Annotated in this window: 94 protein-coding genes, 1 tRNA gene and 2 pseudogenes (2 of these 97 running past the window's edge); 39 read left to right on the top strand and 58 right to left on the bottom strand. The window is 65.9% G+C overall.

Annotated elements, in window-relative coordinates; translation table 11 throughout:
• Positions 1-1,230: the 5' portion of a ligase-associated DNA damage response DEXH box helicase gene (locus G5A46_RS01465; protein WP_163846614.1), read on the bottom strand. 1,173 nt of this gene lie to the left of the window's left edge; 1,230 of the gene's 2,403 nt are visible here — the first part of the coding sequence; it begins with the start codon at positions 1,228-1,230; its stop codon lies off the left edge, out of view.
• Between the two features lie 51 nt (positions 1,231-1,281).
• Positions 1,282-1,863, bottom strand: a complete 582-nt coding sequence (locus tag G5A46_RS01460) for a MarR family winged helix-turn-helix transcriptional regulator (protein WP_163846612.1) — start codon at positions 1,861-1,863, stop codon at positions 1,282-1,284.
• A gap of 184 nt (positions 1,864-2,047) precedes the next feature.
• Here G5A46_RS01460 and G5A46_RS01455 point away from each other — a divergent pair, with 184 nt between their 5' ends.
• Positions 2,048-3,571 carry an MDR family MFS transporter gene (locus G5A46_RS01455; protein WP_163846610.1) on the top strand — a complete coding sequence of 508 codons (1,524 nt, stop codon included), beginning with the start codon at positions 2,048-2,050 and terminating at the stop codon, positions 3,569-3,571.
• A 46-nt stretch (positions 3,572-3,617) separates the two neighbouring features.
• Here the strand turns inward: G5A46_RS01455 and G5A46_RS01450 are convergent, their stop codons facing one another.
• A complete protein-coding gene (locus G5A46_RS01450) occupies positions 3,618-4,931 on the bottom strand; it encodes an ATPase (protein ID WP_163846608.1) in 1,314 nt (437 codons plus the stop codon).
• A gap of 108 nt (positions 4,932-5,039) precedes the next feature.
• On the opposite strand from G5A46_RS01450, the gene G5A46_RS01445 reads away from it, so the two are divergent.
• Positions 5,040-6,635, top strand: coding sequence for a hypothetical protein (locus G5A46_RS01445; RefSeq protein ID WP_163846606.1), 1,596 nt, complete (start codon positions 5,040-5,042; stop codon positions 6,633-6,635).
• Here the strand turns inward: G5A46_RS01445 and G5A46_RS01440 are convergent.
• The 12 genes from G5A46_RS01440 to G5A46_RS01390 form a co-directional block, all read right to left on the bottom strand.
• Entirely contained in the window at positions 6,608-7,099 is a 492-nt protein-coding gene (locus tag G5A46_RS01440) for a prepilin peptidase (protein WP_163846604.1), read from the bottom strand. The genes G5A46_RS01445 and G5A46_RS01440 overlap by 28 nt on opposite strands.
• Before the next feature lie 12 nt (positions 7,100-7,111).
• On the bottom strand, positions 7,112-7,960 hold the full coding sequence (locus G5A46_RS01435; protein ID WP_163846602.1) for a tetratricopeptide repeat protein: 849 nt from the start codon (positions 7,958-7,960) through the stop codon (positions 7,112-7,114).
• Between the two features lie 28 nt (positions 7,961-7,988).
• Entirely contained in the window at positions 7,989-8,549 is a 561-nt protein-coding gene (locus G5A46_RS01430; RefSeq protein ID WP_163846600.1) for a tetratricopeptide repeat protein, read from the bottom strand.
• An 11-nt stretch (positions 8,550-8,560) separates the two neighbouring features.
• Positions 8,561-9,526 carry a type II secretion system F family protein gene (locus tag G5A46_RS01425; protein ID WP_163846598.1) on the bottom strand — a complete coding sequence of 322 codons (966 nt, stop codon included), beginning with the start codon at positions 9,524-9,526 and terminating at the stop codon, positions 8,561-8,563.
• An 11-nt stretch (positions 9,527-9,537) separates the two neighbouring features.
• On the bottom strand, positions 9,538-10,506 hold the full coding sequence (locus G5A46_RS01420) for a type II secretion system F family protein (protein ID WP_204318674.1): 969 nt from the start codon (positions 10,504-10,506) through the stop codon (positions 9,538-9,540).
• 5 nt (positions 10,507-10,511) lie between these two features.
• Positions 10,512-11,999 carry an ATPase, T2SS/T4P/T4SS family gene (locus tag G5A46_RS01415; protein WP_163846596.1) on the bottom strand — a complete coding sequence of 496 codons (1,488 nt, stop codon included), beginning with the start codon at positions 11,997-11,999 and terminating at the stop codon, positions 10,512-10,514.
• A gap of 12 nt (positions 12,000-12,011) precedes the next feature.
• Positions 12,012-13,286 (bottom strand): CpaE/TadZ family protein, encoded by a 1,275-nt coding sequence (locus G5A46_RS01410; protein WP_163846594.1) that lies wholly within the window; start codon positions 13,284-13,286, stop codon positions 12,012-12,014.
• Positions 13,287-13,563: 277 nt separating this feature from the next.
• A complete protein-coding gene (locus G5A46_RS01405; RefSeq protein ID WP_163846592.1) occupies positions 13,564-14,199 on the bottom strand; it encodes an OmpA family protein in 636 nt (211 codons plus the stop codon).
• Between the two features lie 4 nt (positions 14,200-14,203).
• Positions 14,204-15,631, bottom strand: a complete 1,428-nt coding sequence (locus tag G5A46_RS01400) for a type II and III secretion system protein family protein (RefSeq protein ID WP_163846590.1) — start codon at positions 15,629-15,631, stop codon at positions 14,204-14,206.
• Positions 15,632-15,805: 174 nt separating this feature from the next.
• Positions 15,806-16,663 carry a Flp pilus assembly protein CpaB gene (cpaB, locus tag G5A46_RS01395; protein ID WP_163846588.1) on the bottom strand — a complete coding sequence of 286 codons (858 nt, stop codon included), beginning with the start codon at positions 16,661-16,663 and terminating at the stop codon, positions 15,806-15,808.
• Positions 16,664-16,764: 101 nt separating this feature from the next.
• Positions 16,765-16,941, bottom strand: a complete 177-nt coding sequence (locus tag G5A46_RS19615; RefSeq protein WP_204318673.1) for a hypothetical protein — start codon at positions 16,939-16,941, stop codon at positions 16,765-16,767.
• Between the two features lie 143 nt (positions 16,942-17,084).
• On the bottom strand, positions 17,085-17,276 hold the full coding sequence (locus G5A46_RS01390; protein WP_163846586.1) for a Flp family type IVb pilin: 192 nt from the start codon (positions 17,274-17,276) through the stop codon (positions 17,085-17,087).
• A gap of 684 nt (positions 17,277-17,960) precedes the next feature.
• Here G5A46_RS01390 and G5A46_RS19905 point away from each other — a divergent pair.
• Complete coding sequence (locus G5A46_RS19905) at positions 17,961-18,470, top strand: lytic transglycosylase domain-containing protein (protein WP_338050014.1); 510 nt, start codon at positions 17,961-17,963, stop codon at positions 18,468-18,470.
• A 154-nt stretch (positions 18,471-18,624) separates the two neighbouring features.
• On the opposite strand, the gene G5A46_RS01380 is transcribed toward G5A46_RS19905, so the two are convergent.
• The 6 genes from G5A46_RS01380 to tldD all read right to left on the bottom strand — a co-directional run bounded on the left by G5A46_RS01380 (position 18,625) and on the right by tldD (position 26,629).
• Complete coding sequence (locus G5A46_RS01380) at positions 18,625-19,269, bottom strand: 3-oxoacid CoA-transferase subunit B (RefSeq protein WP_204318672.1); 645 nt, start codon at positions 19,267-19,269, stop codon at positions 18,625-18,627.
• Complete coding sequence (locus G5A46_RS01375) at positions 19,269-19,973, bottom strand: CoA transferase subunit A (protein ID WP_163846582.1); 705 nt, start codon at positions 19,971-19,973, stop codon at positions 19,269-19,271. The genes G5A46_RS01380 and G5A46_RS01375 overlap by 1 nt, the downstream gene beginning before the upstream one ends.
• Before the next feature lie 185 nt (positions 19,974-20,158).
• On the bottom strand, positions 20,159-22,834 hold the full coding sequence (gene topA / locus G5A46_RS01370) for a type I DNA topoisomerase (protein ID WP_163846579.1): 2,676 nt from the start codon (positions 22,832-22,834) through the stop codon (positions 20,159-20,161).
• A gap of 336 nt (positions 22,835-23,170) precedes the next feature.
• Positions 23,171-24,592, bottom strand: coding sequence for a DNA-processing protein DprA (gene dprA / locus G5A46_RS19930; RefSeq protein WP_420821341.1), 1,422 nt, complete (start codon positions 24,590-24,592; stop codon positions 23,171-23,173).
• Between the two features lie 149 nt (positions 24,593-24,741).
• A complete protein-coding gene (locus G5A46_RS01360) occupies positions 24,742-25,170 on the bottom strand; it encodes a hypothetical protein (RefSeq protein ID WP_163846577.1) in 429 nt (142 codons plus the stop codon).
• 37 nt (positions 25,171-25,207) lie between these two features.
• The gene (gene tldD, locus G5A46_RS01355) at positions 25,208-26,629 is read right to left on the bottom strand and encodes a metalloprotease TldD (protein ID WP_163846575.1); all 1,422 of its coding nucleotides are present in this window, start codon (positions 26,627-26,629) and stop codon (positions 25,208-25,210) included.
• 215 nt (positions 26,630-26,844) lie between these two features.
• On the opposite strand from tldD, the gene coxB reads away from it, so the two are divergent.
• The 9 genes from coxB to G5A46_RS01310 all read left to right on the top strand — a co-directional run bounded on the left by coxB (position 26,845) and on the right by G5A46_RS01310 (position 34,497).
• A complete protein-coding gene (gene coxB / locus G5A46_RS01350; protein ID WP_163846573.1) occupies positions 26,845-27,684 on the top strand; it encodes a cytochrome c oxidase subunit II in 840 nt (279 codons plus the stop codon).
• 177 nt (positions 27,685-27,861) lie between these two features.
• Positions 27,862-28,800 carry a heme o synthase gene (gene cyoE, locus G5A46_RS01345; protein WP_163846571.1) on the top strand — a complete coding sequence of 313 codons (939 nt, stop codon included), beginning with the start codon at positions 27,862-27,864 and terminating at the stop codon, positions 28,798-28,800.
• A 1-nt stretch (position 28,801) separates the two neighbouring features.
• Positions 28,802-28,984, top strand: coding sequence for a hypothetical protein (locus G5A46_RS01340; RefSeq protein WP_163846569.1), 183 nt, complete (start codon positions 28,802-28,804; stop codon positions 28,982-28,984).
• 2 nt (positions 28,985-28,986) lie between these two features.
• Positions 28,987-29,565: a cytochrome c oxidase assembly protein gene (locus G5A46_RS01335; RefSeq protein ID WP_163846567.1), complete on the top strand. Its 579-nt coding sequence runs from the start codon at positions 28,987-28,989 to the stop codon at positions 29,563-29,565.
• A 24-nt stretch (positions 29,566-29,589) separates the two neighbouring features.
• Positions 29,590-30,390 carry a cytochrome c oxidase subunit 3 gene (locus G5A46_RS01330; RefSeq protein ID WP_163846565.1) on the top strand — a complete coding sequence of 267 codons (801 nt, stop codon included), beginning with the start codon at positions 29,590-29,592 and terminating at the stop codon, positions 30,388-30,390.
• A gap of 186 nt (positions 30,391-30,576) precedes the next feature.
• Positions 30,577-31,269: an SURF1 family protein gene (locus G5A46_RS01325; protein ID WP_163846563.1), complete on the top strand. Its 693-nt coding sequence runs from the start codon at positions 30,577-30,579 to the stop codon at positions 31,267-31,269.
• On the top strand, positions 31,266-32,654 hold the full coding sequence (gene thrC, locus G5A46_RS01320; protein ID WP_163846561.1) for a threonine synthase: 1,389 nt from the start codon (positions 31,266-31,268) through the stop codon (positions 32,652-32,654). The genes G5A46_RS01325 and thrC overlap by 4 nt, the downstream gene beginning before the upstream one ends.
• The gene (locus G5A46_RS01315; RefSeq protein WP_163846559.1) at positions 32,651-33,913 is read left to right on the top strand and encodes a M16 family metallopeptidase; all 1,263 of its coding nucleotides are present in this window, start codon (positions 32,651-32,653) and stop codon (positions 33,911-33,913) included. The genes thrC and G5A46_RS01315 overlap by 4 nt, the downstream gene beginning before the upstream one ends.
• Positions 33,913-34,497, top strand: a complete 585-nt coding sequence (locus G5A46_RS01310) for a GNAT family N-acetyltransferase (protein ID WP_163846556.1) — start codon at positions 33,913-33,915, stop codon at positions 34,495-34,497. Before G5A46_RS01315 ends, G5A46_RS01310 begins: the two co-directional genes overlap by 1 nt.
• Positions 34,498-34,615: 118 nt before the next feature.
• On the opposite strand, the gene G5A46_RS01305 is transcribed toward G5A46_RS01310, so the two are convergent.
• Positions 34,616-36,244, bottom strand: coding sequence for a SulP family inorganic anion transporter (locus G5A46_RS01305; protein ID WP_163846554.1), 1,629 nt, complete (start codon positions 36,242-36,244; stop codon positions 34,616-34,618).
• 273 nt (positions 36,245-36,517) lie between these two features.
• On the opposite strand from G5A46_RS01305, the gene G5A46_RS01300 reads away from it, so the two are divergent.
• From G5A46_RS01300 to G5A46_RS01285, 4 genes are all read left to right on the top strand, one after another.
• Positions 36,518-37,804: a lipoprotein-releasing ABC transporter permease subunit gene (locus tag G5A46_RS01300; RefSeq protein WP_163849828.1), complete on the top strand. Its 1,287-nt coding sequence runs from the start codon at positions 36,518-36,520 to the stop codon at positions 37,802-37,804.
• Positions 37,797-38,480 (top strand): ABC transporter ATP-binding protein, encoded by a 684-nt coding sequence (locus G5A46_RS01295; RefSeq protein ID WP_163846552.1) that lies wholly within the window; start codon positions 37,797-37,799, stop codon positions 38,478-38,480. Before G5A46_RS01300 ends, G5A46_RS01295 begins: the two co-directional genes overlap by 8 nt.
• Before the next feature lie 302 nt (positions 38,481-38,782).
• Positions 38,783-40,465, top strand: a complete 1,683-nt coding sequence (rpsA, locus tag G5A46_RS01290) for a 30S ribosomal protein S1 (protein ID WP_163846550.1) — start codon at positions 38,783-38,785, stop codon at positions 40,463-40,465.
• A 117-nt stretch (positions 40,466-40,582) separates the two neighbouring features.
• A complete protein-coding gene (locus tag G5A46_RS01285) occupies positions 40,583-40,885 on the top strand; it encodes a hypothetical protein (protein WP_163846548.1) in 303 nt (100 codons plus the stop codon).
• 212 nt (positions 40,886-41,097) lie between these two features.
• On the opposite strand, the gene G5A46_RS01280 is transcribed toward G5A46_RS01285, so the two are convergent.
• From G5A46_RS01280 to xdhA, 9 genes are all read right to left on the bottom strand, one after another.
• Entirely contained in the window at positions 41,098-41,751 is a 654-nt protein-coding gene (locus G5A46_RS01280; RefSeq protein WP_163846545.1) for a DUF938 domain-containing protein, read from the bottom strand.
• Entirely contained in the window at positions 41,748-42,836 is a 1,089-nt protein-coding gene (locus G5A46_RS01275) for an NAD(P)/FAD-dependent oxidoreductase (RefSeq protein ID WP_163846542.1), read from the bottom strand. Before G5A46_RS01275 ends, G5A46_RS01280 begins: the two co-directional genes overlap by 4 nt.
• 222 nt (positions 42,837-43,058) lie before the next feature.
• The gene (locus G5A46_RS01270; RefSeq protein ID WP_163846540.1) at positions 43,059-44,141 is read right to left on the bottom strand and encodes a BMP family ABC transporter substrate-binding protein; all 1,083 of its coding nucleotides are present in this window, start codon (positions 44,139-44,141) and stop codon (positions 43,059-43,061) included.
• A 33-nt stretch (positions 44,142-44,174) separates the two neighbouring features.
• The gene (locus G5A46_RS01265; protein WP_163846538.1) at positions 44,175-45,095 is read right to left on the bottom strand and encodes an ABC transporter permease; all 921 of its coding nucleotides are present in this window, start codon (positions 45,093-45,095) and stop codon (positions 44,175-44,177) included.
• Positions 45,095-46,177 carry an ABC transporter permease gene (locus G5A46_RS01260; RefSeq protein WP_163846536.1) on the bottom strand — a complete coding sequence of 361 codons (1,083 nt, stop codon included), beginning with the start codon at positions 46,175-46,177 and terminating at the stop codon, positions 45,095-45,097. The genes G5A46_RS01265 and G5A46_RS01260 overlap by 1 nt, the downstream gene beginning before the upstream one ends.
• Positions 46,178-46,276: 99 nt before the next feature.
• Entirely contained in the window at positions 46,277-47,794 is a 1,518-nt protein-coding gene (locus G5A46_RS01255) for an ABC transporter ATP-binding protein (RefSeq protein ID WP_163846534.1), read from the bottom strand.
• Positions 47,791-48,813, bottom strand: coding sequence for a xanthine dehydrogenase accessory protein XdhC (gene xdhC / locus G5A46_RS01250; RefSeq protein WP_163846532.1), 1,023 nt, complete (start codon positions 48,811-48,813; stop codon positions 47,791-47,793). Before xdhC ends, G5A46_RS01255 begins: the two co-directional genes overlap by 4 nt.
• Positions 48,806-51,289, bottom strand: a complete 2,484-nt coding sequence (xdhB, locus tag G5A46_RS01245; protein WP_239520558.1) for a xanthine dehydrogenase molybdopterin binding subunit — start codon at positions 51,287-51,289, stop codon at positions 48,806-48,808. Before xdhB ends, xdhC begins: the two co-directional genes overlap by 8 nt.
• Complete coding sequence (gene xdhA, locus G5A46_RS01240; protein ID WP_163846530.1) at positions 51,286-52,659, bottom strand: xanthine dehydrogenase small subunit; 1,374 nt, start codon at positions 52,657-52,659, stop codon at positions 51,286-51,288. The genes xdhB and xdhA overlap by 4 nt, the downstream gene beginning before the upstream one ends.
• Before the next feature lie 229 nt (positions 52,660-52,888).
• Here xdhA and dnaE point away from each other — a divergent pair, with 229 nt between their 5' ends.
• Positions 52,889-56,398: a DNA polymerase III subunit alpha gene (dnaE, locus tag G5A46_RS01235; protein WP_163846528.1), complete on the top strand. Its 3,510-nt coding sequence runs from the start codon at positions 52,889-52,891 to the stop codon at positions 56,396-56,398.
• Between the two features lie 165 nt (positions 56,399-56,563).
• Here dnaE and hisG read toward each other — a convergent pair whose 3' ends face one another.
• From hisG to hisS, 3 genes are read right to left on the bottom strand one after another with little or no spacing between them, the layout of a single operon-like run.
• A complete protein-coding gene (gene hisG / locus G5A46_RS01230) occupies positions 56,564-57,259 on the bottom strand; it encodes an ATP phosphoribosyltransferase (RefSeq protein WP_163846526.1) in 696 nt (231 codons plus the stop codon).
• Complete coding sequence (locus tag G5A46_RS01225; protein WP_163846524.1) at positions 57,256-58,416, bottom strand: ATP phosphoribosyltransferase regulatory subunit; 1,161 nt, start codon at positions 58,414-58,416, stop codon at positions 57,256-57,258. The genes hisG and G5A46_RS01225 overlap by 4 nt, the downstream gene beginning before the upstream one ends.
• The gene (gene hisS / locus G5A46_RS01220) at positions 58,416-59,900 is read right to left on the bottom strand and encodes a histidine--tRNA ligase (protein ID WP_163846522.1); all 1,485 of its coding nucleotides are present in this window, start codon (positions 59,898-59,900) and stop codon (positions 58,416-58,418) included. Before hisS ends, G5A46_RS01225 begins: the two co-directional genes overlap by 1 nt.
• Positions 59,901-60,024: 124 nt before the next feature.
• On the opposite strand from hisS, the gene G5A46_RS01215 reads away from it, so the two are divergent.
• Positions 60,025-60,219 carry a SlyX family protein gene (locus tag G5A46_RS01215; RefSeq protein WP_163846521.1) on the top strand — a complete coding sequence of 65 codons (195 nt, stop codon included), beginning with the start codon at positions 60,025-60,027 and terminating at the stop codon, positions 60,217-60,219.
• Between the two features lie 305 nt (positions 60,220-60,524).
• Here the strand turns inward: G5A46_RS01215 and G5A46_RS01210 are convergent, their stop codons facing one another.
• Entirely contained in the window at positions 60,525-60,944 is a 420-nt protein-coding gene (locus tag G5A46_RS01210; protein ID WP_239520557.1) for a DUF1489 family protein, read from the bottom strand.
• A 183-nt stretch (positions 60,945-61,127) separates the two neighbouring features.
• Positions 61,128-61,217, bottom strand: a tRNA-Ser gene (locus G5A46_RS01205).
• A 941-nt stretch (positions 61,218-62,158) separates the two neighbouring features.
• Between G5A46_RS01205 and G5A46_RS01195 the strand changes: the two genes are divergently transcribed.
• The 4 genes and pseudogenes from G5A46_RS01195 to G5A46_RS01180 all read left to right on the top strand — a co-directional run bounded on the left by G5A46_RS01195 (position 62,159) and on the right by G5A46_RS01180 (position 66,279).
• On the top strand, positions 62,159-62,620 hold the full coding sequence (locus G5A46_RS01195) for a hypothetical protein (RefSeq protein WP_163846515.1): 462 nt from the start codon (positions 62,159-62,161) through the stop codon (positions 62,618-62,620).
• A 30-nt stretch (positions 62,621-62,650) separates the two neighbouring features.
• On the top strand, positions 62,651-64,324 hold the full coding sequence (locus tag G5A46_RS19705; protein ID WP_239520556.1) for a DsbA family oxidoreductase: 1,674 nt from the start codon (positions 62,651-62,653) through the stop codon (positions 64,322-64,324).
• Positions 64,325-64,398: 74 nt separating this feature from the next.
• Positions 64,399-64,554: a hypothetical protein gene (locus tag G5A46_RS01185; RefSeq protein ID WP_163846513.1), complete on the top strand. Its 156-nt coding sequence runs from the start codon at positions 64,399-64,401 to the stop codon at positions 64,552-64,554.
• A gap of 605 nt (positions 64,555-65,159) precedes the next feature.
• A pseudogene (locus tag G5A46_RS01180) lies at positions 65,160-66,279 on the top strand (IS3 family transposase).
• A 204-nt stretch (positions 66,280-66,483) separates the two neighbouring features.
• Here G5A46_RS01180 and G5A46_RS01175 read toward each other — a convergent pair.
• Positions 66,484-66,783 (bottom strand): annotated as a pseudogene (locus G5A46_RS01175) (transposase); the annotation flags it as partial.
• Between the two features lie 526 nt (positions 66,784-67,309).
• Here G5A46_RS01175 and G5A46_RS01170 point away from each other — a divergent pair.
• The 4 genes from G5A46_RS01170 (at position 67,310) to prfB (ending at position 73,765) form a co-directional block, all read left to right on the top strand.
• A complete protein-coding gene (locus G5A46_RS01170) occupies positions 67,310-68,359 on the top strand; it encodes a cyclase family protein (protein ID WP_163846511.1) in 1,050 nt (349 codons plus the stop codon).
• A 215-nt stretch (positions 68,360-68,574) separates the two neighbouring features.
• Positions 68,575-69,798: an N-acetylmuramoyl-L-alanine amidase gene (locus G5A46_RS01165; protein WP_163846510.1), complete on the top strand. Its 1,224-nt coding sequence runs from the start codon at positions 68,575-68,577 to the stop codon at positions 69,796-69,798.
• A 161-nt stretch (positions 69,799-69,959) separates the two neighbouring features.
• A complete protein-coding gene (locus G5A46_RS01160; RefSeq protein WP_163846508.1) occupies positions 69,960-72,527 on the top strand; it encodes a penicillin-binding protein 1A in 2,568 nt (855 codons plus the stop codon).
• A 113-nt stretch (positions 72,528-72,640) separates the two neighbouring features.
• The gene (gene prfB / locus G5A46_RS01155; RefSeq protein ID WP_163846506.1) at positions 72,641-73,765 is read left to right on the top strand and encodes a peptide chain release factor 2; all 1,125 of its coding nucleotides are present in this window, start codon (positions 72,641-72,643) and stop codon (positions 73,763-73,765) included.
• Positions 73,766-73,913: 148 nt separating this feature from the next.
• Here prfB and G5A46_RS01150 read toward each other — a convergent pair whose 3' ends face one another.
• Complete coding sequence (locus G5A46_RS01150; protein WP_163846504.1) at positions 73,914-74,726, bottom strand: lytic murein transglycosylase; 813 nt, start codon at positions 74,724-74,726, stop codon at positions 73,914-73,916.
• Here G5A46_RS01150 and G5A46_RS01145 point away from each other — a divergent pair.
• Positions 74,632-76,242: an amidase gene (locus G5A46_RS01145; protein ID WP_338050013.1), complete on the top strand. Its 1,611-nt coding sequence runs from the start codon at positions 74,632-74,634 to the stop codon at positions 76,240-76,242. The two genes, G5A46_RS01150 and G5A46_RS01145, sit on opposite strands and share 95 nt — an antisense overlap.
• 162 nt (positions 76,243-76,404) lie before the next feature.
• On the opposite strand, the gene G5A46_RS01140 is transcribed toward G5A46_RS01145, so the two are convergent.
• The 5 genes from G5A46_RS01140 to G5A46_RS01120 all read right to left on the bottom strand — a co-directional run bounded on the left by G5A46_RS01140 (position 76,405) and on the right by G5A46_RS01120 (position 89,346).
• Entirely contained in the window at positions 76,405-80,532 is a 4,128-nt protein-coding gene (locus G5A46_RS01140) for a translocation/assembly module TamB domain-containing protein (RefSeq protein ID WP_163846501.1), read from the bottom strand.
• On the bottom strand, positions 80,532-82,334 hold the full coding sequence (locus G5A46_RS01135) for an autotransporter assembly complex protein TamA (RefSeq protein ID WP_163846499.1): 1,803 nt from the start codon (positions 82,332-82,334) through the stop codon (positions 80,532-80,534). The genes G5A46_RS01140 and G5A46_RS01135 overlap by 1 nt, the downstream gene beginning before the upstream one ends.
• 227 nt (positions 82,335-82,561) lie before the next feature.
• Complete coding sequence (locus G5A46_RS01130; RefSeq protein ID WP_163846497.1) at positions 82,562-83,443, bottom strand: transglutaminase family protein; 882 nt, start codon at positions 83,441-83,443, stop codon at positions 82,562-82,564.
• 3 nt (positions 83,444-83,446) lie between these two features.
• Positions 83,447-85,852, bottom strand: coding sequence for a circularly permuted type 2 ATP-grasp protein (locus G5A46_RS01125; RefSeq protein WP_163846495.1), 2,406 nt, complete (start codon positions 85,850-85,852; stop codon positions 83,447-83,449).
• A gap of 26 nt (positions 85,853-85,878) precedes the next feature.
• Entirely contained in the window at positions 85,879-89,346 is a 3,468-nt protein-coding gene (locus tag G5A46_RS01120) for a transglutaminase family protein (RefSeq protein WP_163846493.1), read from the bottom strand.
• A gap of 340 nt (positions 89,347-89,686) precedes the next feature.
• On the opposite strand from G5A46_RS01120, the gene G5A46_RS01115 reads away from it, so the two are divergent.
• The 10 genes from G5A46_RS01115 (at position 89,687) to urtE (ending at position 100,390) form a co-directional block, all read left to right on the top strand.
• Positions 89,687-91,114 (top strand): circularly permuted type 2 ATP-grasp protein, encoded by a 1,428-nt coding sequence (locus G5A46_RS01115; RefSeq protein ID WP_163846491.1) that lies wholly within the window; start codon positions 89,687-89,689, stop codon positions 91,112-91,114.
• Positions 91,115-91,121: 7 nt separating this feature from the next.
• Entirely contained in the window at positions 91,122-92,063 is a 942-nt protein-coding gene (locus G5A46_RS01110) for an alpha-E domain-containing protein (protein WP_163849825.1), read from the top strand.
• Between the two features lie 6 nt (positions 92,064-92,069).
• A complete protein-coding gene (locus G5A46_RS01105) occupies positions 92,070-92,873 on the top strand; it encodes a transglutaminase family protein (protein ID WP_163846490.1) in 804 nt (267 codons plus the stop codon).
• Positions 92,874-92,904: 31 nt separating this feature from the next.
• Complete coding sequence (locus G5A46_RS01100) at positions 92,905-93,639, top strand: proteasome-type protease (protein ID WP_163846488.1); 735 nt, start codon at positions 92,905-92,907, stop codon at positions 93,637-93,639.
• A 531-nt stretch (positions 93,640-94,170) separates the two neighbouring features.
• Positions 94,171-95,451, top strand: coding sequence for an urea ABC transporter substrate-binding protein (gene urtA / locus G5A46_RS01095; protein WP_163846486.1), 1,281 nt, complete (start codon positions 94,171-94,173; stop codon positions 95,449-95,451).
• A gap of 102 nt (positions 95,452-95,553) precedes the next feature.
• On the top strand, positions 95,554-97,503 hold the full coding sequence (urtB, locus tag G5A46_RS01090; protein ID WP_163846484.1) for an urea ABC transporter permease subunit UrtB: 1,950 nt from the start codon (positions 95,554-95,556) through the stop codon (positions 97,501-97,503).
• Positions 97,504-97,507: 4 nt separating this feature from the next.
• Positions 97,508-97,726 (top strand): hypothetical protein, encoded by a 219-nt coding sequence (locus G5A46_RS01085; protein ID WP_163846482.1) that lies wholly within the window; start codon positions 97,508-97,510, stop codon positions 97,724-97,726.
• Positions 97,723-98,952: an urea ABC transporter permease subunit UrtC gene (gene urtC / locus G5A46_RS01080; protein ID WP_163846480.1), complete on the top strand. Its 1,230-nt coding sequence runs from the start codon at positions 97,723-97,725 to the stop codon at positions 98,950-98,952. The genes G5A46_RS01085 and urtC overlap by 4 nt, the downstream gene beginning before the upstream one ends.
• Entirely contained in the window at positions 98,949-99,689 is a 741-nt protein-coding gene (gene urtD, locus G5A46_RS01075) for an urea ABC transporter ATP-binding protein UrtD (RefSeq protein WP_163846477.1), read from the top strand. The genes urtC and urtD overlap by 4 nt, the downstream gene beginning before the upstream one ends.
• Before the next feature lie 5 nt (positions 99,690-99,694).
• Complete coding sequence (gene urtE / locus G5A46_RS01070) at positions 99,695-100,390, top strand: urea ABC transporter ATP-binding subunit UrtE (protein WP_163846475.1); 696 nt, start codon at positions 99,695-99,697, stop codon at positions 100,388-100,390.
• Positions 100,391-100,564: 174 nt separating this feature from the next.
• Here the strand turns inward: urtE and dtd are convergent, their stop codons facing one another.
• The 3 genes from dtd to G5A46_RS01055 are packed head-to-tail and all read right to left on the bottom strand — an operon-like array spanning position 100,565 to position 102,758.
• Positions 100,565-101,002, bottom strand: coding sequence for a D-aminoacyl-tRNA deacylase (gene dtd / locus G5A46_RS01065; RefSeq protein WP_163849824.1), 438 nt, complete (start codon positions 101,000-101,002; stop codon positions 100,565-100,567).
• Positions 101,002-101,676, bottom strand: a complete 675-nt coding sequence (locus tag G5A46_RS01060) for a nitroreductase (RefSeq protein WP_163846473.1) — start codon at positions 101,674-101,676, stop codon at positions 101,002-101,004. Before G5A46_RS01060 ends, dtd begins: the two co-directional genes overlap by 1 nt.
• Positions 101,676-102,758, bottom strand: a complete 1,083-nt coding sequence (locus G5A46_RS01055) for a TFIIB-type zinc ribbon-containing protein (RefSeq protein WP_163846472.1) — start codon at positions 102,756-102,758, stop codon at positions 101,676-101,678. The genes G5A46_RS01060 and G5A46_RS01055 overlap by 1 nt, the downstream gene beginning before the upstream one ends.
• Before the next feature lie 115 nt (positions 102,759-102,873).
• Here G5A46_RS01055 and G5A46_RS01050 point away from each other — a divergent pair, with 115 nt between their 5' ends.
• The gene (locus G5A46_RS01050; RefSeq protein ID WP_239520555.1) at positions 102,874-103,461 is read left to right on the top strand and encodes a hypothetical protein; all 588 of its coding nucleotides are present in this window, start codon (positions 102,874-102,876) and stop codon (positions 103,459-103,461) included.
• 11 nt (positions 103,462-103,472) lie between these two features.
• Here the strand turns inward: G5A46_RS01050 and G5A46_RS01045 are convergent, their stop codons facing one another.
• Positions 103,473-104,633: an SPFH domain-containing protein gene (locus tag G5A46_RS01045; RefSeq protein ID WP_163846470.1), complete on the bottom strand. Its 1,161-nt coding sequence runs from the start codon at positions 104,631-104,633 to the stop codon at positions 103,473-103,475.
• A gap of 97 nt (positions 104,634-104,730) precedes the next feature.
• On the opposite strand from G5A46_RS01045, the gene G5A46_RS01040 reads away from it, so the two are divergent.
• Positions 104,731-106,167 carry a hypothetical protein gene (locus G5A46_RS01040; protein WP_163846468.1) on the top strand — a complete coding sequence of 479 codons (1,437 nt, stop codon included), beginning with the start codon at positions 104,731-104,733 and terminating at the stop codon, positions 106,165-106,167.
• A gap of 7 nt (positions 106,168-106,174) precedes the next feature.
• Here the strand turns inward: G5A46_RS01040 and G5A46_RS01035 are convergent, their stop codons facing one another.
• From G5A46_RS01035 to G5A46_RS00985, 11 genes are all read right to left on the bottom strand, one after another.
• The gene (locus tag G5A46_RS01035) at positions 106,175-107,164 is read right to left on the bottom strand and encodes a DUF2927 domain-containing protein (protein WP_204318671.1); all 990 of its coding nucleotides are present in this window, start codon (positions 107,162-107,164) and stop codon (positions 106,175-106,177) included.
• Positions 107,165-107,173: 9 nt separating this feature from the next.
• Positions 107,174-108,376 carry a toxic anion resistance protein gene (locus G5A46_RS01030; protein WP_163846466.1) on the bottom strand — a complete coding sequence of 401 codons (1,203 nt, stop codon included), beginning with the start codon at positions 108,374-108,376 and terminating at the stop codon, positions 107,174-107,176.
• Positions 108,377-108,382: 6 nt separating this feature from the next.
• Positions 108,383-109,306 (bottom strand): 5-bromo-4-chloroindolyl phosphate hydrolysis family protein, encoded by a 924-nt coding sequence (locus G5A46_RS01025; RefSeq protein ID WP_163846464.1) that lies wholly within the window; start codon positions 109,304-109,306, stop codon positions 108,383-108,385.
• Entirely contained in the window at positions 109,306-109,512 is a 207-nt protein-coding gene (locus G5A46_RS01020) for a hypothetical protein (protein ID WP_163846462.1), read from the bottom strand. The genes G5A46_RS01025 and G5A46_RS01020 overlap by 1 nt, the downstream gene beginning before the upstream one ends.
• 54 nt (positions 109,513-109,566) lie before the next feature.
• Positions 109,567-110,385 (bottom strand): TerC family protein, encoded by an 819-nt coding sequence (locus G5A46_RS01015; protein WP_163846460.1) that lies wholly within the window; start codon positions 110,383-110,385, stop codon positions 109,567-109,569.
• Between the two features lie 127 nt (positions 110,386-110,512).
• Positions 110,513-111,445, bottom strand: a complete 933-nt coding sequence (locus G5A46_RS01010) for an AEC family transporter (RefSeq protein ID WP_163846459.1) — start codon at positions 111,443-111,445, stop codon at positions 110,513-110,515.
• Complete coding sequence (locus G5A46_RS01005) at positions 111,445-112,242, bottom strand: MBL fold metallo-hydrolase (RefSeq protein ID WP_163849821.1); 798 nt, start codon at positions 112,240-112,242, stop codon at positions 111,445-111,447. Before G5A46_RS01005 ends, G5A46_RS01010 begins: the two co-directional genes overlap by 1 nt.
• Positions 112,242-113,081: a TatD family hydrolase gene (locus tag G5A46_RS01000; protein WP_239520554.1), complete on the bottom strand. Its 840-nt coding sequence runs from the start codon at positions 113,079-113,081 to the stop codon at positions 112,242-112,244. Before G5A46_RS01000 ends, G5A46_RS01005 begins: the two co-directional genes overlap by 1 nt.
• 42 nt (positions 113,082-113,123) lie before the next feature.
• Positions 113,124-114,257 carry a DNA polymerase III subunit delta' gene (locus G5A46_RS00995; RefSeq protein WP_163846458.1) on the bottom strand — a complete coding sequence of 378 codons (1,134 nt, stop codon included), beginning with the start codon at positions 114,255-114,257 and terminating at the stop codon, positions 113,124-113,126.
• 250 nt (positions 114,258-114,507) lie between these two features.
• Positions 114,508-115,152: a dTMP kinase gene (gene tmk, locus G5A46_RS00990; protein ID WP_163846457.1), complete on the bottom strand. Its 645-nt coding sequence runs from the start codon at positions 115,150-115,152 to the stop codon at positions 114,508-114,510.
• Positions 115,149-115,343, bottom strand: the 3' portion of a protein-coding gene (locus tag G5A46_RS00985) for a D-alanyl-D-alanine carboxypeptidase family protein (RefSeq protein WP_163846456.1). The gene runs 975 nt beyond the window's last position; only the last 195 of its 1,170 coding nucleotides appear in the window; its start codon lies off the right edge, out of view — the gene reads right to left on this strand; its stop codon occupies positions 115,149-115,151. Before G5A46_RS00985 ends, tmk begins: the two co-directional genes overlap by 4 nt.

The following is a 115,343-nucleotide window of genomic DNA, read 5'->3' as shown; positions in this document are numbered from 1 at the left end:
CATCTGGGCGTACAGGGCATCGGCATCAAAAGGCCCGGCGCAGGCCCGGATCAGGATGTGCTGGCACAGCACGTCCAGCGGTCCGGGGCCGCGCGGGTCGCCATCCAGATCGCGGGCGGCCACGGCGTCCAGCGCGGCGCGGCATTCGATCACCTCGAACCGGTTGGCTGGCACCAGCAACGCCTTGGACGGCGCGTTGTAGCGGTGATTGGCGCGCCCGATTCTCTGCACCAGGCGTTTGACGTTCTTGGGGGCGCCGATCTGGATCACCAGGTCCACGTCGCCCCAGTCGATGCCCAGGTCCAGCGAACCGGTGCAGACCACGGCGCGCAGCCGTCCCTGAACCATGGCGCGTTCGACACGCTCACGCTGTTCGCGATCCAGCGATCCGTGGTGGATGCCAATCGGCAACGCGTCCTCGTTCGCCAGCCAGAGGTTGTGAAAGAAGATCTCTGCCTGAGCGCGGGTGTTGTGGAAGATCAGGGTGATGCGGTGCTGGCGGATCTGTTCCAGCACGGCGGGAATGGCATGGGCGCCGCCACCACCGGCCCAGGGTGGCGCGCTGTCGGTCTCCAGCATGGCGATGTCGGGTGCGGGGCCGGGATCGGCGTGCAGGATGGCGCAGGGATCGCTCTCATGGGCCAGGAACCGGGCGATGGCTGCGGGGTCTTCGACTGTGGCGGACAGGCCGACGCGGCGCAGGCCGGGGCACAACGTCTGAAGCTGCGCCAGCGCCAGCATCAACTGGTCACCGCGTTTGCTTTCGGCCAGGGCATGGACCTCGTCCACGATGACCCGTTGCAGCCCGGCGAAGGTCCGGGCCGCATCCTCATAGGAGGTCAGCAGGGCCAGGCTTTCGGGTGTGGTCAGCAGGATATGCGGCGGGTCGGCGCGCTGCCGCCGCTTGCGCGAGGATGGCGTGTCTCCGGTGCGGTCCTCGACCCGGATCGGCAGGCTCATGTCCTCCACCGGGGTGGAGAGATTGCGGCGAATGTCCGCCGCCAGCGCCTTCAGCGGAGAGATATAGAGGGTGTGCAGCCCCTGGTGACGACCCTGCGCCAGTTCGGCCAGGGTGGGCAGGAACCCGGCCAGCGTCTTGCCGCCGCCAGTCGGCGCGATCAGCAGCAAGGCGGGTTCCGCCGCGCGGTCCAGCATCTGCTGCTGGTGGGGGTGGATGGTCCAGCCTCGGCCGGCGAACCAGTCGCCAAAAGGGTCGGGAAGCGCGGTCATGGATTCCCGAATACAGGAACGCAACGCGAACATCCAGCCCTTGGCATCGGCTCAACCCAGGTCGGGGCCCAGCCGTTTGCGCAATTCCGCGATCTGCGGCGCCAGCCGGGTTTCGCCCTTCTCCGTCGCTTCTTCTGCCCAGACGGAGAACCGTTCCAGCAGGGGGTGAAAGGTCTCTATTTCCTCGGGCGACCAATTGGACAGGAAATCGCCCAATACCAGGAACTTGATCGTGCGCACCCCCCTGATCACCGCCCGGCCCTTTCGGGTCAGCTCGACGATGGTGCGGCGGGCGTCCTGCTGGCTGACCGCGCGGCTGACATAGCCCTGCGCGATCAATTCGCTGACCAGTCGCGAGGCGCGGGACGGGTCGATCCCCAGTCGCGACGCGATGGTGGAGACCATGGTTTCCCCCGGATCCTTTCCGAATTCGTTGGACGGACCCCAGATCGCCATCAGCACATCCAGCTTCGGGAGGTCCAGATCGCTGTCCAGCCCGAGATCGCGCAGGGCCATCTGGCCCAGCTCCCGCTTCTGGATGCGCCGCCGCCATGCCTGAAGGATGGCATCCAGCGCCAGCGCTTCCCGTGCGGTGTCCGGCGAGATTCCGGATTCCGCCAGAAAGGCTATCATCTCTTCGTCCCGGCTGCCGATGGTCTGTCCTCCTGTTGCGTGCGGGCGAGATACATGCTCTTGACATGTAATTGCAAGCGGCACATATTTCATCCCGAAATCGACCCAACCGAACACGTCTCTGCGGATCGAAAGGCATTCGAATCTGGAATGCCTTGGACCGCGAGTCAATGATGGTGACCGCGTGACACGTCCCGACGACCAACCAATCGACACCCCCGATCCGAAAACGCTTCGGATCGTTCTTGTTACTGTTGCCTTTACACTGTTCCTGGCGTCAACCGGTCATACGATCGTGACCACCGCCTTGCCCGAGATCGTCAGCGATCTGGGCGGGCTGTCCTACATCTCCTGGGTGGTGACGGCTTATCTGCTGGCCTCCACCATCGGAGCGCCGATCGCGGGCAAGCTGGGGGATATGTACGGTCGCAAGATCGTGCTGCAAGGCGCAATCGGCGTCTTTCTTCTGGGCGGGATCGTCTGCGGATTGGCCCGCAACATGGAGATGCTGATCCTGGGTCGGGTGTTCCAGGGCCTGGGCGGCGGCAGCCTGATCGTGGTTTCCATGGCGACCGTGGCCGATATCCTGCCACCCCGCGAGCGTGGCCGGGCGCAGGGCGCGCTGTCCAGCGTGTTCGGCCTGTCCACGGTACTGGGGCCGCTGATCGGCGGGTTCATCGTGCAGAACCTGGGCTGGCATTGGGTGTTCTTCGCCAATTTCCCCGTGGGGCTGCTGGCCTTTTCGGTTCTGACCAAGACGTTGCAGCGCAGCACCGACCGCACGCCGCACAAGATGGATTTCATGGGCGCGGCGCTTCTGGCGGTGCTGTTGTCCTCGACCGTGTTGCTGGCGAACCTTGGCGGCACCGTCTATTCGTGGAGCAGCCTGCCGGTGCTGGTGCTGCTGGCCGCCGCGCCGTTGGCGCTTGTCGGGTTCATCTCGGCCGAGCGTCGGGCGGCTGAACCGGTGATGCCGCTGGACCTGTTCCGCATCCGCAATTTCCAGGCCGCCAACAGCGTCAACCTGCTGGTCGGCATGGCGATGTTCGGGACTGTCGCCTTCATGCCGATGTTCCTGCAAGTGGTGAAGGGCGTGCCACCGGTGGACAGCGGCCTGTACTTGGTGGCGATGATGCTGGGGCTGATCGGCACCTCGTTTTTCTCCGGGCGCTACATCACGCGCTACGGGCGCTATCGGATGCTGCCGATCCTGTCGACCATGCTGCTGACGGTGGCGATGTTCCTGATGTCCACCATCGGGCCGGACACGCCGATGCCGGTGATCGTGCTGTACCTCTTCCTGACCGGGATCGGTATCGGCCCGACGATGAGCGTCGGTGTCGTCTCCATCCAGCTGTCGATTCCGCGCGCGCATCTGGGCGTCGGCACTGCCAGCGCCAACATGTTCCGCCTGACCGGCGGGTCGATCGGCACGTCGATCTTTGGCGCAATCTTCGCGGTCGGGTTGGTGGACCACGTCGCGCCGCTGTTGCCCGGTGGGCTGGACGGGCGCGATGCCGTCACGACCGAGATGATCGCCGGGCTGATGCCGGGCCAGAAAGAAGCGGTGATCCAGGCGTTTTCCGACGCGATGACGCCGATCTACCTGGTTGCATCTGTTCTGGCCGCGCTGGCCTGCCTGGCGGCGCTGCGGCTGATGGAGCACCCGATCGACAGCGCGCAGGCGGGCACCGCCCCGGCGGAATAGGCCCCGCCGGACCAGGGCCGGCGCTCGTGGCACGGCAGTGCGGCGATCATTTCACGATCCGCTCGTCCCGAACGAACATGTTGGCCCAGGCGCGGTCGATCAGCTCTGGCGTCATCTGGTAGGGAATCCCCTCGAATTCGCAGATGGAAATCATCTGGTCGATCAGGAACACCGGCTGGTAGTTGGCGTAAACACTGCCGATGGTGGGATATTTCACCCGCAGCAGGTGAATCAGCGCGGGCTCGGACAGGGGCATTTTCTTCTTGCGGGCAACCAGGGCAAAGATCTTCAGGAAATTCTCCTGATCCGGGCCGTCGATCTTGATCTTGAAAAAGATCCGCCGCAGCGCCGCCTGATCGAAGATCTCGTTCGGGTGAAAGTTGGTGGAGAAGATCACCAGCGTGTCGAAGGGAACTTCGAATTTCTCCCCCGATTGCAGGGCCAGGATGTCCTTGCCTTCCTCCAGCGGGACGATCCAGCGGTTGATCAGGCTTTGCGGTGGTTCCGACTGGCGGCCCAGGTCGTCGACAATGAACACCCCGCCCGTGGCCTTCATCTGAAGCGGCGCCTGGTAGGTGCGTGCCACGGGGTTGTAGCGCAGGTCCAGCATGTCCAGCGTCAGTTCGCCACCGGTGATCACCGTGGGCCGCTCACAGCGGATATAGCGCGCATCATAGCGGTTGGCCGAGCGGCGCAGCTGGGTGGGGTCGTCGGTCTGTTCCTCCGCCGCGCTGTGCACGATGGGGTCGTAGACGGTGATCACCTGGCCGGAATAGCTGATGGCGCGGGGTACGTAGATCTTGTCCCCCAAGGCGTCGCGTATGCCGTTGGAAATGGAAGACTTGCCGTTCCCAGGCGGGCCATACATCAGGATCGACCGGCCCGAGCTGACCGCCGGGCCCAGCGTGCCGATCAGGTCGGGCGGCAACACCAGGTGCCCCATGGAGGCGACAAGCTGATCGCGGGTGATGCGGATATCCCGGATCGACTGGCGGCGGATCTGCTGTTGGTACACCTCCAGCGGGACGGGCATGGCACCGTAGTATTCCGATTGCGCCAACGCATCCAGTGCCCGCGCGCGACCGTTCTCCGTCAGTTGCCAACGGATTTCCGGGCCGCCGCCGCCAGACATGTTGCCGGCGCTTTCCAGCAGCATCTGTTCCCGACAGATATCCACCAGCTCCTGTGCAACGGCGGCGGGCAGGCAGATCGCCTCTGCGATGTCGGTGACGCATTCGATGCTTTTGCGAAAGATCGTCTTGATCACGAGGTCGCGCATCATCACCACCGGCAGGCGCATGTCCTCCAGCGTGCGGGGCAGGGGCGGGGGTTGGACCCCGCGGGGAAATTCCATGTTCATGTCTCTGCCTCTGGTTTGTGCAGGCCGCAATGTTGACCCTATACGCAAAAACACTGGCGAAATCGTTTACTGTCCGCCTATTGTGCCTAAAAAACCCAAGAGGACAGTATGATTAAGGCACCGGCGGGACAAGTTTGGGGCATCCTGATCCTGTCGCTTGCAATCCAGGCGGGAATTGTCGCGCTGCGCGGCGGGCTCTATTTCGGGGTCCATGAGGGTGACATGCTGCACCTCATCGAGATCTCGGAACGCATGTCGCGCGGCGCTGTGGCGCATGTGGATTTCGAGACCCCGATCGGTGAATGGGCGGTGCGGCCCATTGGGTTGCTGATCCAGGCGGGGCTGCCCCTGGGCCAGGCGATGCTATGGTCGCAGATCGCGGTGGCCGCGCTTTTGGCCCCGGCGGTGGGTTGGGTCGCGATCAGCCGGTTGTCGCGCGGTGCGGGGCTGATGTGGTGCGTCGGGATGGTGTCATTGATCACGGCTGTAATCTACGGCGGGACTGAGATCTACCTTTCGTTTTCAATGCATTACAATCGCTGGGCCTGGGCGTTGGCGTTGCTGGTGGCGGCCTTGGTGCTGATCCCCGGACCGACGGGGCGGCGCGCGCTGATCCTGGATGGCGTGGTGATCGGCCTGGCCATGGCGGCGTTGGCGGTGGTCAAGATCACCTTTGCCGCCGCGTTGTTCCTGCCGGTGGTGCTGGGGTTGATCCTGCAACGGCGGGGCGGCAGCATCCTGTGGGCGGTGATTGCGGGGCTGGGTCTGTTGGCGCTGGTCACGGCGGAGCATGGGCCGGGCTATTGGCTGGCCTATCTGGACGACCTGCTGGTGGTTCTCAACTCCGACGGGAGGCCCTATCCCGGAGAGCCTTATGCCAGAACGCTGTTGTCGCCGTCGTTCACCATTGGAACCCTGCTGGTGATCACGGCTGGATTGATGCTGCGCGCGCGCAAGGGGCAGCAGGCCACGGGCCTGATTGTGCTGATGTTCCTGCCGGCCTTCGCCTATGCCAGTTTCCAGAATTTCGGCAATGACCAATTGTGGTTGACGGTCTTCGCGTTGTGTCTGTTCACGCTCTCGGCGCGTCCGGGGCTGGAGAGGCAGGCTCGGGCATTGCGGGCCATGGCGTTGGTGGCGCTGGTGGCCATCGGGCCAGTTGCGCTGAACATCGTTTACAGCCCGTTGCGCCATCTGCTGGAACCGGCGGGCAATTATACCCGGCTGTTCCCGGACCGACCCGAGGCCACCGCGCTTTACACGATTGAAAACCGCACCCTGCGCAGCCGGGCCTCCGTGCCGCTGATCCCGGCGGGAGAGGACGCGTTCACCTGGGCCGGGCAGGACTTCGCGGATTGCGAGCTGGATTCCGGGTTCACGCCGTTGTTCCGGGCGATGAACGCGCAGTTGGCAGCGGGCGGACATGTGCAGGATAAACAGCCCTTTGTCGCGGATATCTTTGCGCCGCATTGGCTTTACACCGGGTGGGCGCCGCTGGATCACGGCGCGCCGTGGTACTACGATGGTCTACCGGGGATTGCAGATGCGGAATATCTGCTGGTGCCGACCTGCCCGTCCAGCCGCGTCATCCGGCGCGATATTCTCGATCTGATCCCCGAGGACCAGGCCGTGCTGGTGGAGGCGACGGACCTTTACGCGCTCTTTCGGCTGCAAGGTCAGGTGAACGCGCCCAGCAACAGGTAGCCCGCCAGCGTCGCGCCCAGTGGGAAGCCCATGGGGAAATCGCCCTGCCGCTGCCAGCTTTCCCAATCGGGGGCCAGGTTGCGGAGTGGGGTACGCTGGGCAATGCGGTGGCTGGCAAAGGCGGCCAGCAGGATGGCGGCGGACATGGCGATCAGCAGCCGCAGATCCGCCGGGTCGATATAGGGCGCGGCGGCGGCGATGAATTTCGCATCTCCCGCGCCCAGCAGCCGCATGGCATTGGCAACGATCCCGACCACCAGAACCACTGCCAGCGTCAACAGCCGCCAGCCATAGGTTTCAAGCGGATAGAGAAATGGCCCCAGCAGGATGAACACCGCCGCCAGTGCCAGCACCGCATAGTTGGAAATCCGCATCGCCCGCAGATCCGTCCAAGCCGCATGGGCGCAGATCGGCAGGACGAAGGGCAGAAAGACCAGTGCCACCATCTGGGGCAGGGCAAGCATGATCTGCCCGGCCTAACTGCTTTCCAGCGCGCGCAGGCTGCGCACGGCGGCCTCGAAATGCTGGGGGTGCGTGTCGATGGCTTCGCGAAGCAGGGATTTCCCCGTCTCCACATCGCCTTGCTTGACCGCCGAAAGGGCGAGGGTGTGCAACAATTGCGCCCGCTCGTCCTGTTGCATGGGAATTACGGGCAGGGTGTAGTTGCGCTGCGCGCCTCGGGCCAGGACGATGTTGTTCTTGGCGGTGAACAGGGACGGGTCCTGCCGCAGCGCATCTGCGAACAGGCGTTCGGCGGCGGTGTAATCGCCACGCGTCAGCTTGGAATAGCCCCAGTTGTTCATCACGCCGGCGGGTTTCGTCGTCAGCCCGGTGGCGATTTCGTAGAAACTATCGGCCTTGTCCCATTCCTTGTTGCTGTCGGCGATCATCGCCTCCAGCCGGTAGCGTTTGTAAGTCTCGTAGGTTGGCGGGATCTCGTCCAGCGCCTTGTCCGCACGCATCCAGTCACCGGCGCGGATCAGCGCGTCGGCGTAGTCGACCTTGTCTTCGTGGGTGGTGGCGGGCATCTGCGTGATCGCGGCCCAGACCGGCACCGCCTCTGTCGCGCGGTTGGCGCGGATCAGCGATTGGCCCAACCCGCGTTGCAGGTCGATCCGGTCGGGGTTTTCCGTCGTGCTCCGCTTGAAATAGGCGACGGCCTCGTTCGGGTCACCGACCGTCAGCATGATATCGGACAGATTGCTTTCGTCGACGACATTCACCTCCTGAAAGGCGCGTTCGACCTCGTTTCCGCGGGGCTTGTCACAGGCGGCCAGGGCCCCGAGGGCCAGCAATGCCGTGACAAGAACAGGGGATTGGCGCATCAGATGCGTCCTTTACTGCTGCCTCATGTCAGGGTGACTTGCGGATCTCGTATGCACCTTGTCCGCTTGGCACCACCTGAAATTCTTGTTCGTTGCCGCCATCATATCCGGCTTCGTCCATCAACGCGAGGGCATTGCGCAGATTGTCGCGGATTGCGGTACTTTCGCCATTGTCCAGCGCGTAGGCGCGTTTGAACATCTGCGCCGCCTCGGCGTGATCGCCGCGTTCCATCAGCAGCTGGCCCAGGTTGTTCCAGGTTTCGGGATGGGCGTCGGTATATGTGACGGCGCGGCGCAGCTGGCGTTCGGCCTGGCCCAGCCGGCCAAGCCCCAGGTTGGCAGAGCCGAGACCGGCGTAGATTTCGCCGGTCATGCCGTCCTGCAACGCGGCGCGGGTATAGGCCTCCAGCGCGAGTTCGAATTCCCCGGCGGCCAGCAGACGATTGCCCACCAGCACGCCGTCCACGGCATCGGCGCGGTGATCCACACCGGGCGCAAAGGGCGTGTCGCCAGCCCGTGGCCCCGCAGCGCAGCCCGCCAACAGCGCCAGAAGACAAAGAAACGCGCAGCGGGTCAGGGCAGGAGGCATCGGGATCCGGGTTACTGGGCCATGTTCTGAATGTTCACGATGGACGGTCCCATGAGAATGATCAAGAGCGGCGGCACCGTCAGGCCCATGGTCGCCAGCGTCATCTTGGTCGGCAGCTTGTTGGCCTTTTCCTCGGCACGCATGACGCGTTTGTCCCGCATTTCGGCACCGTAGACCCGCAGCGCGTCGGCGATCGACGTTCCGAAGGTCTGCGACTGGATCAGCACTGTCACGAAGGATGAGATATCGGCCACGCCGCAGCGTTCGCCCATGTCCGCGAGCACGGCGGCCTTGTCCTTGCCGGCCTTGATCTCGTGGCTGACCATCTCGAATTCATCAGCCAGGTGTTCGTAGGAGGCGCGGATTTCCTTGCTTACCCGAATGATGGCCTGGTCCATGGATTGCCCGGCCTCGACGCAGACCAGCAGCATGTCCAGCGCGTCGGGAAACCCGTCCTGGATCTGCTGCTTGCGCTCTTCGACGCGTTTGCTGATCCAATATTTCGGGAAGATGTAGCCGATGGCGCCCGGGCCGATGATGTACATGATGGTCTTTTGCGTATCGGGATTGGAATGCGACACGAACAGCAGAAAGTAGACCACGCCCGCCACCAGCCCCAGAATGCCCAGGGCGAATTGCGCGAAATGATAGAACCGCACCGCATCGCGGGAGCGGTAGCCGGCCTGCAACAGCTTCAGCTTGATCGCGGAATATTCTTCCTCGTTCTGGGGTTCGAGGAGGGAGGAATATTTTTCCAGCTTCTCGTTGCTCTTGCGGGCGCGCAGGCGCTGTTCCTTGGACGGGTTCCCGGCCTTGACGGCGGAATTCCCCGCCTTCAGCTTTTCCAGGGGATCGTCTTCTTTTTTCAACAGGAAGGGCAGGGTGACGAGAATCAGGAACAAGCCCAGCCCGCCCACCGCGTAAAGCGGCCCCATCGGTCCCATCACTCCGGTCAGAACATTCATCGCGGCGTTCATTTCCTGTCTCCTCAGACCTTGATGTTGACCATGCGGCGCATGATGATGAGGTTCGCCACCAGAAACAGCGCGACCGCGATGCAGCTGGGGACGAAATACGGATGGTCCAGAACTTCGTCGTAGTAGTTCGGATCGGTCACGGTGATCACGATCAGCGCCAGCAGCGGGAAGGCCGACAGAAAGTTGCCGGACCATTGGGCTTCGGCGGTGATCGCCTTCACCCGGCGGAACAGCTTGAACCGGGCGCGGATGACAGAGGCCAGGCCGGCCAGCACCTCGGCCAGGTTGCCGCCCGATTGCTGTTGGATGGTCACCGCCACGGCGAGGAAACGCAAATCCTGAAGGCCGATGCGGTCGGCCATGTCCTTCATCGCCTCGCCCATGTCGCGGCCATAGGCGGCCTCGTCCGAGATCATTCCGAATTCGGAGGCCAACGGATCAGAGACCTCCTTGGCCACGATTCCGATGGCGGAGGAGAACGGATGCCCCACCCGCAACGAGCGCACGATCAGTTCCACCGCGTCGGGCAATTGTTCCTCGATCATCGACAGGCGCTTCTTCGCTTTGCGTGAAATCCAGAAGTAGACCGCCCCGATGCCGATCGCGACGGAGGCGAACAGGCGCACCGGCACCGCAGTTTCCGTGCCGATGGTCAGGCCAAGAAAGGCCACAACGCTCAGCCCGCCCATGATCATCATCAATTGTCTGGGGGTAAATGCGATGGCGGCGTGCTGGGCCTTTTCGGCCAGCAGGGAATACAGCGGGATCTGCCGCGCCGCCATGTGCTGTTCCATCTCCTTGCGGAGCTTTTCCAGCACCTCTTCGCGGCCGGTGCCCTTTTCCAGCATTTCCAGGCGGCGGTTGACGCGGCTGTTGAGGTTGATCGACTTGCCGAAGACAGTCAGATACAGACCTTCGACGAGGACCAGCACGCCGATGAAGATCAGCGCATAGATGACGGGTTCGGCGCTCAGGGCCATTTTGCTCAGCTCCCGTTGGAGGGTTCGAAGATGGCGGCGGGCAAGTCATAGCCCCACATCTTGAACCGTTCGGAAAAGTTGCTGCGCACGCCGGTGGCGGTGAAATGCCCGAGGATCTTGTTCTCCGGCGTCAGGCCGACGCGCTGGAAACGGAACACCTCCTGCATGGAGATGACTTCGCCTTCCATCCCCGTCACTTCGGTGATGGAGGTCATGCGGCGCGACCCATCCTGCAAGCGGCTGGCCTGCACGATCAGATGCACGGCCGAGGAAATCTGCGCCCGCATCGCTTTCAGCGGCATGTCGATGCCGGCCATGGCGATCATGTTTTCCAATCGGGACACCCCGTCGCGGGCGGAGTTGGCGTGAATGGTGGTCATCGAACCGTCGTGGCCGGTGTTCATGGCCTGCAGCATGTCGATGACTTCCTCGCCACGCGTTTCCCCGACGATGATCCGGTCAGGGCGCATACGCAGGGCGTTTTTCAGACAATCGCGCGGGGTGACGGCGCCACGGCCCTCGACATTGGGCGGACGGCTTTCCATCCGGCCGACATGGGTCTGTTGCAGTTGCAGTTCTGCCGTGTCCTCGATCGTCAGGATACGCTCGCTGTTATCGATGAAGGACGACAGCGCGTTCAGCGTGGTGGTTTTGCCGGACCCCGTCCCGCCGGAAACGATGATGTTCAGCCGGGTGGCCACAGCGGCCTGAAGATAGGCGGCCATTTCTTCGGAGAAGGCGCCGAAATTCACCAGGTCGTCGATGCCCAGCTTGTCCTTCTTGAACTTCCGGATGGAGACAAGCGACCCGTCCACCGCGACCGGCGGCACCATGGCGTTGAAACGCGATCCGTCTTTCAGCCGCGCATCGACATATGGGTTGGATTCGTCCACCCGGCGACCAACGGCCGAGACGATCTTGTCGATGATCCGCAGCAGGTGCTTTTCATCCTTGAAGGTGACGTCGCTCAGTTGCAGCTTGCCGTCCCGCTCGATGAAGATCTGGTGCGGGCCGTTGACCAGGATATCCGACACCGTGTCGTCCTTGAGCAGGCTTTCCAGCGGGCCCAGACCCTTGACCTCGTCGTAGAGCTCCTGGTTCAGCTGGGTGCGTTCTTCGCGGTTCAGAACGATGCCCTTGTCCTGCAAGACCTCCGTGGCGATGGAATTGATCTCCATCCGAAGATCCTGTTCGCTGGCAGTGTCCAGTGCGGCCAGATTCAGGTTGTCCAGCAAGGCGCGGTGCAGGTCCAGCTTGATCTCCGACAGCCGTTCCTTGCGCTTGCGCGACTTGTCGGCGGCGGCAGCCTCGGCCGGGGCGCGACCGCCGGGCATCGGCTTGCGCATGATGCGGGCCGGCTCGGCCGTGGCGATGGGTTTGGCCTGGCGCGGCACGGGCGCGGCGGTGGGTTCGGGGCGCGGCCGGGCCGTCGGTGCGGTGGCGGGGGGGAGCGCCTTGGGCGCTGCGCCGTCCTTCTTGTAGCGTGAGAACATCGTGACCTGCCTTTACGCTTCTACCGCCTCGGCGGAATGCTCGATTTCCAGGATCGTCTGCGCCAGCTTCACGATTTCCTTGCGGAGCGGGTTTTTCGTCGCGGCCTGGGCCAGCGGAATGCCGTGATCGGCCCCGTGCGTGACCTGTCGGCCGCCGTCGGGCAATTGCAGTTCGATCGAGATATCAAGGCTTTCCGCCAGGCGAGACACCCGGTTCCGGCCCGTGATATCGGTGAATTTCGGGGCGCGGTTCAGAACGTACCGCAGTTTCTCGATCGGCAGTTCCTCGGCCAGGAAGGCGCGCTTCAGGCGCTGCGCGTTCTGCGCCGACCTCATGTCCATCTCCATCACCGCGAAGTAAAGCTGCGATTCGTTCAGCACCGTCTCGGTCCATTGGACGACGGTCTTGGGCATGTCGACGATGACGATATCGAAATGCGAGCGCGCCATGGCGATGATCCGGGCGATATCTTCACTGGTCAGCAGATCCAGAGGCAGCATTTCCGTCGGGGCCGTCAGAACCTGCACATTGTCGCTGAAGGTCATGAGGGCCTGACTGAACACGTCGTCGTCCAGCGCCTCCGTGTCCGACAGCATCTCGTAGACGGCTTCGCGCCGATCCAGGTCGAGATAGGTGCCGACCGACCCGAATTGCAGGTCGAGGTCCAGGATGCAGACGCGCGGCATCTCGCGCGGCTCGGACTTTTTGCGCCGTTTCTTGGGTTCGCCCAATCCGGTGGATAATTCATAGGCCAGGTTTACCGCCAGAGTTGTGGCCCCGGTGCCGCCCGCCAGGCCGTGGATGGCAAGCACGACACCGTTGCGATCGCCACTGCGACGCCCGGTTTTCGTCGGGGCCGGCGCCTCGGGGATCGGATCGGGAGTGCGGATGCGGTCGATGGCCGATTGCAGCTCTGCCTCGGGCAGGGGGTAGGGGACGAATTCGTCCGCGCCCCGGCGCAGCAGTTGGTGCAAGGCGGCGGGGCTGACGTCCTCGGCGATCAGGATGACCTTGATACCGTGCTGTTTCGCCTGGGCGATCACCTCACCCAGCAGGGCCAGGTTGTTCTCGTCCTCGGCGTCGATGGCCATGGCGACGAATTCCAGCGCATCGGCTTCGGGCTGGTTGAAGAACATCAGCGCCTCGGCGAACCCCAGGTCGCCCCAGCGTTCGCCCATGGCGGTTTCCATATCCTCGATCAGCAGGTCGAACCCGTCGGGCTCCCGGCGGATCGTGCACGCCTCGATCGGGCTGGGTTCCATCTGCACTGCCGCTGTCGCGCTCATCGCCTCTATCCCTTCACATGCTGCGCTCCGCCCATGGTTGTGGTCATGTGACCAGTCTTCCGGGGGGCATCCGACTCGTGTCGGTCGCTGTGTTCACCTTGAAATTTCGCTGAACATCTGGGCGAGAATGGGGCCAAAAAGCCGAATTAATGGGGTCTAAGATAGTCGCCCCAGAGGCTGTTTCGGTCTGTGTGATCGCCAGGTGTGCGTGACCGGAATCCGCTGTTGGACGGGGCGGAACTCGCTGGAAATGACCGTCTACGCAGTCAATTCGGTTCTATTCGCCGGTTGCGCCCACTTCCGCGCCGGACAATTGCGTCGCGCTCTGCGCGCTTTGGACATAATCGCGATAGATGATTTGGGCATATTTGCCGTCGAGCACGTTCTTGTGACCATCGACGAAGGCCAGAACCTCGGTCACCGTCCGGCGATTCTGACGCTCGGGGCCGGGGACGGGAATCACCGGCTGCGTCTCGCCATAGGAAACGACTGCCTCCAACCGCGACCGGCTGATGCCGCGCGTCGCAAAGAAGGAAACCACCGCCTGGGCCCGGCGCAGCCCCAGCCTCTTGTTGTAGGCATTGGTGCCGACCGCGTCGGTATGGCCATAAACGCGGAAGCGGACTTCGGGGAACTGGCGGATCCACTGCGCCTGCTGGGCCAGCACGGTCTGTGCCTGCGCATCCAGAACAGCGGAGTTGAAAGCGAAGGTGACGGTGGTGTCGACCTCTTGCGCGAAACGGGTGCCCAGTTGGTGCAGATATTGTCCGGTCATCACCTGATGATTGTGCATCTGGGAATTTCCGAAATACCCGCTGTCCAGTTCGGCGCCGGCTTCGCGGTGGCTGGAGGGGCCGCACCCGGCCAGGGCCAGGGCAGCGACGAACAGCGCAATCTGGGACGTCCGGTGCATCGTCTTACTCCATCACATAGCCGTAGGAGCCGTTGAAATCCTGCCTTGCAACCTCTCCCGCCGCGCCTTTCAGCTTGCGGCCCTCGCCGCCGGCTGTGCGGCCGAACAGGAACAGATCCTTTTCCGACGGCGGCTTGATCCGGTCCGTCGGCAGGGCCAGCACGTCGCCCCGTGTCGGTGTGACCAGGTGGGCGGTGATGATGATCACAAGCTCCGATTGTGAACGCTGATACTCGGCGCTGCGGAACAGCGCCCCCAGCACCGGCACATCCCCCAGCCAGGGGATCTGGCTGTTGTTGTCGCTGAAATCGTCCTGAAGCAGCCCGGCGATGGCGAAACTTTCGCCATCGCGCAATTCCACCGTGGTGGAGGCTTCGCGCCGGGAAAAGGCATCGATGCGGAAAGCGTCCAGCTCAAAGCCGTTGGAACTGTCAATGGCAGAGACGGCGGCCTTCAGCTCAAGGTTGATCAGATCCTGATCGACCACGCGCGGAATAAAGTTCAGTTCAACGCCGAAGGGTTTGAATTCCACCGACACGGCGCCGTCGGTCTGCGAGACCGGCACAGGATATTCGCCCCCGGCGAGGAACTTGGCCTCCTGTCCTGACAGAGCGGTGAGGTTCGGTTCCGCCAGGGTGCGCACGACGCCCTTGGATTCCAGCGCTTCAAGCAGCAGCCCGACCTCGACCGCGCCGGCGTTGAACCCGAACATCAGCGCGCCGCTGTTGTCGTTGGAGCTGGGCAGCGTCCCGCCCAGGATGTTGGCCTGGTTGTCGCTGGTCACGCCCCGGCCCGTGCCGCCGGACAGGCCCAGCCCGCCGCCGAGGGCATTGCCGCTCAGCCCCAGGGAACTGGACAGGGATTTCGACACGCTGCGCTGCATCTCGGCAAATCGGACCTTCAGCATCACCTGCTGAATACCGCCCACCGCCATCAGGTTCGACACCCGGTCCGGCGCATAGCGTTCCGCCAGATCCAGCGCGCGCTGCAATTTCTGCGCAGAGGTAACAGTGCCCGACAGGACGATCCCATCATTGGCCGTGCGTACCTCGATCTTCTCGCCTGGCAGGATCTGACGCAGCCGTTCCTTGAATTCCGACACGTCGGCAGAAACAACGACATCGACATTGGTGATCAACCGCCCCGTGGCATCCAGCAGGGTCAGCGTCGTGGTGCCCGGCGATTTGCCCAGCACGTAGATCGTTTGGTCGGAGAGAGAGGAGATATCGGCGATCGCAGGGTTGGCGATGCTGAGTTCGGCAAAGGGCACGTCGCTTTCGACGACCACGGCGCGGTTCATCGACACCGCCAGCCGGGAGGCCGCACCCTGTTGCACGATCTGCAACCGCTCTGCCCGGGCGGGCAACGCGGTGGCCGCACCAAGCGCGACAAGGCCCAGGAGGGCCGCGTTCAAGAGTGTTCTGACTGCCATTTGACCCGCCTCTCGAAGTCGGTCACGCCGGATCTTTTGCCCGATCTGAATGACATACTGCGCGAAATCGCCATTTCGCGCAATAAACAATAGCTTTGACGGCGTGCCGTATGTGGATAACCCGCAACAGGGGCCGGGGTCGGGGCGCAGCAATGCCGCGCCTGTTCCCGGCAATCAATTCGTGCAGGGGATGACGATGTTGGCGACCTCTGCCCCGCGCCGGGTGCGGATGGTACACACTCGTTCCTCGGGCATGGGCTGGTCCTGGCGCACCTGTTGCGGCGCTTCTTCGGGCAGGCCGAGCAGCATACGTTGGTCGATTTCGATTGCCTCGGCGATGGTTTCGTCGTCGAATCCGACAAGCGACAGGGTCAGCTGACCAGTGGATTGCGCCTGCGCCAGGGCGGCGACCTGTTGCGGGTTCACGGCCACGGTGACAGTTCGTGCGATCCGGGTTTCGGTCTCGTCCTTGCTGGCGGACTGGTCGACGGCGATCAGCTTGATCCGGGTCTGGATCAGCTTCGTCACCTCGCCTCGGGAATCGTCCACGTCGCCGGTCCAGTAGACATCGACGTGATCTCCCGGCCGCAGGAAGCCGGACACGCCCGACGCAACATCGACCGAGATGGCAAAGGCCCGCATCCCGCGTTCCAGCCGCGAGATCACGCCGACCTCTTCACCCGGTTCGGTGATCTTGATCGCCATCAGCGGCTCGTCCTTTTCCATCGCGCGGCGTACGTAGCGCGGATCGCGTTGGTCTTCGGGGAACAGCACATTGGCATCGACAAAAGCACCTTCGGGCACAGCGTTCATGGGCCAATCGACCGCGCGAACGTCCTCTGCTGTGAGCCGCTCTCCGTAGGCGAGGGTCCGCGTCGCGACAAAGACGGGCACGGTGGCCACCTCGTTGCGGCCGGCACGTTCCTCTGCCAGCGCGGATTGGTAGACCGCCATGCGCCCCTGGACCATGTAGACGGCGAAACCGGCCAGGGCCAGGCCGGCGATCAGAACAAGTCCAAAAACACTACGCATATCGGTCACCTTTTAAGCATTACGGTTTCCACCCCGGCCCGGAACAGCCCGGAGCAGGGAATATCTGTCGCTGGTCAGGCGCAGCTCTCGCTGGTGGGCGATCAGAACTGGTAGCCATCCAGGAAAGCGGTGATCCGGTCGGTCAGGGTCGTCGTCGCGTCGGTCATCGAGGCTACGACAATGGTCGCCAAGGTGATCATCAGGGCGCACAAGACCACCCAATCGACAGTGACAGCGCCGTTTTCACGCCGGAAAAATAGTTTGAGTCGTTCCTTCATGAAACCTCTCGCTACTGGCGGTTGCGAGCGCACGGACCCCGATGGACAGAGCGCAGAGGCCGCGCCCGTGGGACGGACGCGGCCTCGAACCACTTGGGGTCACCCAGGTCGACTTATGCAAGTTGCCGGGGACCCTCCAACACTCAGTTGTTGGAGCCGCCGATGGATGCGGTGCTCATGTGGTCTTTGATATTGCCGGTCATCTCCGTAGCGCCGCCTTCGATGGCGGTGTAGGCTGCGCCGCCCAGGGCGATGACGGCTGCGGTCAGCACGACCCAGTCAACCGTAACTGCGCCGTCTTCGTCGTTGCGGAAGTTTTTGATGAAGTTAAGCATGGTGGTCCCTCCAAAGGATCAGATGATTGATTTTTCATTCGCGCCGGTCTGGTCTCTGGTCGCCCTGCTCTCTCTAACTTTGGGCCACCACCTTCGCGGTACATGGACATATAGCCGTTGGATTGGGGCATGAATTTGGCGCGATTCGTACGAAATTTGTGAGTCCCCGCTTTCGGCCCGAAAGAGAGGGCAAGCATCTGAAAAAATGCGGGAAAAAAGTGGAAAAAGCGCTGAAATCGCCTGTAGCGGACTGTTTTGGCGGGGATTCATGGCCAAAAGCGGATCAAAGCATTCGGATTCTGCCGCGCTTGCGGGGAATTGTGGTAAGAATGAAGCCAATGAGAACGGTCAAACCGGCAAGGTATCGAGCAGATGAAGCTGATTTTCGCGTCTGTGGGCCTTTGGGCCGCGATTCTGGTGGGCAATGCCGCCGCACAATCCCCCGAACCCTTCCCGGATTTCACGTTCAAGCGAGTCGCTCCCCCCAAGGCAGGCGTGAAAAAGCGGATAAACGTGCAGATTTCCCCCCAGGACGCTCCCGCACCGCCGCCAAAGGGAGAATCGACCAGCGATTCTCCCGCCCTCTCGTCGGCAGGAAGCAGCGGCGGACGCTATTCCTGGTTTTGGGACGCGGTATCCCCCGCAAGCGCGGATAGCGGTCCCGGACGGCTGGAGCCTGCCCTGATGCGATTGGCGGCGGCCCCGGCGGGGCAGGCGGTGCAATCGCCCCGGTTGGACGAGCTGCTGGCCATCGCCCGCGCCCATGCGCCCGCCATCCTGGAGAACACTGTGGGCACGTCGGTCAGCCCGGCGCTGGTCCTGGCGGTGATTGCGGTGGAATCGGGCGGCCGGGCTGATGCGGTCAGCCGGGTGGGCGCGCAGGGGCTGATGCAGTTGATGCCGCAGACGGCGGCGGATCACGCGGTCACCGATGCGCTGGACCCGGTACAGAACATTCGCGGCGGGATCTCGTTTCTGGACGTGTTGATGAAACGCTATGGCGGCGATCCGATCCTGGTGCTGGCCGCCTATAACGCCGGGGAGACGCGGGTGGCCGAACACCAGGGTGTGCCGGATATCGCCGAAACCCGTGATTATGTCCCCAAGGTGCTCGCCGCGTTCGACACGGCGCGCAAGCTGTGCATGACGCCGCCGATCCTGATCTCGGACGGCTGCGTTTTTCACCTGCCCTGATCGTCGCATCGGACAGGCTCCGGGCACCGGCTTCCGGGACGCCGGGCCAGGATCGACCTGGCCCCACCTCTCGCGCAGAAAAAAGGCCCGCACCGGCAAACGGGCGGACCTTTCAGGCCGTGCGGCGGTCTTGCGACCTGATCAACCCGTAGGGTCAGCCGACAATTGTCGCCTTGGTCGCGGCGCGCAGATCGTCCTCGGTCACGCCAGCGGCGGTTTCGACGATCTTCAGACCGCCCTCAACCACGTCCAGAACGCCCAGATTGGTGATGATCCGGTTCACCACGCCCGTGCCGGTCAGGGGCAGGGTGCATTCTGTCAGGATCTTGGACTCGCCGGCCTTGTTGGTGTGGTCCATCACCACCACGACGCGGCGCACCCCGGCGACCAGGTCCATGGCGCCGCCCATGCCTTTCACCAGCTTGCCCGGGATCATCCAGTTCGCCAGGTCACCGTTTTCGGCCACTTCCATCGCACCCAGGATAGCCATCGCGATCTTGCCGCCCCGGATCATGCCAAAGGAGGTCGCGCTGTCGAAATAGGCGGTATGAGGCAGTTCGGTGATCGTCTGCTTGCCCGCGTTGATCAGGTCGGGGTCTTCATCCCCTTCCAGCGGGAAAGGGCCCATGCCCAGCATCCCGTTCTCGGATTGCAGCGTCACTTCGACGCCTTCGGGGATATAATTCGACACCAGCGTCGGGATGCCGATGCCAAGGTTCACGTAAGTCCCGTCTTCAAGTTCCTGCGCCGCTCGTGCGGCCATCTGGTTGCGATCCCAACCTTTCATTGCGCTCGACATCAGGCTTCCTCCCGCTTGCGCACGGTGCGCTGTTCGATCCGTTTCTCGTGATCCCCCTGGATCAGGCGGTGCACATAGACGCCCGGCAGATGGATGTGGTCAGGGTCCAAGCTGCCGGTCGGCACGATTTCCTCGACCTCCACCACGCAGAGTTTGCCGCAGGTGGCGGCGGGCGGGTTGAAGTTGCGCGCCGCCTTGCGGAAGACCAGGTTGCCGGTTTCATCGGCTTTCCACGCCTTCACAATGGCCAGGTCCGCGAAAAGGCCCCGTTCCATGATGTAGGTTTCGCCGTCGAACTCCTTGTGCTCCTTGCCCTCGGCGATCTGGGTGCCCACGCCGGTCTTGGTATAGAAGCCGGGGATGCCTGCGCCGCCGGCCCGCATCCGTTCGGCCAGCGTGCCTTGCGGATTGAATTCCAGCTCCAGCTCTCCCGAGAGGTATTGCCGCATGAATTCGGCATTCTCCCCCACGTAGGAGCTGATCATCTTTTTCACCTGGCGGGTCTGCAACAGAACGCCCAGGCCGAAATCGTCGACGCCGGCATTGTTGGACGCGACGGTCAGATCCTTGACCCCGCTGTCCCGGATCGCGGCGATCAACAGCTCGGGTATGCCGCACAGGCCGAAGCCGCCCGCAGCGATCAGCATGCCGTCGGACAGGACGCCGTCCAGCGCCTCCGCAGCAGAGCCATATATCTTTTTCATGATTTCCTCCTGGCCAGACTGGTCACGTTCTGGCCAAGGGAGGAGGGAGAGTCAACGAAATGCCGCGCTGCGGAATATTCCTGGTGACGGGTGCCCCCGCCCCAAGCGGGGGAGGGGACCTGTCGTGGCGGTGAGCCTCGGCGCCCCGTCAGTGCGCTGGTCGGTGCGCTCGTCGGGGCGGAGGATCACTCCGTGTCCGCGGCCGGGGCTTTCCTGGTCGCGGTCGTCTTCGCCGGTGCCTTCTTGGTGGCGGTCTCGGGGGTCGTGGTCTTCTTCGCGGCGGTCTTCTTGGCCGGTGCCTTCTTGGCGGCGGCTTTTTTCGGTGCAGCCTTCTTCTTCACCGTCTTGCCGGCCTTGGCCGCACGTTCCGCGATCAGTTCCACCGCCTGGCCGATGGTCAGGGCGTCGACCTCGATCGTGTCGGGGATCGTGGCGTTGATCTTCTCCCACTTCACGTAAGGTCCGTATTTGCCGTCAAAGACATTGACCGGTCCGCCGGCCTCGGGATGTTCGCCCAGCTCCCGGATCGGCGTGGCGGCGCGACCGCGCGCGCCCCGGCTGGCGACCTTCTCGGCCAGCAGCTGCACCGCGCGGTTCATGCCGACCATCCAGACCTCTTCCAGCCCTTCGAGGTTGGCATTGGTCCCACCCCGATCAGAGGTGCTTTCGGCATGTTTCAGATAGGGCCCGTAGCGGCCGATATTGGCCCAGACATTCACTCCGTCCTCCGGATGCTGCCCGATCAGGCGCGGCAGGGTCAGCAGACGCACGGCCTGTTCCAGAGTCAGTTCCTCGGCTTCCCAATCCTTGGGGACGGATTGGCGCGGCGGCTTCTTGTTCTCTTCGGTCACCGGCCCGCGCTGCACATAGGGGCCGAACCGGCCCTTGAACACGCGGATCTCGTCGCCCTCGTCCTCGCCCAGCAACTTGCCGTCGGGGGGGATCGCACTGGCCTCGGCCTCCGCATCGGGCGGGCCGAAGGGCCGGGTATAGCGGCATTCGGGATAGTTCGAACAGCCGATGAAGGCCCCGCCCGACCGCGCGGTGCGCATCGACAGACGCCCGGCCTCGCAATTTGGGCACAGGCGCGGATCCTTGCCGTCTTCGCGCGGGGGAAACAGATGCGGCGCCAGGATCTCGTTGATCTTCTCCAGAACCTCGGTGATCCGCAGTTCCGCCGTTTCGGCAATCGCGGCGGAGAAGTCGCGCCAGAACCGGCCCAGCACGTCCTTGTAGTCGCGTTCCCCGGCGCTGACATCGTCCAGCTCCTCCTCCAGCGAGGCGGTGAAATCATATTCGATGTAGCGGGCAAAGTAATTCGACAGGAATGCCGTCACCAGCCGGCCCTTGTCCTCGGGCAGCAGGCGGGTCTTGTCCTTGCGGACATAGCCGCGATCCTGGATCGTCGTGACGATGGAGGCATAGGTGGAGGGCCGGCCGATGCCCAGTTCCTCCATACGCTTGACCAGCGTCGCCTCGGTATAGCGGGGGGGGGGCTGGGTGAAATGCTGTTCGGGCGTGACGTCGCGCTTTTCCGCCGTTTCGCCCTGGTGGACCTGCGGCAGTCGCTTGTCGTCATCCTCGGCCACGTCGTCGCGGCCCTCCTCGTAGATTCGCAGGAAGCCGTCGAACAGCACGACCTGGCCGGTGGCGCGCAGGCCGACCTGTCCGTCCTGGCTGCCGATCTCGACGGTGGTGCGCTCCAGGCGCGCGCCCTCCATCTGGCAGGCAAGCGTACGTTTCCAGATCAGGTCATACAGCTTGCGCTGATCGCCATCGGTGATCTTCAGCGCGGTGGCGTCCTTGGTCATGTCGGTGGGGCGGATGCATTCATGCGCCTCTTGCGCGTTCTTGGCCTTGTTCTTGTAGACCCGGGGCGCGGACGGCACATATTCGGCGCCGAACCGATCACCGATCGCGGAGCGCGCGGCTTCCACCGCCTCGGGGGCCATGTCGATGCCGTCGGTCCGCATGTAGGTGATGTGCCCCGCCTCATAAAGTCGCTGCGCCGCGCTCATCGTCTGGCGCGCGCCCATGGAGAACTTGCGGCTGGCCTCCTGTTGCAGTGTGGAAGTCATGAAGGGCGGCGACGGATTGCGGGAGGCCGGTTTGGCCTCCACGGATTGAACCGAAAGATCGCGGGACGTGATGGCCTGCACCGCCATCTCCGCCTGCGTCTGATCCGCAATGCTGAACCGGTCCAGCTTGTCACCGGCCAGGGTGACAAGCCGCGCCTCGTAATCCTGGCCGCGCGGGCTGCGCAGCAGGGCCTTGACGGTCCAGTATTCGCGCGGGCGGAAGGCCTCCACCTCCATCTCCCGCTCTACGATCAGGCGCAGGCAGACGGATTGCACCCGGCCCGCGGATTTTGCGCCGGGCAGCTTGCGCCACAGCACCGGCGACAGATTGAACCCCACCAGGTAATCCAGCGCGCGGCGGGCCAGGTAGGCCTCCACCAGCGGGGCATCCACGTCGCGCGGGTTCTGCATCGCCTCGGTCACCGCGGCCTTGGTGATGGCGTTGAAGACCACGCGGCTGACGGCGGTGTCGGTCTTGATCGCCTTGCGGTTGCGCAGCGCCTCCTCGAGGTGCCAGGAAATCGCCTCCCCCTCGCGATCCGGGTCAGTGGCCAGGATCAGGGCGTTGTCGTCCTTCAGCGCATCGGCGATGGCCTTCACGTGCTTGCGGCTGTCGGTGGCGATCTCCCACTTCATTTCGAAGTCATGGTCGGTGTCGACCGAACCGTCCTTGGGGGGAAGGTCACGCACATGCCCATAGGACGCCAGGACGGTGTAATCCGGGCCGAGATACTTGTTGATCGTCTTGGCCTTGGCTGGCGATTCGACAACGACGACGGGCATGTAGGCTCCTTTCACATGCGCCGGATGTTCGGATCGGCGCCTTGGCGGCGGACCATGTGGGGTCTGGCAAGTCAATGTCAATGGCGCGGTTCCCCCAGCAGCGCAAGGGGGGACCGGCGGTGTTTTGCCCGGAACGCGACCGAAAGACGCTGTGCCGGTGGGGCGTTTTGCGGGTGTTTTTCCGGAGCGTGGCTGTGGGGGCGGGTATTGCGGGGTCCGGTGTGACGCCGCTGCGCGGGACGGTGCGCGTGGCGTATGATATAGTGTGAGCATCCGGCGGGATGCGGATCGGCGAGAGGCGGCTTGCACCGGGACGGAAAGGCGCTCCCGATGCGGTCAGGCCGACGGCGGCGGCCCGAGGCCGGCCCGCGCGGTCAGAACCACCAATCCGCCCGGCTCACGGCGCAGCAACCCGGCCAATTCCATGTCCGTGATCGCCGGTGTCACCGCCCGTGCGGGAAGGGAGAGATCCCGGATCAGCTGATCCTCCGCCAGTGGAGACGGGCCCAGGCATCGCAGGATGCGCCCCTGGAGGGCCGTCACCTCCGACGTGGGGCCATCGTCCGGCGGGACAGAGGGAGCGGCCGCGTGCGGCGCAAGTCGGGTGGCGGGTCGTGCGGGCGGGCGGCGCGGACGATCGGGGTGAGCAGAGGCGGCCAGCGGCAGGTCCGCCTGGCCGCCGGCGGGGCGTCGTCCCCCCGCGCCGCGCCGGCTATCGGGCGGTGGTTGTTGGGCGGGGTGGGGCAATTGGCGGCCGGACCGGTGTCCGGAGCGCGGGCCAAGCGCCGTGGCCTCCGCCGCCGTGGCCTCCGCCGCTGGGGGCGTCGGGTGTGTGCGGTCGTCGGGCAGAGCCGCGGTGGCGGTGTCGTCCGGGGCCGTCGGGATCCGTGCCGGCGGATGTGCCGGTATATGCATGGCGTCCGGGGCGAAGGTCGGCAGCGCCTCTGCCACGTCCTGTGCGTTCCGGATCAGGGGGGCGCCGTCGCGGATCAGCATGTTGCAGCCCCCCGCGCGCGCGTCGAAAGGATGACCGGGGACGGCCAGGACTTCCCGCCCCTGGTCAAGGGCCAGGCGCGCAGTGATCAGGCTGCCGGATTTTGCTGCCGCCTCCACCACCAGGACGGCCTGGGACAGGCCGGAGATCAGGCGATTGCGCCGCGGGAAATGCCGGGCCATCGGCGACAGCCCCATCGGCTGTTCGGACAGGCGCAGGCCCGTGGCGCCGATATCGTGGAACAGCTGCGCATTCTCCGCGGGGTAGACGCGGTCCACGCCCCCGGCCATGATCGCCACGGTCCCGCCTGGCAGGGCGGCCAGGTGGGCGGCGGTGTCCACGCCGCGTGCCAGCCCCGACACGATCACGTAGCCGCGCCCCGAAAGGTCACCCGACAGATCCCGCGCCATGCGCGTCCCGAGGGAGGAGGCGTTGCGCGCGCCCACCACCGCGATGCAGGTCCGGGTCAGCAGCGCAGGATCGCCAATGGCCCACAGGATCGGCGGCGGGTCGTCGATTTCCGTCAGCGCGGCCGGGTAGTCCGATCCGCCCAGGCAGATCATTCGGGCACCGACCTTCTGCGCCGCGCGCAGTTCGGCATGGGCCACGCCGGGAGGGCAGGCCACGTATCCCGATACGCCCGCCCGTTCGGCGACGCCGGGCAGGGCCGCCAAGGCATCGCGCGCCGTGCCATACTCACGAAGAAGCCGGTAGAAGGTCTGCACCCCGACCCGACGAGAGCGCAAGAGACGGAGCCAATCCAACCGCAGATCTTCCGTGGTGGGTGGGAGTGGGGGGTGAGTGGAAGGATGTAACTCCACGTCCGGGTCGGCTCCGCCTGCTTGCAGAATCAGGTATAGCGTTCTCCGGGTTAATCAAACGTGAATAGATCTCCGGTTTTTGCACCGGGGAATCAGGTCCGGCGCGCGGCGCGCCGGGCCATGACCATCACGATCCCCCAGACCAGCAGCGATTGCCCGGTGCCCATGATCCAGGCCAGCGGCCCCAGCCAGCCCGCCAGCCCGGCACCCAGAATGCCGCCGATCCCCAGGGCCATGGCCCAGCCGCCGATGCCCCGACGCAGGGCCAGCACCAGCAATCCCGCGCCGGGCAGCAGGCCGACCCAGGAAAATAGCGGGGAGTAGAACAGGATCAGCCCGAGAAACGGCAGGCCGCCCGGATCCACGCCGACCAGTTGCGCGATCGCCGTCGCGGAAAGGGCCAGTGCCGCGCCCGCCAGCGCCGGAAGAAGCCAGGCGGCCAGAAGGGCGGCGACCCATTGCCCGGGGCGCAGGCGTCCCGGCAACGCCGGATCACTGCGCCAGACCGGCCAGCCGGTCATGCCCGCCGCGCCCGGTCCGATTTGCCTTGATCCCCTTTCACGTGGCCGAACCGCCGACGGTCAGACCGCCGATCAGGACGGTCGGCTGGCCGACGCCCACCGGCACCCATTGCCCGGCCTTGCCGCAATTGCCGATGCCGGGGTCCAGCGCCATGTCGTTGCCCAGGGCGCGGATGTTCTTCATCGCCGTGGGGCCGTCGCCGATCAGGGTCGCGCCCTTGACCGGAGCGACGCGGCGGCCGTTCTTGACGAGGTAGGCCTCGGTGCAGGAGAAGACGAACTTGCCCGAGGTGATATCCACCTGCCCGCCGCCGAAGCCCACGGCATGGATCCCGTCCGTCATGCCCCCGATGACCTCTTCCGGGGTGGCGTCGCCGCCCATCATGTAGGTGTTGGTCATGCGGGGCATCGGTGCGTGGGCGTGGCTTTCGCGGCGGCCGTTGCCGGTGGGGTCCACCCCCATCAGGCGGGCGTTCTGGCGGTCCTGCATATAGCCGACCAGCACGCCGTCCTCGATCAGCACATTGCGGCCCGAGGGCGTGCCCTCGTCATCAATGGTGATGGAACCGCGACGATCCGGGATCGTGCCATCGTCCAGCACCGTGACGCCGCGCGCCGCGACCTGCTGGCCCACCAGCCCGGAAAAGGCGGAGGAGCCCTTGCGGTTGAAATCGCCTTCCAGCCCGTGACCCACGGCCTCGTGCAGCATCACGCCGGGCCAGCCGGCACCCAGCGTCACGTCCATGATGCCGGCGGGGGCGGGCACGGCCTCCAGGTTGACCAGTGCGATTCGCAGCGCCTCCCGCGTTTTGGCCTGCCAGTCGACGGGATCAATCAACCCGTCCAGCCCCAGGCGCCCGCCGCCCCCGGCGGTGCCGGTCTGGCGCTGGCCATTGGCCTCCACGCTGACCGAGACATTGACGCGGGTCATCGGACGCACGTCACGCACCAGCGTCCCTTCGGGGCGCAGGATCTCGACCTCCTGGCAGGAGGCGGCGATCACGGCGGAGACTTGCACCACGCGCGGATCCAGGTCGCGGGCAAAGGCGTCGATCTCGCGCAGGGTGTCGACCTTTACCGGGAATTCCTGCTGCGCGATCGGGTCCAGATCGGCATAGAGACGCGTGTTCGTCGGCCGGGGGCCCGGCGCCATGCTGCCGCCGCCATCGCCTACGGCCAGCCGCGCGGTGGCGGCGGCGCGGCGCAGGGCGGCTTCGGTGATCTCGGTCGAATGGGCGAAGCCCGCGACCTCTCCGCGCACGGCGCGCAGGCCGAATCCCTCGGTCGCGTCGTAGCTGGCATTGCGGATCCGGCCGTCATCCAATTGCAACACTTCGGATCTGCGACGTTCCAGGAACAATTCTCCGTCATCGCCCCCTGCGACCGTCTCGCGCAGGACCGCAAGGGCGGCCTCCTGATCCAGCATGGTCTCGAAAGGACGGAATTCCGCGTCTGGCATGGGGTCTCCTGGTGGCTGTGGATAGCGGGTCAAGGCGGGTTGAGCGGGCAATTTCCGGAACTGAATCAGGAAAAGCGTCCGTTTGCCGCAAGAGCGATTATTGTCTGAGCGGCAAGATTATGGTTTTAAGCGGCGACAAACAACGGGCGGCGCGTCTTTACGGCGCGCTCCCGGCGTGACATGGCCGTAACGCATCAACCGACCAGGGTGACCCAATGCGATTTCTCAAACTCCTGCCGGCCCTGCTGGCGTTCCTTGCCGCCCTTCCCGCCTCTGCGCAGGATGGGCTGGAAACCGTCGGCAAACCGATCTCGGGCGGCATGGGCTTTCAGCCGGCCACGACCGAACTGGCCCGCGATCTGCAATGGCTGGACGGGATGATCCTGGTGATCATCACCGCGATCGTCATTTTCGTCTGCGGGCTGCTTCTGTTCGTGATCCTGCGTTACAACCGCCGCGCCAACCCGACACCCAAGACCTTTACCCATAATTCGCCGCTGGAAATCGCATGGACCATCGTGCCCATCGTGATCCTGCTGTTCATCGGTGTCTTTTCGCTGCCGACGCTGTTCAAGCAGCAGATCATCCCGGACGGCGACATCCACATCAAGGTTACCGGCTACCAATGGTACTGGGGCTACGAATACACCGACCACGAATTCGCCTTTGACAGCTTCCTGCTGCCCAAGGAAGAGCTGGCAGCGAACGGCTTTGCCGAGGATGAGTACCTGCTGGCCACCGACACCTCCGTCGTCGTGCCCGTGGGCAAGACCGTGGTGATGACCGTCACCGGCGCCGACGTGATCCACTCCTGGACCGTGCCGTCCTTCGGCGTGAAGCAGGACGCCGTTCCGGGCCGTCTGGCACAGCTGTGGTTCAAGCCAGAGAAAGAAGGCATCTACTTCGGCCAGTGTTCCGAACTCTGCGGCAAGGACCACGCCTACATGCCCATCACCGTCAAGGTGGTCAGCGAGGAGGCCTATGCCGAATGGCTGGACGGGGCGATTGCCGATTACGCCGGCACGCCGCGCAGCTACGATATCGCCGCCAGGTAAGGCGCGGCAGCGGGGCGCCGGATCCCGGCGCCCGCTGGGCTGTTTGACAGCAAGGGGCCTGTCCCACAGGTCTCGACAGACCGGGACGGGGCGCGCCGCGCGGGACGGGCCCCCTCCAACCAATTCATCCGGGGCGCGCGCCTGCGCAACAGGACGGCCCCTTTCGGAAGACAGCACATGACGGATGCCAGCATCACGACGCAAGCGCATGAAAAAGACGCCGGATTCAGCGATTATTTCGCCCTGCTGAAACCGCGGGTCATGTCTCTGGTCGTCTTCACCGCGGCGGTGGGCCTTCTGGCCGCGCCCGTGGCGGTGCATCCTTTCGTGGCCTTCTGTGCAGTGCTGTTCATCGCCGTGGGCGGTGGCGCCTCGGGCGCGCTGAACATGTGGTATGACGCCGATATCGACGCGGTGATGAAACGCACGGCGTCGCGGCCCGTGCCCTCGGGCCGGGTGACGGCGCAGGACGCGCTGGCCATCGGTCTGACCCTCAGCGGGTTTGCCGTTGTGATGCTGGGGCTGGCGGCGAATTGGGTCGCGGCGGGACTGCTGGCCTTTACCATTTTCTTCTATGCCGTGATCTACACCATGTGGCTGAAACGCTGGACGCCGCAGAACATCGTCATCGGTGGCGCGGCGGGGGCCTTTCCGCCGATGATCGGCTGGGCGGTGGCGACCGGCGGTGTCTCCGTCGAATCCGTGCTGATGTTTGCCCTGATCTTCATGTGGACCCCGCCCCATTTCTGGGCGCTGGCGCTGTTCATGAAGTCCGATTACGAGGCTGCCGGCGTACCGATGCTGACCGTGACTCACGGTCGCAAATCCACGCGCAAGCATATCCTTGTTTACACATTGCTGTTGGTGCCCGTGGCGCTGGCGGTAGCTGCGACCTCCATAGGGGGGCCGATCTATCTGGCGGTGTCGCTGGTGCTGAACGCGCTGTTCCTGAAAGGTGCCGTCGATATCTGGCGCCGGGACGAAGACGCCGCGCAAGCGGACGGCTACCGCGTGGAGAAGCGCGTCTTTGCGCTGTCGCTGCTCTACCTCTTCCTGCATTTCAGCGCGATCCTCGTGCAGGCGGTTCTGACCCGTTTCGGCATGGGGGGCTGGTAGAATGGCCGCATTCCGCAAGGAACACGATCTGCACAAACGCCGGTGGAGCCGCAATCTGGGCCTGGGGCTCGTACTGGGCGCCTTCGTCGCGTTGATCTTCGGCTTGACGATTGCCAAGACTCAGCAACCCGGCTTTCAGGTGCCGGGGCGCGCGCCGGTGGCGGCGCCGGAAGGGCAGGAGTAACCATGGATCGCAAGACAAAAACCGTAGCGCAGACTGCCGGGGTGGTGGTATTGATGGGCTCTCTGGCCTGGGCCTCCGTGCCGCTGTACGATCTGTTCTGCCGGGTGACCGGCTTCGGCGGCGTGACCCAGGTCTCCGACGGGACCGGCGTTGAACCACTGGACCAGACGATCAAGATCCGGTTCGACGCCTCTGTCGACCGCGACATGCCGTGGAGCTTCAAACCCGTGCAGCGGGAGATGGAGCTGAAGATCGGAGAGACGGGGCTGGCCTTCTACGAGGCGCACAACCCCACCGATCGGGTGGTCGCCGGGACCGCCAGCTACAACGTCACCCCCTATGACGCGGGCGGCTTCTTCACCAAGATCGATTGCTTCTGCTTTACCGAACAGGTCTTGCAGCCGGGCGAAACGGTGGAGATGCCGGTGACTTTCTACGTCGATCCCGAAATCGTCAGTGACAGGGACGCAAAGTACGTCCATACGATCACGCTGGGATACACATTCTACGAAACCGATCTTCCCGCGGCGGCTGCTCAGCAGGCGGCCCTGGCCGACGACGGGAAGACGGACCTAAACTGAGGGCCTCAGGCGAGGGAAACCGAGATGGCGCACGAGAAGAACCACGATTATCATATTCTGCCCCCGTCGATCTATCCATTCCTGGGATCGGTTGGCGCATTCATCATGCTGTTCGGCGCGGTGATGTGGATGGCGGAAAGCGGCCCCTGGATGTTCCTGGTCGGTCTGCTGATCGTCCTTTACACCATGTTCGGCTGGTGGCGCGAAACCGTGCTGGAAAACAATGCCGGCGATCACACCCCGGTGGTCCAGATCGGGCTGCGTTACGGCGTGATTCTGTTCATCATGTCCGAGGTGATGTTCTTTGTCGTCTGGTTCTGGAACTTCTTCAAGAACGCGATCTACCCGATGGGCCCCGAAAGCCCGATCCGCGACGGCGTCTGGCCGCCCGCCGGGATCGAGACCTTCGACCCCTGGCACCTGCCGCTGATCAACACGCTGATCCTGCTGTGCTCCGGCGCGGCGGCGACCTGGGCGCACCATGCGCTGGTGCACGAGGAAAACCGTGAAGACATGAAATGGGGCCTGATCATCGCGATCGGCCTCGGCGTGATCTTCACCTTCTTCCAGGCCTATGAATACAGCCACGCCGCCTTTGGCTTCTCCGGCAACATCTACGGGGCGACGTTCTTCATGGCGACGGGCTTCCACGGCGCGCATGTGATCATCGGGACGATCTTCCTGTTTATCTGCCTGATGCGGGTCTACGCCGGGCATTTCACCGCGAAGAACCACATCGGGTTCGAGGCTGCCGCCTGGTACTGGCACTTCGTCGACGTGGTCTGGCTGTTCCTCTTCGTGGCCGTCTACATCTGGGGCGGCTGACCCGGCGAGGCCGGCGCGCCGCGATGGAAGCGGTGTTCCGGCCGACGGGATCTTGAGACAGGGTTGAAAGGCGCGGGGCGGGGCTTCGCGCCTTTGTCGTTGGGACGCGCCGGGGCGGCCCCGCGGCCGGGGCTGGACGATTGGGGTCGCAACCCGCAGGGTGCGACAGAGGACACGAGGACAGGCATGGCACGAGAAACGAAACGGATCATCGGCGCGCTGGTCCTGGGGGTGCTCGGGGTGGGGGTCCTGCTGGCCCTGGGGGGCTGGCAGCTGCAACGCCTGGAGTGGAAGACCGAGGTTCTGACCCAGATGGAGGCCCAGATCTCCGGCGAGCCGCAATCCCTGCCGGACCGGGCTCTGCCGGAGCGGGACCGCTTTCTGCCCGTCGCGGTGGAGGGGCAGCTGGGCGACCGGGTGCTGCGAGTTATCGCTACGCGGCCGGGGCAGGGGCCCGGACATCGCCTGATCTCCGCGCTTGAGACCGGGGACGGGCGGCGGGTGCTGCTGGAACGCGGCTTCGTGGCGCAGGGCGGCGACGTAACCCCGCCGCAGGGCAGCCTGCGCATCACCGGCAATCTGCATTGGCCACGAGAGGTCGACAGCCTGACCCCGCCCCCCGACACCGACAACGACCTGTGGTATGCGCGCGACGTGCATGCCATGGCGCGGGAGCTGGGCACCGAACCATTCCTGATCGTGGCGCGCATGATCTCCGGGGCGGCCGATCCCGCCACGCCCTGGCCTGTAGACACCTCCAGCGTGGCCAACGATCACCTGCAATACGCGATCACCTGGTTCTCCCTGGCGGCGATCTGGCTGGTCATGACCCTCTATCTGATCTATCGCATCCGGCAGCAGGGAAAGGCTGAGCGATGAAATACATTTCGACCCGCGGGCAAGCGCCCGAACTGACATTCGAAGAGGCGATGCTGACCGGGTTGGCGCGTGACGGCGGCCTTTACGTGCCTGCCGAGGTGCCCCGATTCACCGCAGAGCAGATCGCCGCGATGGCGGGGCAAAGCTACGAGGACGTGGCCTTTTCCGTGATGTCGCCCTTTGTTGGCGAAAGCTTCTCGGCGGAAGAATTGCGCGGTTGCATTGCCCGCGCCTATGCGGATTTCGGCCATGCTGCCCGCGCGCCGCTGGTCCAGCTGGCGCCAAACCACTTCCTTCTGGAACTGTTCCACGGCCCGACACTGGCGTTCAAGGATTTCGCCATGCAGCTGATCGGCCAGCTGTTCCAGACGGCGCTGAAGCGTTCGGGTCGCCGGGTCTGCATCGTCGGCGCGACCTCCGGTGATACTGGGTCCGCCGCGATCGAGGCGTTTCGCGGATTGGACAATGTCGATGTTTTCATCCTGTATCCGCATGGCCGGGTCAGCGAGGTGCAGCGCCGGCAGATGACCACACCGTCGGAATCCAACGTGCATGCGCTGGCGATGGATGGCCACTTCGACGATTGCCAGGCCCGCGTTAAGGATATGTTCAACGATTTCGCGTTTCGTGATGCGGTGGGGCTGGCGGGCGTCAATTCCATCAACTGGGCGCGGGTGCTGGCGCAGGTCGTGTACTACTTCACCGCCGCCGTATCGCTGGGCGCGCCGGGCCGTGCGGTCAGCTTCACGGTGCCGACGGGCAATTTCGGCGATATCTTCGCGGGCTATATCGCCCGCAAGATGGGCCTGCCGATCGAGAAGCTGGTGGTCGCGACCAACCAGAATGACATCCTGCACCGGTGCCTGACCACCGGGGCGTATCGGCCCGACGGCGTGATCCCGTCGATCAGCCCATCTATGGACATTCAGGTCAGCTCCAATTTCGAGCGGGTCTTGTTCGATGCCTATGGGCGCGACGGCACCGCCGTGGCGCAGCTGATGGAGGAGCTGAAACAAGGCGGGTTCAGCGTCAGCCAGGGGGCGCTTCAATCCCTGGGAGAGCAGTTCCTCTCCGGTCGCGCGTCGGAGGAAGAAACGACGCAGACCATCACCCGCCTGCGCGGCACGACCGGCGAAATCCTGTGCCCGCATAGCGCGGTGGCGGTCAAGGTTGCGGAAGACCTGCGCGATCCCCATGTGCCGATGGTCACGCTGGCCACCGCGCATCCGGCGAAATTCCCCGACGCGGTCGAGGCTGCGACGGGCCTGCGCCCCGCGCTGCCGCCACGCATGGCCGATCTCTTTGATCGTGATGAACGTGTGACCCGGATCGGCAATGATCTGGGCGCCATCGAAACACTCATTCGGGAACGGGTATCGAATTGACCGTAAACCTTACTACGCTGTCCAATGGCTTCCGGATCGTCACCGAGGCGATGCCGGGGCTGCAATCCGCCTCCATCGGTGTCTGGGTCGGCGCCGGCGGCCGGCATGAGCGCCCCGAACAGAACGGGATCGCGCATTTTCTGGAACACATGGCCTTCAAGGGCACGACGCGGCGCAACGCGCTTCAGATCGCGGAGGTGATCGAGGACGTCGGCGGCTATATCAACGCCTATACCTCCCGCGAGGTGACCGCCTATTACGCCCGCGTGCTGAAAGACGACGTGCCGCTGGCGCTGGACGTGATCGCCGATATCCTGCGCAACTCCATCTTCGACACCCGCGAGATCGAGGTGGAACGCGGCGTGATCCTGTCGGAGATCGGGCAGGCGCTGGACACGCCCGATGACATCATCTTTGACTGGTTGCAGGAACGTGCCTATCCCGAACAGCCGCTGGGCCGCACCATCCTGGGGCCGGAGGACCGGGTCAGCAGCTTTGCCCGCGCCGATTTCGCGGCCTTTGTCGCCGAACATTACGGACCGGAACAGATGGTTCTGTCCGCAGCGGGGGCCGTGGATCATGACGCCATCGTCGCCGCGGCGGAGACATTGTTTGGCGATATGAAGCCGTTGCCGGCCATGCAGACAGAGGCCGCCCGCTTCGAAGGCGGCGAATACCGCCGCGAAAAGGTGCTGGAACAGGCCCATGTCGCCATCGGCTTCGAAAGCCCGGACTACCGCAGCAGCGACGCCTATGTCGCGCAGGTCTACGCGGCGGCGTTGGGCGGGGGCATGTCCTCGCGCCTGTTTCAGGAACTGCGGGAGAAACGTGGCCTGTGCTACACCATATTTGCGCAGGCAGGTGCCTATGCCGACAGCGGCATGACGACGATTTATGCCGGGACGTCCGGTGCATCGATGGCCGAATTGCCGCTGCTGGTGCTGGATGAGATGCGGCGCGCTGCGGATGACTTCTCGCAGGCCGAAACCGATCGCGCGCGCGCCCAGATGAAGGCCGGGATGCTGATGGGGCTGGAGGGGGCGTCGTCGCGTGCCGAACGTCTGGCGCGCATGGTGCAGATCTGGGGCCGGGTACCGCCACTGACCGAAGTGGTCGAGAAGATCGACGCCGTCACCGTCGCGGAACTGCGGGCCTATGGCGCACGGATGGCGCAGCGGGCGCCGATGGCGCTGGCGCTGTACGGGCCGGTGGCACAGGCGCCCGATTTCGAAGGGCTGGTTGCCCGCCGCGCTGCCTGATGCGGCTGTCCCGCCGGAAAACGCGGATCGAGACGGAGCGGATGACGCTCCGTCCGCCCGTTCACGGCGATTTCCGGGCCTGGTCCGACCTGCGACGCGAAAGTCGCGACTACCTGTCCCCCTGGGAACCTGCCTGGGCCGCCGACCACCTGTCGCGCCGGGCTTTCACCAACCGGGTTTATTGGGCACAACGGTCGATCAGCGGTGGCACCGCGCTGCCGCTGTTCCTGATCCGCCGGCAGGACGACGCGCTGCTGGGCGCGATCACCCTGGACAACATCCGGCGCGGCCCTTCGTTGTCGGGTACGCTGGGCTATTGGACGGGGGAACGCCATGCCCGGCAAGGCTACATGCGGGAAGCGATCCTGGCGCTGGTGCATTATGCCTACCATCGTATGGACCTAAGCCGGATCGAAGCCGCCTGCCTGCCGGAAAACGCTCCCTCGCGCGGGTTGCTGGAGGCCTCGGGGTTCAAGTACGAGGGCGTCGCGCAAAGCTATCTTCAGATCAACGGGCGCTGGCGGACCCATGTCCTGTATGCCGCGCTGCGCATGGACCGGCGCGGACGCACCGACGCCGGATAGATCAGGGCAACGGTCAGTGCGCCGCCCGTCCTGGGCCTGCCGTCACACGAAAAGGGCCGGGGAAATCACCCGGCCCTTTCGCGTTCTGTTCAATCCGGCGGCCCAGGCCGGCACAGGATCAATGCCCGCCAAGGATCCCGGTGCGCACGCCGTAATCCACGGCGATGGCGTAATCGGGGTCATCGTCGCTGTCGACGATCAGATGCCCGGCGCGGGTCAGCAGCTTGTGGCAATCGCGGCTGAGATGGCGCAGTTGCAGGCGCTTGCCCATGTCCTCGTATTTGCGGGCGACATTCTCGATCGCCTGCAGGGCGGATTGGTCCACTACACGGCTGTCGGCGAAATCCACCACCACGGCCTGTGGGTCGCCCTTGACGTCGAAGAGTTCCACGAACCCGTCGGAAGAGCCGAAGAACAGCGGCCCGCGGATCTGGTAGACCTTCGCGCCTTCGGGAGTGACATAGGTCTTGGCGCCAATGCGTTTCGCGGCGTTCCAGGCATAGGCCAGCGCCGAGACGATGACCCCCACGACCACCGCCATGGCCAGATCGCTCAGAACCGTGACGACGGTGACCAGGATGATGACAAAGGCATCGGTGGCGGGGACGCGCGCCAGGATCTTGATCGAGTTCCAGGCAAAGGTGCCGATCACCACCATGAACATCACCCCGACGAGGGAAGCGAGGGGGATCCGTTCGATCAGCGGGGCGGCAAAGAGGATGAAGGCCAGCAGGAACAGCGCCGCCGCCACCCCCGCGATGCGGGTGCGGCCGCCGGAATTCACGTTGATCATGGATTGCCCGATCATCGCGCAGCCACCCATGCCGCCGAAGAACCCGGTCAGCACGTTGGCCGACCCCTGGGCGATGCATTCCTGGCTGGCGCCGCCGCGTTGGCCGGTGATCTCGCCGACCAGGTTCAGGGTCAGCAGGCTTTCGATCAGGCCGATGGCGGCCAGGATCATCGCGTAGGGAAAGATGATTTGCAGCGTTTCCCAGTTCAGCGGCACCATGGGCAAGTGGAAGGACGGCAGCCCCCCTTCGATGGAGGCCATGTCGCCGACGACGGGCACGTCCAGTCCCAGACCGATCACGATGGCCGCCGTGATGCCGATGCCCATCAGGGGGGCAGGCACGATGCGGGTCAGGCGCGGGGTCAGCCAGATCACCGCCATGGTCAGCGCGGTCAGCCCCAGCATCAGCCACAGCGGCATCCCCGACAGCCATTCGCCGCCACCGGTGCCGTGGCCCGAGGCCTCGACCGTGCCGGGCACCTTGAATTGCGACAGCTGTGCCATGAAGATCACGATGGCCAGGCCGTTGACGAAGCCCAGCATAACCGGGTGCGGCACCAGACGGATGAATTTGCCCCATCGCAATACGCCAGCCACCACTTGCAGCAGGCCCATCAGGACCACCGTCGCGAACAGGTATTCGACGCCGTGCTGGGCCACCAGCGCCACCATCACCACGGCAAGCGCACCTGTCGCGCCCGAGATCATGCCCGGTCGGCCGCCGATCAACGCCGTGACCAGGCCCACCATGAAGGCGGCATAAAGTCCGACCAGCGGGTCGACCCCCGCGACAAAGGAGAAGGCCACCGCCTCGGGCACCAGGGCCAGGGCGACGGTGAGACCCGACAGCAGTTCGATCCGGATGGAATCGGCGGTCAGCTGGCTGGTGGGATTGATCCGGAGATCGGGCCGATCAATACGATTGGCAAAGGCGGCGAATGCTGCACGTTTCAAGGCTGTGTCCGAAGCTGGAAAAGGGGAAATCGCGCGCGTTCTACTGCGGTTCGGGGCAAAAGCCCATGGTGGGCCAGGGAACACCGCCATGCGTTGCATGCAAGCCACGCGGCGCGGCGCTGGAGAAGCGGGGCCGGGCAGAGCGCGGATCAGAGGGGCCTCACGCGAATGTTGCTGGCCAGGCGGCGCCCATCCCCCGTCTGGCAAGGCACAGAGGTTTGACTTTGCCCCGCCGGCGGTCCAACGTCCGCCGCGCCCGGAACAGGATGTCAGATCGTGAACAGCGCCCGCCCCTTTGCCCCGTTTGAATGGATGATCGCCTGGCGTTACCTGCGGGCCCGCCGGGCCGAGGGCGGCGTTTCGGTGATGACCTGGATCTCCCTTATCGGGATCTGTCTGGCCGTCACCGCGCTGATCCTGACCATGGCCGTGCGCACCGGTTTTCGCGAGGAATTCGTGGACACGATCCTGGGGTCCAACGCCCATGTCACCGTCTACAACGCCGCCCAGCGGGACGCGGCCGGGCGGCTGGACCGCGCCATCACGGAATTCACGCCGATGGCTGAGCGGCTGCGCGCCGTGCCCGGCGTGAGCCGCGCCGCGCCGCTGATCCGGGGGCAGGTGATGGCGACGGCGCAGGGGCGCAACACCGGCGTCGCGATCTACGGAATCACCGCCCAGGACCTGGCCACCATCCCGCGCATCGCCGATCCGCTGTCGGCGCGGGGCGATCTGGCAGGGTTCGGCACGGGCATCGCGCTTGGCTCCGGGATCGCGGACGAACTGGGCCTTGCGCCCGGGGACCGGATCAAGCTGATCTCCCCCGACGGGGTAAAAACGGCCTTTGGCACTTCCCCTCGGGTGAAGACATTCGAAATCGCCTACATCTTCACCGCCGGGCGCTATGATATCGACCGCACCCGCGTCTACCTGCCCTTTGCCGAGGCGCAGGAATATTTCAACCGCGAAGGCACCGCCGACGAGATCGAGGTGATGCTGGACCGGCCCGAGGCGCTGGACCGGATTCTGCCGGAGCTGCGCCGCGCCGCCGGCGACCGTGCTCAGACCTGGACCTGGCAGGACGCCAACAACGGCTACCTGCGTGCGCTGGACATGGAGGACAACGTGATGTTTGTCGTCATGACAACGCTGGTCCTGATCGCGGCGATGAACATCGTCTCCGGGCTGATCATGTTGGTCAAGAACAAGGGCCGCGACATCGGAATTCTGCGCACCATGGGGCTGAGCGAGGGGGCGGTGCTGCGCGTCTTCTTTATCTGCGGGGCCTTCACGGGGATCATCGGCACCGCGGCGGGCGTGTTGCTGGGCTGCCTTCTGGCGCTGAACATCGACGCGATCATGGCGGGGGTGAACTGGCTGTCGGGGGGGGACGCCTGGGATGCCTCTGTCCGGGGGATCTATGCGCTGCCCGCGAAACTGGTGCCGGCGGACGTGCTGTCGGCGGTGCTGTTGTCGCTGGGGCTGAGCTTTGTCGTCACGATTTTTCCGGCGCGCCGCGCGGCCCGGATGAACCCGGTGGAGGCCTTGCGCTATGAATGATCCGGTGCTGAAGCTCGACGGGTTGGAAAAGACCTACAACCCCGGCGCCCCGAACGAGATCCGCGTGCTGCGGCAGGCCTCCCTGACCCTGAACCGGGGAGAGGTCGTGGCCCTCGTCGCGCCTTCCGGGGCAGGGAAATCCACGCTGTTGCATATCGCAGGGCTGCTGGACGTGCCCGATGCCGGTACCGTGCGCATCGCGGGTGAGGACATGACCGGCCTGTCGGATCGTCGCCGCACCGCCGTGAGACGCGACGGAGTGGGCTTTGTCTACCAGTTCCACCACCTGCTGCCCGAATTCTCCGCCGCCGAGAACATCCTGCTTCCGCAGCTGGCTGCCGGCCACTCGCGCCGCGCCGGCCAGGCCCGGGCCGAGGATCTGTTGGCCCGCGTCGGTCTGTCCGACCGCGCGACCCATCGCCCGGCAGAGATGTCGGGCGGCGAACAGCAGCGCGTGGCCTTTTGTCGGGCGCTCGCCAACGGCCCGGCGCTGCTGCTGGCGGATGAACCGACCGGCAACCTCGATCCCGCGACCTCGGACACGGTGTTCGACGCGCTGATGGGGCTGGTGCGCGACACCGGGCTGTCGGCCCTGATCGCAACCCACAATCCCGACCTTGCCGCCCGCATGGACCGGGTGTTGCACATGGATGCCGGGCGCTTCGCGACGCCCTAGCCGGCGCCGCCTCGCGCCTGTACCGGCCCCGCCTCGCCCCGGTTGCGGCCTCGCAGCACCTCCGTTCCGGCTGCGCGAATGCCCGTCCCGATGTCGGCGCGGATGCCTTTGGGCTTGCCTTTGCCGGCCGTTCCGGGGTATCCCGCGCGCGTCGACAAGGCGCAAACGCCGCGACGAGGGATACGGGCAGGGTCGGAACTACCGGCCCTCTTTCGTTTGCGGATGCCGGACAAGGCCAATCCCAAGACCGGCGGAGACAACCGCGCGGCCAGAATAACGTGTAAAAGGAAATCAGAGACCACATGGCTCAGAACACCACGATGGAGGAATTCGAAGCCCTCCTGAACGAAAGCTTCGAAATGGACACGCCCCAGGAAGGGTCTGTCGTCAAGGGCAAGGTCATCGCAGTCGAAGCGGGCCAGGCCATCATCGACGTCGGCTACAAGATGGAAGGCCGTGTCGAGCTGAAAGAATTCGCGAATCCCGGCGAAGCGCCCGAGATCGAGGTCGGTGACGAGGTCGAAGTGTACCTGCGTTCCGCCGAGAACGCGCGCGGCGAAGCCGTGATCAGCCGCGAGATGGCCCGCCGCGAAGAGGCCTGGGACCGTCTTGAGAAAGCCTATGCCGATGACCAGCGCGTCGAAGGTGCGATCTTCGGCCGGGTCAAGGGTGGCTTTACCGTCGATCTGGGCGGCGCCGTGGCGTTCCTGCCCGGCTCCCAGGTTGACGTGCGCCCCGTGCGTGACGCCGGCCCGCTGATGGGTCTGAAACAACCGTTCCAGATCCTGAAAATGGACCGCCGCCGCGGCAACATCGTTGTCTCCCGCCGTGCGATCCTGGAAGAATCCCGTGCCGAACAGCGCGCCGAGGTCATCGCCAACCTGACCGAAGGTCAGGCCGTTGACGGCGTGGTCAAGAACATCACCGAGTACGGCGCATTCGTCGATCTGGGCGGTGTGGACGGCCTGCTGCACGTCACCGACATGGCCTGGCGCCGCGTCAACCACCCCTCCGAGATCCTGTCGATCGGCGAGACCGTGAAGGTCCAGGTCATCAAGATCAACAAGGAAACCCATCGTATTTCCCTGGGCATGAAGCAGCTTCAGGAAGATCCGTGGGATCTGGTGGCTGCCAAGTACCCGTTGGAATCCGTGCACAAGGGCCGCGTGACGAACATCACCGATTACGGCGCATTCGTGGAGCTGGAGCCGGGCGTCGAAGGTCTGGTCCACGTCTCCGAGATGTCCTGGACCAAGAAGAACGTGCATCCGGGCAAGATCGTCTCCACCTCGCAAGAAGTGGAAGTCATGGTTCTGGAGATCGACCAGGCGAAACGCCGCGTCTCCCTGGGCCTGAAGCAGACGATGCGCAACCCGTGGGAAGTGTTCGAGGAAACCCATCCCGTCGGCACCGTTGTCGAGGGCGAGGTCAAGAACATCACCGAATTCGGTCTGTTCGTCGGCCTTCAGGGCGACATCGACGGCATGGTTCACCTGTCCGACCTGTCCTGGGACGAACGGGGTGAGGACGCGATCCAGAACTACCGCAAGGGCGACATGGTTCAGGCGGTCGTTTCCGAAGTCGACACCGACAAGGAACGAATCTCCCTGTCCATCAAGAACGTCGGCGGCGACAAGTTCGCCGAAGCCGTGGGCGGCGTGAAGCGCGGTTCGATCATCACCGTCGAAGTGACGGCGATCGAGGACGGCGGCATCGAGGTCGAGTTCGAAGGCATGAAATCCTTCATCCGTCGCTCCGACCTGTCCCGCGACCGTGCCGAACAGCGCCCCGAACGTTTCTCCGTCGGCAACAAGGTTGATGTGCGCGTGACCAACGTGGACAGCAAATCCCGCCGTCTGGGTCTGTCGATCAAGGCCCGCGAGATCGCCGAAGAGAAAGAGGCCGTGCAGCAATACGGTTCGTCCGACTCCGGTGCATCGCTGGGCGACATCCTGGGCGCCGCGCTCAAGCGCGACGACGAGTAATCGTTCCGGACCTCCGGGTCCGACCGCAGACACAGGAAAGCCCCGCCAGTTGGCGGGGCTTTTCGCGTCTTCGGAAGTGCGTGCTATCTTCGCTTCATTTGATCGAAGGGCATTTGCATGGAAAACTTGGAAGAGGCGGACGCGGTATATACCGAACGTATGGTCGAGCTGGCGTGCCGTGCGCATTCACAGCGCCAAGAAGCCAAGCTGATGATCAATCAGGCTGCTTTGGACTCGGCGGCGCTGGTGGTGAAGTCGCTTATCCTGGTGAACGGCGGGGCTGTCATCGCTCTGCTCGCGTTTGCAGGGGCCATCGAATCGGCCAATGGTGCCGACATCGACATCGCACATCTGGTAAACCCCATGTCTCGCTTTGCCTGGGGCGTAGGTCTGGCAATCGTGACCTCGGCCTTTGCCTAACTCGTCAATTTTCTGGATTCAGGACTCTTCTCGACCGAGACCTATTTCTACAAACCGCCGTTCATTCGTCCGGACAGCAAAGCCAAATGGCCGCTGCGCGTCCGTATGGCCTTCCATATCGGCGCAGTTGCATCAGCCCTTGGGTCCATGGGATGTTTCTTTGCCGGGATATGCAGCGTCGTTTCTTCCATGCAGACGCTTGCCCTCTAACCCTACCGCGCGCGTCGGGCGATGAAGGCGAGGTTGTTGGCGGGCATTTCGATGACATGGTCGAGGTTCAGCCAATTGGCGTGCAGCATGTCCGTCACGTCGTGATCGTCCTTGTAGCCGATCTCGGGATCGGTGGCGCGCAGGTCGGCATCAAAGCGTTCGTCGCCGGGGCTGGTCAGGATGCCGTTGCGGCGGAAGGGGCCGTAAAGGACGAAGGTGCCGCCGGGGGCGAGGGCGCGGCCGACTTCCTCGATCAGGATGTCGGCTTCCTGGCGTGAGACAAGGTGCAACAGGTTGACCAGCACGATCAGATCCTGGTTGCGATGCTCCCGCGCCCAGCCGGGGACGGTGGCGTTCAGATGGACGGCGCGGCGGATGTTGGTCAGCCCTTCGTGGGCCGCATGGGCATCGATGCTCTGCCTGCGGTCGGCGGCGATCTCGCTGGGTTGCCAGGACAGGTCGGGCAGGCGGCGGGCCAGGTGACAGACATGCTGCCCGGCGCCCGAGGCCAGCTCCAGCGCCAGCCCCCGCGCGGGGCCGTGTTCGGCCACCAGGTCAGTGATCGGTCCGGCGTTCCGATCCGCCGCAGGCAGGCGCAAGCGCCCGCCTGTCATAGGTTCGAATCTGCGGGCAGAGGGGGGGAGCTTCCGGGTCATGCGGCGAACCTTGCAGGGGCGAGGGCAGCGGTGGTGGCGGCGTCCAGTTCCGCAGGACGGCCGGCGATCAGGTCGGCGGTCAGCCGGGCCGCAGCGGGGGCGGTCTGGAAACCGTAGCCGCCCTGACCCGCCAGCCAGAAGAAGGCCGGGTGGTCACTGGCCCGGCCGATCACCAAACTGCGGTCAGGGGCAAAGGTGCGCAGCCCCGCCCAAGAGGTTTCGACCCGTGTCACCGGGGCGGTCACCATGTCCTCGTAGCGGGCGAGGCCCTCCGCCAGCACCATGTCGTCAGCCCAGGCATCCATTGCCGGTACGGGGTCTTCCTCGCTGGGGGAGACGACCCAGCGGCCGCCGGCGGGGCGGGCGTACCAGCGCTCGGTGATCTCCTCGGTGAAGGGCCAGTTGGCGATGTCGTGCCCTTCGGGGGCGGGCAATTGCGCCATGGAGCGGCGCATCGGTTGCAGGCCCAGCGGAGCGACCCCGGCGAGGGAGGCCAGGCCGTCGGCCCAAGCGCCGGAGGCGTTCACCAGGATATCGGCGGTGAACATCTTGGCTCCCGCCGTGACCTGCCAGCGGCCGTTGGCGCGGGAGATGCCGGTGATCTCCGCTCCGGTGCGCAGCTCTGCCCCGGCGGCTTTTGCCCGGCGCGCGGCATTCTGGATCAGCAGGTCGGTGTCCAGATCCCAGGCCGCCGCTTGCCACCCGGCGCGGGCGATCAGATCGGCGCGCAGGATCGGCAGTTTTGCCTGGGCTTCGGCGAGGTCGATGGCGGCCAGCCCCATGCGGGCGGCCTGATCGGCAAAGGCGTCTTCCTTGCCTGCGCGGGCGATGACCATCAGGCCGCGCGGGGACAGCACGCCGCCGTCCAGATGGTGATGCGCCTCGGCGCTGGCCTCGTTCAGGGCGCGCACGGCCCCATTGCCATAAGCGGGCAGAAACATCGCCGCCGACCGACCGGAGGCGTGGCTGGCCAGGTGGGTCTCACGCTCCAGCAAGCGGAGTGTGGCATCGCGCGCCAGCGCCGCTGCCGCGGTGATCCCGGCGACACCGCCACCGGCGATCAGAATGTCGGTATGGTCGTTCATGGCGAAACCATGACACGGGGCGCGGGGAAGTTACAGCCCCCTCCAGCGCGTCAGGCGGCGCGCGGGAGGCGCCTGTTTCGGCGTCCTGTGGACGGGGCGGGCAGGCGTTCGGCGAGGCGGCGGGGCCGGGGCGAATGGGGACAACAGGCGGGTACGAACGGGGTGAAACAGCAGAAGGCCCGCCGTTTCGGGCGGGCCTTCGTCATCGGGCCTGGGGGGCGATTATTGCGGGATCTCGCCGTCCAGCCCTTCGACGTAGAAGTTCATGCCGGCCAGGGTGCCGTCATCCGCCGTCTCGCCCTCGGCCAGCCAGTCGGAGCCGTCCTGCTTCTTCAGCGGGCCGGTAAAGGCGTGGTAGCTGCCGTCTGCCAGCGCGTCCTTCAGGGCCAGCGCCTCTTCCTTGACCTCGGCGGGGACCGCATCGGTGATCTCGCCGATGCCCACCATGCCCGGGCCGATGCCATCCCAGGTGTCCATGCTTTCCCAATTGCCATCCATGACCGCCTGCACGCGAGCGATGTAATAGGGCGCCCAGTTGTCGATGATCGAGGACACCCGCGGTTTCGGCGCGAATTCGGCCATGTCGGAGGCCTGGCCAAAGGTGATCACGTTGCCTGCCGCCTCGGCCGCGGCCTGGGGCGCGGTGGAATCGGTGTGTTGCAGGATCACGTCGGCGCCCTGTTCGATCAGGGTGCGGGCGGCGTCGGCTTCCTTGGCGGGATCGAACCAGGTGAAGGCCCAGACGATCTTGAACTCGACGTCGGGGTTGACCTTCTTGGCGTGGATATAGGCGGAGTTGATGCCGCGAATGACCTCAGGGATCGGGTAGGAGCCGATATAGCCCACCACGTTGCTTTCGGTCATGTGGCCCGCGATCGTGCCCTGCACCGCCCGGCCCTCGTAGAAGCGCGCGGAATAGGTGGAGACGTTGTCGGCGCGCTTGTAGCCGGTGGCGTGCTCGAATTTCACGTCGGGGAATTTCTGGGCGACGTTGATCGTCGGATCCATGTAACCGAAAGAGGTGGAGAAGATCAGATCGGCACCGTTCAGCGCCATCTCGGTCATCACGCGTTCGGCGTCGGGGCCTTCGGGGACGTTCTCCACGAAGACGGTTTCGACCGCGTCGCCGAATTCCTCCTCGACCGCCAGGCGGCCCTGGTCATGTTCGTAGGTCCAGCCGCCGTCGCCGACGGGGCCGACGTAGACAAAGCCGACCTTGACCTTCTCGGCGTGGCTGGCGGCAAAGGCGCCGGTGGCAAGCGCCAGGGTCATGGCGGCACTGGCCAGGAATGTTCTCTTTTGCATCTGCTTCTCCCTGATTGGTGGTGGCAGCGGGCCTCACTGAGAGGCGTGAAAGGACCGTCCCAGCGAGGCAGGCGCCCGGCTGCGGTCCGCGGACATGATGACCAGCACGAGGATGGTGATCAGGTATGGGGACATGGAAAGGTATTCGACGGGAATGGCAAGGCCCGCCGCCTGTAGATTGAGCTGTAGTACGGTGACGCCGCCGAAAAGATAGGCACCCAGCAGGACGCGCCAGGGTTTCCACGAGGCAAAGACCACCAGCGCCAGGGCGATCCAGCCGACGCCCGCGGTCATGCCTTCGGTCCATTGTGGCACCCGGATCAGGGAGATGTAGGCCCCGCCCAGCCCGGCGCAGGCGCCGCCGAACGCGATGGCGGCCACCCGGATCAGGCGGACCTTGTAGCCAAGGGCATGGGCGGCGTCGTGGTTCTCACCCACCGCGCGCAGCACCAGCCCGGCGCGGGTATAGGTCAGAAACCCCCAGACGGCGGCGACCAGCGCGACCCCGAAATAGACCATCAGATCATGACCGAACAGGATCCGTCCGACCACCGGCAGATCGGTCAGCACGGGGATGTCCAGCCGGGGCGTGGCGGGCGGTTTGATCCCGACATAGCCCTGGCCCAGCAGCGATGACAATCCCAGCCCGAACAGCGTCAGCGCCAATCCCGACGCCACCTGGTTGGCCAGCGCGAATTGCGTCAGCCCGGCGAACAGCAGCGAAAGCAGGGCGCCGCCCGCAGCGGCGGCGACAAAGCCGATGGTGGGGGAACCGGTGCCCACGGCCACGGCAAAGCCGCATATCGCGCCGGTGATCATCATCCCCTCCACGCCCAGGTTCAGCACGCCCGCGCGTTCGACGACCAGTTCGCCCACGGCGGCGATCATCACGGCGGTCGCCGCCACCATGAGCGAGGCGATCAGCAGGACGGGATTGATTGCGGACAGGTCCATCAGGCGGTCTCCCTCGTGGCGGGACGCAGGCGGTAATTGGTCAGGACATCCACCGCCAGCAGAAAGAACAGCAGCATCCCCTGGAACACCTGGATCGCGGCGGCGGGCAGGCCCAGCTGGCTTTGCGCGCTGTCACCGCCGATATAGGTCAACGCCATCAACAGCCCGGCCAGCAGGATGCCCACCGGGTGCAACCGCCCCAGAAAGGCGACGATGATCGCGGTGAACCCGTAGCCGACATTGAAATCGATGCTGACCTGGCCCGCTGGCCCGGCCACCTCGAACAGACCCGCCAGACCTGCCAGGGCGCCAGAGGTGCCAAGGCAGAACAGGATCAGCCGCGCAGGCCGCACACCCGCGAACCGCGCGGCGCGGGGCGCCTCGCCGGTCAGGCGGATGTGGTAGCCCAGGATATGCCGGTTCAGCAGCACATAGGCAAAGATCACCGCGATTACCGCCGCCGCAACGCCCCAATGCATCCCTGTCCCGGCGAACAGCTCGGCATTATGGGCCGACGCATATTGTTGCAGATTTCGCGATCCGGGAAAGCCGAAGCCCTCGGGGTTCTTCAACAATCCGAGGGAGGCGGAGGCAAGAAGCTGTTCGGCCACATAGACCAGCATCAGCGACACGAGGATCTCGTTGGTGCCGAACCGGACCTTCAGAAGGGCCGGAATCATCGCCCAGACCCATCCGCCCAGGGCGCCGGCGATGACCATCAGCGGAAAGATGAACCAGCCCTCCATCGGATAGAAGGCCAGGCCGACACCCGCGCCGCAGATGGCACCCAGGATATATTGCCCCTCCGCCCCGATGTTCCAGATCCCGGCGCGAAAGCCCAGGCTGAGCCCGATGGCGATCAGGACCAGCGGCGCGCCTTTGACCAGCAGCTGCGGGCGATAGTAGAATGCGAATTCGCCGAACAGCGGATCCCAGAAGATGACGCGCAGCGCCTCGACCGGGTCCTTGCCCAGGGCGGCGAACAGCAATCCCCCGGCAATCATCGTGGCCAGCACCGCCAGGAACGGGGTGACATAGGCGAACAGGGCCGAGGGCTGCGGCCGTTTTTCCAACCTCAGCATCCACGCCGCTCCATCTTTGTCTCGTCAATACTTTCCGGGGGGAGAGGCGCCCGGTACGGCGCCTCGGGGGGCGGAAAGCCCCCCGCCCGGCAGGCCATGTCAGACATGCGCCACCTCCATCCCGTGGGCGCCGCCCATCATCAGGCCGATCTCCTCCATGCTCAGCCCGCGGGCGGGGCGGATGTCGGACAGCCGCCCCTCGTTCAGCGCGGCAAAGCGGTCGGAGACCTCCATCAATTCGTCCAGATCCTGGCTGATCACGATCACGGCGGTGCCGCCGGCGGCCAGGTCCAGGATCGCCTGCCGGATCGTGGCGGCGGCGGCGGCATCCACGCCCCAGGTCGGCTGGTTCAGTACCAGAACCTCGGGCCGTTGCAGCACCTCGCGACCGATGACGAATTTTTGCAGATTGCCCCCCGACAGCGCGCGCGCGGCCGTGGCGGTGCCGGGGGTGCGCACGTCAAACCTTTCGATGATGCGGCGGGCGAAATCTTCCGCCTTGCCCCATTTCAGAAAACCACGGGTCAGCAGGCCCTCGCGCTCCGCACCGGTGAGAAGAGCGTTTTCCGTCAGGCTCATGTCGGGGGCGGCGGCGTGGCCCAACCGTTCCTCCGGACCGGTCAGCAGACCCAAGCGTCGCCGCGTGCCGGGGCCGGCGGCGCCAATTTCCGCACCGTCCAGGCGGATCATGCCGGGGGCGGCGCGCAATTCGCCGGAGAGGGCGGCCAGAACCTCGTCCTGGCCATTGCCGGCAACCCCGGCCAGGCCCAGAACCTCGCCCGCGCGAACGGTCAGGGAAATGTCTTTCAGCGACGTGCCGAACTGACCGGGGGAGGCGACGTTCAGCCCGCGCAGCTCCAGCCGAACCTCGCCGGGGGCCTTTTCTTCCCGCTCCGGGCGGTGCAATTCGGCGCCGACCATCAATTCCGCCATCTGGGCGGCGGTGACCTCGCGCGGGGTGCAGGTCGCGACCTTGCGGCCCAGCCGCAGGATCGTCGCCTCGTCACACAGGGTGCGGATCTCCTCAAGCTTGTGCGAGATATACAGGATCGACGTGCCGTCGGCCTTCAGCTTGCGCAGGGTGGCAAACAGGATCTCCACCTCCTGCGGCGTCAGAACCGAAGTCGGCTCGTCCATGATCAGCAGGCGCGGGTTCTGCAACAGGCAGCGCACGATCTCCACACGCTGGCGCTCGCCTGCCGACAGATCGCCCACTACGCGCCAGGGGTCCAGCGGCAGCCCGTAGAGGTCCGAGACCTCGCGGATGCGGTCGGCAAGCTCGCGGGTGCGCGGCGGGTCAGCCATCCCCAGAGCGATATTTTCGGCTACGTTCATCGCGTCGAACAGGGAGAAATGTTGAAACACCATCGCCACACCCGCCGCGCGTGCGGCCTTCGGTTCTGCCGGGGCGAAGGCGGTGCCGTTCAGCATCATGTGGCCGGAATCGGGTTTCACCAGCCCGTAGATCATCTTGACCAGCGTTGACTTGCCCGCGCCATTCTCGCCCAGCAGGGCGTGGACTTCGCCGGCGTGGATATCGAAGGTCACGTCGTCATTGGCCACGACGCCGGGATAGGCCTTGGTCAGGCCCGCGATCGAAAGAAGTTTGTCCGTCACCCCGTCCCTTCCCTTGCGGCGTCTTGGCGCGCCGTCCGGCTGTTCCTGTCCCTTAGTAGCCCGGCGGCGACGCTGACGGCAATCTCCTGCGGGTGTTTCCCACAGGCCGGGTCGCCGATCGGGCAGGCAATGCGCGATATCGCGGCATCAGCGTGACCCATTTGCCGCAACCGTTTGTGAAAGCGCGCCTTCTTTGTCGCCGATCCGATCAGACCCAGGGTGGAGAATCCGCGCCTCAGCAGCGCGTCGCACAGGGCCAGATCGATGGCGTGGGAATAGGTCAGCACCAGGTGCCCGGCCTCGGGCGGGGCATGGGCGGACAGCCGGGGCAGATCGGTGGCGGACAGGGGGGTCACACCGTCGGGCAGCGTGCTGGGGAACCGTTCCGGCCCGGTATCGGCCCAGTGGATCGCGAGGCCGGGCAAGGGGGCCAGAACCTGCACCAGCGCGCGGCCAACATGGCCCGCGCCCCAGATCCAAAGCGGCTGCGCCGGCGGGGTCAGCGGTTCGATCAGCCAACCATCCAGCAGCTGGGCCGGGGGCAGGGCGCCGGTGGCACGGGCCCGCGCCAGCAGGCGGCGGACAGAGAAGGGCGGCGCGGCGTCTGGGCCCCTGTCAGGCGTCCCGTCGGGGGCCACGGCTACCGGACGGGCAAGGATCTGCATCGCGCTTGCATCCAGCGCGGCCAGTCCGGCGGCGTCCCAACCCTCGTGGAACAGCGCCACCGCCCCGCCGCAGCATTGCCCCAGGTCGGGACCCAGGGCGCGGCGTTGCAGGTGCCGGGGCAGGGTGCTGCCCTGCGCGGTATCGGGTGCGCAGTCGGCCAGCAGACGGCGAGCACGGGCGATCGCTTCGAATTCCAGCGTGCCGCCGCCGATTGTTCCGGACACTTCCTGCGCTGTCACGATCATTGCCGCGCCGACTTCCCGCGGGGTCGACCCTCGGACCTCCGCCACAACGACGCGCAGGGCGCGCCCGGACCGGGCGACGGCCTGACGCAGGGCGGGGAGATCACGCATCGCGCACCCGTGCCACGGCGGCCAGCACCCGTTCGGGCGTGGCGGGCGCGTCCAGCGCGGGATAGGCGCTGCCACAGGCGGCGACAGCGTCCGACAGCGCCAGGAAGGCGGAGATGCCCAGCATGAAGGGCGGTTCGCCCACGGCCTTGGAGCGGTAGATCGTCGCCGCCGGGTTCGGCTGATCCCACAGATCCACGTTGAAGATGCGCGGGCGGTCGCCGCAAGCGGGTATCTTGTAGGTGCTGGGGGCGTGGGTCTTCAGCCGCCCTGCCTCGTCCCAGACCAGTTCTTCCGAGGTCAGCCAACCGGCGCCCTGGACATATCCGCCCTCGACCTGGCCGATATCCAGCGCGGGGTTCAGGGACGCGCCCGCGTCATGCAGGATATCCGCGCGCAGGATGCGGTATTCCCCGGTCAGCGTGTCCAGCGCGACCTCTGTCACCGCCGCACCATGGGCAAAGTAGAAGAACGGCCGCCCGGCACCCTTGATCCGGTCCCAGGCCAGGTCGGGGGTGCGGTAAAACCCGGTGGCCGACAGGCTGACGCGGTTTTCATAGGCCAGCAGCGCCGCCTGGGCAAAGGTCATCTCGGTCGTCCCTGCCTGCACCTTGCCATCGGCAAAGCGGACCTCCCCCGGTGCGACATCGTGGATCCGGCCCAGCACGTCAGCCATCCGGTCGCGTATCGTGTCGCAGGCCGCCGCCGCCGCCATTCCGTTCAGATCCGAACCGGAGGACGCGGCGGTGGCCGAGGTATTGGGCACCTTGGCGGTGTCGGTCGCGGTGATCTTCACCGCGTCCACCGGCAGGCCGAACCGGCTGGCCGCGACCATGGCGACCTTCTGGAACAGGCCCTGCCCCATCTCCGTGCCGCCGTGGTTCAGATGGACGGATCCGTCCTGATAGACATGGACCAGAGCACCCGCCTGGTTCAGGTGGGTCAGGGTAAAGGAGATGCCGAACTTCACCGGGCTCAGCGCCAGACCCTTCTTGATCACGGGGTTGGCGGCATTCCAGGCCTGCACCGCCGCGCGGCGGGCGGCGTAGTCGGAGGTTTCGACCAGCCGGTCGGTCAGGCCATGCAGCAGGAAATCCGTGACAGCCATCCCGTAGGGCGTGGTCTGCGCCTCCTCCGCCACCGCGTCCAATGCCGCTTCCACAGCGCCTTCGGCGGGCAGGGCCTGCACCGCGCCGCGCGATGTCGCATCGCTGGCGGGGGTGGCAGGGCCGTCGATCAGAGAGGCGGTATGCGTTGGCGCCTCTGGCGCCGGCGGCGGCGGGGCGCCGGCCACCCGCGCGGCGTCGGCATAATAGTTCACCCGCCGCACCGCCAGCGGATCCATGTTCAGCGCATGGGCGATATGATCGATCACCCGTTCGATCCCCAGAACCCCCTGCGGCCCGCCGAAGCCGCGATAGGCGGTGGCGCTTTGCATGTTGGTCTTCAGCCGGTGGCTTTCGATCCGGGCATGGGGCAGGTGATAGGCATTGTCGCTGTGCAGCATTGCGCGGTCGGCAACCGGCAGGGACAGATCCTGCGCCCAGCCGCAGCGCGTCAGTTGCAGGAACTCCACCCCCGCGATGCGCCCGGTGTCATCGAACCCGGCGCGGTAGTCGATGCGGAAATCGTGCCGTTTGCCGGTAATGATCATGTCGTCATCGCGGTCATAGCGCATCTTGCAGGGACGCCCGGTGCGCGCGGCCATCACGGCACAGGCCACGGCCAGCGCGTTGCCCTGGCTTTCCTTGCCGCCGAACCCGCCGCCCATGCGCCGGGTTTCGACGCGAACGGAATGCATCGGCAGGCCAAGCGCCTCGGCGACCTTGTGCTGGATTTCCGTCGGGTGCTGGGTGGAGGAGACGATCACCATCTCTCCGCCCTCCTGGGGCAGGGCCAGCGCGGCCTGGCCTTCCAGGTAGAAATGCTCCTGCCCGCCCATGTCGATCCGGCCTTCGACCACGTGGGGGGCGGCGTCGATGGCGGTGGCGGGATCGCCCTTGGTGTAGATGCGCGGCCCTTCCTCGAACCGGCTGTCGGCGGCCATCGCCTCTTCGTAGGTCAGGATCGGGGGCGTCTGGGCGATGCCAAGCCCGGCCCGCACCGCCGCGCGCCGCGCCGCGTGATGCGATGTGGCCGCCACGACAAAGATCGGCTGGCCCGCGTAATGCACCGTGCCGGTGGCCAGCAGCGGTTCGTCATGGGCCGAGGGGGAAACATCGTTGGCAAAAGGCAGATCCTGCGCCGTCAGCACGGCCACCACGCCCGGTGCGGCGCGCACCGGGTCCAGGTCCAGCATCTCCACCACGCCGCTGGCATGGGGGGAGGTGCCGAAACACAGGTGCAGCGCGTTGGCCGGCAGGGGCGTGTCATCGACGTAGCGCGCGGCGCCCGTCACGTGCAGGCGGCCGCTGTCATGGGGCAGGGGGCTGCCGACGGGGGCTTTCATCACGGAGGGGGGCGTGCCCGGTGCGCTCATGCCGTCACCTGCGCGAGGTCTGTGGGCGCGCCCAGATCGGCTAGGAAATAGCGGGTCAGCAGATTGCGGGCCACGTCGAGCCGATAGGCGGCCGATGCGCGCATGTCGCTGATCGGCTGGAAATCTTCCTCCCAGGCGTCCCAGGTGGCGGCGATCGTGTCTTCGGTCCAGGGCTGGCCGGTCAGTGCCGCCTCTACCGCCGTGGCGCGTTTCGGGATTGCGGCCATGCCGCCAAAGGCGATGCGGGCGTCGGTCACGCTGCCATCGGTCACCGAGATGTTGAAACAGCCGCACAGGGCCGAGATGTCCTGATCGAACCGCTTGGAAATCTTGTAGCATTCCAGACGGTCGTCCTGCCGGGGCAGGGTGATCGCGGCGACGAATTCGCCGGGTTGCCGGTCCTGCTTGCCATAGTCGAGGAAGAAATCCTCAAGCGGCAGGTCGCGGGTCGTATCGCCGCGCCGCAGATGCAGCGTGGCGCCCAGGGCGATCAGCGCCGGTGGCCCGTCCCCGATGGGGGAGGCATTGGCAATGTTGCCGCCGATCGTCGCGGCGTTGCGCACCTGGGTAGAGCCATAGCGGCGCAGCATGTCGGACAGGCCGGGAAAATGCGGCGTCAGCGCCTGCATCATCCGGGTGATCGTGACCCCGGCACCGATGCGGATGCCGTCGGAGCCGATGTCGATCCCTTGCAGGTCCCGGCAGCGGTGCAGGAAGGCGACCTCGCCCAGTTCGCGCATCTGTTTGGTCACGTGCAGGCCCAGGTCGGTGGCGCCACCGATCAGGGTGCCGCGCGGATGCGCCAGGTACCATTCCGCCAATTCGTCCGCCGTTTCGGGCAGGGCTGCCCCGGCGAGGGCAAAGCCACCCTCGGCCGTGTCATCGGCACGGGCCAGATGCGGCGGGGCAGGCTGATCGAATGCCGCCTCCGCCGCGCGGATGATCGGCGCATAGCCGGTGCAGCGGCACAGGTTGCCGGCCAGCGTGTCGTCGTGATCGCGCGCGCCGGTCTGATGCGCCGTGGCCAGCGACATCACGAATCCCGGCGTGCAGAACCCGCATTGCGACCCGTGGTGATCCACCATCGCCTGTTGCACCGGGTGCAAGGTGCCGTCCGGTGCGGCCAGCCCCTCGACCGTGGTGACCGATTTGCCGTGCAGCTGTGGCAGGAACAGGATGCAGGCGTTCACCGCGCGCAGCCCGTCGTTGTCGCCGACCATCACGGTGCAGGCGCCGCAATCGCCCTCGTTGCAGCCTTCCTTGGTGCCGGTCAGACCGCGCGTCTCCCGCAGCCAGTCCAGAAGGGTGGTGGTGGGGGCGATCCCGTCAAGGTCTACCCGGTCTCCGTTCAGGTGAAAGGAGAGTGTCATTGTGCGTATCCGCCGCGTTACCCGTTGGACCGTTCCACCCTTCGATGCGGCGTAGAAGGGCGGGCCTTTCGGTCAGCAAAGCGGGCCGCGCCGCGCAATGCAAGTGTTTCGTGACGCCGGATGCCTGACGGAGGGCGGTGCCGCCCGCCGTGCCTGCCCTTGCGGCGCTGTGGCGGCAGGGGCGGCATTCGCGCTTTCGCCGGGGGGCGGGCGGGCCTAAAATCGACGGATGACCAGCACCCCCCGATTCATTCACCTGCGCGTCCATACCGAATACTCCCTTCTCGAAGGGGCGATCCGGCTGAAAAAACTGCCCGACCTGTGCCGCACCAACGCGATGCCGGCCGTGGCCGTGACGGATACCAACAACCTGTTCGCCGCGCTGGAATTCGCGGTCACGGCGGCGGGGGCGGGGGTGCAGCCGATCATCGGCTGCCAGGTCGATCTGACCTTTGCCCAACCGCAGGGCGACCGGCCGGAACCGCCGGCCCCTCTGGTTCTGCTGGCGCAGAGCGAGCGCGGCTACGAGAACCTGATGAAACTGAACAGCTGTCTCTACCTCGACAAGGCGGGGCAGTTGCCGCAGGTCAGCGTGGAGGAACTTGCCCGCCATTCCGAGGATCTGATCTGCCTGACCGGCGGTCCCGACGGGCCTGTGGGACGGCTGCTGCGTGCCGGCCAGCGTCCGGCGGCGCAGGGGCTGATGACGCGGTTGCAGGAGATCTTTGCCGATCGCCTTTACGTCGAGCTGCAACGCCACCCCGGAGAGGACGGCCCGCCAGAGGCCGAACGGCTGAGCGAACGCGGCTTTGTCGAGATGGCCTATGCCATGGAGATCCCGCTGGTCGCCACCAACGACGTCTATTTCCCCGACGAGAAGATGTACGAGGCCCATGATGCCCTGATCTGCATCGCCGAGGGCACGGCGGTCGATCAGGCCGAACCGCGCCGCCGCCTGACGCCGCAGCATTATTTCAAATCCCCGCAGGAAATGGTGACCCTGTTCGCCGATCTGCCGGAGGCGATCGAGAATTCTGTCGAGATCGCTCGCCGCTGCGCCTTCATGACCTATAAACGTGCGCCGATCCTGCCGAAATTCGCCGATGACGAGGTTGAAGAACTGCGCCGCCAGGCCAAGGCAGGGCTGGAGGCGCGGCTGGCCGTGATCGACCACGCCGCCCCCGTGGAGGATTACGAAAAGCGACTGGAATTCGAGCTGGGCATCATCGAAGGCATGGGCTTTCCCGGCTATTTCCTGATCGTTGCCGATTTCATCAAATGGGCCAAGGATCACGATATTCCGGTCGGGCCGGGCCGTGGGTCGGGCGCGGGCTCGCTGGTGGCCTATGCGCTGACCATCACCGATCTCGATCCGCTGCGCTATTCGCTGCTGTTCGAACGGTTTCTGAACCCGGAACGGGTCTCCATGCCCGATTTCGACATCGATTTCTGCATGGACCGGCGCGAAGAGGTCATCCGCTATGTCCAGGAGAAGTACGGACGCGACAAGGTGGGCCAGATCATCACCTTTGGCGCCCTGCTGTCCAAGGCGGCGGTGCGCGACGTGGGCCGGGTGCTGCAAATGCCCTATGGCCAGGTGGACCGCCTGTCCAAGATGATCCCGGTAGAGGGGGTGAAACCCGTCTCCATCGTCAAGGCGTTGCAGGACGAACCGCGCCTGCGCGAAGAAGCCCGCAACGAGGAGGTCGTCGACCGCCTGCTGCGCTATGGTCAGCAGGTGGAGGGGCTGTTGCGCAATGCCTCCACCCACGCGGCGGGGGTGGTGATCGGGGACCGGCCGCTGGACGCGCTGGTGCCGCTGTATCAGGATCCGCGTTCGGACATGCCGGCGACGCAGTTCAACATGAAATGGGTCGAACAGGCCGGGCTGGTGAAGTTCGACTTTCTGGGCCTGAAGACACTGACGGTGATCCAGAACGCGATCGAGCAGATCCATGCCTCGGGCCGGGATCTGCATATCGCCGCCGACGGGACAGAGATCTACACCCCCAACGAGGGGGCGGAAAACGACATCGGCCAGATCCCCCTGGACGACCAGAAAACCTATGACCTTTATGCGCGGGCCAAGACGGTCGCGGTGTTCCAGGTCGAAAGCTCGGGGATGATGGACGCGCTGAAACGGATGCGCCCGACCTGTATCGAGGACATCGTGGCGCTGGTTGCGCTGTACCGTCCCGGCCCGATGGAAAACATTCCCACCTATTGCGAGGTCAAGAACGGGCTGCGGGAAATCTCCTCGGTGCATCCGCTGATCGACCACATTCTGGAAGAAACCCAGGGCATCATCGTCTATCAGGAACAGGTGATGCAGATCGCGCAGGTCATGGGCGGCTATTCGCTGGGCGGCGCCGACCTGTTGCGCCGCGCGATGGGCAAGAAGATCAAGGAGGCGATGGACGCCGAACGCCCCAAGTTCGAAAAGGGTGCGGCGGCCAACGGGGTCGACAAGAAGAAGGCGACCGAAGTCTTTGACCTGCTGGAGAAATTCGCCAACTACGGCTTCAACAAATCCCACGCCGCCGCCTATGCCGTGGTCAGCTACCAGACCGCCTGGCTGAAGGCCAACCACCCGGTGGAATTCATGGCCGGCGTCATGAATTGCGATATCCACCTGACGGACAAGCTGGGGATCTATTTCGAAGAGGTGAAGAAGGCGCTGAAGCTGCCTTATGTGCCGCCCTGCGTGAATCGGTCTGACGCGATGTTCCGGGTGGTGGACGGTGCGCTGGTCTACGCGCTGGGCGCGTTGAAAAACGTCGGCCCCGAGGCGATGAAACTGGTGGAGGACGGGCGCCGGGTGGAGGGTGCGGTCAAGCCATTCGCCACGATCTACGATTTCGCCCGCCGGGTGGAGCTGAAGAAGATCGGCAAGCGCCCGCTGGAGATGCTGGCCCGCGCCGGGGCCTTTGACCAGCTGGACGACAACCGGCGCCGCGTGTTCCAGTCGCTGGATGCGCTCGTCGCCTATTCCGCCGCGATCTTCGAACAGAAGGCATCGGCGCAGGTCTCCCTGTTTGGCGAAGCGGGCGAAGATCTGCCCGAACCCCGGCTGGCCCCAGTCACCGACTGGCTGCCCGCCGAACGGTTGAAGGAGGAGTTCACCGCCATCGGGTTCTACCTCTCCGGTCACCCGCTGGACGATTACGCCCGCGCCCTGACCCGCAAGGGGGTCAAGACCCTGGACGAGGTCGGCGCCGCCGCGCAGAACGGGCCGCTGGCGGCCAAGATGGCCGGCATCGTCTCCGCCCGGCAGGAACGCAAATCGGCCCGTGGCAACCGCTTTGCCTTTGTCGCGCTGTCGGACACCACGGGCGCCTACGAGGTCACCGTGTTCTCGGATACGCTGGAAGCCGCGCGCGATGCTCTGGAACCGGGGGAAAAGGTCGTGGTCACGGTGGAGGCGACGCTGGAAAGCGATCAGCTGAAGCTGTTGTGCCGGTCGGCTGTGCCGATGGATGGCGCGGTGGCCGATGTGGGCGCGGCGGGGCTGCGCATCTATCTGGAGGACGCCGCCGCCGTCAACGCCGTGGCGACCGTTCTGGACGGCGCGGTGAGCGCCGCACGCGGGGCGGGCCGGGGGCCGGTGAGTTTCTGCCTGATGGACCCCAGCCTGCCCGGTGAGGTGGAGATCGACACTGGCACGGAATTCCCCGTGACCCCGCAGATCCGCGGCGCGATCAAGAGTCTTCCGGGCGTGATGGCGGTGGAGGAGATGTAGCAGCGCGCGGGCCGCGCGGGCGACTTTTCGGGACCGATGCCGCCGCCCCCCGTGCGCAGACGGTGGGGGGCGCCCGTTCTGACGGGGCTGCGGGACGATTGGCGCCCCGGGGGTATGCGCCGGGGCGTTGCGGTCGGGGCCGACGCAGCGGGCCGGCCCCGGCTGTCAATCCAGCGCCAACCGTTCGCGCAGGGCGTTCAGGGCGCGGCGGTCGGCATCGTCCAGCGGGGCAGAGCGGGCCCGGAACAGCGTTGCCTGGCTGGGCAGGATCAGACCGTCGTCAAGGATCTTCAGGTGGTTGGCGCGCAGCGTTTCCCCGGTGGAGGTGATGTCGGCGATGGCTTCGGCGGTTTCGTTCTTCACCGTGCCTTCGGTGGCGCCTTGACTGTCGATCAGCTGGTAATCGGCCACGCCCCGGTCGCGCAGGAATTCCCGCACCAGCCGGTGATATTTCGTGGCGATCCGCAGCCGGAACCCATGGGTCCGACGGAATTGCGCGGCGGCGGCGTCCAGGTCGTCCAGCCCGCTGACATCGACCCAGGCGGCGGGCACGGCGATGATCAGGTCGGCATGGCCGAAGCCCAGGGTGGAAAGTTCCTCGACCCGCTGATCCCAATGGCCCAACTTCTCCCGGACCAGATCCTGGCCGGTGACCCCCAGGTGAATGCGCCCGGCGGCCAGTTCGCGGGGGATCTCCCCGGCAGAAAGCAGGATCAGTTCCAGCCCTTCGATCCCCTCGACCTGGCCGGCATATTCCCGTTCCGACCCGGCGCGGCGCAGGGTGATGCCCCGCGCGCCGAACCAGTCAAAGGTCTTTTCCATCAACCGCCCCTTGGAGGGGACGCCCAGCTTCACGCTCATGTCGTGCCCTCCGGTTCGGTCACAAGGCCCAGTTCGACCATCAATCCCGGCCGCACCACGGCACCCACAGCCGGGATGCCGCCGGGCCGGCCCTGTGCCTGGCCCAACAGGCGGGTCAACGTGTCGTAGCGCCCGCCCGTGGCAACCGGGGGCAGGTCTGGCCGCGCTTCGGCGTAGAAGCCGAAGACGAAACCATCGTAATATTCCATGTGTGTGCGGCCATAGACGCTTTCGAAATCCAGCGTCGCGACATCGATCCCGCGCCCGTCCAGCGCCTGCGCACGGGCATCCAGCCGGTCCACCGCCGCCACGATGGAGGGCATGTCCACCGCGATGTCGCGCAGCCGTTCCAGCGCGTAGGGCAGGCGTTCGCGCACCGCCAGCACCGCCTCGATCAGGGCGACCTCCTCGGCGGAGACGGGCGGCTCGGCGGCATCGGCGCGCAACAGGGCGATCCGGGCCTCGACCTCGGCCCGGCTGCGCAACCCGATCTGCGGACCGGCTCCGGCCAGCGGATCCTCGGCCGCCAACAGGGCGCTGCGAGCGGGCAGGGGGCGACCCTGGCCAGCATAGCGGTCCAGAAGCGACTTGAACCGCGCCGGGCGCCAGATGTGGCGCCGCAGCGCGCTGCGGCGCGCATCGCTGATCCGCAGGCCGTCCACGGCCGCCATCAGCAGGCCGATGTCACCGGTCGCCGCCCGCAGCCCCAGCGGGGCCAGCGCGGCCTGCACAAGGGCGAAGACCTCGGCATCGGCGGCGGCGGGGTTGCTGCCGTCAAAGATCTCCACCCCGACCTGCATGTATTCGTTGGCGCGGGCCTCGTCTTCCTCCTGTCGCCGAAAGACCTCTCCGGCGTAGGTATAGCGCGCGGGCTCCGCACCCTGGGCCATATGCATCTGCACCACTGGCACGGTGAAGTCGGGGCGCAGCATCTGTTCGCCGCGCAGGCTGTCCGAGGTGGTGTAGGCGCGGGCGCGGATGTCCTCGCCATATAGGTCCAGCAATGTGCCGGCAGGCACCAGGATCGGCGCCTCCACGGCAAGTGCCCCGGCCTGGGCGAACCCCGCCTGCACCTGTGCCGCGCAGGCGCGCACGGCGGATTTGTCGGGGGTGGATTTGCCGGGGCCGGACGGCGCGGGGCGGGCGGGGGGCTGCATCAGTCCTGCCCTGCCAGGATATCCTGGATCTTTTGCACCATCTGGTCGCGCGGCACCTCGAATTGCGAGGGGCGTTCCTTCCATTCCTCCAGCGTGGCGTTCTGCGCGATCTGCGCGCCCAGCACCAGATCCTTGATCTGCACCACGCCGCGGGCTTTCTCTTCGGCGCCTTCGATGACGGCGGCGGGGGAACCGCGCCGGTCCGCGTATTTCAACTGGTTGCCGAAGTTCTTGGGATTGCCCAGATAGACCTCGGCCCGGATGCCGGCTTGGCGCAGCTCGGCCACGATGGACTGGTAATCGGCCATGCGGTCGCGATCCATCACGGTGATGACCACGGGGCCGGGCGCGGTGCTGCCCGCGCGGCCCTTGGCCCGCAGCGCGGCCAGCAGGCGGTCCACCCCGATGGAGACGCCGGTCGCCGGGACCGATTGCCCGGTGAAGCGTTTCACCAGATCGTCATAGCGCCCGCCGCCCGCGACAGATCCGAACTGCCGCTTGCGGCCCTTCTCGTCCAGGATTTCAAAGGTCAGTTCGGCCTCGAACACCGGGCCGGTGTAATAGCCAAGGCCCCGCACAACGGAGGGGTCGATGACGATGCGGTCAGGGCCATAGCCCTGGGCGGCCAGCAGATCGGCCATCTGCGCCAGCTCTTCCACCCCTTCGGCGCCAATGGCCGAGGCGCCGACAGCGGCGCGCAGATTTTCCAGCGTGGCGGCAGAGTCCGCCCCGCGCGAGGTCAAGAAGGCCAGAACGGGCGCGGCCTGCGCATCGTCCAGCCCGACCCCGTCGATATAGGCCCCCGAAGCGTCCAGCCGGCCCTTGCCCAGCAGGTCCCGCACACCGGCCTCGCCCACCTTGTCGAACTTGTCGATGGTGCGCAGCACATCGGCGGATTGCGCCGGATCGGTCACGCCCGTGGCCTCCAGCACGCCATTCAGAACCTTGCGGTTGTTGATCCGCACCAGGTAATCGCCGCGCGGGATCCCGACCTCTTCAAGGCAATCGGCCAGCATGGCGCAGATCTCCGCATCCGCCGCCGGCGAGGCGCTGCCGACCGTGTCGGCATCGCATTGATAAAACTGGCGGAATCGCCCCGGTCCCGGCTTTTCGTTGCGCCAGACGGGTCCCATGGCATAGCGGCGATAGGGCGTCGGCAGGTCGTTGCGGTGCTGGGCATAGACACGGGCCAGCGGCGCGGTCAGGTCATAGCGCAGGGCCAGCCAATCGCCCTTGCCCTCTTCCTCGCCTTCCTGCCAGGCAAAGACACCCGCGTTCGGGCGCTCCACGTCGGGCAGGAACTTGCCCAGGGCCTCGACGGTCTCCACCGCGCTGCTTTCCAGCGCGTCAAAACCGTAGCGATGGTAGACCCCGGCGATCTTCGACAGCATCTCTGCCCGTTCGGTCACGTCCGTGCCGAAATAATCGCGGAACCCCTTGGGCGTTTCCGCGCGGGGCCGGGGGGTCTTCTTCACCTTGGCCATGGGTCTCTTCCTTGCCTGCAATTGCGCCTGCGGGATAGCCCAACCCCCCGCGCGGGGCAAGCGACGCTGGCGCCGTCGCTTGCCTGTGTTAGACAGGCCCGGCAAACTGCCACAGGAGGCCCCGATGGAGGCGCTGGAAGAAAAGATCGCCCATCTGACGCGGATCGTGGATGATCTCAGTGACGAACTGACCCGCCAGGGGCGGGAAATCGACGTGTTGAACCGCCGTGTCGCCATGTTGATGCAGCGCGAGGCGGCGCGCGAACAGGATGGATCCGGCGGCATCGTGATGGGCGACGAAAAGCCACCGCATTACTGAACACCCCACGCGGCTGGGTCTCTGGCCTCTGGTTCCGTGATACCTCGACTTTGCTCTGGCCGGGGGCAAGTCCACAAGGGCGCCGCGATTTTCACAGGCAAGGGCGGTAAAGCCATGCCTGGCCAATATGACGGGACCATCGCTCCGGCGCTGTTACGCTCCGGGAGAGGGAGGGCAATCTCTGTCATGTCGGTCACGAGACCAATGGCACCATGCGGGCGCATCGCCCATGGTTGGAGCGGCCCCGCCCCGTTGCCAGATCACGCCGTGCCTGGCCAGAAGGCGTCAGATCATGTGTCCCCGGGTCACAAGACTCCAATCTCAGCCAGCGCGGCCGAGAGTTCGGGCGGCAGATCGTCGTCCCCGGCACGCGCCGGATCAAGATCGGCGGGCGCCTTGTTCGCTTCCAGGTAGCGCCACCCCTGGAACGCCCGCTTCGGCAACAGGGCGACCGGCACCAACGTAGGGTGCAGCACAATGGCGCAACGCCGAATGCCGTCCTCCTGACGCACTTCCTCCAGCGCAAGGATGCGTTGCCGGGCCTGGATCAAGCCTTTGATAACCCAGTAGATGGACCCGCCGTCCAGCAACTCGCCCTCACGACGCGGCCACATCCGCGTCAGATGCCGCGCCCGCCCGTCCGCCGATTGATCAGCCCGCATCGCCTGCCAGCTTGCCAATGTTTCCACACTTTCCGTCCCGACGGAAAGTTTCACCAGGTTCAATGTCCCCACCGAGTATCGCCCCCATCTCTTAACATTATACTAAGGGCTCTTCAGTCGCAGACAACCACCTCACCTGACAGGGCGGGAGCGAGCAGGTTCAGGAAAAGTGAACGGTCAGGCCAAGGAAAGGGTCTTGTGCCCATTCGGGATTGAACCCTCGCGCTTGCCGCGTCGCGACAAGCGTGGCGGAGACGAAGGGATTCGAACCCTCGAGACCCTTCCGGGCCTACTCCCTTAGCAGGGGAGCGCCTTCGACCACTCGGCCACGTCTCCGTCGACGCGTATAGCCAAGGAAACATCAGGGTTACAAGGCGAAACTGTTCGTCGCCGCAAAAAACCCCCCACCGTCAGAAATCTGCTCAAAGTGCACGGAAAGGCACTGAACGGCACCGAGTTTGGGCAAGATCTGGTCAATTTCCCCTACAGCGAACGCGCCCTCGGACGCGTCAAGCGTTTTTTGAGGCCGCGCAGGCCGAGCGCGCCCTTGAATCTGCCAAGGTCGTTTCCGGCCGGGTCCGCACGATCCGATCTCCTTTCCAGAAGGAGGTTGGGACATGAAGACCAACGGCAAGGACCCAGGTTCGGCGAGCGTCGAAGAGCTCGCTATGTATTGGAGACTGCCCTCGGCCAGGGCTGCCCGTGAGCTCGCGCGGAAAATCGGCGTCCGCAACGACAGCGGCCGATACCCGTGGTCTTCCATTTGGGCAGCCGAGGGGCTCGCGCCGCCTCCACGATCGCGCTGGGACGAACTGAAGCTGCCTCACTGCACGGCGGACGACGTCGCAGGCATCCTGGGGGAGTCACCGCGCTCCGCCAGGCGACGCGGCTTGGCGAAGCCAGATGCGAGCTTTCCCGACCCTATCCCGCTACGGAAAAAGTCGATGCTCTGGCGAAGGGCACAGCTGCGCGCCTGGCAGGCAGGATTACCCGTGCCTCATTACAAGCGCGCCTCGACGACAGCGATGCGCTCGCCTTAAGCCTCGAAGCCCCGGTATCGGAAGCCCGTGTGCAACTCATTCGATCCCTGGGCTGGAGCACGATCTGCGGCCACCGGGAACGATTAAATGACACCCCCGACGAAGAACGGAAAAGATGACAACCACCCGGCAAGATTGTTGCGACTTTTCTTGCAGGCTGTCTGTCAATTTCCGCTTCGTCACAACGAAGAACGGCCAATCTGAACGATGAACGGCCAAATCAAGGAAATGACACCCATGACTTTCAATCCCTTTGAAGATAGTTTCCAGGGTCTTGGCGACAAAACGACCTCCGGAGAGAAGACCCTTCAGGATGTGCTCGAGTGGCTCGAACGCGACGAATGCCCTCTCGGGGAAACCGCTCGACGAACCTATGCGCAAGCCGTCCGAAAAGCGGCAAGGCTGATTGGTCGGACGCCCGACCGAATTCCAGCTTGCACGACGCAGTTTCAGAGCATGTTTCCAAACAGGGACTATGCTCGTTCCTGGGGCAAGACCTTCTGCGCTGCAAAGCGCTGGAAGCGCAACGTTTCGGCGGCGATCAATGGCGCGACCGGCATCATCGCGGCTCAGAAGGAGCGCAGGTCGCGGCGTGACGATTGGGCACTCCTTCTGGCTGTGCTGGGGGAAATCGCAGAGAAGGTCTGTCCCTCTCCGTTCGAGCTTCATCCAAAGCAGCTCATCTGCATCCAAAGCTGAGCGGATACCGCCAGAAAGCTGGAGATCCGGGTGCGCGACATCGATCCGGACATCGCTTTTTGCCTTTACAGAGCGGCCCCCACGAAAGCGGCAAAGGACGCCGTGGTAGAGGCCCTCGATCTTATCGATCAGTCACGGGTCATAACGGATCGGCGGATACAGCGTATCCTCCCAACGCAGCCCATTGGCTTCGTCCGGCCAGAACGCGCCGAGAAAGTCGCGATTCCGGAGCCGTTGATGCAGGAGCTGGAAACTTGGGTCGACCTCGCCTCACGGGGCCTCTGGTCCATTACAGACAATGCCTTTGTGGGCGGTGTCTCCCCCAAGCCTTACCTCAATGCCGCCAAGAAGATCCTCACGACGGCAGAACGCGCCGGCGCACTGAAGCTTGCTGGACTGAACACCATCGCGTCGGCCTTCGATGAGCGGGTTTTGGTCGCCGTCGTTCAAATGCTCCGCGACCTGCACAAAAATGATGAAGCCGGCGCCATCACGCCTCGCACGGCTTGGGGCTATTTCGACTGCCTCATTCCACTGCTGGAGCGCAACGGCGAAGATGCGTTTTCTGTCAGGACGATCTTGAAAACCGACTCTTGGCTGAAGATCGGTCGCCGAAATCGGACTGAGATGTCCCCGCACCTCCGCTCCTTCTGTAGGAAGGTCGTCACCGACATGAACGCGCGAATTCGGTTCCTGTCCCTCCACATCCAGCTCAGGAAGAAGGCGATCCTCCATCTGAAAGCTGCCCAGATGACGACGGGCCGGCAAGCCGAGCGCCACCTGGAGAAGGCGCGCCGATTCGGGACATGTGCGGCCTTCGCAGCCCTGGAAACCGATGCAATCCCGGCGCGCGTCTCGAGCGTCTTGAAGACAACCTTCCGCGGCAGCGGAGCCTGGCTCTGCCTCGGACATCGCAAGACGGACGACGGGCGGCTCATGATCCCTGCGGCATATGTGAAAAACGGTAAGCCGCTTTTTGCGACGATGTCGGCGACAAGCCGGTTGCGCGGCCTGGAAACGCTCCGCTGGTATGAAAAGGCCATCCGGCCGCTCTTTGGCGACCATCAGGACAACGATCATTTCTTTCCGGCAGTTCAGAAACCGGGCCAGGCCTTACCATATTGCCAGCTGACCGCGGCGGCTGCGGCGCGGCGGATCGCGCTCGATGTGGTGTGGCACCCATTCGAGCTGAACCCGGGAATGGCCGAAGATGGCGAGAACCTGCGCGAGCATCTGGCTGCCAAGTATGGCACGACGCCCGAGGACTCCCGCAAGGCACGGGACCGGCTGACAACCCTGGGGGCGTCGCTTGGCTTCACCTTCGATTACGCCGACGACATGCGCATGTGGAATATCTTCCGCGCCCACCAGTTGATCGACTGGGCCGACGAAAAGGGCAAGGGGCATGACGTGAACTTGGCCTTGTTCGCCGCGTTCCTTTCCGAACGGCGCAACATCTCTGACATCGAAGTCCTCGCTGACGTGGCCGCTTCTGCGGGGTTCGGCCGCGAGGAGGCTTTCACCTTACTGGACCGCGGGAACCGCGGAGACCGGGTCAGGGAAAAGGAACACTTCTGGACATCGCGCGGCATTACCGGCGTGCCTGCCATGGTCTTCCAGCGCCAGCATATCGTGGTCGGCGCGCAGGGCGAGGACACGTATGGCCAAATCCTCGACCAAGTCGCGGGAGGTCAACCCGCCTGACGGTGACAGTCGATGCTTCCGAAACCGGACATCGACAGGAGGAGAACATTAACAAGGCACAGGTGATGCACAAAATGGGTAGGTCAGGCGTGATGCAATGGCAGGACTGGCCCGTGCTGGACACCGCGCCGGGCGACGTTCGGCTGCGCCATACGGCGTTGGGCGTGACTCATGCCGACACCTTCCTTTGTGCCGACATCTCGCATCCCTTGGCCGTGCTCGAGCCGTAAACAATCAACGGACCTTCGTAGCCTACGCAGCGAAAGTCCGGAAACCGCCCGGAATGACATGAGAGACAGGACTTGTTATCTTGTCTGTTGAGCGCAAATTTTCCGCGTTCTGCCAATCTACTCGCTCCGTCGCGTCGCAAAGCAGCCTTTCGCCGTAGCGAAGCGAGCTTGGCCCGTGCAAATGGTGTTGATCCGATGTTGCGATTGGTCACTATCGTTGTTCGCCGATGTCGCGCGGGAGGAAGTCATCAAAAGGACCATGCGCAATCGCGACTTCAACACGGCGCTGGCGATGCCGGCGCGGAAATTTCAGCCTCGTCCGAAAACTGGCCCACCAGGAGCGACGTTACGTAGCGAGGCGAGCGGATTGAACCTGCAAACCTACGCTATTCGGCTTTTTTCACCATCGTGCCTAAGGTGTTGTCCTTGAACACCTCGTGCACGTAGGTGTCATCCCCGGCTTAATCGGGACGGCATTTTACACCCGGATTTAGACGTTTTCATTGCTGCGCGCGACGCCGAAGACGCCGCGGGAAGGAATGACCTGCTCCCCTGAAACGTCGGGTGTTTTGAGTTAGCCTGTTCTCCAACTGAGGAGACAGGCGATGAAGAGAAGCCGTTTCAGCGAAGAACAGATCATTGGGATATTGAAAGAGCATCAGGCTGGGCTTGGAGCGAAGGAGCTTTGCCGCAAGCACGGTATCAGCGATGCGACATTTTACAAATGGCGGTCCAAGTATGGCGGGATGGAAGTGTCTGATGCGAAGAAGCTGAAGGCACTGGAAGTTGAGAACGCCAAGCTAAAGAAGTTGCTGGCTGAGCAGATGATGGACGTGTCGACGCTCAAGGAAATGCTGGGAAAAAACTTTTGAGGCCCGGCTCACGCAGAAACGCCGTGACCTGGGCCATGAAAGAGAAGCGATACAATCAAAAGCGCGCCTGTGCCTTGGCCGGTATTGATCCACGGGTCTATCGACGTGTGTCGAAGCGGCCAGCGGATACGGAGCTGCGTGGGCGGTTGAAAGAACTGTCGTTTGAGCGTCGACGGTTTGGCTATCGTCGGCTGCACATTCTGCTGCAGCGCGAAGGCTGGCACATGAACTGGAAGAAGCTGTATCGGATCTACCGCGAAGAAGGATTAACAGTGCGTAAACGTGGCGGACGCAAGCGCGCCATCGGGATCAGAGCACCCATGACGATCCCACAGGGGCCGAACCAGCGATGGTCGCTCGACTTCGTGTCTGACAGCCTATCGTGCGGTCGCCGGTTCCGCATCTTGAACGTGATTGATGACTTCAGCCGCGAATGTCTGGCCGCTGTGGTCGACACCTCGCTCTCAGGTCAGGTGACCGCGTAGGTCGTGAGCTGGATAGGATTGCCGAAATGCGGGGCTACCCATGCATGGTGGTCAGCGATAATGGAACCGAGCTGACCAGTAACGCGATCCTGAAAGGGCAAGAAGACCGCAAGGTCGACTGGCACTATATCGCCCCTGGCAAGCCGATGCAGAATGGGTTTGTCGAAAGCTTCAACGGCAGGATGCGCGACGAATGTCTGAATGAGCACCTGTTCGATAGCCTGCGCCACGCCCGCGACCTGATCGCTGCCTGGCGCACCGACTTCAACTACCACCGCCCACACACAAGCCTCGCTGGCCTCACGCCAGCGGAATATGCTAACCGGTCAAAGAAGGACCAAAACCTGAACAGAGCTAACCCAAATTAGCGGACTCAATGGGGAGCAGGTCCTGGCCAAAGGCCTCTTGCCGCTGATCCGACGTCATCGCGGCGGCTCCGGGCACGGGCGCATCGCAGGCGGTGACCTGGGGGATCTGCTGGGCATCGGAACAAGGCGCGGCGGGCGCGGCCCTGGGGGCCATAGAACTGGCACCCGCCCCAGGTGAAACCCGCCAGGATCGCCCGGGCCTGCCAGCCGCCCGGTCAGCCACATCAGTTCGACGTTCCGTCCGGCCTCGCGTTCCAACCTGTGGCTGGAGGGGATGCGGTTCAGGTCGCCGTAGATAAACAGATTGAGCGGAAGGGCCGGGTGATATTCTGGCCGTGCTGTCCGCGCCGGCGCGTGCCGGGTGAAACCAAGACCTGCGAGATCGAGCGCATCGACCAAAAGATCGACGACGCGAACCAGGTGATCCTCGCCGATCCGGTCCTCCAGCCGTTCCGGAAAAAACATCCTCTGCTCCCGGTCGATCCCTTCGATGAAATCCGACAGCCCTGCCGGCGTCCGCCTCGCTGAAAGGCCAAACTGTCGGGGCGTTTCCAAACAGCCTTCTCCGTTCGTACCATCACGGCGCATTGACGATCGCCAGCCCGTCGACACCTTGCGCTGGCTGCCGCTCCTCGCGGGAGGCGGCGGTTTGCGCGCTGATCGTTTGCGGGGGGCAGGTCGTCGTGGCGCCGGGATCTTGCGGATATCTTCCGATCCGACGCCGCCAAGAACGGCCTGTTGGCTGTCGCGGTGCCCGCCGCCGCCATGTCCGGGGTGATCACCCGCGCTCTGGACGATCCGGCGCTGACCGGCAGGTTGGAACGCAGGCTGAACGCATTTCCCTCAACCCCGAAAGCCGCCGCCATCGCGCTGTGTGAGGGCAGGTACCTGCCTCCCGCGGACGGCGCCTGCCGTTTCTGGAGAGGCGGGCCGGTCAACACCGCTCGACATCGCGTTGAAATCGGATGACTTTACCTTGAATGCAGGCGCCGGAGGAGGGCGCTCGCTGCCATGAGAAGGGGAGGAAGTCATGGGCACGACGCGATGGAAGAACCGGCCGGAAGGGTCGAATTGGGGCGATTTCGGCCCTGACGACCAACTGGGGCGGCTGAACCTGATCACCGCCGAAAAGGTGCGTCAGGGCGTGGCAGAGGTCCGCGAGGGGCGCAGTTTCTGCCTGTCCTTGCCGCTGGACTACCCCGGTGGCAACGCTCTGAACCCGCGCCGCCATCCGCCGATCCTGCGCCCTACGCTGCGCGCAGACGGGGTCAATTTCAACGCCACGCTGGGTCCCGCCCACACGGATGTGATCAGCGACGACCTGGCGATCCTGCACCTGCAATATTCCACCCAATGGGACGCGCTGGCCCATGTCGGCGGGCTGTTCGACGCCGATGACGATGGCGTGCCTGAACGGGTCTACTACAACGGCTTCCGCGCCGAAGACGACATCACCGGCCCGCAGGACCTGGCCGACGCAGGGGTGACCGGCGCCATGGCACCGCATTCCACCTCCCGCGCCGCGAGACTGGGGATCGAGAACATCGCCGCCCATGGCGTGCAGGGCCGCGCGGTGATGATCGATCTGCATGCCCATTTGGGGCGTGCCCCCACGGCGGTGGGCTACGACATGCTGATGCCCATCCTGGAGGCCGACGGCGTCACCATCGAAACCGGCGACATGCTCTGTTTCCATACCGGCTTCGCCCAGCAGTTGCTGGAGCAGAACCGCAAGCCGGACCACGACAGCCTGCACAGATCCTGCGCCGCGCTGGACGGGCGCGACGGCGCGTTGCTGAACTGGATCACCGATTGCGGGGCCGCCGCGCTGATCGCCGACAATTACGCGGTGGAGACCCATCCCGCCCGCCCGGGCGAGGCGGCGACCTGTTGCGCCTATCTGCCATTGCACGAGCATTGCCTGTTCAAGAACGGCATCCCCTTGGGAGAGCTTTGGCACCTGACTCCGCTGGCAGACCACCTGCGTGCCCAGGGCCGCCACCGCTTCCTTCTGACCGCACCGCCGCTGCGTCTGCCCGGCGCCGTGGGCTCTCCGGTGACGCCGATCGCCACGGTGTAGCCGGCTCGCCGGCACCGCGCCCCCTCCGGCTCCCGGTGCGCGCCGCCCGAACCCTTCGGGCGCGAAATACCGCTGCCGGAGGCGGCGCCCGGCACGGCCGGCCCCCGCAGCACCCGGCGCAAGGTTTCGGCCTGCCGTGGCGGCGCGGGGCTTCGCGGGGCCGGCGCGGTGGTCTATAGTCGCGGCCAACGACAGGCAGGCAGGACGGTGGGCAGATGAACGGGCAGGTGGTGCGCGCGGCGATTTCCATTCTTTTTCTCTTCTGGGCCAATCTCTTGGCAGCACAAGATTTTTCTGGCCTGGCCCGGTTGGATCAGGGGGCCTCGACGATCCGCGACGACCGGGGCGGGATTCTGGTGGATCTGACCCTGTCGCAGGGCGTGCCCTACCGGATCTTCACGCTGGACGACCCGCGCCGCGCGGTGTTCGACTTTCGCGAAGTCGATTGGTCCGGGGTGGACCGGGCGGCGCTGTTGAACACCCGCGCTGTAGCCTCGCTTGCCATGGGCGGGCTGCGTCCCGGCTGGTCGCGTCTGGTGCTGGCGCTGGAGGCGCCGATGGTGCTGAACCGCTCTGCCCTGCGGGTGGACCCGGACACCGGCAAAGCCCGGCTGACTGCGCGCTTTGTTCGCGCTGATGCCGACCGGTTCGCTGCCAGCGCGGGCGCTCCGCCCGACATCGGCTGGCCCAGCCTGCCGCCCGCCGATGTCCCCCGGCGCCGCAACCGGCCTGCCGATGCGCCGTTACTGGTGGTGCTGGACCCCGGCCATGGCGGGATCGACCCCGGTGCCGAACATGGTGGCGTGGTGGAGAAAGACCTGATGTTGACCTTCGCGCGGGAGGTGAAGGACGCGCTGGTCCGTGCGGGGGCCGAGGTCGTCCTGACGCGGGACGATGACAGTTTTGTCTCCCTTGAACGGCGGGTGACGATCGCGCACCAACTGGGTGCCGATCTCTTCGTGTCGCTTCATGCAGATGCGCTGGCGCGGGGGCGGGCGCATGGCACGACGATCCACACCCTGGCCGCCAGCGCCTCGGACGAAGCGTCCGAGAAGCTGGCCGAGCGCCACGATCGCGGCGATCTGCTGGCCGGTGTGGACCTGTCGGGCAAGGACGACGTGGTCACCGGCGTGTTGCTGGACCTGGCGCGGATGGAGACCCAGCCGCGCGCGGACCGGCTGGCCCGCGCATTGGTGCTGGCGATCCGACGCTCCGGCCTGCCGCTGAATACCCGGCCCCGCCGGTCGGCCAGCTACTCGGTGCTGAAGGCTGCGGATATCCCCTCGGTCCTGATCGAGGTCGGGTTCCTGTCCTCCGAACGCGACCGTGAAAACCTGACCGACCCGGCATTCCGAGCCCGCGTAGCCGGCGCGGTGCGCGATGCGGTGCTGGCTTGGCGCCTGGCCGACCGGGCCACCGCCCCCCTGGTGCGGCAGTAGGGCGGCGGCCCGGCTGCTGGGCGGGCCATCGCACGGCCGGTGATGGCAGGCGTGCCGTCACGTCCGTCTCGGCGGTATGAGGCCGATGTGACCGCATCGTGTTTTGACCGGCCCGGACCCCTTGCGTATAAGCGGATGCCAGAGCATGGGGGCCTTCAGGCGTGATCAGATTCGTACTTTCCTTCTTCGGGGCCATCTTTACCCTGGTCACGCTGGGCCTGGCGGTGATCGCCCTGTCCATCGGGGCGATCTTCTGGGTTTACGGGCAGGATCTGCCCAGCCACGAATATCTGGCCCGCTACCAGCCCAAGACGATCAGCCGGATCTATTCGAACGAGGGTCGGATCATCGACGAATTCGCCTCGGAACGGCGCCTGTTCGCGCCAGCAGCGGAGATCCCGGAGCTGATCAAGCATGCCTTCATCTCGGCTGAAGACAAGAATTTCTACACCCACGCGGGTTATGACACCCGAGGCATGGCGGCGGCGGCCGTGGATGCGGTGAAATCGCGCGGCCAGAACGTGCGCGGCGCCTCCACCATCACGCAGCAGGTGATGAAGAACTTCCTGCTGTCCGGGGATCGCCGGATCGAACGGAAGATCAAGGAGATCATTCTCGCTGCCCGGCTCGAAGAGACGCTGGACAAGGAAAAGATCCTTGAGCTGTACCTGAACGAGATCTTCCTGGGGCAGAACTCCTATGGCGTGGCCGCCGCCGCGCAGACCTATTTCAACAAGCCGCTGAGCGAGCTGGCCCCGCATGAGGCGGCGATGCTGGCTTCCATGCCCAAGGCGCCGTCGGATTTCCATCCGGTCCGCAACAAGGAACGCCTGCTGGCGCGGCGCAACTACGTGCTGCGCGAGATGCGGGAGAATGGCTATATAGACGCGGCCACCTATCAGGCGGAGCGCGACGCGCCGCTGCGGTCGGTGCAGAACGGCGATTTCGAGAGCTTCCGCTCAACCCTGCCGCCGCGCGACTATTTCACAGACGAGATCCGCCGCCAGCTGTCGCAGGATTTCGGCGAGGACGAGTTCTTTACCGGCGGCTTTGCCGTGCGCGCCACGATCGATCCCGAGATGCAGGTGCTGGCCGCTGCTGCCCTGCGCGGCGGGTTGGAGAAGTACGACCGCAGCCGGGGGGAATGGCGCGGCACGGGGGAGACGATCCCGGAGGCGCAGCTGACCAGCGAAGAGGCCTGGCGCGCCGCGCTGTCCGATGTCAACGTGCCCCGCGACATCGTGCTGGAACACCCCTGGCATGCCGCCGTCGTGCTGGAGGTCGGGGAAAGCGAGCTGCGCATCGGCATCGAGCGCGTGGAGGAAACCGCGGCCGAACCCTTTGTCGTGCCGCGCAGCGATACTTCGTGGTTCCGGGGCAGCCTGCGAGAGAATTTCAGCAAGGGCGACGTGATCCATGTCCGCCGCATGACCGAGGACGACAGCGGTGCCTTCATCCGCTGGTCGCTGCGGCAGGTGCCGGAGGTTCAGGGCGGGTTCATGGCCATGGACGTGAACAACGGCCGGGTGATCGCCATGCAGGGCGGGTTCAGTTACCAGGATTCGGTGTTCAACCGTGCCACCCAGGCGCGGCGGCAGCCGGGCTCCAGCTTCAAGCCGTTTGTCTATGCCTCCGCGCTGGACAGTGGCTACACGCCGGCGACGATCATCATCGACGCCCCGATCGAGATCAACACCCCCGATGGCGTCTGGCGCCCCACCAACGCGTCGCACCAATTCTACGGGCCGACACCGTTGCGCACCGGGATCGAACGGTCGCGGAACCTGATGACCATCCGCCTGGCGCAGGAGGTCGGCATGGATGTCGTCGCCTCCTATGCGGAACGGTTCGGCGTCTACGAGAACATGGGGCATTACCTGGCCAATTCGCTGGGGTCCGAGGAAACCACCCTGTTCAACATGGTGGCCGCCTACGGCATGTTCGCCAATGGCGGCGAGCGGGTGGAGCCGACGCTGGTCGACCGGGTGCAGGACCGCTACGGCAAGACGATCTACCGCCATGACCGGCGGCAATGCCTGGATTGCACCGACCCCGAGATCGCGCGGTCGCGGTCGCCGCGGATCGTCTCGGACCGCCAGCGGGTGATGGATGCGATCACCGCCTACCAGCTGACCTCCATGATGCAGGGCGTGGTGGAACGGGGCACCGCCTCCGGCGCGGTCCGCCTGCCGGTGCCCACGGCGGGCAAGACCGGCACCACCAACGACGCCAAGGACGTGTGGTTCGTGGGCTTCACCTCCAACGTCGTGGCCGGATGCTACATCGGCTACGACCAGCCCAGGCCGCTGGGCCGGGGCGCGTCGGGCGGCGGCATGTGCGGCCCGGTGTTCCAGGAATTCATGACGGAGGCGGTGAAGAAATTCGGCGGCGGCAAGTTCAAGGTGCCGCCAGGCGGTCATTTCATCAAGATCGACCGCTTCTCCGGCTCCCGCTTGCCGGACGAGGCCTCTGGCCCCAATGTCGTCGCGGAATATTTCCGCGAGGGTGAGGAGCCGATCTTCGGCGTCTATTTCGACGGCGGCTTTGCCATGGGCTCCGATCTGCCGCTGTTCCGGGAGGCCCCGGCGCAGCGCGAGGTCTATCGCTCTTCGGAGGGGGCGACCGGCACGGCGGGGCAGGCAGGGGGCGGCGGCGAACGGCTGGGTCGAAAATCCGCCCTGCCGCCCAAGGCTTCCATCCGCGAAATCACGGCGGGCGACCTGTACTAGGGACGTCGCCGCCCACCCCGTGGCCGGGCGCATGACTTGCCCCGACGCGGTGGCTGGTCTATCCCCTGCGGACACCAGATATTCATCCGACCTCTCATCCGATCAGGACCGATATGCGCGCCGACGCCCAGAACACCGTAGCCGACATCGAAAAATCGCTGGAACTGTTGCGCCAGCGGATGGATTGGGAAACGGCCCAGCACCGGCTGGAGGAATTCAACGCCCGTGTCGAGGATCCCAATCTCTGGGACGATCCGGCCAAGGCGCAGGCCCTGATGAAGGATCGGCAGGCGCTGGTGGATGCCATCGCCGTGCACGACGCCCTGCAACAGGAGCTGTCGGACAATGTCGAGCTGATCGAACTGGGAGAGATGGAAGACGACGCCGAAGTGGTGGCAGAGGCCGAAGAGGCGCTGAAATCGTTGAAGGCCCGCGCCGGCGAAAAGGAACTGGAGGCGCTGCTGAACGGGGAGGCCGACAGCAACGACACCTTCCTGGAGATCAACGCAGGCGCCGGCGGGACCGAGGCCTGCGATTGGGCGCAGATGCTGCAACGGATGTATGTCCGTTGGGCCGAAAAACGCGGCTACAAGGTCGAACTGCAATCCGAGGAACAGGGCGCCGAGGCCGGGATCAAGTCCTGCGCCTACAAGATTTCCGGCCACAACGCCTATGGCTGGCTGAAATCCGAAAGCGGCGTGCACAGGCTGGTCCGGATTTCCCCCTTCGGGAAGGGCACGCGGGAAACCTCCTTTGCCTCGGTCTGGGTGTACCCTGTGGTGGACGACAATATCGAGATCGAGGTGAACCCCGCCGACATCCGCGTCGATACCTACCGGTCATCCGGGGCGGGCGGGCAGCACGTCAACACCACGGATTCGGCGGTGCGGATCACCCACCATCCCACCGGGATCGTTGTGACCTCTTCGGAGAAATCGCAGCACCAGAACCGCGACATCGCCATGAAGGCGCTGAAATCGCGCCTTTACCAGATGGAGTTGGACAAGCGGAACGCAGCCATCAACGAGGCGCATGAGAACAAGGGCAGCGCTGGCTGGGGCAACCAGATCCGATCCTACGTGCTGCAACCTTATCAGATGGTGAAGGATCTGCGGACCAATTACGAAACCTCGGACACGCAGGGCGTACTGGATGGCGCGCTGGACGGGTTCATGGCGGAAACGCTGGCCATGGATGTCTCCGGCAAGAGCCGCGCGGAGGCGGCGGGAGAGGACTGATCTGCAACTTGCCCAGGCGGCGCGTGTGGCGCCGTGGGAACGGGGGCGCCGCCCCCGCTTGAGCTACGCTCAATTCACCCCCGCGGTATTTCGGCCCGAAGGGGGCGGGGGCTGCGCAAGGATCCGGAGCCGGGCGTGACGGCGGGTGTTACTCGTCGATGCGCTGGCCTGCGATCGCGATGGCCTTCTGGTAGACCGTGGCGGCGTTCCACTCGTTCAACACTTTGAAATTGCGCGTGCCCTCGCCATATGGCTGACCGGGCCGCCAGCCTTTCCGGCGCAGGAAATTGGCGGTGGAGGCGAGGGCATCGGCCTCGTCATAGAGGTTCACGCGACCATCGCCATTGCCGTCCGCCCCGTATTTCAGAACGTTCCCGGCCAGGAACTGGGTATGCCCGATTTCTCCATGTGCGGCACCGATAGCCCCGGCGTCCAACCAGCCGCGATCCACCAGTTTCAGCGCCGCGATCAGGTGTCCTGAGAAGAACTCCGACCGGCGGCAATCATAGGCCACCGTCGCGTTGGAGCTGAGCACATGGTACTTGCCGAAGCCGGAGCCAAAGCCGCTTTCCATGCCGTGAATGGCCAGCAGAACACCGGCGGGCACGCCGTAGCCGCGTTCCAGCGCCGTGTAGAAACCGGGGTTGCGCCCCTTGCGCTGGCGGCCGATGCGCACGATCGCATCGACGCCCCGGATGCGCAGGAAATCCTCCAGCGAATAGCGCACGCCGGTCTGACGCCGGTCGGCGGCGATGGTGCCCTGGCTGTAGCGCACCGATTTCAGTGCCTGCAACCCGCGCTGGCCGACCCCGGCTGCGGCGGCTTCGGCGGCGAAGGCGGGTTTCCAGGCCTCGAAGCCCTGAGCAGTGTTACCGCAGGGTGCCGCCTGCACGGGAAGCGCGGGCATCAGGGTGATCAGGGCGGTCAGGGCCGGGCGGCGCAGGAACTTGACAGGGAACATCGGGGTCTCCTCGTTACATCTGCGCAGAAGAGTAGCAGGAAGATCGGTTCTGGCCAGTCCCGCGCGGCTGGGGCAGGATCGCCGGGCACAACAGGAAGGACCGAAGATGGAATTGATCCGCCGCGACGCGCTGGAGCTTTCGCAGATGCTGGACCGGGGGGAGGTCTCCACCACCGAGGTGATGCAGGCCGCCCTGGACCGGATCGCGGCAGTGAACGGCCAGATCAACGCCATCACCTGCCTGCGCGACCCCGACGCCCTGCTGGCGGAGGCCCGCGCGGCAGAAACCGCCGCGCGCCCGTCCTTTCTGGCGGGCCTGCCGGTGGCGGTGAAGGATCTGGCCAACGTGGCGGGCCTGCCGAACAGCCAGGGCTCTCTCATCTTTCGCGACGCGATCTCTGCCACGGATGACCTTGCGATCGGGCGGATGCGGGCGGCAGGGGCGCTGTTCATCGGCAAGACCAACGTGCCGGAATTCGGCCTGGGCAGCCACAGCGTGAACCCCGTTCATGGCGGCACGACCAACCCCCATGCGCCGGGGCGCAGCGCGGGGGGATCGTCGGGCGGCGCGGCGGCGGCACTGGCGGCGGGGATGCAATGGGTCTGCGACGGGTCCGACATGATGGGCAGCCTGCGCAACCCCGCCGGCTGGTGCAATGTCTACGGGTTTCGCCCCACCTGGGGCCGCGTCCCGGCCGAACCTGTGGGCGATGTCTTCCTGCACCAGCTGTCCACCCTGGGCCCGATGGCGCGCAATGTCCGTGACCTGACCGCGCTGCTGGATGTCATGGCCGGTCACGATCCGCGCCAACCGTTGAGCCTGGACCATCAGCCGATGTTGCCCCGGCTGGAGGCCGATGTGACGGGGCGGCGGATCGGCTGGCTGGGCGATTGGGGCGGCGCCTATCCGATGGAGGCCGGGGTGATGGAGCATTGCGCCGCCGCGTTGTCCACCTTTGCCGACATGGGCTGCGTGGTGGAGGAGGTCGCCCCGCCCATGCCCGCCGCCGACCTTTGGGACAGCTGGCGCATCCTGCGGGCCTTTGCCAACGCGGCGCGGCTGGGGGCCTTGCATGACGACCCGGCGCGACGCGCCCTGATGAAGCCCGATGCGATCTGGGAGGTTGAGCAAGGCAAGGCCGTCAGCGTGGCGGAAGTGCAACGCGCCTCGGCTCTGCGGTCGGAGTGGCACGGCGTAACGGAGCAGCTCTTTGACCGCTACGACGCGCTGGTCCTGCCCACGGCACAGGTCTGGCCCTTCGCGATGGACGACTGGCCGAACCAGATCGCCGGGCGTGCGATGGACACCTATCACCGCTGGATGGAGGTGGTGATCCCGGCCAGCCTGACCGGCCTGCCTGCGCTGGCGGTGCCGGCGGGGTTCGGTCCTGGCGGGTTGCCCATGGGGTTGCAGATCATCGGCCGGCGGCGGGCCGACCTGGGCGTGCTGCAACTGGGGGAGGCCTGGCACCAGGCCACCGGCTGGCCGCAACGCGCCTGGCCCGATCTGGGGTAGGTGTTCCGGGATAGCGGTGCGTGGCGGACGGAGCGGGACAGTTCCGCCTGCGCGCCTGCGGGACAGGCGGGCGATGCGCCGGTCCGGTCCGCAGGCAAGTGCCGTCCGAGGGGCCAGCAGTCAGCAGCGCGGGACGGCCGGTCAGGACCGCCTCGCGCCGCGTCAATAATCCTTCTCGAAGAACAGCCCCAGCCCGGTATCCCCGTCAGAGGAGACGGAGCCCTTGGCCCGCACGTTGTCCGAAATGTCGAGGTTGATCGACAGCGAGGTTTCCCCGCTGCTGGTCACCTCGGTCTGAGTATAGACGTTGTCGTTGATGTACTTGCCCGCGCGCAGGGCGGTTTCACCGTCCTCGGTCTGGGCGATATCCAGATCGTCCAGACCCGCGTTCTCCCGCAGCTTGCCAACCACGCCGCCATTGCCGCGCCCGGTCAGTTCCGCCACCGCAACGGCCAGCCGCGCGGCCTGTAGCGGCGACAGGCTGTTGAGATCGCGGCCAAAGAAGAGCTGCGACAGGATCTCGTCCTCGGGCAGTTCGGGGGTGGAGGCAAAGGTTACCTCCGGCTCTCCCGCCGGGCCGTCCAGGATGATCTGGATCACGTATTCGCCGCTGGTGGAGGCGGCGACCAGCCGGATCACCGGCTCGAACGCGCCGGCCATGACCAGACGCCCTTCAGCCAGGTCCAGCCGTTTGGTCAGGATGTCCAGCCGCCCGCGCACCAGTTCGAACTGGCCGACGGGTCGGATCTCGCTGGTGGTGCCCTGCAGCCGCAACTGGCCGCGCAGCTCCGCGTCCAGCCCGCGCCCGCGCAGGAAGATCGGGTCATCGGCGGCCACCAATACGTCCAGCCCCAGCCCGGCAGAGCCGCTGCCCGACCCCTCGGCCGACGTCGTGTCAGCATCGGTCAGCCCGGCGCGGCGGCGGGTGGTGCGGCTGTCGGCCGGTTCGCCAAGGTGGCGGATGTCGGGGATGGTTTCCTGTCCGCCGAAGCCTCCGGCGGGGATGCGCAATTCCGTGTCCCGCAGGCCGATCCGGCCCGAGATGCGGCCGCCGCCGGTCACCGGCCCGGCGACGCGCAATGCCCCGTCCAACCGGGTGGAGACGAGCCCGTCGCGTTCCACCAGAACGTTCTGCACCGCGATGTCCAGACCGGCGGAATAGGGCGTGGACAGGCCGACCGGCCCGGTGACGCGCACCGCGCCGCCGCCATAATCGGCGGTGATGTTCAGCCGTGCCTGCCCGCCGGACAGGGCGATGTCGCCGGCAATCCGCTCGACCACGACGGAGGCGGAGGGGATCACCACCCGCGCATCCGTGGTGCTGATCCGGCCGGACAGCGCCTCAAGCCCCGGCGCGCCCTGCATGGTCAGGTCGAACCGCGCCATCCCGCCCAGAGATTGCGGGGCGATGAAGGCGTTGGCCAGCGCCAGCGGCGCCGTGCCCTCGATCTCAAGTGCGACTCGCCCGCCGGGCAAGCCGACCTGGCCCGTGGCGCGGGCCTGCGACCCGCCAGGTCCGGTCAGTGACAGGTTCAGCGCAGTCGCTTCGGCCCCCGCATTGGCGCTGCCGGATATGGTCACCGGGCCGGAGAGGCCAGGTGTCAGCCGCGCCACGTCGTCCAGCCGCGCCGACAGGTCCAGATCCGCGCCGCCATCGGCCACCACGCCGGAGGCGCTTGCGCTGAGCGCGACGCCATCGAACTCCGCCCGCGAGACCTCAAGCGCGCCGTCGCCGGTATAGCGCGCGCGCAGCTCCAGCGTGCTGGTGCCGGGCAGCAGGTCGTCCACCGCCGGAGTGCCGATGCCGATGGCCTGCCCGTCTGCGTCCAGGCTCAGCACGTAATCCGCGCCGTCCTGCCGCGCCGTGGCGCTCAGATTCAGCGGCCCGGCCCGTCCGCCGAAGGGGCGGGCGCTGTTGTTCAGCGTGCCGGTCAGGGTCACGTCGCGGGCGCCGTCCACCAGATTGCCGCTGGCCGACAGGGTCAGCGCGTCATTCTCCACCCGGGCGCGGTCCAGCCGCAGCAGCCCCTCGCCCTGGACCAGTTCGACCAGCAGGTCGGTGCGCCCCTCCAGCAGGTTGTCGACCATCGGTGTGCCGATGCCCAGGTCGGTGCCGCCGCCGGTCAGACTGACGCGGTTGCGCCCTTCCTGTTGGGTCAGGGTGCCGTCCACTTCCAGCGCGCCGGCCTCGCCTCCGGTAAAGAGGGCGGAATTGGCCAGCCGGGCCGAGAACTCCACCTGCCGCTGCGGTGCCGACAGATCGCCGCTGGCCTCCAGTCGCAGCTCGTCCGTGGTGATCAGCGCTTCTTCGAGAAGCAGGCGATCATCGCCGGCGAACAGCGAAAACGCCAGCGAGCTGCGTCCGCTCAGCAGCTTGTCGGCGGCGTCCACCCCGGTGGCCAGTTCATCGCCGGCGCCGCGCGCGGTCACCCGCAATCCGCGATCGATGCGGCGCACGGCACCGTCCAGGGTCAGCGGGCCGCTTTCGGCGCCGGTGAAGATGCCGGCGTTCTCCAGCCGCAGCGCATAGTCGATGGCGCCGTCGCTGTCACCGATCGCGCCGCTGGCGGTCAGCTCGATCTCCTCGTTGCCGATGCGCAGGACGGTCAGTTCGATCCCGTCGGTGCCGCGTGTGACGTCCAGCTTCAGCTGCGCGGGCGGGGCCAGAAGGGGATCCAGCTGATCGACGCCAAGGGCCAGGTCCTGTACGTCGCCCTGGGCCTGCACGCGCGCCACGCCAGACGGCAATTGCGCGTCGATGTCGATGCTAAGGGACGCCGCCCCGCGCAGGTCTGTTCCGCTGAGCGCGGCGAAATTGGCCAGCCGGGGCAATTCGGCCCGGCCGGTGATGTTCAGGGCGGCCTGTTCCTCCCCCTGATCCAGAATGGCATCCCCCTTCAGGCTGAAGCTTTCGCCCGTCAGGCTGAGATCGGCGATGCGCAATGGCGCGTCTTCGCCCCATGTGACATGGGCGGCACCTTCGATGGCGCGGCCCAGGGCCTGGGCCAATGCGGCGTCGCCGGTGGACAGGCCCGCCGCATCGAAGCGCAGGTTCAGATCGCTGTCGGTGGGGGTCAGCGTGCCGTCAAGGTTCAGCGCCAACTGGTCCGCCGACAGGCCGGAAGCATCCGGCGCCTCGGCGACGATGCGCCCGGTGATCGCCTCGCTGACGGAGCGGTCATATTGCAGCGACAGGTCCGCCCGCGCGAGGGAGATCCCCTCTCCGAAGGGCAGGGTGACGCGGCTTTCGCCCTGCGGCGAGACGAGTTCGCCGGCCAGGTCGAAGCGTTCCGGCGCACCCTCGGCATCCACGGCGATCTGCCCGCCCAGGTTCAGCGCGGCAGAGGTCAGGTCCAGCTGGGTGATGTCCAGCGCCCCGTCGGCACTGCGCAGCCCCTCGACCACGAGGCCGATGTCGGTGCCCAGGAAATCGCGGTAATCCGGCGCGGCCAGGGCGGTGATGTCGCCGCCCAGGTCGGCGGTGAAGCGGCGGCCGCCGTCCTCCTGGCCTTGCAGCGCCACAAAGCCGCCCAGCCGGGGCGTGCCGTCAGTGGTCAGGTCCAGCTCGGCGCGGTAGTCGTCCAGCGGGCCGGTGCCCGCAATGGTCAGATCGACGGAGGGCAGGCCCGGAAGGTCCATCAGCTTGGCGGCAAGTCCGCCTTCGCTTTCGGTCAGGGTGATGTCCAGGGCCAAGGCCTCCGCCTCCGGGTCAAAGGCGGCGTCGATGGCAAAGCGGCCGTCGCGGTCGGTGCGGGTGATCGCCAGGTCGACATCCATGCCGCCGCCGGCCAGCGCCGCGCTGCCCTGCGCGGTCAGATCGACACGTTCGCCCAGCAGAGGATCCTCCAGGGTGATGGCGCCGATGTCGAACCTGTCGATATTGACCGAAACCGGCAGATCGGGGATGGCAAAGCCCGGCGCCTCCGTGCTGGCGCCGTCGCCTTCGGGGATGCGGCGGATCACCAGGGTCTCCGCGCTCAGCTCCTGCACCTGCAACCGCCCGCCCAGCAGGGCAGAGCGGTCCCAGTCCAGCACCGCGCCGGTCAGCTCCAGCCAGATGCCATCGTCATCGGCGATGGTCATCCGCTCCAGGGTGGCGCGCGACGACAGCGCGCCGCGAAACCCCTGGATGTCCACCACTCGTCCGGCGCCGGACAGGTTGTCCTGGATCAGCCGGGTCAGGAACCCTTCGTCCTCGTCGGTGGTGGATTGGGCCTGCGCAGGTGCGGCACCGAGCATCAGGCAGGCGGCAAGGGCAAGGCAAAGGCGGGTCAGAAGGTGGTAAAACATCAGAAGGATTGTCCGATCCCGACATAGAGAGAGACAGAGTCGGTCGCGCCGGTGATCGGCACGGCCAGGTCGACCCGGATCGGGCCAAGCGCGGTGTAATAGCGCGCGCCGATCCCGGCGCCGCCATGCCAATCCCCGCCGGAAAAATCGTCGGAGGCGGAGACATAGCCGTAATCGACGAACAGCACGCCGCCCCAATTGTCGGTGAACTTGGTTCGCAGTTCCGCCGTCGCGGCAGCAAAGCTGCGGCCGCCGGTCTCCTGCCCACCGGGCAGGGTGACGCCCAGCGACTGATATCCCTGGCCGCGCACGGTGCCGCCACCGCCCGAATAGAACAGGTATTCCGGCGGCAGCCCGGTCAGCGGCGCACCGGTGACAGAGCCGAATTGCAGCCGCCCGGCCAGCACGTACCGGTCCGATCCAAGGCTGCGATAGCCGCGCAGGTCGCCGGTCAGCCGCAGCCCGCTGTCAGATCCGTTCAACCCGACAAAGGGCATGGCGGCGGCCTCGAAATAGGCGCCTTTGGTCGGGTCGGTGCTGGTGTCGCGATTGTCCCAGGTGGCCCCGGCGGTCAGGGTCAGATGGCGGAAATCGCGAATGCCGAAATCGTCATCGGTTCGGGAGGCGCGAAAGCCCAGGTCCAGCTCGGCCGTAAGCCTGTCGTTGATGTAGCGCTCCACGCCCACGGTCGCCTCTGCCAGGTCGGAGGTGTAATCTTCCTCGTCGATCCGTTCGATCCGCAGGCCATAGCGCAGCGACATGTCCGGGTGCCGGAACGCGGGGCGGGTCAGGGCGGCGGACAGGGCGTAATCCACGCCGCCGGTGCCCCCGCCGATGCCCGAAACCTCGCCATCCACGCGCAGCCGGTCGGCGGCGCCGGTCAGGTTGCGATGCAGCCAGTAGGACGACAGCGTCGCGCCCTCCGTCGTGCTGTATTCGGCGCCAAAGCCAAAGCGGCGCGGCTTCATGTCCTCGACCCGGATGGTGGTGTCCAGGGTGTCGTTCGGGCCGACCTCCTCTGCCTCCGTGATGGTGGCAGAGCGGAACGCCCCGGCGCGGCGCAGGCGGCGTTCGCCGCGCGCGATGGCCTCGGGGTCGTAGACCTCGCCTTCGGGCAGACCGGCGATGGCGCGGATACGTTCGGGGCGGACGCCGCTGGTCGCCGTCTCGTTGTCCAGCCGGACCTGGCCAAAGCGCAGTCGCGGCCCGGGCACGATGCCGAAGCGGGCTGCGATTTCGGCGCGCGGGTGATTGGCGGTGATCTCCTGCGATCCGGGCCGTGCCTTGGCGTGGCCGTTGCCACGCCAGGCGTCTACCCCGGCCTCTACCGCCTGTCGCATGATCGTCGTCCCGGCGGGCTGGCCGGGGGCAAAACCCTCGATCGGCGCGGTGCCCTCGGGCAGGGGCGCAACCTCCGCCCGGGCGAAGGCAAAGCGTGGGCCGGGGTCCACCGCGATCTCGATCCGGTCGATCCGGGGTGGCTCGCGCAGCACTGACAGGCCGGAGGCCTCCCGCCCGTCGACGCGGATCGACACCGCGCCGGAGAAATGCCCCCGTTCATACAATGCCGCGACAAGGCGGCGGTAATCGGCCTTGGCCGCGGCAAGCAATTCCTGGGTATCCGCGACCTCGTCGGCCTCAGCCGAAAGGCTGAGCGAGGCGCCGCGCAGGGCCTCCTCCAGGTCGTCATCCGCCCCCGGCGCGGTCAGGGAGATTTCAGCCGCCCCCAGGTCGGAGGTCGGCGGCAGGCCCAGGGCCAGAAGGCCCGTTGCAACAGCGAGGTACTTCAGCGATTTCGGCATTCGGGGATGGTTCTCCGCCCCTGCGGGGCATCGGTCTGCAAGAGGACGGGCTGACCCATGACAGCCCCCACATATGGTAGTGGGCGCAACCGGTATTGCCAATCAACCTTTCAAGTTTTCCCCAACGGAAGGCAGATTTCCGCGCCGCGAAGGCCCGGCTCGGATCGGCTGGCCAACGTAACGGACCCGGCCGGGGTGGCCGGGTCGTCGTGGTCCTGCCGCCGTTGCTACGCCTCCAGCGGCAGGACATCCACGCTGTGACGGCTGGCCTGCGCGCCGGAGGTCCGCAGCGTCCCCTTGACCGGGGCGACGTCGGAATAGTCCCGGCCAAAGGCCACGACGACATGATCGCGCCCGGCGGGACAATTGTTGGTCGGGTCGAATTCGATCCAGCCCGTTTCCACCCCGGCCCAGGCGCGCACCCAGGCATGCATGGCATCGGCGCCCGCCAGACGCTCCGCCCCCTCCGGCGGGAGGGTGCGCAGAAAGCCGGAGACATATCCCGCCGGGATGCCCACGGCGCGCAACGCGGCGATCATCACGTGGCTGAAATCCTGGCAGACCCCGCGCCGCTGGGCAAAGGCGTTCTCGGGCGGGGTGGCCACGTCGGTGGCGCCCGTGTCAAAGGTCATGGCTTCGTACAGCGCCGCGCCGATCGCCGTCACCGCGCCCGCCGCCGTCTGGCCGGGGTGCAGGCAGGCGCGGGCAAAGGCGGTGATCGCCGCATCCGGCGCCACGCGTGGCGAGGGGGCGGTGAAGTGCAGCGGCGATTGCGGGCCAAGCGCGCGCAGGGTGCACAGCTCCTCCTCCAGCCGGGGGAGGGGCGGGGAAAAGTCCAGCCGCCCGCCCGGCGCCTGCCGCTCCACCCCGGCGCGCAGCTGAAAGGTCAGCTTCTCCAGCGGGTCGGCCCAGGTCATTTCGCTGACCGCGTTGCCGAAGAAATCCCACCGATCCCGGCGCGACGACGGTGCCGGGCTGGCCGACAGGTGATGCGCGCCCAGCGTCTGCGCGCCGGGCCGCGACAGGGGCAGCAACCGCAGGTGCAACCGCGCCGCACCCGTGGGGGCGCCGTATTGCTGCACGATTTTCAACCGGATGTCATACCGCATGGGCTAACCTAGGTAGGTGGTCGTCAGAAGGGCGGAAATCTCGCGGATCGTCTCCCGGATCTCGGGCATGTCGCGGGATGTGATCTCCTCGGCGGCGGAGACCCGAAGAAGAGTCTGCAATTCCAGGATACGGCGGGTCAGGGCGGACAGGCGGCCGTCGTCCTGGGCGCGGGGCAGGGCGCGGGCATGGTCCAGCATCTCGTCCAGCTGGAACAGCAGGGACCGGGGGTTGGCCGGGTCCAGCGCCAGCAGGTCGAACAGCGTCGCCGGGTCGATATCGAGGTTATGCAGGCGCCGGTGGGTCATCACGCTGTCACCCAGGTCCAGCGCGATGTCGTGGCAGCCCGGCGGCGCGTCCTCGGCGGCAAGGGATTCCAGCAGGAGGGTCATGTGATCGGCCCGTTCCAGCGCCCGGCCGAAGGTCAGGAACCGCCAGCTCACAGAACGGTACATGTTCTCGTGCACCAGCCCGGCAAACCCGGTGATCCGCCGCAACAACACGGTCATCGCCCGCGCGGCCCCGTCGCGGGGACGGGGGATATGGGCCATTTCGCGGGCGCTGCGGGACAGCTCGCGCAGCGCCGTCCAGGCATCGGGGGAGAGCCGGTCGCGCAGCTTTCCGGCGCAAAGCTCGGCCGCGGAGAGCTGCGCCAGCAGCGCGCCGGGCACCCGTGCGGCCGGGTCGATGCCCCGCAGCGCCAACTGGGCCGACAGCACCTGCATGTGCGGCGCCTCGGGGTCGCCGGTTTCGGACAGGCGCAGGTGCCAGGCGCGGAGCAGGCGGATCGTGCCTTCGGTCCGTTCCAGGTAGCGGCCCAGCCAGAACAGGTTGTCCGCCGCCCGCGACGGCAGCGGCAGGGCCACGGCACCCGCCCCGCCGCTGCGTGGCGCGATCAGCGTGTCCTGGGGCACCGGGCCGTCGGACAGGATCCAGACATCCGACACCGCGCCGCCGCCCTGCATCCTGAGCGCGGCATTCCCTCCCTCGGGCGCTGTGCGCGCGATCCGGGCATAGCCGCCGGGCATGATGGTCCAGCCCTCGGCGGTGCGGGCGGCGAAGACGCGGATGGTGGCCGGGCGTGGCACCAGCCGCCCGCCGTCCCACATCGGAGTGGAGGACAGCGCCACCGCCTGTTGCGCGGCCAGGGCGGGGCCGTCGGAGGCAAGCCATTCGGCGATGCCGCGATCCGCCGGCGGGGCCAGGGTTTCGGCCGCGTCATGGGGCAACGCACAGCTGAGCGCGGGAGCAAAGACCATCTGGTCCGCGTGCCGGGCGACGTGATCGCGCGCGGCGTCCTGGCCGCACCACCAGGTGGCGATGTTGGGCAGGGCCAGCGGCGCGCCGGTCAGCACTTCGGCGATGCGCGGCAGGAAGGCCATCAGGGCGCGCGTTTCCAGCACCCCGGCGCCCAGGGCATTGACCATCGCCACCTGTCCGCCGCGCAGGGCAGAGACCAGTCCGGGGGTGCCGATCCTGCTGTCGTCGTTCAGCTCCAGCGGATCGGCAAAGGCACTGTCCAGCCGTCGCCACAGCACCGGCACCGGTAGCAGCCCGCCCACGGTGCGCACCATCAGGCGGTCGTCAACGACGGTCAGATCCTCGCCCTCCAGCAGCAGCAGGCCCAGGTAGCGGGCAATATAGGCATGTTCGAAATAGGTATCGGTGCCCTGTCCCGGCGTCAGGATCGCGGGCCGGGTGCGGGGCGGGGCGCTGTCTTGCATCGGCGGGCTCAACCCCTCCAACGCGGCGCGGAAGGCGCCGAAGAACCCGGCCAGCCGGTGCACGTTGGCGCGTGCCATCAGGTCGGGGAAGGCCTGCGCGGTGGCCATGCGGTTTTCCAGTGCAAAGCCCGCGCCCGACGGCGCCTGCGTCCGGTCGCCCAGCACGAACCAGCCGCCATCCGGGCTTCGCCCGATCTCGAAGGCCAGCAGGTGCAGATAGTGGCCCGAGGCCGGGGCGATGCCGATCATCGGGTGCAGGAACTCCGGGCTTTCGGCGATCAGGCGCGCGGGCAGGTGGCCGTCCGCGATCAGGCGCTGCCGCCCGTAGAGATCGGCCATCACCCGTTCCAGAAGTTCTGCCCGCTGCACCAGCCCGGCGGCGATGCCGGTCCATTCGTCTTCGCCCAACAGGATCGGCAGATGAGACAACGGCCAGTCGCGTTCGGACTGGGCGTCGTTCTCGTAACGGCGGAACTGCACGCCTGCATCGCGCAGGTACTGGTCGGCGCGGGCGAAATGGGCCTCCGCCTCGGCGGGATCCAGCGCCGCCAGTGCCTCCAGCAGGGGGCGCCAGACCGGGCGGATACTGCCGTCGGGGCGCAGCATCTCGTCCGCAGCGCCGGGGCGCGGGGCATAATCCTTCAGCAGCCGGTCAAGCGCGGCACGGGCAGGTCTGGCAGCGGTCATATCAAGGTCACGAACAGATCCGGCAGTCAGAGACCGGGCGGCCGCCTGAGGTCAAGCGTATGGGGGAAGTCCGGATGCGGGATTTCCACGGGCGGGGTCAGCAGGCCGGGCGTATGGCCATGCGGCGCGAACCGGGAGAGGCGCCGGGCCTCGGCCTCGTTGCCATTGACCGGGAAGGTATCGTAGCTGCGTCCACCCGGATGGGCCACGTGATAGGTGCAGCCACCGATCGCCCGGCCGGTCCAGGTGTCCAGGATGTCGAACCGCAGCGGCGCGTTGACCGGCAGCACCGGGTGCAACGCTTCGGGCGGTTGCCAGGCCTTGAACCGGACGCCGCCGACGAATTCGCCTGCCGCTTCGGTGGGCACCAGCGGCACCCGCCGCCCGTTGCAACAGATCGCGTAGCGGTCGGGATGCTGGGTGGTCATGCGCACCTGCAACCGTTCCACCGAACTGTCGGTGTGGCGCACGGTGCCGCCGATGGCGCCGGTTTCGCCCAGAACATGCCAGGGTTCCAGCGCCTGGCGCAACTCCAGGTTGACGCCTTCCACAGTGGTTTCGCCGCAGAACGGAAAGCGGAATTCCTGTTGGGCCACGAACCATTCCGGTTCCATTTCGAACCCATGGTCGCGCAGGTCGCGCAGCACATCCATGAAATCCGCCCAGACAAAGGCCGGCAGCATGTAGCGGTCGTGCAGCACGGTGCCCCAGCGGACCGGCTTGCCCTTGATCGGAGCGGCCCAGGCACGGGCGATGATGGCGCGGATCAGCAATTGTTGCGCCAGGCTCATCCTCGGGTCGGGGGGCATCTCGAAGCCGCGGAACTCCACCAGTCCCAGCCGCCCGGTTGGCCCGTCGGGGGAATAAAGCTTGTCGATGCAGATCTCGGCCCGGTGGGTATTGCCGGTGACATCGGTCATCATGTTGCGGAACAGCCGGTCCAGCAGCCAGGGCAGGGGCTGCGGCTGCGCCTCGCCGGGGTCGGGCACCTGGGCCAGCGCGATCTCCAGCTCGTAGAGCGTATCGTGCCGGGCCTCGTCGATGCGGGGCGCCTGGCTGGTCGGGCCGATGAACAGCCCGGAGAACAGATAGGACAGCGACGGATGCCGCAGCCAGTACAGGACCAGCGAGCGCAGAAGATCTGGCCGCCGCAGGAACGGGCTGTCGTCCGGTGTGGCGCCGCCGACCACCACATGATTGCCACCGCCGGTGCCGGTGTGGCGCCCGTCGATCATGAATTTCTCCGCCCCCAGCCGGGATTGGCGGGCGGCGTCATAGATCGCCTGCGTCGTGGCGACGCATTCGTCCCAATCATGGGCGGGGTGCACGTTGACCTCGATCACGCCGGGATCAGGGGCGACGCGGATCACGTTCAGGCGGGGGTCGTCGGGCGGGGAATACCCCTCTACATGGATCGGCAGACCCATGCGTTCGGCGACCGTTTCGGCGGCGGTCAGCAGGTCCAGGTAATCCTCCAGAGCTTCGCAGGGGGGCATGAAAAGGCACAGCCGCCCATCGCGTGGCTCTATCGCGATGGCGGTGCGCACGGCGCCCCGGCCAGGATCGACACCGGCCTTGCGGCCCTGTTGTTCCGTCACTTGCTGGTCCGTCACCTGCTGGTCAGTGCCCCGGGCGCGCGGCGCGGCCTCCGGTGCGGGGCGGGAGGATTGGGTGCGGCCTGCATCCACCTGCGGCGTGCGGGTGGCCCGGTCGGCATCCTCGTCGGCGCGCTGGCGGTCCTGCGCGGCCTCTGCGGCGCGGCGGGCGGCCGCGCGCTCCGCGTGGAAATCCGGAAGCGCATCGCGCGGGGTCGTGGGATCGACCGGGTAGGAATAGGGGTATTGCGACGGCGGCACATGCGGAAGCGCCGCCAGCGGCAAGCGAAAGCCCACGGGGCTGTCGCCGGGCACCAGAAACAGGTGACCACGCCGGGTGCGCCATTTCTCGGACCGCCAGCGTGGGCCGGTGGCGCGCGCCTGCCAGCGCTGGATCGGCAGCACGTAGCCCGCCGGTTCGGTCAGTCCGCGGGCAAACACCCGCGCCATCCGCGCGCGCGCCTCCGCGTCCTTCAGCTTGCTGTCCTCGGGGGTGACATTGGGCGGCAAATCGGCCTCCCGCAGCATCCATTCGGCGGGATCCTCGAAGGCGGGCAGGGCGAAATCCTCCTCCAGGCCCAGCTCTGTCGCCAGGCCTTGCATGAAGGTCCTCGCCTCGGCGGCGGTGGCAGGGGTTTCGGCGTCTTCCTTGGCGATCAGGGCGGTGTCCTGCCAGACCGGCACGCCGTCACGGCGCCAGAACAGGGAGAAGGTCCAGCGCGGCAGTGTTTCGCCGGGATACCACTTGCCCTGGCCGTAATGCAGAAACCCGCCCGGCGCGAACCGGGCCTGAAGGCGGCGGATCAGGTCGTCAGCCAGCGCACGCTTGGCCGGGCCGACAGCAGCGATGTTCCATTCCGCGCTTTCGAAATCGTCGATGGAGACAAAGGTCGGCTCCCCTCCCATGGTAAGGCGCACGTCGCCCTCCGCCAGCCGTGCGTCGACCTTGTGCCCCAGGGTATTCAGCCGCTGCCAGCTCTCCTCGGAAAACGGCTTGGTGATGCGCGGATGTTCGGAGATGCGCGTGACCTGCATGTCGAAATCAAAGCTGATCTCGGGCTCTCCATCGGCGGTGAACCCGCCCGAGATCGGCGCGGCGGTGCGGTAATGCGGGGTGGCGGCCAGGGGGATGTGGCTTTCCCCGGTCAACAGGCCGGATGTCGGGTCCAGCCCGATCCAGCCGGCGCCGGGCAGGAAGACCTCGCACCAGGCGTGCAGGTCGGTGAAATCGTGATCGGTGCCCTGTGGCCCGTCCAGCGCCTTCAGGTCCGGTTTCAACTGGATCAGGTAGCCCGACACGAAGCGCGCCGCGAACCCCAGGTGCCGCAACACCTGAACCAGAAGCCACGAACTGTCCCGGCACGACCCCCGGCCCGAGGCCAGCGTTTCCTCCGGTGTCTGAACGCCCGGTTCCATGCGGATGACATAGCCGATGCTGTCGGCGAGATGGGCGTTCAACCCGACCAGGAAATCCACGGTGTGATCGGTGTCCTGCGGGATGTCGCGCAGGAACGCCTTGAGCCGGGGGCCGGCGGGCTCGGGACTGGAGTAGATCGACAGGTCGCTGCCCAGGTCGGCGGGCACCTTGAAAGGCCACCGCTCCGCGCTGTCCTCGACGAAGAAGTCGAAGGGGTTGTAGACCGACATGTCGGCGACCAGGTCGACCTCGATCTTCAGTTCGCGAACCGGCTCGGGAAAGACGAAACGCGCCTGCCAGTTGCCATAGGGATCCTGCTGGTGATTGACGAAATGTCCCTCCGGCGAGACCCGCAGCGAATGGGAGATCACCCGCGTGCGCGAATGCGGCGCGGGGCGCAGCCGGATGATCTGCGGCCCCAGCATGACCGGGCGGTCATAGGTGTAATGCGTCAGGTGGTGAATCGCTGCATTGATCGCCATGGGTATCTGCCCCTCCTCGGCGCGGTGCCGTTGGTTCAATCCTTGGCACGGTTTGCCGTGACCGGGCAAGTTCGCCCGCCACGCATGGGTCGTCGCCGCGCCGTGCCTGTGGCATTTCCCGTCTTTCACCTTATCATCAAACGAATGATCGTCGGAATCGGCTTGTCGTTGACCGGGCTGGCGGTAAGTGCCCAATTTGTGGGCAGAACCGCCGCAAGCGACCTGTTCGACGCAAGGGAACCGGGGTCCGGTCTCGCGTCCAGGACTGTCGTCACTACGATCGAACCGCCTGGCGGGGGCTGTGTGATGGGTCCGCCACGGGTCAGGAGCGAGGGGAAACATGAACGATACCAGGTTCTTCGACGAGATGGGCAATGCGGCCGGCGCTGCGCGCGCGCCCTATGCCCAATATGCGGAATGGTTCGCGGGCGAAGACCCCCGATCACTGCTGAAGAAATCGGCAGAGGCCGAGAGCTTCTTTCGCCGAATCGGCATCACCTTCAATGTGTACGGACAGCAGGAGGCCGATGAACGGCTGATCCCCTTCGATATCGTGCCCCGCATCATCGCGGCGGCCGAATGGCGGCAATTGGAACGCGGCATCGAACAACGGGTGCGGGCGATCAACGCCTTCCTCGGGGACATCTACAATCGTCAGGAAATCCTGAAAGCCGGACGTCTGCCCAGCCACATCATCGCCAACAACGCCGCCTTCCTGCCCGAGATGATCGGGATGCAGCCGCCGGGCGGGGTCTTCACACATATCGTCGGCACCGACCTGGTCCGCACCGGGGAGAACGATTTCTACGTGCTGGAGGACAATGCCCGCACCCCCTCGGGCGTGTCCTACATGCTGGAAAATCGCGAGACGATGATCCAGATGTTCCCCGAACTCTTCACCCAGATGAAGGTGCGTCCGGTCAGCAGCTATCCGGCCGAATTGCGCCGCTCCCTGTCCGAATGCGCGCCGCCGAATTTCGACGGGACGAAGCCGCGTGTCGCCGTGCTGACGCCGGGGCTGTACAATTCGGCCTATTTCGAACATTCCTTCCTGGCCGACCAGATGGGCGCCGAACTGGTGGAAGCAGGCGACCTGCGCATCGTCGACGGGCAGGTCTGCATGCGCACGATCCGGGGCTACGTGCCGATCGACGTACTGTATCGTCGGGTGGACGACGAATATCTGGATCCGCTGACCTTCAACCCTGACAGCATGCTGGGCGTGCCGGGCATCATGGATGTCTACCGCGCGGGCAACATCACCATCGCCAATGCGCCGGGCACCGGGATCTCGGACGACAAGGCGCTGTATTCCTACATGCCCGACATCGTGGAATTCTACACCGGCGAGAAGGCGATCCTGAAGAACGTGCCGACCTGGCGCTGTTCGGAGGCGGACAGCCTGAAATACGTGCTCGACAATCTGGCGGATCTGGTGGTCAAGGAGGTGCACGGATCGGGCGGCTACGGGATGCTGGTCGGGCCGGCCGCCTCGAAGAAGGAACTGAAAGATTTCGAGGACAAGCTACGCGCCAAGCCCGGCAATTACATCGCCCAGCCGACGCTGGCCCTGTCCACCGTGCCGATCATGACCAAGGCCGGGCTTGCACCGCGCCATGTCGATCTGCGACCCTATGTGCTGGTCGCGCCGGGGCGGGTGCACATCACGGCCGGCGGGCTGACACGCGTCGCCCTGAAGGAGGGATCACTGGTCGTCAATTCCTCCCAAGGGGGCGGCACCAAGGATACCTGGGTTCTGGGGGACTGACATGGCAATGCTGGGACGCACGGCGGGCGGACTTTTCTGGATGTTCCGCTACCTGGAACGGGCGGAAAACATCGCGCGCCTTCTGGAAACCGGGTTTCGTATCGCGCTGACCGCCTCGCACGAGGCCGAAGCGGAATGGGAATCCATCATCTCCACCGCCGGGGTGCGCGACGCCTATCTGGCCAAGAACGATCATTTCGACGGCGCTACGGTCATCAATTTCCTGCTCCGCGATCCTGACAATTCCTCGGCGGTGATGAACTGCTTTGCCGCCGCCCGGTCCAACGCGCGCATGGTGCGCACCGCGCTGTCCTCCGAAGTCTGGGAGGCCACCAACGAGGCATGGATGACCATGAAGCCGGCGCTGGCGCGGCCCGTCTCGGTCAAGGATCTGGCCGGGGTGCTGACCTCCATCCGGCAGCATTCGTCACTGGTGCGCGGGGCGCTGCACGGCACCATGCTGCGCAACGAGATCTTCGATTTCGCCCGTGTCGGCACCTTTGTCGAACGCGCGGACAACACGGCGCGGATTCTGGACGTGAAATACTATGTGCTGCTGCCCTCTGCCGCCTATATCGGCAGTTCGATGGACAATGCCCAATGGGAGACGATCCTGCGCTCCGTCTCGGCATTCCGGTCGTTCCGCTGGCTGAACGAAAGCGACACCTCACCTCGGGCCATCGCGGACTTCCTTATCCTCGACAAACGGATGCCGCGCTCTCTGGCGTTCTGCCATTCCAAGATCCTGGGCAACCTGACCTACCTGGGGCGGGGCGTGGATCCGGACCTGCCCTGCGTGGCCCTGTCCCGGCAGATCGACGAACGCTTGTCAGGTCGCGATATCGAGGAGATATTCGACGAGGGGCTGCACGAGTTCCTTGAACGCTCGATCAGCGATACGGCCCGGCTGGCCAGCCAGGTGCAGGAAGATTTCAGGTTCTACGGATAGAATGCGATGCGTCTGACGATTTCCCACACCACGACCTACAGCTATGACCAGCCCGTCAGCTATGCATTGCTGCAATTGCGCCTGACGCCACGCAGCGGGCCGGGGCAGGAAACGCGGCGCTGGTCCACGCAGGTTCAGGGCGCGACCCGGCAGGTGCAATTCGTCGATCACTTCCGCAATGACGTGGATCTGGTCATGATGGACGAGGGGGCGACCCGCCTGTCGATCACCTCCGAAGGGGAGGTGGAGACGCAGGACCTGTCCGGCGTGCTGGGTGCGGGCCGGACGCTGGCGCCGCTGTGGCTGTTCACCGCCGACACCGCCCTGACCGCGCCGGGCGATACCCTGCGCGCGCTGGCCGCCCCGCTGGAGAAGCACGCGCAGGACGATCCGCTGGATGGGATGCACCGCCTGTGTGACGCCGTGGCGGAGGCGGTGGCTTATACCAAGGGCACGACCGGCAGTGCCACCACGGCAGAGGCTGCCGCCAGATCCGGGCAGGGGGTCTGCCAGGATCAGGCCCATGCGATGATCGCCTGCGCCCGCCTGCTGGGCCGGCCGGCGCGCTATGTCTCGGGCTACCTGATGATGTCCGACACCGTGGATCAGGAGGCCAGCCACGCCTGGGCCGAAATCTGGATCGACGGGCTGGGCTGGGTCGGCTTCGACGCGGCCAATGCACAATGCCCCGATGACCGCTATGTCCGCGTGGCAGTGGGACGCGACTATGCCGACGCGGCCCCGGTGCACGGCCTGCGCCAGGGCGACGCGCAAGAAGAGCTTTGCGTTTCCGTGCAGGTTCAGCAATAGCACTACCCGTCCAGTACGGAGAACGGGAATCATGACCTATTGCGTGGGTGTCAGGTTGCAACGCGGCGTGGTCTTCATGTCCGACACCCGCACCAACGCGGGCGTCGACAACATTTCGACGTTTCGCAAGATGCACGTCTTCTCGGTGCCGGGGGATCGCTGCATCACCCTGATGACGGCGGGCAACCTGGCCACCACCCAGGCGGTAATCGCGGAGCTTCAGGAACGGTCGAAATCCCCGACCGAACGGGAACCCGACATCCTCAAGCTGGACAGCATGTTCCAGGTCGCCCGGCTGGTCGGGCGGGTGCTGAAGGAAACGATTGCCGTCCATGCGGATGCCGGCCAGCGTGCCGATGCGGCCTTTAACGCGACGATCATCCTGGGGGGGCAGATCGCCGGCGGCGACCCGCAGCTCTACCTGGTCTACCCCGAGGGAAATTTCGTCGAGGCCGGCGAAGACACGCCGTTCTTCCAGATCGGCGAGACGAAATACGGCCGTCCGATCCTGCTGCGCGCCTATGACAGCGGCATGTCCTTTGAAGAAGCGATCAAGCTGCTGCTGGTCAGTTTCGACAGCACGATCAAGGCCAATCTCTCCGTCGATCTGCCGCTGGACTGGCATATCTACGAAACCGACACCCTGGCGGAGGGGCGTACCGGTCGCATCAACCGCGACGATCCCTATTTCGACGAGATCTCGCGCGGCTGGGGCGTGGCCCTGCGTGACGCCTTTGGCAGCCTGCCGGATTTCACGATTGATTGATCTCTCGCGTGCGGACCTGATCCTGCGCCGCGCGGCCCGTCCTTTCGGGTGTCGAGGGATCGAATGGATGTGTCGCGTGCTCCGCTGAGTCCTCCCTCACCAGCGGCTGGCACAATCTCCACCCGGCTCCGACGCAGGCCGATGTCAGCCCCGGTCTCCCCCCGATCCGGCGCCGCGCCACATGGCCAGGCGAGTCGGTGCTGCGCTGCAGCGGTATCGTTATGTGATATTCCGCCCGTTTTTTTGGCAAGCACACGGAAAGAGCGCACAAGTAATGTGCAGGTGACGTTGTGCCCCCCGGAAAGCTGCGTCTTGGATAGGCACTTGCCACCGAACCCGCCTTCATGGGGGCGCACCTGCCAACAGGGGCGAAACTGGAGTGCGGTGGCAAACTTTCCTGGCCGGATGTCACCACCGCACGAACGCAACAACAAGCTGCACGTGCCATATAGGGGGGAACGCATGACATGTCGAACACGCGCGACCTGTATCGGTGCCGCTGCGGCGGATGATGAAGGGATACCGCATTTCATGTCGCATTTTCTGAAGACCATGCTGGGCGCCGCCGCAGGGACGATCCTGCTGTCCGGCGCGGCCGCTGCCCAAGACACCATCAAGGTGGGCGTGCTGCATTCGCTGACCGGGACCATGGCGATCTCGGAGACCACGCTGAAAGACACCATGCTGATGCTCATCGAGGAGCAGAACAAGAAGGGCGGGGTGCTGGGCAAGCAACTGGAAGCCGTGGTCGTCGATCCCGCCTCAGATTGGCCGCTGTTCGCCGAAAAGGCGCGAGAGCTGCTGACCGTCTCGGAAGTGGACGTGATGTTCGGCTGCTGGACCTCGGTCAGCCGCAAATCCGTCCTGCCGGTGATCGAGGAGCTGAACGGCCTGCTGTTCTACCCGGTGCAATACGAGGGCGAGGAATCGTCCAGGAACGTGTTCTACACCGGCGCCGCACCCAACCAGCAGGCCATCCCGGCCACCGACTACTATCTGGAAGAACTGGGCGTCGAGAAATTTGCCCTGCTGGGCACCGATTACGTCTACCCACGCACGACCAACAACATTCTTGAAAGCTACCTCAAGGACAAGGGCATCGCGGAAGAAGACATCTTCGTCAACTACACCCCTTTCGGCCATTCCGACTGGTCCAAGATCGTCGCCGATGTCGTGGCGCTGGGCGCGGACGGCAAGAAAGTCGGCGTGATCTCCACCATCAACGGGGACGCCAATATCGGGTTCTACAAGGAGCTCGCCGCCGCCGGTGTCAGCGCCGATGACATCCCCGTCGTCGCCTTCTCCGTCGGGGAAGAAGAACTGTCGGGCCTCGATACCTCCAACCTGGTCGGGCATCTGGCCGCGTGGAACTACTTCCAATCCGCCGAAAGTGATGCAAACACCGATTTCATCGCCCAGTGGAAGGCCTTCGCCGGCGAAGAACGCGTGACCAACGACCCGATGGAGGCGCATTACATCGGCTTCAACATGTGGGTGAACGCCGTCGAAGAGGCCGGGACCACCGATGTGGACACCGTGCGCGAGGCGATGTGGGGCCAGGAATATCCCAACCTGACCGGCGGCACCGCCGTGATGGGGACCAACCACCACCTGGCGAAACCGGTCCTGATCGGCGAGATCCTCGAAGACGGCCAGTTCGACATCATCTCCGAAACCGATCCGGTGCCCGGCGATGCCTGGACCGATTTCCTGCCCGAAAGTGCCGTTCTTACCTCCGACTGGAGCGAGCTGGATTGCGGCATGTACAACACCGACACCTCGACCTGCGTGCAGATGCAGTCGAACTACTGATCGGGTCTTTCTGACCTGATCCCGGTCGGGGCGGCGCGTCCTCCTCCCTTGGCGCTGCCCCGATCCCGTTCCCATGACGTTCCTCCCGCTCCGAAGGCTTCCATGCTGATCCGAATTGCCGTGACCCTGCTTCTGGCGCTGATGCCGGTCGCCCCTGCGCTGGCGCAGGAGACGATCCAGCCGATCCTCCAGACCCATGCCGACATCATCGAGAAGAGCTCTCGTCGCAGCATTGGCCCCGCGATCGACGCCATCGCCGCATCGGGTCTGCCGCAGGCGCAGGTGGTTCTGGAAACCTGGCAGGCCAAGGACATGTGGCAGCGGCTGGACGACGGCCTGTTCGTCGCAGCGCGCAAGGAAGACGGGGGCTACCGCCTGACCGATTTCGACACCGGCGCCGACCTGGGCCTGGTGGACAAGGACACCATCGACCAGCTGAAACCAAATTCCGGTATCCGGGCCATGATCGGTGCCGCGCTGGTGCGATTTCAGCTGTCCGATCCCGACCCCGCCCGCCGCGTTGCCGCGCTGGATGCCATCGACCGCGATGCGCAGGCCAGCCACCTGCCGGCCCTGCGCGCCGCCATCGCAGGGGAGGATGATCCTACCCTCAAGGCGCGCAAGCAACGGCTGGAACGGCTGCTGACCATCCGCTTTGCCCCCGATCCCGAGGCGCGGATCGCCGCGATGGGGGATATGGCCGGCGATCTGGGCGTGGACATGCGCGCCACGTTGAACCCGATCCTGGCCACCACGCGCCACGTCGCGACGGGCCTGCCCGACCGGGGCAATATCGCCCGAGTGCTGGAGCCCGGCAGCGATGCCTTGCCAGCGCAGGACGCTTATGCCCTGCTGGTGACGGATGGTCTGGCCCCCGCCCGACTGACCTCCGATGCCCTGCGTGAGACATTGGCCGGCAATATCGTGGACGGCGCCGTGGGCGGTGTGCCCCTGGCCGATCTGGACCGGGATGCCTCCCGGATCCGCGCCTATGCCGCGCTTGTGGCCCAGGGCCGCGCCACCCCTGCGGCCACCGACGCCGATGTCGCAGAGGCGCTGGCAGGACATGTGTTCTACGAACTCTACACCGAGGATGACGCCCGCATCACCACCGCAGCCGAGGATGCCCTCGCCGCCATCCGCACCAAGGTCGCCGTGCACCAGGTGCTGGACCTGTCGCTGGATGCGCTGTCGCTGGCCTCCATCTACTTCCTGGCGGCGATCGGTCTGGCCATCACCTTTGGCGTCATGGGGGTGATCAACATGGCGCATGGCGAATTCATCATGATGGGCGCCTATACCGGCTATGTCGTGCAGCAGCTCATCCCCGATTACACGCTGTCGCTGATTGTCGCGATCCCGGCCGCCTTTGCCGTCACATTTGCCGCCGGTGTCGCGATGGAGCGGCTGGTGATCCGCTGGCTGTATTCCCGCCCGCTGGAGACATTGCTGGCGACCTTCGGTATCTCAATCGCCCTGCAACAGATCGCCAAGAACGTCTTTGGCACCCAGGCGCGCCCGCTGACGTCACCCGGTTGGCTGGACGGGGCGCTGGTGTTCAACGACGTGGTGTCGATTTCCTATATCCGCATCGCGATCTTCGTGCTGGCGCTGCTGTTCCTCGGCTTCTTCCTGTTCCTGATGAACCGCACCCGCCTGGGCCTGGAAACCCGCGCGGTGACGCAGAACCCGAAAATGGCGGCTTCCATGGGGATCAATCCCGACCGTGTGAACATGCTGACCTTCGGCCTGGGGTCCGGCATCGCGGGCATCGCGGGCGTGGCCATCGGCCTATACGCCAAGGTGACGTCGGAGCTGGGCGCCGATTACATCGTGCAAAGCTTCATGACCGTTGTCGTGGGCGGGGTCGGGAACATCTGGGGCACGCTGCTTGGTGCCTCCATGATCGGGTTCCTGCAAAAGGGGATCGAGTGGATGAACCCGTCCAACACCCTGGCCGCGCAGACCTACATGATCGTCTTCATCATCATCTTCATCCAGTTCCGGCCGCGCGGCATCATCGCGCTCAAGGGCCGCGCGGCAGGAGACTGACCCCATGATCCCCATTCTTCCCCCCGCCAATGCCGACCACCCCCCGCGTCCCATGCGCCTGGCCCCACAGGGCGGCAGCCCTCGTCCCGACAGCACGGCGGTGCATCGCCGCGACCCGGACACCGCCCTGCAAGCGCTGCTGGCCGATGTGCTGCCCCAGGCGCAGGCCACCGGCCAGGCCGGTGCGCAGCCAGAACGGACCCCGACGGAGGACCAGCCATGAGACGCAGCTTCGTGATGCGCCACCCCTCCACGCTGATCTTCCTGGCCTGCCTGGCGCTCTTTACCCTCGCCGTCACTCTGCTGTCCGAGGCGGCAGGCACGGGCGTGATCTCCACCTCCTTCGTCAAGACGCTGGGAAAGACGCTGTGCCTTGCATTGGTGGCCATCGCCATGGACCTGGTCTGGGGCTATTGCGGGATCCTGTCGCTGGGCCATTTCGCCTTCTTCGGGTTGGGCGGCTACATGATCGGCATGTGGCTGATGTATGCGCGCACCGAGCTGATCGTGGCCGCCTCGCTGGCCAATGCCCAGATCCCGCCCACCCCGGCGGAGGTCTCGGATGCCATCGCCAGCCAGATTTTCGGCTTGGTCGGAGCCTCGGACCTGCCGCTGATCTGGGGGTTGGCGCATTCGCTGACCGCGCAGCTGGCGCTGGTCGTGCTGGTTCCGGGGCTGCTGGCGCTGGTCTTCGGCTGGCTGGCGTTCCGTAGCCGGGTGACAGGGGTCTACCTGTCTATCCTGACCCAGGCGATGACGCTGGCGCTGTCGCTATACCTGTTCCAGAACGACAGCGGGTTGCGCGGCAATAACGGGCTGTCGGGCCTGCAAAACCTGCCGGGCGTCACTGCGGGGCAGGACGCGGTGTCGCTGTGGTTCCTCTGGGCCTCGGCGCTGGCGCTGGGGCTGGGCTACGTGCTGGCGGCCTGGGTCGTCTCGGGCAAGTTCGGATCGGTGGTGCGCGGCATCCGCGACGACGAGGCCCGCGTGCGGTTCCTCGGCTATTCGGTGGAGGGGTACAAGCTGTTCATCTTCACCCTGACGGCGGTGATCGCGGCGGTGGCCGGGGCGCTCTATTACCCGCAGGCGGGGATCATCAATCCGGCGGAAATCGCGCCTATCGCCTCCATCTACCTGGCGGTCTGGGTGGCGATCGGCGGGCGTGGGCGTCTTTATGGCGCGGTGATCGGTGCGGTCTTCGTCTCCCTCGTTTCGACCTGGTTCACCGGCGGTATGGTGCCCTCCATCGACCTGGGGCTCTACCGGATCGACTGGGTGGATTGGTGGACCGTGCTGCTGGGCGTCAGCTTCGTGCTGGTGACGCTGTTCGCGCCCAAGGGGATCGGCGGGCTGGTGGATCTGCTGACCGACCGCCTGTCGCCCGACCGCCACGGCGCGGATTACGGCCCCGATCAGGGATCGTTGCAGGAAGAGGAGGGCCGGGGATGAGCACGCTTCTCGAAGTGTCCGGCGTTTCCGTCACCTTTGACGGGTTCCGTGCCATCAACAACCTGTCGTTTCAGATCGGCGATGCCGAATTGCGCGCCATCATCGGGCCGAACGGTGCGGGCAAGACCACGTTCATGGATATCGTCACCGGCAAGACCCGCCCGGACGAGGGGCGGGTGATCTATGGCGAACGATCGGTCAACCTGCTGAAGATGACGGAGGCCCGGATCGCCCAGGCCGGCATCGGCCGCAAGTTCCAGCGTCCCACGGTGTTCGAGGACCAGACCGTGCGGGCCAACTTGTTGATGGCCCTGAAAAATCCGCGTGGATCTTTCCCGGTGCTGTTCTACCGCCCAAGGGGTGAGGATCACGACAGGGTGGAGGCGCTTGCCGATGAGGTCGGGTTGAAAGACGCGCTGACCCGCAAATCGGGAGAGCTGAGCCACGGCCAGAAGCAATGGCTGGAGATCGGAATGCTGCTGGCGCAGGAACCGCGCCTGCTGCTGGTCGATGAACCCGCCGCCGGCATGACCCTGGCGGAACGCGAACACACGACAGACCTGCTGCGGGAGGCGGCACGCAGCCGCGCGGTGGTGGTGGTGGAACATGACATGGATTTCGTGCGCCGGCTGGGCTGCAAGGTCACGGTGCTGCACGAGGGTTCGGTGCTGGCGGAGGGGTCTCTGGATCATGTGACCTCCAACCGCGAGGTTATCGACGTTTACCTGGGGCGCTGACGAATATGCTGAAAATCGACGGGCTGACCCTGCATTACGGGCAATCGCAAATCCTGCACGGGATCGACATGCAGGCCGACACCGGCCAGGTGACCTGCCTGATGGGCACGAACGGGGTCGGCAAGACATCGTTGCTGAAGGCGATTTCGGGGACCCATCCCCGCAGCGGCGGGGCGATGTCGCTGGACGGCGAGGATCTGGGCCGTCTGCCGCCGCACCACTTGGCGCAGAAGGGGATCGGCTACGTGCCGCAGGGGCGGATGATCTTTCCGCTGCTGAGTGTGCAGGAGAACATGGAGACGGCCTTTGCCTGTCTGCCGCGATCCGAACATCGCATCCCCGACGAAATCTTTGAACTGTTCCCGATCCTGCGCGACTTCCTGCACCGGCGCGGTGGCGACCTGTCCGGCGGCCAGCAGCAACAGCTGGCGATCGCGCGGGCGATGATCACACGGCCCAAGCTGCTGTTGATGGATGAACCGACCGAGGGCATCCAGCCCAACATCATCCAGCAGATCGGCCGCGTGATCGAATACCTGCGCGACCGGGGTGACATGGCGATCATCCTGGTGGAGCAATATTTCGAATTCGCCTACGGTCTGGCGGACCGGTTCTACGTCATGAAACGCGGCGCGATCACCACCTCGGGCACAAAGGCGGAGCTGGCCAAATCCAGCCTGATGGCCGAGGTCTCCGTCTGATCCTGTCGGCGGGAAGGGGCGCGCCCCCTTGTCCTTCGGGCGTCAAATACCGGCCGCGCAGCGTGGCGCCGCTTGGAAAGCGGTGCCATGGATCGCCCCGACGGGGCGATGCCTCCGGCGGCGGTATTTCGCGCCCGAAGGGGGACCACGGCGCGCGCCGTTCTTCGGGCGGGATCAGGCCTCCACCCAGATGGTGACGGGGCCGTCGTTGACCAGGCTTACCTTCATGTCGGCGCCGAATTGGCCGGTCGCGACCGCGATGCCCTGTCCGGCCAGATGCGCGGCGACGGTTTCATAAAGCGTGCGCCCCTCCTTGGGCGGGGCGGCGGCAGAGAAGCCGGGGCGATTGCCGCGGGTGGTGTCGGCGGCCAGGGTGAACTGGCTGACCACCAATGCCGCGCCGCCGCTATCGAGAAGGGAGCGGTTCATCTTTCCCGTCTCGTCCGGGAAGATCCGCAGTTTCGCGATCCGCGTCGCCAGTTTCTCCGCCTGTGCTTTGCTGTCGTCCTGCATGGCGCAGACCAGGATCAGCAGGCCGGGCCCGATCTCTCCGATCAATTTGCCATCGACATGCACGGCGGCCTCGGTGACGCGTTGCAACAGCGCGCGCATCAGCCGCGCCACTCCAGGATCTCGTCCAGCGCCGCGCGGGAGGCGCGGAAGGAATTGGCCGGGTGGTCCGCATCCGCGTGGCCGAAGGAGATCGCGCAGAGCACCAGCCGGTCGCGGGGAATGTCGAAATGGCGGTGGATCATCGGCGCGTAGCCAGCCAGGGCCGCCTGGGCGATGGTGTCCACCCCCGCCGCCCGCGCCGCCAGGCAGAAGGCGGTGACAAAGCCGCCGCAATCCAGCGCGCCCCAGGCGCCCAGCTCTTCGCCGGCGGTGACGATGGCAACATGGGGGGCGCCGAACAGGCGAAAGTTCTCCATCCCCTGGCGGGCGGCGCCTTCGCGGTCGCCCTTCTTCACGCCGACGGCCTCGTATAGCGCCCAGCCGACTTCCCGCCTGCGGGCCTGGTGGATGCCGGAATAGCCGTCGGGCCAGGGCAGGTCGGAGGCTGGGGTGCCGCCGCCGCGAACCTCCTCAAGCAAGGCGTTCCGGAACCGGTCGGTCTCGGCGCCACGGGTGATCAGCACTTGCCAGGTCTGGGTGTTGGACCAGCTGGGCGTGCGCCCTGCGGTGCGCACGATTCCCGCGATCACCGCGTCGGGCAGCGGATCTGGCCGGAAGGCCCGACAGGAGAACCGTTGCGCCATCAGCGCATCGAAAGCGGCGAGGTCGGTCATCATTGTTGTCCTGCGAAATAGGCGATCCCGGCGACCACGATGGCACCCGCGAGCACGGCCAGCGCGATTTTCCAGGCCGACCACGGGCGTTCCCCCTGTACCCGGCCGCTTTGGCCATTGACGACAAAGCGATAGGTCTTGCCGTTGTACTTGTAGGCCGCCAGCCAGACCGGCAGCAGCACATGTTTGAAGGTCACGTCCGCCAGCCTGGTGTCGATGTCATGCACCCGCTGCCTGTCACCGCCGATATCGAACCGCACGTCGCGTTCGATCACCCGGTCCATATGGGCGCGCGCCTCGTCAAAGGCGTCCTGCAATTCGACCTGGTAGCCTTCGGCCCGGAATCCGGCCAGGTATTGCGGGGCATAGGGTTGCAGCGCCGAAAGATCCCAGGGCTGCAACGCATCCGTGAACCGCTTTGGCAGGGATTTCGACGCCAGCACCAGCACGTCGTCGAAGAACCTTGACACCCGGCCGCGTGCCGGGGACCAGCGCACGCGGGCCTCTTGCACCTGCGTCTGCTTGCCGTCGCGCATCACGGTGCGGGTGACATAATAGACCGTCCCCCGCTCTCCCCGGTAGGCCGAGGAGGTCTGCGCATCAAAGGTCCAGTAGGGGACATAGATCCCCTCCATCTTGCGGCCCTTGCGGGCGTAGTCCTGCAATCCTCCGGGCGCGAACCACAGCCGACCCAGCCAATCGGTCATCGCCTGCCGCGCCGCACGTTCATCCAGCGCAAAAGGCAGGACACCGCGCGGCTTGATATGGCGGTGGGTGCCGGTGTCGGTGACAAAGGGCGTGGCGCAGAAGGGGCAGGCATCGGCATGGGTGACTTCGGAAACCTCGACCTGGGCGCCGCAATTGGGGCAGCGGGTGACGCGGGTTTCCTCGATCTCGGCGTCGGGCAGACGGGCTTCCACCGCTGCGTGAAAGTCAAGTTCGCGGATGGCGGGGGTTTCGGGGCGGGCCTCCTGCATCGGTTCGGAGTGACCGCAGAAATCGCAGATCAGCGCGCCGCGATCCGGGTCGAACCGGTAGTCGGCGCCGCAGTTCGGACAGGGAAACCTGGTCTCGTCCGTCATCCGTCTTGCCCCTCTTGCCTTCCGTGCCAACCTACCGGGCAGCGACAGGGGCGCAATGGAAATTTGCCCCGGCACGCGGGTTGAGGCCGCGTGGATCCGGCGCTAGGGAACTGCCATGACCTATCGCACCCATGCTACCCGGCTCCGCGTCCTGCTGTTCCCGCTGTTGTTGGCGACGTTGCTGGCCGTGTTGCCGCGCCCTGGCCAGGCCCAGGCGGGGCAGGCGATCTACACATTCCACTGGATCGGTGGCAACGGCTACGAGATGCGCGGGGCGATGTCCTTTCCCGACGCTTTGGCGCAGACGCCGCAGGTGATCGAACACGACGTGCAGTGCTTTCAGATCGCGGGCACCTATCAGGGCGCGCCGCTGGGCCATTGGGGGCTGGGGCTGCTGGAGGAAGACAGCAGCTGGCGCCTGACCTTCGATCCGCTGGCCGAGGCTTTCGCTGTCTTTGGCGCCGCCACGCCGATGCCGCAGGCCTGGAACATGGACGGCGCGGGGACCGATTGCGGGACCGGTGGTTTCGGCTTCAACATCGGCAATGCGGCGCAGGATCTGTGCCATGACGGCGCGCTGCTCGTGCCCAGCCAGGTGCCGCCGGGCCGCCCCTTCGCCGCGCGGCGGGTGGAGCGTTTCGAATTCGCCCCCCACGCCTGCCGCGCGCCCCTGTTGATGAGCCGCCTGTCCCCCCGGCGCTGAAGCGTCTGCGGTTACACGCCCGGCGGGGGCGGTGGCAGAATGGTGAACAGTTGCGCCAGTTCCGTCACTTCGCCGGCGGCCAGCCAACCATCCTGGCCGGCAGTCCAGACATGGCTGGCGCGGGTCAGCTCTCCGCTGGTGACCATGCGGCCCATGGCGGCGCGGGAATAGGGGCCGCGTGTCTGCCCGTCCTCGGCGATGTGCCAGACCTTTTCCACCGGCGGTGGTGGTGGCGGCGGAGGTGTCGCTGCGGCACCGGCCTGGGCAGGGGCGCTGCCCCAGGGGCCAGGCTGGGCGGCGGGACGGGCGCCCCAGGGGCCCTGTTGCGCCATCTGCTGCGCCATCGCCATGCCCAGTCCCGCGCCCAGTCCCGCCCCCATGCCGCCCCCGCCTGAGGGGTTGCGGGCTGCCGCGCTCATCGCTTCGGCGGCGGAAAACTGGGTGAATTTGCCCAGGTCGCCCGCCAACCCGATGGAGGTCCGCTTGTCCAGTACCTCCTCAACCGCGGGAGGGAGGGAGATGTTCTCGATGTAGAGTTCGGGGATCGACAGGCCGTATTCCTCGATCGTGGCGGAAATCTCGGAAGCCACCAACCGGCCCAGATCGGCGGTGTTCGCGGCCATGTCCAGCACGGGGATGCCCGATCCCGCCACCACGCGGGAAAATTCCTGCACGATGATATTGCGCACCTGGAACGAGATCTCATCCATGGTGAACTCGCCGTCGGTGCCCACGATCTCCTGCAGGAAGCGGGCCGGATCGGTGACCCGGATCGTGTAGGTGCCAAAGGCACGCAGCCGCACCGGCCCGAATTCGGGATCGCGGCAGATGATCGGGTTCTTGGTGCCCCACTTCAGATCGGTAAAACGATTGGTGTTGACGAAATAGATCTCGGACTTGAACGGAGATTGAAAGCCGTGGTCCCAGTGCTGCAACTTGGTCATTACCGGCATGTTGTTGGTTTCCAACATGTACAGGCCGGGGGTGAAGACATCTGCCAACTGACCTTCGTGCACGAAAACCGCAGCCTGGCCTTCGCGGACCGTCAGCTTGGCGCCGTACTTGATTTCGTGGCCCTGCCGTTCGAACCGCCAGACCAGCGTGTCGCGGGTGTCGTCAACCCAATGGATGACGTCGATGAATTCGCCGGAAAGAAAATCGAAAATGCCCATCGATGCGGTGCTCCGTATTTGCGGTGGCGCTGGTTTTCCTATAGCGGCTGACGCCGCCCCTGTCCAAGACGACGGACCCCTGCGAAGGAACCTGCCGATGCCCCTGACCCTGATCTATCGGCTTGCCGTCGTTCTGGGTGCCGGGGTGGTGGTGCTGTATCATTCCAACAGCGTGATCCTGCATTTCGAGAACGGACCCTATTTCTTTGATTCCGGCTGGTTCGCCTACCTGCTGGAAACCGGTGGTCCTGGCCTGGAAAATCCGCCTTACCTGCCAGAGCGCAGTTTCTACGACTACCACCTGTCGCCGATCCTCGTGGTCTGGGGCGCGCTGACCAGCGGCCTGTTCGGGGTTAACGGAATCACTGCCCTGGCCCTGTTGTCGGCGGCGGCGGGGCTGGCCGGAATGGCGGGCTTCGTGCTGATGGGGCCGGGGCGGCGCTGGCTGGCGCTGGGGCTGGGTCTGCTCTACGCGCTGGGGAACGAGCCGGTGATGCGGGCGCTGGGCTATCCGCATGTGGAGATTTTGTTTGCCGGGCTGCCGCCGTTGATGTTTGCCTGCCTGTGGCGGGGGGGGGTCCTGGCGGCAATCCTGCCCGCCCTGCTGCTGATCCTGACGCGGGAGGACGGCGGGTTCTTCGCGGCCTTCACGGTCCTGGCTTTCCTGACGATGAACCGCGCGGCCCTGGACCGTCGCGCGATTTGGCGCGGCGTTGCGCTGTTTGCCGCCTGTTTCGCCGCTGCGGTCGGGACTATGGCCCTGAAACGCGCCCGCCCAGGGGAGGTGGACCTGTTCCATCTCCATTTCGCGGGCGACGGGTTCTCGCATGTCATCCCCGATCTGCTGGTCGCCCGGCTGTGGAGCCTGACGCAAGAGGCCGGCACCGGCCCCTATCTGTGGCTGCTGGTGCTGTTCTCTCTGCTGGCCGTGACCCGCTGGCGGGTTCTGGACCTGCGTCGCCTGTGGGCGCCGCCGCTTCTGATGGCGCCGCTGTTGCTGCTGTATCTGGCGGCATCGAACGACACGCTGGCCCGGTTCCGGCTGTATTACGCGCTGCCCTGGGCGATCCTGATTGCCTTGACGGTGCAACAGGGGCTGGCGCGGCTGGCGGAGGGGCGCGGTGGTCGGGGCACGGTGGTGGGCCTGCTGGCACTGCTGGTGCTGACCAGCGTGCCAGCGGGGACGTATCTGCGCACTTCGAGTGATGTCCGGCGCTGGGCCGGGCTGGTCACCACCTGGCCGCAGGGCACGGTGCCGGCGATGCGGGCGGCCATGGCGGCGCAGGCTGCGGCGGGACGGCCCTGCACCTCGCAGGTGGCGATGGGGCTGCACCCGGCCCTTTTCCCGCGCGACCGCACCTTCGTCCCCTGGGAGCTGACGGGCGCGGACGGCGCCGAGCGGCTGGCCCGGTGCACGGAGGTCATCCTGTTCGAGGGATCGCTGTATTACCGGGACATCGCACGTACATTGGAAACACAGGGCTGGCAGGGTGTCCCCCTGACGGGCCGCCTGCGCCTCTACCGCCCCGGTTGAGCGCCCCTCAGCTGGAGCTGCCCATCAATTCGCGGGAGATGATGCCAATGGTCGGGCGGGCCTGCTCCAGGGTCATGCCGGGCCGCAGGCGCGGATCGTAGAGCATTTTCAACAACAGCTCGTCATGGTTGGTCAGCAGGGCGAATTCGTCGTCATCGTTGAAGATCGACGGGCGTGCGCGCGGGCTGTCATTGGCCAGGCCCAGCCCCTGGGCGATTTCCTCGTGGAAACACGATTGCCGCATCAACCCGGGATGTTCCGCCCGGACAAAGGCGATGGCACGGCGATAGACATTGTCGTTCTGCTCGGCCGAGAAACCGAAGACCAGGCAATGGATCGGCCGGGGCAGGGTGCGGATGATGCTGACGGCGCTGTCGGCGGCGTTGGGCACCAATTGGCGGATGCGGCGCACGGCATCCTCGCGGTCATCCTCGCCCATCACCAGGATGTGGAAGTTTCCGCCGCGCGTCACGGTCTGGATCGGATGGCCTGTCACCTGCGCCAGGCGATTGGCATAGCTGTCGATTTCGGCGCTGTCGCTGCGTTGCTGATCGGGTGGGACGGAGGCGCCGAATTCCACCTGAAGGCGAAGCGGTCCAGACCAGCGGCGCATGAAATCAGGGGTCTCGCGCGCCTGGGACAAGCCGGTGCCGCGTTCATATTCGTGGAAGAAAGCCAGCCGTTCGAAGTTCCGCGCCAGGTCGGTGGCGTTGAACGGCGTGTCGATGCCGCCGCCATCCCGGCGTAGCAGCCCCTGCGCCAACAGGTTGGATTGCACCCGTTCATAGTAGCCGCGCAATTCCTCGCTGGCGGCCGAGGGTGCGGGCGGCGCGGGCGCCGGATCGGCGGGGGCCAGCGCCGCGGGACGTACGCGCGGTGTTACCTGTGGCGGGGCGGAGGGAAAGGACTGACAGGCGCCCACCAGTGCCAGCGCAGCGACGCCCAACAGCCCGCGAAGCGTGCCGCCCCGCAGGCCGCCTGTTGCGTCATCCGCCATCACGTCGACTCAGTTGCCCTGCGGCACGGCGGTCGCCGCGACATCGCCGGTGCCGGTGGCCCGCGCACGCGCGGCGGCAAGGGTATCGCGCAGTTCGTTTTCCATCTTCTTCAACTCCTCCTCGGCAGCGGCGCGTCGGCTCTTGCCTTCGTCGGCGATTTGCAGGCTGTCCTGAATCGTACCGATCAGGTCGGCATTGGCTTGCTTGACGGCCTCGATATCGAAAACACCGCGCTCCATCTCTTCGCGGACAACCTTGTTGCTGTCACGAAGGTTCCGCGCATTGGCCGTCAGCAGCTCGTTCGTCAGGTCGTTCGCCTCACGCACGGCGGCCGCAGCTTCGGAGGAGCGCTGTATCGTCACCGCCTGTGCCAGCTGGGTTTCCCATAGCGGAACGGTGTTCACGAGCGTTGAATTGATCTTTGTCACCAATGATTTGTCGTTCTCCTGCACCAGCCGGATGGAGGGCAGGGATTGCATCGTCACCTGGCGCGTCAGCTTCAGGTCATGGACCCGTCGCTCCAGATCGTCGCGGGCGGCGCGCAGGTCGCGCAGTTGCTGGGCCTTCATTACCTGCTCACCCTCCGGCGCGGCCTCGACCTCCGCTTCCTTGGCGGGGATGTCGCTCTGGTCCAGGTCTTTCAGCTTTTCCTCGCCGGCGGCGATATACAGGGCCAATTCGTCGTAAAAGTTCAGCGTTTTCTCGTAGAGAAGGTCCAGGGATTTGATATCCTTGAGCAACTTGTGCTCATGGGTCAGCAGTTCATCGGTGACGCGGTCGATCTGGTCCTGAACCTCCTCGAACCGGGCGGTGAACTTGGCGAAAGGCGCGGCACGGCCCAGCAGTTTTTCCCAGAAGGAGCGGTCGCGCCGTACGTCGAGTTCCGAAACGGAAAACCCGCGGATCGTGGTCACGATGGAACGCAGGCTGTCCCCCGCCGGGCCCACATCCTTGTTGCGGACATCGGTCAGCATTGCCTGGGAGATCTCCTGCAATTCCGCCTGCGCGGAGGAGCCGAAGGAGACGATGGAATTGGTATCGTCCATGTCCAACTCGCCCATGCGGCGGCGGATCTCTCCGCCGACCTGGTCGTCCGCGGAATCCAGCGTCACGAGGGCATCGGCCGGAGCTGGTTCGGGCAATTCCACAGCGGCGACATCATTGACAAGTTGCGTGCTTTCCTGGGCCTTGGTGCGAACGGTCTGCGACATGGCGGTCTACTCCGATTCTGAATGCGGGCGGATGCCCTCGCGCTGAAGACGATCCCGCAGCACTTCGATTTCGATTGTCATATCCGTTGCATCATCCTGTAACATCTTTTGCGACCGGGCGGCGAAATTCTGTTCCAGATCGGTCAGGAGTGCCTCATAATCGGTCCGCGCCGCATCGCTGCGGTTGCGGCTGTAATGGCTGACGAATTTCACCGTCGCGTCGCGGGCGCCCATCAGGTAGACGCCCAGGAATTTCCGCGCCGAGGTCAGATCGCGCGGGTCGTTCTCCACCTGTTCGATCATCGCGGCGGCGGTGTCCTGGAACGCGGCGACGCGGGCGGTCAGGCGGCGATCGCGCAGCGTGTCCACGGCTTGGCCCATGTCGCGCAGGTAATCCTCGGCCTTTTCGACAACGCGGGCGACGCGGTCCTGCTGGTAGGTGTCGATCCCTTCCATGACCTTGTCGCGCAGCGGGTCGGGGCCAAAGGCCGCCAGGTGCAGTGCCGCCGCCACCAGCCCGTAGATCGCTGAGCCCAACAGATCCGTGCCATGCGCCATCCCGGCGAGAACCGTGCCCATTCCGATCAGGACAGAGCCGGCGATCTTGCGCGGCATGGCGGGGCGGCGGGCCACGGCGCGGGCGTGGTATTCCCGTTCAGCCTGCAACCCCTCACGCGTCATCCAGGCGGCGCCGGCCCAGAGCGCGGCGCCCAGCAGGCCGATGGCCAGGTTGACCGGTCCATCGTTCAGGACCGTCGCGGCCAGGACGATGGCGGGGGTGAACAACACGTTGACCCGCGCCCCGCCCGCCGCAACGGGCGCCATGCGCCGCCGGGCGCGGCCCAGTCCGCCCTTGCCGGCAGGCCCGGTCGTCTGGTCCGGGCGGTTGCGGCCATCGGGACTGAACTTGCCACCAAAGCGCTGTGCCATCACTCGCCCCCCATCCAGCCGCTGCCGACGCCGAACAGCACCGCCACAAGCAGGCCATAGGCTGTTTTCTGCAAGGCTCCGGCACGCCGTTGCGCCGTGGGCAGGGCCCGGTCGTGGTCCGCCGCGCCCCCCAGGGCGGCCAGGGCAAGGGTCGCCACCGCCACCAGGGCGGACAGGACAAGCAGAAGCAGGATCAGGCGGGACATCGATTCCTCCGATAACCGGGTCAGGCTACACCTAGGGACGATACCGCGCCAACGCTAGTGCCCGCCGCCCGCGCGCCGCTCCGCATTCAGCTTTCGGGCATAGCCGGACTGGATGATCTCCACCGCGAACAGGACGATGACGGAGAAATAGAACGTCGTCTTCGACATCGGCACAACCTCGTAGCCGAAGAACCGCAGGGCCAGCGTGTCGTCATGCATGGCATGGGCGGCGGCCTGGCCGGCCTCCCCCAAGAGGACGACACCGACGATCAGCAGGATGAACAGACCCAGGACTTCGTACATGCGGTTCTTTTCCAGAAAACGCGTGACGCCATCGGCCAGTACCAGCATGGCCAGCCCCGACAGGATGATCGCGATGGCGAGAACGGGGAAGACATCCGTGATCGCCAGGGCCGACAATACCGAATCAAAGCTGAAGATCAGGTTCATGAAGACGATCAGCATCACCACGGTCAGGGCGGATTTGCCCGATTTGGCCTCCACATCCGTATCCAGATGGTCGACGGCCAGCATGTGGCTGATTTCCTTCACCGCCGTGTAGATGATGAAGATCCCGCCCAGGACAAAGACCAGCGTGGCGAAGTTCACGCCACCGGTCAGCACGCCCTCCCAGTTGAAGACGAAGAACGGATCGGTCAACGAATCCAGCAGGCTGATCATCACGAACAGCAGGATCACCCGCAGTGCCACGGCCACGATGATGCCCCAGAACCGCACCGCGCGTTGCTGGGCGACGGGGGCGCGTTGGCTTTCGATCGAGATATAGAGCAGGTTGTCGAACCCCAGCACCGCCTGAAGGAAGCAGAGCATCAGCAGGTTACCCAGATTTTCGAAGGTCAGAAGGTCGGCCATTGCGGAACCCTTTTGCAGAACAGCGTTTGCGCACCAGATAGCGCAGCATCGGCAAAAAGGGAAAGATTTGCGGGAGAAAGCTGCCGGGGCTGGCCGCCGCGCCACGGTTGGCGGCGCGGTGGGGCGATCAGGGCAGCAGCCCCAGCCAGAACCAGATGGTCAGCAGAGACACCGAGGTGGTGATCAGTACCGAAGAGGCGGCCGTGCGCTTCGCCCGGTCGTAGATGTCCGAGAAGACATAGGCGTTGATCCCCGGCGCCACCGCCGCCGTGATCAGGGCAGAGCGGAAGGCATCGGGTGCCAGGCCTGCCTGGCTTCCAAAGATCCAGACCAGGGCGGGATGCACCGCCAGGGTGATGGCGCAGATCATCACAATCAGCCGCCAGTCGCCTTCAAGCTTGTATTGAACCAGCACGCCGCCCACGGCGAATAGCGCGGCGGGAACGGCGGCGGTGGCCATCATGTCGATCACCACACGGGCGACCTCGGGGACGGGCAGGGCGGCGAGATTGACGACAAAGCCGGCCATCAATGCGATCACCAGCGGGTTGCGCAGCACCTGCCGGCCGATCTGGCCCGCCAGCTTGGCCGCGTTCAGGCCGGTTTCGCGGGCGCGCACCAGCTCCATCGCCAGGATGCCCAGCGTGTAGCAGAACGGCGCGTGCATCGCGATGATGGCGAAATTGGCCTCCAGCGCATCGGGGCCAAAGGCGCGTTCGGTGATCGGCAGTCCCATCATCAGCGTGTTGGAGAACAGGCAGCAGAACCCGATGACCACAGCGTCCTGCGCGTTGCGTCCCAGCAGCCGCGCGCCCACCGCGCCCAGGGCAAAGCAGATCGTGGCCGCGAGGTAATAGGTCAGCAGAAGGGGGGCGTGGAATTCCTCGGAGATGTCGAACCCGCTGACCGCCCGGAACAGCAGGCAGGGAAAGGCGAACCGCTGGGTAAAGTTCATCAGCCCGCCAACCGCAGACACCGGGAAAGATCCCGTACGCGTCGCCACGTAGCCCGCGGCGATCAACAGGAAGACCGGCAGGATGACCGTCAGAAGTTGCGCCATCAGCGGGGCAGGGTGATCTGCATCCCGTCAAAGGCGGGGGTGATGTGGTCCGGCGTCTCGGCGGCGACGGTGGCGTAATCCATGTCGATATGCATGTTTGTCAGCACCGCCCGGCGCGGCGCGGCGCGGGCGATCCAGTCCAGCGATTGCGCCAGGTGCGAATGGGTGGGATGCGGATCGCGGCGCAGCGCGTCCAGAATCCAGCAATCCAGCTTGCTGACCTCGGTCCAGGCTGCATCTGTCATGGCGGCGACATCGGGCAGATAGGCCAGCCCGGCGATGCGGAACCCCAGTGCATCGATGGAACCGTGGTTGACCGCGAACGGGCGGAACGGGATGGCGCCGCCCGCGCCGGTGATCTCGAACGGGCCGTCGATGGATTTCAGGTCCAGGATGGGCGGATAGGGCGACCCCTCCGGCTGCACGAAGGCATAGCCGAACCGGTGCAGCAGGGCGCCCTGCGTATCGCCATCGGCCCAGACCGGCAGGCGGCGGCGCATGTTGAAGACGATCATCCGCAGATCGTCCAGCCCGTGCACGTGATCGGCATGGGAATGGGTGTAGACGACCCCGTCCAGCGTGCCGATGCCGGCGGTCAGCAGCTGGGCGCGCATGTCGGGCGAGGTGTCGATCAGCACGCGGGTGGTGCCGGCCTCGGTCTCGCGTTCCACCAGCATGGAACAGCGGGTCCGGGTGTTGCGCGGATCCTGTGGGTCGCAATCGCCCCAGACGCCCCCCAGGCGCGGCACCCCGCCGGAAGAGCCGCAGCCCAGGATGGTGAAACGCAGTCCGCCCATCACGCGGGCGCCTGCCATTGCGCGGCCTTCCAGAACAGGCGGTCGAAATTCGCCTGTGTGCGGGCGGCGAAGGCAGCGTAGTCCAGCCCGAAGAGCTCGGCGCCGACGCGGGCGGTATGGGCGGTGTAGGCCGGCTCGTTCCGCTTGCCGCGATGGGGCGGCGGCGCGAGGTAGGGACTGTCTGTCTCCACCAGGATGCGATCCACGGGGGCGGCGGCGAAGATCTCCCGCAGTTCCGTGCTGCGCGGGAAGGCGGCGATGCCCGACATCGACAGGTAGAACCCCAGGTCCAGCGCCGCGCGCCCCAGCTCGGCCGAGGAGGAAAAGCAATGCATGACGCAGCTATAGGGCGCGTTGGCGTGTTCCTCCGCCAGGATGCGGGCCATATCGTCATCCGCGTCGCGCGAATGGATGATCAGGGGCAGACCGGTTTCGGCGGCGGCGGCGCAATGGATGCGCAGGCTGTCCTGCTGCGCCTGTGCGCTTTCGGCGGTGTAATGGTAGTCCAGCCCCGTCTCGCCCAGCCCGACGAATTTCGGATGCTGTGCCAGCGCGATCAGATCCTCGACCGTGGTGGGGGCGTGATCGGCGACCGACATCGGGTGGATGCCCGCGGCGTAGAAGACGCTGTCATGTGCCTCGGCTATGGCGCGGACTTTGGGTTCTTGCGGCAATTTCGTGCAGATCGTCACCATGCGGGTCACCCCGGCGGCATGGGCGCGGGCGATGATCTCTGCCTGCTGGCCATCGAAATCGGAAAAATCCAGGTGGCAATGGCTGTCGGTGATCCGGGGGGGCTGCGCCGCGTCAGGGGCGCTCATGTGGGGCGGGGTAGTCATGCGATCCTTCCGTGCGGCGGCAAGGCCCGGCGCGGCACGCGGTCAGCCCTGAGCCGTTTTCTGGAGCCTGAAGACCGTATCTAGGATGAGCGCGGCAGGGTCAAGGTTGACCGCCTGCCCATGGCGCAGCCGGGCGCTGACCTCCTGTGCGGCCAGGGCCCAGTCGCGCGCGTGGCGCGGGGTGGGGGCCAGCCGGGCAAAGATCTCGGCCTCGCCCGGTGCCGCCTCTGCCCCGCCACCGGGATCGCCCGCTGCCCCGCTGCGCGCCAGCCGGGACAGGGCGCGTTCGATCAGCACATGCAGCATGGCGCGGCGATCTTCGGCGCCGCGTTGGGCAGAGGCCTCGGCCAGGGCCAATGCGCGGGCGCGGTCCAGCCGGGGGAGGGAGCCGAGCAGGGCCATCACCTCCGCATAGATCTTCAGCCCGTCGAGATTGGCCAGGCGCACGGCCTCGCCGACAGACCCCGCCGCCAGCGCCGAAAGCGCGGGCGTCGTGTCCTGCGCGGCGATGCCGGCCTGGTCAAGGGCGGCGGCCATGTCCGCAGGGGTCAGCGGCGACAGGCGCAGCACCCGGCAGCGCGACCGGATCGTGGGCAACAGGCCCGAGGGATTATGCGCCACCAGCAGCAAGGTGGTCCGGGCGGGCGGTTCCTCCAGCAGCTTCAGCAGGGCGTTCGCGGCGGAGGTGTTCAGCTCGTCCGCCGCATCGACGATCACCACCCGCCGCCCGCCGTCGGCGGCCGACAGCGAGAGAAAGGATTTCAGCTTGCGCGCTTCCTCCACCGTGATTTCGGCGCGCAGGCGCTTGGTCTGGTCGTTCCAGCCGCGCCGCAGCACGAACAGCCCCGGTTCCGCACCGGCTGTCATGCGGCGTGCCACCGGGTGGTCGGCGGGGATGTGCAGGCTGTCAGGTGCGGGCGGGGGGGCATCGCCGAACAGGCCGCCGTCCTGATCGGGATCGGGGGTGGATAGGAGGAACCGGGCAATCGCCCAGGCCAGCGTCGCTTTGCCGGTGCCACGTGGCCCGGTCAGCATCCAGCCATGGTGCAACCGCCCCGAGGCGAAGGCGTCCAGGAACTCCGCCTGCGCGGCGTCCTGCCCGTGGATCACGGGCGTCTCGCGCGGGTGCGGCGCGTTGTCGACGCGGTCGGGTTCGGGACGGGTGTCATCGCTCATGCCTCTTCATGCCGCCGGGGGCGGGGGGATGTCCAGAGGGACGGTGACAGCAGCGCGCCGGAGGCGTGGCAACGGGTGGGGTGGCGGGCAGGTTGACAGCGTTGGGGGGAAGCGGGTGGCGCGGGCAGGGGGGACGCTGTCCCCCCTCTTGCGCTGCGCGCAATTCACCCCTCTGCGGTATTTCAGCCCGAAGGGGCCGGGCGCGCGATATGCGAGAGAGGTGAGCGGGCGAGGGGGATCCGGTGGCGGGCTAGCGCCCGGCGAGGAAGGTGGTCACCAGGTCCTGCACGTCGCGCGTCACGTCTTCCACCGGGCGGGCACCGTCGATCACACGCACCCGGTCCGGCGCGGCGGCGGCAAGGTCCAGAAAACCCTGGCGCATCTGCCGTTGCAGATCGGCGCCGAAGGTTTCGAACCGTTCTTCCCTGCCCTGGCGGGACAGAGCGCGGGTCAGGCCGGTTTCGGGGTCCATGTCGATCAGCACCGTCAGGTCAGGCTCGCGCCCGACCATCAGGTCGTGCAGCTGGTCCACCAACCCGCGCAGATCGCCGCGCGACAGGCCCTGGTACATACGGGTGCTGTCGGCAAACCGGTCGCAGATCACCACCTGGCCCGCGGCCAGCGCCGGCAGGATCGTGCGTTCCATGTGGTCGCGGCGCGCGGCGGTGAACAGCAGGATCTCCGTCTCCGCGGACCAGCGGTCGGGATCGCCCTCCAGCACCAGGCGGCGGATCTCCTCGGCCCCCGGGCTGCCGCCGGGTTCACGGGTCAGCACCACGTCGCGTCCGGCGGCGCGCAGGGTTTCCGCCAGGCGGCGGGCCTGGGTGGATTTTCCGGAGCCGTCGATACCCTCGAAGGAGACGAACGCCCCGCGTCGGGCGTTCGTGGGGGTCAAGAAGCGCCCTCCGGCCCTTCGTTCAGGCGGCGCACCAGGTGCAGGGCCGCAGCCTTGATCCGGGTGGCAAAGCCGCCGCGCGCCACGTCGGTGTCGGCGACCAGCTGCACCCGCGTCTCCGGGAGGTCCGTGGGGGTCAGGATCAGGGTGCCCAGCTCCTGCCCCTTGGAGATCGGGGCATGGATCGGCCC

Source organism: Pseudooceanicola aestuarii (assembly GCF_010614805.1).
GTDB classification, from domain to species: domain Bacteria; phylum Pseudomonadota; class Alphaproteobacteria; order Rhodobacterales; family Rhodobacteraceae; genus Pseudooceanicola; species Pseudooceanicola aestuarii.
This window is presented reverse-complemented; position numbering and strand designations above follow the sequence as displayed.

Coding starts and splice junctions, on each gene's coding strand:
- G5A46_RS01460 (WP_163846612.1), bottom strand. CDS start 1,863: ATGATAGCCTTTCTGGCGGAATCCGGAATCTCGCCGGACACCGCACGG.
- G5A46_RS01450 (WP_163846608.1), bottom strand. CDS start 4,931: ATGAACATGGAATTTCCCCGCGGGGTCCAACCCCCGCCCCTGCCCCGC.
- G5A46_RS01445 (WP_163846606.1), top strand. CDS start 5,040: ATGATTAAGGCACCGGCGGGACAAGTTTGGGGCATCCTGATCCTGTCG.
- G5A46_RS01440 (WP_163846604.1), bottom strand. CDS start 7,099: ATGCTTGCCCTGCCCCAGATGGTGGCACTGGTCTTTCTGCCCTTCGTC.
- G5A46_RS01435 (WP_163846602.1), bottom strand. CDS start 7,960: ATGCGCCAATCCCCTGTTCTTGTCACGGCATTGCTGGCCCTCGGGGCC.
- G5A46_RS01430 (WP_163846600.1), bottom strand. CDS start 8,549: ATGCCTCCTGCCCTGACCCGCTGCGCGTTTCTTTGTCTTCTGGCGCTG.
- G5A46_RS01425 (WP_163846598.1), bottom strand. CDS start 9,526: ATGAACGCCGCGATGAATGTTCTGACCGGAGTGATGGGACCGATGGGG.
- G5A46_RS01420 (WP_204318674.1), bottom strand. CDS start 10,506: ATGGCCCTGAGCGCCGAACCCGTCATCTATGCGCTGATCTTCATCGGC.
- G5A46_RS01415 (WP_163846596.1), bottom strand. CDS start 11,999: ATGTTCTCACGCTACAAGAAGGACGGCGCAGCGCCCAAGGCGCTCCCC.
- G5A46_RS01410 (WP_163846594.1), bottom strand. CDS start 13,286: ATGAGCGCGACAGCGGCAGTGCAGATGGAACCCAGCCCGATCGAGGCG.
- G5A46_RS01405 (WP_163846592.1), bottom strand. CDS start 14,199: ATGCACCGGACGTCCCAGATTGCGCTGTTCGTCGCTGCCCTGGCCCTG.
- G5A46_RS01400 (WP_163846590.1), bottom strand. CDS start 15,631: ATGGCAGTCAGAACACTCTTGAACGCGGCCCTCCTGGGCCTTGTCGCG.
- cpaB (WP_163846588.1), bottom strand. CDS start 16,663: ATGCGTAGTGTTTTTGGACTTGTTCTGATCGCCGGCCTGGCCCTGGCC.
- G5A46_RS19615 (WP_204318673.1), bottom strand. CDS start 16,941: ATGAAGGAACGACTCAAACTATTTTTCCGGCGTGAAAACGGCGCTGTC.
- G5A46_RS01390 (WP_163846586.1), bottom strand. CDS start 17,276: ATGCTTAACTTCATCAAAAACTTCCGCAACGACGAAGACGGCGCAGTT.
- G5A46_RS19905 (WP_338050014.1), top strand. CDS start 17,961: ATGCGATTGGCGGCGGCCCCGGCGGGGCAGGCGGTGCAATCGCCCCGG.
- G5A46_RS01380 (WP_204318672.1), bottom strand. CDS start 19,269: ATGTCGAGCGCAATGAAAGGTTGGGATCGCAACCAGATGGCCGCACGA.
- G5A46_RS01375 (WP_163846582.1), bottom strand. CDS start 19,973: ATGAAAAAGATATATGGCTCTGCTGCGGAGGCGCTGGACGGCGTCCTG.
- topA (WP_163846579.1), bottom strand. CDS start 22,834: ATGCCCGTCGTCGTTGTCGAATCGCCAGCCAAGGCCAAGACGATCAAC.
- G5A46_RS01360 (WP_163846577.1), bottom strand. CDS start 25,170: ATGACCGGCTGGCCGGTCTGGCGCAGTGATCCGGCGTTGCCGGGACGC.
- tldD (WP_163846575.1), bottom strand. CDS start 26,629: ATGCCAGACGCGGAATTCCGTCCTTTCGAGACCATGCTGGATCAGGAG.
- coxB (WP_163846573.1), top strand. CDS start 26,845: ATGCGATTTCTCAAACTCCTGCCGGCCCTGCTGGCGTTCCTTGCCGCC.
- cyoE (WP_163846571.1), top strand. CDS start 27,862: ATGACGGATGCCAGCATCACGACGCAAGCGCATGAAAAAGACGCCGGA.
- G5A46_RS01340 (WP_163846569.1), top strand. CDS start 28,802: ATGGCCGCATTCCGCAAGGAACACGATCTGCACAAACGCCGGTGGAGC.
- G5A46_RS01335 (WP_163846567.1), top strand. CDS start 28,987: ATGGATCGCAAGACAAAAACCGTAGCGCAGACTGCCGGGGTGGTGGTA.
- G5A46_RS01330 (WP_163846565.1), top strand. CDS start 29,590: ATGGCGCACGAGAAGAACCACGATTATCATATTCTGCCCCCGTCGATC.
- G5A46_RS01325 (WP_163846563.1), top strand. CDS start 30,577: ATGGCACGAGAAACGAAACGGATCATCGGCGCGCTGGTCCTGGGGGTG.
- thrC (WP_163846561.1), top strand. CDS start 31,266: ATGAAATACATTTCGACCCGCGGGCAAGCGCCCGAACTGACATTCGAA.
- G5A46_RS01310 (WP_163846556.1), top strand. CDS start 33,913: ATGCGGCTGTCCCGCCGGAAAACGCGGATCGAGACGGAGCGGATGACG.
- G5A46_RS01295 (WP_163846552.1), top strand. CDS start 37,797: ATGAATGATCCGGTGCTGAAGCTCGACGGGTTGGAAAAGACCTACAAC.
- rpsA (WP_163846550.1), top strand. CDS start 38,783: ATGGCTCAGAACACCACGATGGAGGAATTCGAAGCCCTCCTGAACGAA.
- G5A46_RS01285 (WP_163846548.1), top strand. CDS start 40,583: ATGGAAAACTTGGAAGAGGCGGACGCGGTATATACCGAACGTATGGTC.
- G5A46_RS01280 (WP_163846545.1), bottom strand. CDS start 41,751: ATGACCCGGAAGCTCCCCCCCTCTGCCCGCAGATTCGAACCTATGACA.
- G5A46_RS01275 (WP_163846542.1), bottom strand. CDS start 42,836: ATGAACGACCATACCGACATTCTGATCGCCGGTGGCGGTGTCGCCGGG.
- G5A46_RS01270 (WP_163846540.1), bottom strand. CDS start 44,141: ATGCAAAAGAGAACATTCCTGGCCAGTGCCGCCATGACCCTGGCGCTT.
- G5A46_RS01265 (WP_163846538.1), bottom strand. CDS start 45,095: ATGGACCTGTCCGCAATCAATCCCGTCCTGCTGATCGCCTCGCTCATG.
- G5A46_RS01260 (WP_163846536.1), bottom strand. CDS start 46,177: ATGCTGAGGTTGGAAAAACGGCCGCAGCCCTCGGCCCTGTTCGCCTAT.
- xdhC (WP_163846532.1), bottom strand. CDS start 48,813: ATGCGTGATCTCCCCGCCCTGCGTCAGGCCGTCGCCCGGTCCGGGCGC.
- xdhB (WP_239520558.1), bottom strand. CDS start 51,289: ATGAGCGCACCGGGCACGCCCCCCTCCGTGATGAAAGCCCCCGTCGGC.
- xdhA (WP_163846530.1), bottom strand. CDS start 52,659: ATGACACTCTCCTTTCACCTGAACGGAGACCGGGTAGACCTTGACGGG.
- dnaE (WP_163846528.1), top strand. CDS start 52,889: ATGACCAGCACCCCCCGATTCATTCACCTGCGCGTCCATACCGAATAC.
- hisG (WP_163846526.1), bottom strand. CDS start 57,259: ATGAGCGTGAAGCTGGGCGTCCCCTCCAAGGGGCGGTTGATGGAAAAG.
- G5A46_RS01225 (WP_163846524.1), bottom strand. CDS start 58,416: ATGCAGCCCCCCGCCCGCCCCGCGCCGTCCGGCCCCGGCAAATCCACC.
- hisS (WP_163846522.1), bottom strand. CDS start 59,900: ATGGCCAAGGTGAAGAAGACCCCCCGGCCCCGCGCGGAAACGCCCAAG.
- G5A46_RS01215 (WP_163846521.1), top strand. CDS start 60,025: ATGGAGGCGCTGGAAGAAAAGATCGCCCATCTGACGCGGATCGTGGAT.
- G5A46_RS01195 (WP_163846515.1), top strand. CDS start 62,159: ATGACTTTCAATCCCTTTGAAGATAGTTTCCAGGGTCTTGGCGACAAA.
- G5A46_RS01185 (WP_163846513.1), top strand. CDS start 64,399: ATGGGTAGGTCAGGCGTGATGCAATGGCAGGACTGGCCCGTGCTGGAC.
- G5A46_RS01170 (WP_163846511.1), top strand. CDS start 67,310: ATGGGCACGACGCGATGGAAGAACCGGCCGGAAGGGTCGAATTGGGGC.
- G5A46_RS01165 (WP_163846510.1), top strand. CDS start 68,575: ATGAACGGGCAGGTGGTGCGCGCGGCGATTTCCATTCTTTTTCTCTTC.
- prfB (WP_163846506.1), top strand. CDS start 72,641: ATGCGCGCCGACGCCCAGAACACCGTAGCCGACATCGAAAAATCGCTG.
- G5A46_RS01150 (WP_163846504.1), bottom strand. CDS start 74,726: ATGTTCCCTGTCAAGTTCCTGCGCCGCCCGGCCCTGACCGCCCTGATC.
- G5A46_RS01140 (WP_163846501.1), bottom strand. CDS start 80,532: ATGTTTTACCACCTTCTGACCCGCCTTTGCCTTGCCCTTGCCGCCTGC.
- G5A46_RS01135 (WP_163846499.1), bottom strand. CDS start 82,334: ATGCCGAAATCGCTGAAGTACCTCGCTGTTGCAACGGGCCTTCTGGCC.
- G5A46_RS01130 (WP_163846497.1), bottom strand. CDS start 83,443: ATGCGGTATGACATCCGGTTGAAAATCGTGCAGCAATACGGCGCCCCC.
- G5A46_RS01125 (WP_163846495.1), bottom strand. CDS start 85,852: ATGACCGCTGCCAGACCTGCCCGTGCCGCGCTTGACCGGCTGCTGAAG.
- G5A46_RS01120 (WP_163846493.1), bottom strand. CDS start 89,346: ATGGCGATCAATGCAGCGATTCACCACCTGACGCATTACACCTATGAC.
- G5A46_RS01115 (WP_163846491.1), top strand. CDS start 89,687: ATGAACGATACCAGGTTCTTCGACGAGATGGGCAATGCGGCCGGCGCT.
- G5A46_RS01110 (WP_163849825.1), top strand. CDS start 91,122: ATGCTGGGACGCACGGCGGGCGGACTTTTCTGGATGTTCCGCTACCTG.
- G5A46_RS01105 (WP_163846490.1), top strand. CDS start 92,070: ATGCGTCTGACGATTTCCCACACCACGACCTACAGCTATGACCAGCCC.
- G5A46_RS01100 (WP_163846488.1), top strand. CDS start 92,905: ATGACCTATTGCGTGGGTGTCAGGTTGCAACGCGGCGTGGTCTTCATG.
- urtA (WP_163846486.1), top strand. CDS start 94,171: ATGTCGCATTTTCTGAAGACCATGCTGGGCGCCGCCGCAGGGACGATC.
- urtB (WP_163846484.1), top strand. CDS start 95,554: ATGCTGATCCGAATTGCCGTGACCCTGCTTCTGGCGCTGATGCCGGTC.
- G5A46_RS01085 (WP_163846482.1), top strand. CDS start 97,508: ATGATCCCCATTCTTCCCCCCGCCAATGCCGACCACCCCCCGCGTCCC.
- urtC (WP_163846480.1), top strand. CDS start 97,723: ATGAGACGCAGCTTCGTGATGCGCCACCCCTCCACGCTGATCTTCCTG.
- urtD (WP_163846477.1), top strand. CDS start 98,949: ATGAGCACGCTTCTCGAAGTGTCCGGCGTTTCCGTCACCTTTGACGGG.
- urtE (WP_163846475.1), top strand. CDS start 99,695: ATGCTGAAAATCGACGGGCTGACCCTGCATTACGGGCAATCGCAAATC.
- dtd (WP_163849824.1), bottom strand. CDS start 101,002: ATGCGCGCGCTGTTGCAACGCGTCACCGAGGCCGCCGTGCATGTCGAT.
- G5A46_RS01060 (WP_163846473.1), bottom strand. CDS start 101,676: ATGACCGACCTCGCCGCTTTCGATGCGCTGATGGCGCAACGGTTCTCC.
- G5A46_RS01055 (WP_163846472.1), bottom strand. CDS start 102,758: ATGACGGACGAGACCAGGTTTCCCTGTCCGAACTGCGGCGCCGACTAC.
- G5A46_RS01050 (WP_239520555.1), top strand. CDS start 102,874: ATGACCTATCGCACCCATGCTACCCGGCTCCGCGTCCTGCTGTTCCCG.
- G5A46_RS01045 (WP_163846470.1), bottom strand. CDS start 104,633: ATGGGCATTTTCGATTTTCTTTCCGGCGAATTCATCGACGTCATCCAT.
- G5A46_RS01040 (WP_163846468.1), top strand. CDS start 104,731: ATGCCCCTGACCCTGATCTATCGGCTTGCCGTCGTTCTGGGTGCCGGG.
- G5A46_RS01035 (WP_204318671.1), bottom strand. CDS start 107,164: ATGGCGGATGACGCAACAGGCGGCCTGCGGGGCGGCACGCTTCGCGGG.
- G5A46_RS01030 (WP_163846466.1), bottom strand. CDS start 108,376: ATGTCGCAGACCGTTCGCACCAAGGCCCAGGAAAGCACGCAACTTGTC.
- G5A46_RS01025 (WP_163846464.1), bottom strand. CDS start 109,306: ATGGCACAGCGCTTTGGTGGCAAGTTCAGTCCCGATGGCCGCAACCGC.
- G5A46_RS01020 (WP_163846462.1), bottom strand. CDS start 109,512: ATGTCCCGCCTGATCCTGCTTCTGCTTGTCCTGTCCGCCCTGGTGGCG.
- G5A46_RS01015 (WP_163846460.1), bottom strand. CDS start 110,385: ATGGCCGACCTTCTGACCTTCGAAAATCTGGGTAACCTGCTGATGCTC.
- G5A46_RS01010 (WP_163846459.1), bottom strand. CDS start 111,445: ATGGCGCAACTTCTGACGGTCATCCTGCCGGTCTTCCTGTTGATCGCC.
- G5A46_RS01005 (WP_163849821.1), bottom strand. CDS start 112,242: ATGGGCGGACTGCGTTTCACCATCCTGGGCTGCGGCTCTTCCGGCGGG.
- G5A46_RS01000 (WP_239520554.1), bottom strand. CDS start 113,081: ATGACTACCCCGCCCCACATGAGCGCCCCTGACGCGGCGCAGCCCCCC.
- G5A46_RS00995 (WP_163846458.1), bottom strand. CDS start 114,257: ATGAGCGATGACACCCGTCCCGAACCCGACCGCGTCGACAACGCGCCG.